Origin of the sequence: Streptomyces aurantiogriseus, from assembly GCF_014649375.1 — a bacterium.
Lineage (GTDB): Bacteria > Actinomycetota > Actinomycetes > Streptomycetales > Streptomycetaceae > Streptomyces > Streptomyces aurantiogriseus.
Genome location: NZ_BMSX01000002.1, coordinates 256,619 through 371,668, shown reverse-complemented (window position 1 = coordinate 371,668; position 115,050 = coordinate 256,619). Strand labels below are relative to the sequence as shown.

Below are 115,050 nucleotides of genomic sequence, written 5' to 3'. Positions count from 1 at the left end.
TTCCGAGCCGCCCGCGGCCCGCCACAGGACGCTCAGCCCCAGCCCGTCGGCCCAGAAGCGCTCGGCCACGGCGAGATCGCGGGACGGCCGGGCGAGACGGATGTGACTGCGGCCGTCGACGGGCATCGTGACTTCTCCTCACGGGCGGTGATCCGGCGAGCAGCCTAGGCCGCCGGCCCGGTCCGGGGCATCGGGCGCGGGACCTGCGCCCACGGCCCTAGGACCGCGCGTCGGACGCCTGAGTCCGACACCGGGTGTCGCACCGTCCCGCTAGCCGTCGTCTGCCGCTTTCGGGATGCCGTACGCCCGCTCCACCCGCAGGCGGGCCACCAGGCGGCGGTCGCGGACCATCGCGGCTCGGTAGTCCTCCCAGTCGGGGTGCTCGCCCAGGACGTCGCGGTAGAGACGGACGAGTTCCTCGACGGTCTCGTCGTAGGGGTGTCCGGCGACGGGCGACAGCTCCGCCGCGGCCTCGACGACCGTGTAGGCGCGGCGGTCGGGGGTGGAGACGTGGTACGACGCCCGCGGGTCCCGGCGCAGGTTGCGGGTCTTGGCGCGGTCGTCCGTGACGGAGATCCGGATGACGCCCTCGTCCGGGTAGTAGTGGTGGCTGACGTTCGACAGCTGGGGGCGGCCGTCGCGCTTGAGGGTGACCAGTACCCCGCCGCGCCCTTCGGAGAGCAGCGCCAGCAGGGCGGGCTGCGTCGTGTCCTGAGTCATGTCCGGCACAACCTGCGGGAGAGCTGTCCGCATTCCCGCCGGCCCTCCCGTGCGGCTCCCGCCTTCCCCCTCGGTAGACAGTGTCTACCGAGGGTGGTAGACAGTGTCTATGAGCGAGTCGGAGAAGCCGGAGCCGGACCTTCGGGTCCGGCTCGTCGAGGTCGGTGTGGAGTTGCTGGCCCGGGAGGGCGTCGGGGCGCTGACGCTGCGGGAGATCGCCCGCCGGGCCGGCGTCTCGCACGGGGCGCCGCGCCGCTACTTCCCCACCCACCTTGAGCTGCTGTCGGCCATCGCCCGCCGGGGCTTCACCGAGCTGGCCGGCCGGGTGACGACGACCCTCGGCGACGGCACCGCTCCCGCGCGCACGCAGCTGACCGAACTGGGATGCACCTACCTGCGGTTCGCCCTGGACAACCCCGGCATGTATGAGCTGATGTTCCGTCACGATCTGCTGGAGAGCGGCCACTTGAGACTGCGGGACACCAGTCTGCCGCTGTTCGGCGTGCTGGTGGAGCTGGTCGGGCGGGTGCGCACCGACGCCGACGCCCGCGCGGTCGCGGGCGCGCTGTGGGCGAACCTGCACGGCGTCGCCCAGCTGTGGCGCTGGGGCAGCCTCCGACTCGCCACCGGCGCCGACGACTTCGTACCCCTGCTGCGGACCGCTCTCGACGCGCACCTGGGACCGGAGGCCGGCCGGTGAACCGTCCCCTGGCCCTCGCGAGCAGTGTGGCCGGCGCCGTGGTCGTCGCCCTGGACGGCACCGTCCTCACCGTCGCCCAGCCCACCCTGCAACGCGACCTGCACGCCTCCTTCGCGCAGGTCCAGTGGACCAGCACCGGGTATCTCGTCGCCGTGGCGAGCCTGTTGGTGTTCGCCGGGCGGCTCGGCGACCGATACGGGCACCGGCACATGTTCGCGGTCGGCATGCTCGGCTTCGGCGCCGCCTCGGCGGGCATCGCGCTGGCCCCCGAGGTGGGCTGGGTCATCGGACTCCGGGTCGTCCAGGGTGTGTTCGGGGCGTTGCTGCAGCCGGCGACGCTCGGGATGCTGCGGGTCGCGTACCCGCCGGAGCGGCTGCGGCGGCCCCTCGCGGCGCGGACGGCCGCGATCGGGGTGGCCGCGGCGGCCGGGCCGCTGGTGGGCGGGGCACTGGCGACCGGGTTCGGATGGCGGGCCGTGTTCCTGCTGAACATCGCGCCCGCGCTGGGGTTCGGCGTGCTCGCCCTCACCGCCGGGGAGCAGGGGGAACAGCGGGAACGGGAGCGGCCGCGGGCCGCCGGGGCGCTGGACGTGCCCGGTGCCCTGCTGCTCGCGGTGGCGCTGGCCTGTCTGGTGCACACCCTCGTCACCCCGCTCGGGGTGACCGGGGCGCTCGGCGCCGCGGTGGCCCTGGCGGCCGTCCTCGCCGGTGCCGCCTTCGTCCGGCACGAGCGCCGCACCCCCGCCCCGCTGCTGCCGCGGATGGGGGCACCTCCCGCTCGAGCGCAGCCGAGAGTGGGGGAGATCGGCTCCCCGGCGGTGGGTGCGGCGCTCGCCCTGCTGGTCACCGCCTCGGCGGCCCTCAACGGCGCTCTCTTCGCCTGCGTCTACGTCCTCCAGGACGACCTCGGCCTGACCCCGCTGCGCACCGCCCTGCTCAGCCTGCCGCTGGCCGTGCTGCTGATCGCCGCGGCGCCCGCGTCCGCCGTCCTGCTGCGCCGCGCCGGCGCCCGCCCCACACTCGCGGGCGCGACGGCCGTCCTCGCCACCGGCCTCCTCGTCCTCGCCCAGGCGTCGGGGACGACGGCCTTCTGCACCGGCTTCGCCCTGCTGGGCGCCGGTTTCGGCACGGTGATGGTGGCGGCCACCCATGTCGTCGTACGGCAGGCTCCCGCGGAGTCGGCCGGGGTGGCGGGCGGGTGGCAGCAGACGGCGATGAACGTGGGGCCGGTGCTCGGCGTGGCGTCGGCGACCGTGCTCATGGGGCACGCCGGCACCCGGTCGCCGCTCCTCGTGCTGGCCGGGGCGGCCGTGGCGGCGGTACCGGTCTGCCGGCTGTTGCCGGGCCGTTCCGGTCCCGGAGCCACGGCCTCCTCGGCAGGTCTTCCGGCCGGTGGAAGCGACACAGAGCACACCGTTCACGGCGTCGAAAGGAACCCTTTCCCGCCGTCCCTACGCGACCATGAGGTCTGAGGCCGTCCCGGCCGGGCAGTCCGGGCCGCACCTCGAACGAGCGCATCGGAGGAGAGCGATGGCACTGCTGCGACAAGAGGTCGACCCGAGCGAGGTCGGGCTGGACGCGAAGGCGCTGGACCGCCTCGACCAGCACATCGCCCACTACGTCGACGAGGGACGCCTGCCCGGCTTCCTCGTGGCCGTCGCCCGCGGCGGCCGGGTCGCGCACCTCACCACGCACGGCCGGCGCGACCTCGCCGCCGGACTCCCCGTCGAGCCCGACACCCTGTGGCGGATCTACTCGATGACCAAACCGTTCACCTCGGTCGCCGCGCTGATGCTGGTGGAGGAGGGCCGGCTCTCCCTCGACGACCCGGTCTCCGACCACCTCCCGGCCTTCGCCGACCAGCGGGTGTACGTCAGTGGCTCCGGCGCCGACCTCACCACCCGCCCGGTGGAGCAGCCCCTCCTGGTGCGGCATCTGATGACCCACACGGCGGGACTGACCTTCGCCTTCTACCACTGTCACCCCGTGGACGCCCTCTACCGCGAGGCCGGCCTGGAGTCGGCGGTGCTGCCGGGATCGACCCTGGCCGAGACCGTCGAGGCGTACGCGCGTCTGCCGCTGCAGTTCGAGCCGGGCACGCAGTGGAACTACTCGGTGGCCACCAACGTCCTCGGCCGGATCATCGAGGTCGTCTCCGGCCGGGCCCTCGACGCGTTCCTGGCCGAGCGGATCTTCCGTCCGCTGGGTATGCCGGACGCCGGCTTCCAGGTCGGCGACGAACAGGCGGGCCGGCTCGCCGAGCTGTACGGGGACACCGACGACGGCCGTATCGAGCCGATCCCGGGGCTGCCGCTGTTCGGGCGGCCCCGGTTCCTGTCGGGAAGCGGCGGTATGGTGGCGACTGCATACGATATCCACCGCTTCATGGAGCTGCTGCGCCGCCGCGGCGAGCTCGACGGCACCCGTCTGCTCACGCCCGCGACGGTGGACCTCATGACCCGCAACCACCTCCCCGGCGGCGCCGACCTGCGCACCGTCGGCAGCCGCCCCGCCCATGACGAGCCCGGCAACGACGGCGTCGGCTTCGGCCTCGGCGTCTCCGTGGTGATCGACCCGGAGCGCACCCAGGCCCCCTGCGGGCTCGGCACCTACGGCTGGAGCGGGGTGGCCACGACGACGTTCTGGGTCGACCCGAGCCGCGATCTGACGGTGCAGTTCCTGTCGCAGCTGAGGCCCAGGAAGTCGCTGAAGCTCTACCCCGACCTCAAGCGCCTGGTCCACGAGGCGGTCACGGACTGACCGGGCGCCGCTGCGGGACGACCGGACGGCCAGGGACGGACGGGGCCGCCAGGCACCGACGGGCCTGTCAAGGACCGTCCGGTCCGCTGTCGACACGAAGGGTGAACGGGAGGCCGTCGCGGGCGAGTTCGCCCAGCCACTCCTGCGAGCGCTCCTCCGTCTCGGCGGCACGGTTCAGTCCGGTCGGCAGGGAGCCGTCGAGCACGTGCCGGACGCCGAGCGCGAGGGGCCGGGAGACACACCGGGCCATCGCGCTCTCCTCCTCGTCGCCCACCAGGTCCAGCAGGTAACTGCCCGACCAGGACGTGCCGTTGCGGGCGCCGACCTCCAACGACACGGCGAGGACGACCCGGTCCCGGTCGGCGTCCGTGGTGGGGTGGGCCTTGGCCAACTCGCCTGCCAGGGCGGCGATCCGACCGTCGTCGCCCGCCTTCAGCTCCTCGAACACCGCTTCCCAGGCCGTCCGCCACCCGCCCAGCCGCAGGGTGCCGCGCACGAAGGTGTGCGCCCGCCAGGCCGCCGGCAGCCCGTACTGCTCCACGAACGGGACGCTGTCGCGGTTGGGGTAGACCTCGAAGGCCTCGCCGTCGAGCAGGTGTGCGCGGGTGGCCTCCCAGGGCCGCTCGGCGGTGGTCTCCTTGCCGCCCTCGAGGTAACGGGCGGGCGAGCGCAGGGCGTTGAGGACACCGAGGGGCGCCCAGCTGAAGCGGTAGCGGAAGTCGTTGGGGACGGCGGGGATGCCGCCGCAGTACGACGTGAAGCGGTACGAGGCCGGCGTGCCGTCGCCGATCGCCGCCCGGGCGCGCGCGACGAGGCCGTGCGCGAAGAGGTGGTCGACGCCGGGGTCGAGCCCGGCTTCGGTCAGCACGACGAGCCCGGCGTCGACGGCGCCGGGCACCTGCTGCAGCACCGCGTCCGAGACATAGCTGGAGCAGGCGAAGTGGGCGCGCCGGGCCACGCACGCCGCCAGCAGCGGGGCGTGCTCGGGCGCGGGCAGCATCGACACCACGACGTCCCCGGGCGCCAGGTCGGCGGTGAGCGCGTCGAGGGTGTAGGCGCGTGGCTCGGCGCGTTCGGCCAGGCCCAGCCGGTCGAGGGCCTCGGCGGCGCGCTCCTCGGTGCGGTGCCACAGCCGTATCCGCCCGGCGTCCTCGCACAGGGCGGCCAGGCCGCTGCCCGTGGACAGGCCGGCGCCGATCCAGTGGACGGTGCCGCTCGCGGCGACCCGCTCAGTCACGGCCGGACTCCTCTTCTGTCACGCCGAGTTCACGGCAGGCCTGATGGAAACGGTCCAGGCAGCGACCCCACGGGCCGCCGACCGCGAAGTCGAGCAGCTGGGGCAGCAGGGCCGCCGAGAAGTCGTCGCTGGACTCGCGCGGCAGCAGGGACGGCAGGTTGTCGATGGCGATCAGGTCGAGCGGGGGCTCCTTGCGCAGCCGCCGCACCGGGTCCGTCCACTCGGTCGTACGGTCGTAGACCGGCAGGACGTTGAGGGGTGAGCCGACGTCGCAGGTGACGTCGGAGAGGGTGCGCAGACGGCGGGCGGGGTCGTCGAGGTCCTCGTCGCGGACGAACGGCGGCACCGGGGTCGTGGCCAGCACGCAGTTGACCATCACTTCGTGGTCCAGCAGGGCGCGGCGGTCCAGGTCGCGGGTCTCCGCCAGGTCCCAGCAGGTCGGGTCGACGCCGGCCGTGGTGAACGCGATCCGGGCGCCCCGGCCGCTGCGGCCCAGGGCACCGACGACGAGGGCCGTGAAGTCCTCGTCGCCGGGCGCCCTGACCAGGGTCTCGTCCAGTTCGCCCTTGTCGGTGGGGCGCAGGGGCGCGGTCAGCCGGCCCCGGTGCTGGAGCACGGCCAGCGCCGCGCCCAGGTAACCCGCCCAGAAGCCGAAGGCGGCGAGCCGGCGCCCCTGGTCGTCCACCAGGTACTCCAGGTCGAGGAGCGCCCCTCCCCCGGCTGCGAACCGGCGCAGCAGGTCCGCCGCGCCCGGCTGCCTCTTGTAGGCGTGCCCGAAGAAGATGTGACGGTGGATCAGTTCGGCAGGCTCGTCGGGGAGTTCCTTCAGGCCGAGGACGACGGCGTCCCGCGGCGCCGACACCCAGGAGCCCGCGGGTACGATCCGCGCCCCGGCCGCCTCGTACTCCTCTGCCGGGAAGATCCGCTGCGGGGACTCCTCGACGGTCAGCTCCGCTCCGTCCGCCACGAGCCGCCGGGCGTCGTGGGGAACGATCGGGGTGCGGCGCTCGGTGGAGCGGACCTCGTGGCGCAGCCACAGATGGAGTGTGGTCATACGCGGTTGACCTCCGGACGCGGGGCGTCGGCGGCGAACCGGCCGGCGCCGAGGGGGGTGACGTCCACGAAGGGTACGCGGCCGAGGTACAGGTCGCGGACGACCTCGCCGACCGCCGGTCCCTGCAGGAAGCCATGGCCCGAGAAGCCGGTCGCATACAGAAAACGGGATACCGAAGTCGCCTCGCCGATCAGGGCGTTGTGGTCCGGGGTGACCTCGTACAGGCCCGCCCAGCCGCCCGTGCGGCGCAGGTCGAGGAGGGCGGGGGCGCGGCGCTCCATGGCCGCGGCGAGACGCGGGATCCACCGGTCGTGGGTGTCGGTGGCGAAGCCGGGTCTCTCGTCGGGGTCGGACATGCCGACGAGGAGGCCGGGGCCCTCGGCGTGGAAGTAGAAGCTGCTGGTGAAGTCGATCGTCATCGGCAGCGCGGGCGGCAGTCCGCCGGGGACCGGTTCGGTGACCGCGATCTGGCGGCGCAGCGGTCGTACCGGCAGGTCCACGCCGGCCATGGCGCCGACGGCCTGCGACCAGGCGCCGGCCGCGCAGACCACCGTGTCGGTGGTGATGCGGCCGAGGGTGGTCGTCACGGCGGTGATGGTGGTGCCGCGGGTCTCGATGCCGGTGACCGCGGTGTGCCGCAGGATGTGTGCCCCCAGCCGGCGGGCGGCGGCCGCGTAGCCGTGGACGACGGCTTCGGGGGTGCAGTGGCCGTCGTCGGGCGAGAACGCGGCCGCCAGCAACCCGTCGGTGCTGATCAGCGGGGAGAGACGGCGGGCCTCGGCCGGGTCGATCATCCGGCTGGGCACGCCCAGGGCGTTCTGCAGCCGGACACTCGCCTCGAAGGAGGCGACGTCCTCGGGTGTCGACAGCAGGAACAGGTAGCCGACGCGGTGCAGTCCGATGTCGGCGCCGATCTCCTGCCCGAACCGTGCGAACTTCTCGAGGCTGCGCGCCCCGAGCCGGATGTTCACCTCGTCGGAGAACTGGGCCCGCACTCCCCCGGCGGCCTTCGAGGTCGACCCGGCGCCGAGTTCGTCCCGCTCGACCAGGACGACGTCGGGGACGCCGGCGGCGGCCAGATGGTAGGCGATGCTGGTGCCCATCACCCCACCGCCGATGACGACGACCGAGGCATACGTGTTCACGCGGGCGGCTCCTTTCAGCAGGCGGCCCCGGCCCGTTGCCGGGGGCCGGGGCTGCGATGCGCCGTGGCCGTCGGGATCCCTACCCGTGGGGACGGCCCGTAGTACGTGTGCTCAGGACCAGTGCGCCACCGCGTCGAGGTGGGGCAGGTGGTGGTCCAGACGCTCGCGCTTGGTGCGCAGGTACGTGATGTTGTTCTCGCACGGCGGGATCAGCAGCGGCACCTCCTCGGCGACCTGGATGCCGTTGTCCACCAGCGCCTCGCGCTTGCGCGGGTTGTTCGACATCAGGCGCACCGAGCGCACGCCCAGGTCCTTGAGGATCTCGGCGGCCACCGTGTAGTCACGGGCGTCCACCGGCAGGCCGAGCGCGAGGTTCGCCTCGACGGTGTCCAGGCCCTCCGCCTGCAGGGCCATCGCCCGCAGCTTGGCGAGCAGACCGATGCCGCGCCCCTCGTGCCCGCGCAGGTAGACGACGATGCCGCGTCCCTCGGCGACGACGGCCCGCAGCGCGGCGTCCAGCTGGTCACCGCACTCGCAGTGCTGGGAGCCGAACGCGTCGCCGGTCAGGCACTCCGAGTGCAGCCGGATCAGCACGTCCTCGGTGCCGATCTCGCCGTAGACCAGGGCCACTTGCTCGTCGCCGCGGTCGTGGTCGAGATAGCCGACCGCCTGGAATTTCCCGTACACGGTGGGCAGCGGCGCATTCACCACGCGTTCCACACCGGTGCGCTGCGGGGACTTCTTGCCGAGCACGCCAATTTTTTCTGTCATGATCTGGTTCCTAAGCAGAGACGAAAGGCCGGGAAAAGATGAGTGGTTCGGACATACGGTCGGCGGCGTACGGACTGTTGCCGAAGGACACCACGGAGGACGTACGGACGCGCGGTGCGGGCGTCTCGACACAGGTGGCGGTCCTTCCCGTCGGGAGCTTCGAACAGCACGGCCCGTATCTGCCGTTGGCCACCGACACGCTCGTCGCGTGCGCCATAGCCCGGGAGATCGCCGCCGCGTATCCGGTGCACCTCCTCCCTCCGGTGACCATCGCCTGCTCGCACGAGCACGCGGCCTGGCCGGGAACCGTCAGCATCTCCTCCGTGACCCTTCACGCGGTGGTACGGGACATCGCGGCGTCGTTGCGCCGCTCGGGCGTCGAGGCCCTGGTACTGGTCAACGGGCACGGCGGGAACTACGTCCTGGGCAACGCGGTCCAGGAGTCGTCCGCCCGCGGCGAGCGGATGGCGCTCTTCCCGGCCCCGGAGGACTGGGAGGCGGCGCGGGAGCGGTCCGGGGTGGCGACCTCGCTGCTCACCGACATGCACGCCGGGGAAATCGAGACCTCGATCCTGCTGCATGCCCATCCCGAACTCGTCCGGCCCGGTTATGAGTCCGCCGATTTCACCGCGGACGACCGTCGCCATCTGCTCACACTGGGAATGTCCGCCTATACCGATTCAGGCGTCATCGGCCGTCCTTCCCTGGGGTCCGCGGAAAAGGGGAAGGAACTCCTGGCGAGCCTGGCGGATTCCTTCGGTGCGTATTTCTCGATACTGACGGCGGACACCTCGGCCGCGGATTCCGCCGAGGCCGAGGCCGAAACCGGGGCCGGGGCCGGAGCCAAGGCCGGGGCCTCGGCCGCGGGGGACGAGCGCGGGTAGTGCCCGTCGTGCGCGTGGCCGGGTTCGGCGTCCGGTACGACGCCCCCGGCCCCGCTGCCCGCTGCCGGGCCGGCCGCCGCCTCGGCCCGCAGGCCCGTGTACCAGCGCACGACGAGGACGACGGCGCCCGGCAGCGCGGCGACGAAGCTGAGCGCCCCGTACACGACGGCGACCGACAGCCCGGTGCTCGCGCCGAGCCCAGCCGCGCCGAACGCCCAGGCGGTGACGCCCTCCCGGGGGCCCCAGCCGCCGACGTTCAGCGGAAGGCTCATCGCGAGCAGGGCGAGGACCGCGAGGGGCAGCAGGACCGGGACGGAGGCGGTGGAGCCGGCGACCCGGGCGGCGACGACGAACGTCGCGATGTGCCCGGCCAGCACCACCACGGACGACAGGGCGACGCCGGGTCCGTTGCGCCGGGACAGCAGTCCCTCGCGCGCCTCGGACAGCGTCGCCCGCAGCCGGCCGCCCCGACGCCGCGCCGGGGAGTTCATCCGGACGGCGAGGACGACGGCGAGCGCGCCCACGGTGCCCAGGGCTACCAGCGGCGCGAAGTGCCGTACGTCCGCCATGACCGGGGACGGCAGGACCAGCAGGACCGTCACTCCGGCGACGGCCAGCACGAGTTGGCCCGCGGTGCGCTCCAGGACGACGGCCCGCACACCGCGCCCGACGTCGCCCTCGCTCTGCCCGTGCCGCACCGCGCGGTGCACATCACCGAGGATGCCGCCGGGCAGGGCGGCGTTGAGGAACAGCGAGCGGTAGTAGTCGGCGACGGCCGGGCCGAGCGGCAGCCGGATCCGCAGTCCGCGCGCCACCAGCGCCCACCGCCACGCGCTGAACACGGTGGTGACGGCGCCGATCCCGAGCGCCAGCAGCAGCGCGGGGACGTCGATCCGGCTCAGCCCGTCCAGGAAGACGCCGGTGCCCATCCGCCACAACAGGACGGCGAGGATGGCGACTCCGGCGAGCGTGCCGAAGTGGGTTCGCAGGGCGCGGCCCCAACCGGCCCGCCGGGGCGCCCGATCGGCCCGGGGCTCGGTGACGATCACCCCGATGCGGTCCGACGACACGGCGGCACCGGTACGCCGCGAACCCGCCGCGGACGCGCCACTACGTCCCGCGTCCGCCCCGGCCCCGGCATCCGCCCGCACCGACCCCGAGTCGGCCCCGCCACCCGGCAGCACCGACCCCGAGTCCACCCCACCGGACGCCACGTCGGCCCGGGCCGAGCCCGCACCGACCCCGGCACCCGCCGAGACCACACCCGAGTCGGCCCCGGCGCCCACAGATGACACACCCTCGACCGACCCACCCGGGGCGACGTCGGAGACCACCGCACCATCCACACGAGCCGCGCCCTCGGCCGACCCGCCGCGTGCCGCGGTGGAGCGGCCCGGGCGGGCGTCGGTCGCGACGCCCGCTCCGCCGGCGCCGGCGGCGCACCGCACCGTCGTGCCGGCCCGGCGGCGGCGTACGGCCGACGGCGTGCCCTCGGCGCGTGCCGCCGCCGGCGTCGGCCTGATGCGCGCGCTCACCGTGTCCGCGCTCATCAGGCGCCGCCCGTGGGCCGGGCCAGGGCGAGCAGGTCGCTGTGGTGGACGGTGACGCGCAGCTTACCGGCCGCGCAGGCGGCGAGGCGGGCCGCGAGGTACTTCTCGGCGCGGGGGGCGAGGTCGGGGCGCTGTTCGACGGCCGCGCCGACCCAGCCGCGCAGCCACTGCTCGGTCAGGGCGGCCTCGTCGGGGCCGAGCCGCCAGGGGCTCGGGTGCACCTTGACCGTGGCGCCGTGGTCGGCGAACGCCTCGCAGGCGGCGGTCACCGCGTCGGGGCCGAGGAGGCCGCCGCGCCGCTGGTGGTCGTTGAAGGCGGCGGCGATCTCCTCGTCCAGCGGGTCCGGGTCGGTGAGTTCGACGCGCCCGGCGACCGAGAGGGTCAGCAGGGCCGGGCAGCCGGCGCCCGCGCAGGCCGCGGCGAGGGTCTCGATCTCCTCGCGGGTGAGGACGTCGAGCAGCGCCGAGGCGGTGACCAGCGAGGCGCCGACCAGGGCGTCCGGGGTCAGCCGGGCGACGTCGCCGCGCCGTGTCTCGACGGTGACCCGGCTGCCGTCGGCGGCGGCGCGCGGGGAGGCGACGGCCGCGAAGTGCAGGAGGTAGGGGTCACGGTCGTGCAGGATCCAGTGCTGCGCGCCGTCGAGGCGGGGCGCGAGCCAGCGCCCCATCGAGCCGGTGCCGCAGCCCAGGTCGTGCACGGCCAGACCGCCGGAGCGGCCGGGCAGGTTGGCGAGCCGGATCCGCAGCGGGTCCAGGAGGTCCATCGCCCGGGCGGCGGCGTCGGCGGGCTCGCGCAACTGGAGCCACTCGGGGGCGTAGCGGGGCGCTTCCTCCGACGCGGCGTCGTCCCGCAGCCGTACGGTGGGCCGCTCGCCGGGGCGGGCCACCGGGCCGGCACCTGCGATGACGGCCGATGCGTCCACGTCCATGGAAACCTCCCGGGGCCCGGGTTGAGCCGGTATGTGCCCCACGCCGCGTGTCACGTCCGCCGGGGTCACCGTCGTCTTCCTCATGCCGCCCTCCGGGGTTCGCTGGGAAGCCGGCCCAGGACGCCGGCCAGGCTCTGGGCGGTGGACGCCCAGCCGTTCAGGGCCGCCCGCCGGCCGCGTGCGGCGGCCTTCAGCCGGCGGCGTACGTCGGCCTCGCCGAACCAGCCGCGCAGTTCGGCCGCGAGGGCGGCCGGGTCCTCCGGCGGGACGAGGATGCCGGGGACACCGCCGTCGGGCGCGCGGCCGACCGCCTCGGGCAGTCCGCCGACGTCCGTCGCGAGGACGGGGATGCCGCGGGCGAGGGCCTCGGTGACCGCCATGCCGTAGGTCTCGGCGTAGGAGGTGAGGACCATCAGGTCGGCGGCGGCGTAGGCGGCGTCGAGTTCGGCGCCGGCCTTGGGGCCCGCCAGTTCGAGCCGGTCCTGCAGGCCGTACTTCCTGATGAGGCCGCGCAGGTGGTCGACGTACTCGGGGTCCTGGCCGAGGCCGCCCACGCACACGCAGCTCCACGGCAGGTCGGTCACCGCGGCCAGCGCCTCCACCAGCCGGTGCTGGCCCTTGCGCGGGGTCACGGCGGCCACGCACAGCAGGCGGGAGACGCCGTCGGTGCCGGAGGCGAGGGGGGCGATGTCGGCACCGGGGGCGGCGACGTGCACCTTCTCCGGGGCGAGGCCGTGGTGGGAGACGAGGCGGCGGACCGCCCAGTCGCTGGTGGCGATGACCGCGGGGACGGCGCGGAGCACTTCGCGCTCCTTGGCGTCCAGGTGGGCCGCCACCTCGGGGGCGAGGCCTCTCTCGTCGCCGAGCGGCAGGTGCACGAGGACGGCGAGCCGCAGGCGCTCCGCCTCCGGGACGACGATCTCCGGAACACCGCAGGCCACGAGGCCGTCCATGAGGACGACCGTGCCGTCGGGCAACTCACTCAGCGTGCGGGCGAGTTCCGTGCGGGCGGCGGCCTCCGGGCGGGGCCACTCGCCGGTCACGAGGTGCTTGTGGACCTGCCAGCCGAAGCCGGGCAGGTCCAGGCAGACGCGCCGGTCGTAGGCGTTGCCGCCGCTGGGGTTCGCCGGGTCGTTGACGCCGCCCGGCATGACGAAGTGCACGGAGCGCAGGGACATGGGGATGATCCCGCCGATCTTCGGAAGCGCCGCCTGGGCGGGCACGTACGCGAGCGAGGCCTTGTCCACGAGGGGAGCCTTCGGCACGACCGGGGTCTTCTCGAGGGTCACGTCGGTCACAGCGCACGCTCGTAACTCGCCCAGGCGACGTGCGACTCGTGGAGGGTGACGGAGATACCGGCGATGCCCCTGGCGCCCTCGCCGAGCGCGCCCTTGTGGATCCGCTCGGCGAGCCGGTCGGCGATCACCTTCGCGAGGAACTCGGTGGAGGTGTTGACGCCGGCGAAGTCGGGCTCGTTGTCCAGGTTTCTGTAGTTCAGCTCGCTGACGACGGCGCCGAGTTCCTGGGTGGCCAGTCCGATGTCGACGACGATGTTGTCGTCGTCCAGCTGCTCGCGGCGGAACGTGGCGTCCACCAGGAACGTCGCTCCATGGAGGCGCTGCGCGGGTCCGAAGACCTCGCCGCGGAAGCTGTGGGCGATCATGATGTGATCGCGGACGGTGACACTGAACAACGGACGACCCTCCAGGTGCGGCGCGTCTGGTCCCCCGGCCATCGGCCGCCGGGGGATGCCGTGTAGTACGGCTCTTCGCTTCCCCGTGTTCAGCCGACTCTCACTCTTTTCTCAGGTCAGGCGCTCTTGTCGTACCTGACACGGTGACACAGTGCCGGAATCCTGCCGTCGGCGAGCTGCGGCATCACCTCCGGCAACTCCTCGAACGCGCTTTCCCCGGTGACGAGTGCGTCGAGTGCCGGATCGGCCAGCAGGTCGAGGGCGAGGGCGAGCCGGTCGGCGTAGGTGCGGTGGGCGCGGGCCGGGGAGACGGTGCCGACCTGGCTGCTGCGGATGACGAGCCGCCGGGAGTGGAAGGCCTCGCCGAGCGGGAGGGAGACCTGCCGGTCGCCGTACCAGCTCAGCTCGAGGACCGTGCCCTCGGCGGTGAGCAGCTCCAGGGAGCGGGCGAGGCCCTGTTCGGTGGCGCTGGCGTGCACGACGAGGTCGCAGCCGCCCAGGGCCTCGGCGGGGGACGCGAAGCCGACACCGAGCGCCTCGGCGACCTGCGCCCGCGCAGGGTCGGCGTCGACCAACTGCACCCGCACGCCCGGGAACCGGGCCAGCAGCGCCGCCACCGAGCAGCCGACCATGCCGCCGCCGACGACCGCGATCCGGTCGCCGACCAGCGGCGCCGCGTCCCACAGCGCGTTGACGGCGGTCTCCACGGTGCCCGCGAGCACGGCCCGTTCGGCGGGCACGGTGTCCGGGACGACGGTCACGGCGCTCGCCGGGACGACGAACCGGGTCTGGTGCGGGAAGAGCGAGAAGACCGTACGGCCGGCCAGCGTGTCCGGTCCCTCCTCCACGACCCCGACGTTGAGGTAGCCGTACTTCACGGGCGCCGGGAAGTCGCCCTCCTGGAACGGCGCCCGCATCGCCGTGTGCTGGCTCTCCGGCACCCCGCCGCGGAAGACGAGGGTCTCCGTGCCGCGGCTGACGCCGGAGTACAGCGAGCGGACGACGACCTCGCCCCGCGCCGGGTCCGGCAGGGCGACGTCACGTATCTCGCCATGGCCCGGCGAACTCAACCAGAACGCACGTGCGGCGCGGTTCATCGGCCTCCTCCTGAACGATCGGGAACCTGTTCACGTACCGAGGTGTGCACAGGCCGCGCACAGTACGCGGCGTTGATCGACTCTGTCATCTGGCCGGAGGATGTGCGGTGGCCCTGAACAACACTTACGACGCGAGGCTGGTCCAGCAGGAGACCGCTGTGGGAGCGGGCGCACAGATCCTGCTGCTGGCCCTGCTCGGTCCGGCGATCGGCATGGGGCCGGCGGGCTGGGTGACCGGCCTCGTCTTCGCCGTCGCCCTGTGGGCGGTGCTCTCCCGGGCCCTGCACCGCTCCCGGCTGCGCTCCTTCGGTCCGGCCAACCGGGTGACCCTCGGCCGCGCCACCCTCGTCGGCGGCGTGACCGCGCTGGTCGCGGACTCCTTCGTCAGCGCGCCGCCGGTCTCCCTGCTGGTCGGCCTGACGGCCGTGGCCCTGCTGCTGGACGGCGTCGACGGCAAGGTCGCCCGCCGCACGGGCACCTCGACGGCGCTGGGGGCGCGCTTCGACATGGAGGTCGACGCGTTCCTGATCCTGGTGCTGAGCGTCTACGTCTCGATGGCGCTGGGCCCGTGGGTCCTGCTGATGGGTCTCATGCGGTACGCCTTCGTCGCCGCGGCCCGCGTCGCCCCCTGGCTGAACGCCCCGCTGCCGCCGAGCATGGCCCGCAAGACGGTCGCCGCGATGCAGGGCATCTGCCTGCTCGTCGCGGGCGCGGACCTGCTGCCGTACGTCGCCAACTTCGGCGTGGCGCTGCTGGCCCTGGGTCTGCTGGTGTGGTCCTTCGGCCGGGACGTCCTGTGGCTGTGGCGCACCTCGCGGGTCCCGGCTCAGGCGGCGCCGGTGGCGAAGGTGCTGGAGCTGGCGGGACGCTGACCCGACGGCGAAGGGCCCGGACCGTCGTGACGGTCCGGGCCCTTCGCCGTGTTCCCGGTGTTCCGCGACGACGCCCGGTGTGCGCTACGACCGCCCCGGCCGCGCCCGTACGACGGCGAGGGCGGCGCCGCGAGGCCGAGGACGCCGGCGACGAGCCCGGCGATGCCCAGCTCGCGGGCGGTGGAGTCACCGGTGCCGCAGGCTCGGCCGACGCGGCCTCGGTGGCGGCGGTGAGCCTCAGCACCGGCGCGGGGTTCTCCGGCTCGTCCGCGCCCGGTCGGTTCAGCCCCGTCGCGGCAGCAGCGCGATCGCGGCGGCCGGTACCGCGGCCAGGAGCAGCCACGGCACCGCCGGCGGCAGGCCCGTGTCGAGGAGGGTGCCGGTGGCCGCGCTGCCGATCAGGACGATCAGCCCGGAGGCGGAGGACAGCGCCCCCGTGTAGAGGCCGAGCCGGCCCTCCTCGGCGAGGTCGGGGATCCAGGCGCGGGCGGCGGGGGCGACGAGCATCTGGCCGAGGGTGAGCAGGACGACGAAGCCGGCCGCGGGGAGCAGCCCCGGTGTCCCGGTCGGCCCGGCGGGCAGGGCGGCGGCCACGACGGCGAACCCGGCGGCGATCAGCGCCAGTCCGGCGGCCATGGAGCGGCGCAGGGTGAGCCGCTCCCCCACCCACCGGGTGACCGGCAGCTGCGCGGTCACCACCAGCAGGGAGGACAGCGCGAACAGCCAGGCCAGCGGCGCCTGCGAACCGGCCGCGCGCTCCACCTCGGCGGGCAGGGCGAGGTAGAGCTGGTTGTAGGCGAGGAGGTAGGCGCCGTACGCGCAGCACAGGGCGAGGAAGCGGCGGTTGCGCAGCAACGGGCCCACACCGCCGCGGACCCGGACGCGGGTACGGCCGGGGATGTGCTGCGGCAGCAGCCACGCGTGTCCGGCGAGGACCAGGACGAAGATCCCGGCTCCGGCCAGGCACACCGTACGGAAGTCGGTCGACAGCAGCAGTGCGCCGAGCAGCGGACCGACGAACGCCCCGGCCTGCCCGGCGACCGTGAACAGCGCCAGCACGCGGGTGCGCGGGCCGCCACCCGTCTCCTCCCACACCACGGCCTGCCGGGCCACCTCCGACTCGACGGCCGGCGAGAACAGCGCGGCCGCGAACCCGATCAGCAGCACCGCCCCGATCACCGCCCACGCCTGCTCGGCGTACCCGAGCCAGCCGAACCCGGCGATGCGCAGCGCGCACCCGGTGAGGACGACGGGCCGGATGCCGTACCGGTCGGCCAGCGCGCCCCCCACCACGAACAGCCCCTGCTGGCTGAAGGTCCTCAGCCCCAGCACGAACCCGACCATCCAGCCGGCCATGCCGACCGCCCCGCCGAGATGCTCGGCGAGGAACGGCAGGACGGCGAAGAAGCCGATGTTGAACGCGAGTTGGGTGAGGATCAGCAGCCGGAGGAGAGGCGAGAGGCGGGTGGTCTCCTTCGCGTTCCGGTGCAGGAGAGAGAGCGAAGTCATCGGGCACCCGCCGACTCGGGGGCGGGCGCGGCCTGTTCGGTGGTCGACGTCTCCTCCGTACGACGCCGTGGTCGCCGCAGGCCGGCGCCCGCCGCCGTGACCGCCAGGGCGCCGAGGAGGGCGAGGACGGCGGCGGGGGCGAGGACGGCCCAGGGGGCGCGTTCTGCGTAGGGCTGGTTCTCGGCGAGGAGCAGGCCCCACTCGGGGGACGGCGGCTGGGCGCCCAGGCCCAGGAAGCCGAGGGAGGCGAGGGCGAGGGCGACGCCGGGCAGGCGCAGGAGGGCGTGGCGGACGACGGGCGGAAGGACGGCGGGCAGGAGTTCGCTCCTCAGCAGGTACCAGGGGCCGGCACCCAGGGCGCGGGTGGCGGTCAGATGGACGGTGGCCCGCTCCTGTCGCAGCAGCGCGGAGGTGTGCGCGGCGAGCGGCGCCCAGGCCACGACGGCGACGGCGAGGACGGGCGTGGTGGTGCCGCTGCCCCGGACGGCGGTGACGAGGAGGGCGGCGAGGACGGGCGGGACGGCGTTGACGGTGTCGACGAGCGGCCCGGACAGCGTGGGCAGGAACCCGAGCAGCACGCCGGCGACCAGGGCGAGGGCGCTGATGGTGAGGGCGAGCAGCAGGGTGTCGAGGGCGCCGTGCGCGATCCGGGCGAGGACGTCCCGGCCGAGGGCGTCGGTGCCGAAGGGGTGGGTGGCGGAGGGGGCTTGGAGGCGGGCGCCGGTGTCGAGGGCGAGCGGGTCGCGGGGAAGGCCGGACGCGATGACGACGGACAGCAGAAGACCGTATACAAAAGGCAGGATCCTGCGGACAGTCGGCGTCGGTCGGTGCAGGCTCTGCAGGGCGCCGTCGCGCAGAGCGGGGCCGATGAGCCGTCGGGCGACGAGACGGGCGGCGGCCGTGGTGACGGCGGCGAGGGCGACCAGGACGAGGGTGCCGGCCTGGAGGACGGGCAGGTCCTGGGCGATCGCGGCCTGGAGGGTGGTGCGGCCGAGACCGGGGATGTCGAAGATCTGCTCCACGGCGACGGAACCACCGGTCAGGCCTACGACGAACAGCCCGAGGTTGGGCAGCAGTCCGGGCGCGCAGCGGCGCAGGGCCTGGCGGGCGATGCTGCGGCCCGGCAGTCCGCGGGCCGCGGCGGCGGGCGCCCACGGTTCGGCGAACGCACCGGGCAACTGGTCGTCGAGGAGCCGCCCGAGCACCGCGCCGGCGGGCAGGCCGAGGGCGAGCGCGGGCAGCACGGTCCACTGCGGCCCGTACCAGCCCAGGGCGGGCAGCCAGCCGAGCTGCACGCCGACGACAGTGGCCAGGACGGACGCGGTGAGGAACTCGGGCAGCGCGGCGACCACCGCCGAGCCCGAACCGCCGACGGGCCGCCCACCGAGCCGCCGGTGCGCGCCGAGGTACAGCGTGCGGGCGCACACGGCCGCGGCGGTGCAGAGGGCGACGAGGAGCGCCACCGCCATCAGCGACAGGGAGACACCGAGGGCCTGGAGCACGGCGGGCGTGACCTCGGCGCCGGAGATCCACGACCGTCCGGCGTCCCCGCGCGGAAGCCCGGAGAGCCACTGACCGAGCAGAGGCAACGGCCCTTCGTCCAGGCCGAGTTGCCCCCGGATGTCGGCGAGCACCTCGGGGGTCGGGTCACGGTCGGCGGACCGTGCCTTGAGGACGGTGAGCGCCGGGTCGGTCTGCGAGAGCCAGGGCAGCAGCCCGATCCCGCACACCAGCAGCGCGGCCAGTCCCACGCGCCACACCAGCGCGCCCACCCTGCTCCCCATGGATCAGCGCCGCGTCCCGGTGCCGACGAGGGTGCGCTCGTACGGGTCGAGGAGCACACCGCTCACCTCGGTGCCGACGCCGGTGATGACGCGCTGGTGGACCAGCGGGACGACGGCGTCCGTGCCGAGGATCGCGGCCTCGGCGGCCATGGCGGCGTCCTGCCGCTCGGCGGCGTCGGCGGTGCTCCCCGCCTGGGCGACGGCCCGGTCGACGGTCTTGTCGCAGAGCTGGGCGATGTTGTAGCCGCCGCCGCAGGTGTGGTCGCTCGCGAGGACGGCGACGGCGTCGCCGGTGTCGACGAGGGTGTTGCGGGCCAGGACGAAGGCGTCGAACTTCCCGGCGAGCGCGTCGCTCTCCAGCCGCGAGTACTCGCGCACCTCCAGCGTCACCTTGAACCCGGCCTTCTCCAGCTGCTGCTTCAACACCTGGGCGACTTCCGGGAGTTCGGGCCGGTTGTCATACGTGGCGAGGGTGATCGAGGCACCGGCGGGCTTGCCTGCCCCGGCCCGCCCGGCGGGCTGGACACGCTTGCCCTCGGCCCAGGTCACGGCGGGACCGTAGATACCGGCGCCGGCGTCGGCGTGACCCTCGTAGACGCCCTTGGCGAGGGCGGAGGTGTCGACGGCCGCGCGGGCGGCGGCGCGCAGGGAGGCGTCCTTGAAGACGCCCGACTCGGCGTTGAGGAGCAGGCTGGTGGTGCGGGTGGTGGCGGTCTCCCGGCGCGTGTCCGCGTCGAGGGTCGCGGCCTGGGCGACCGGGATCGCCTCGGCGACGTCGACCTGGCCGGTGCGCAGGGCGTTGGCGCGGGCGGTGCCGTCGGCGATGAAGCGGGCGTCGACGCCGGAGGCCTGGGCACGGCCGCCCCAGTAGTCGTCGAAGCGGTCGAGGCCGGCGGTGGTGCTGCCGTTGACCTCGGTGAGTTCGAAGGGTCCGGTGGCGGTGCCGACCGGGTCGGCGGCGCCCTTCTTGTCGTAGGCCTTCGGGGAGAGGATCGCCAGGCTGGGGCTGGACAAGCGCAGGGGAAGGACAGGGTCGGGGGCGCTGGTGGTGACCCGGACACCGGTGCTGCCCTCGGCCTTCGCGGTGACGGTGACGCCGGAGAGGGCGGCGGGGGCGGGCTTGGCCTCGGTGGCGTGGGTGAGGGCGGCGGCGACCGCGGCCGGGGTGACCTCCGCGCCGTCCTGGAAGACGGCCTCGCGCAGCGTGAACAGCCAGGTGCGGTCGTCCGCGCGGCGCCAGGAGGCGGCGAGCGCGGGGGCGGCGGCACCGTTGGCGTCGAGGGCGGTCAGGCCCTCGGTGACACCGAGCCGGCTGAGGATCGTGGCGTCGGCGCCGTACGGGGAGAGGTTCTCGGCGGGCGGGAAGGCGAGGGCGACGCGCAGCCGGGAGCCGTCCTTCGCGTCGGTCGACTCGCCGCCGTCGTCGCCGGAGGAGGCGAAGCAGCCGGTGAGCAGCGGGGTGAGCAGAAGGGCGGCGAGCAGCCGCGGGCGGCGGGGGAAGCGCATGGGGATTACCGGCCTATGGCGTGGGGGGCGTGCGGGGCATGCGGGGCGTGGGGGGAGCGGGCGGCGGCGGGGAGGAGGGCGTCGAGGGGGACGAGGGGGACGAGGGGGACGTCGAAGTGCACGACTCCGTTGCCGCCCCCCGGATCCTCGCGCTCGTCGTGCACGACGGTGCCGAGCGACCGCCAGAAACCCTCCGCGCCCTCCACGGTGGGGTCCGTGTGCAGGTAGACGGCCCGGTAGCCGCCGTCCGCGGCCGCGAACGCGAGCAGTTCGGCGACCAGTCGCCGGGCGAGACCGCGCCGGCGGTGCCCGGGACGGACGTAGACGCGACGCAACTGCGCGGTCTCACCGGAGGGGTAGCGATCTGCGATGTGCCGCGGATTCGGCGGATGGAGGGGCCCGCGCGAGTCCAGGGCCCCCGTGCCGACGATCTCGCCGTCGGCGTCGAGCGCGACCAGCAACGTGTGACGGTCGGGCACCAGGTACGCGGCGGCCGGGTCGATGATGTCGCGGTGCCAGCGGGGCACGTAACCGGTGCCGAAGTCGCGGTAGACGGTGTCGAGCATGACGGCTCGGGCGCCGTCGAGGTCGTCTGGGCACGCGGGCCTTACGCAGTAGTCACGCACTTGCACATCATATGCATTAAGCGGAGCGGACTTGATCACTTGACCCGCCACGCTCGAACTCCCCGGGATTTGACAGAGATCACACCCCACCCCTAAACCTAGCCACATGACATTCATTTTCACAAAGGCGGTGTGCTGATGCGCGTCGCCTTCGTCGGGAAGGGCGGCAGCGGCAAGACCACCCTGTCGGCCCTGTTCGCCCGTGCCCTGGCGCGGTCTGGCGCCCCGGTGCTCGCCATCGACGGCGACATCAACCAGCACCTCGCCGAAGCCCTGGACCCCACGGGCGCGCAGGAGTTCACGGCCCCGCCCCTGGCCGAGCACCTGGGCGAGATCAAGGATTTCCTGCGCGGCAGCAACCCCCGCATCGCCTCCCGCGAGGCGATGATCAAGACGACCCCGCCCGGCCGCGGCTCACGGCTGCTGCGCCTGCTCGGCGACGACGAGCTGCACACCCGCCACGTCCGACGAGCGGGCGACGTACCCCTGATGGTGACGGGCGAGTTCGACGAGAGCGACCTGGGCGTGGCCTGCTACCACTCCAAACTCGGCGCGGTGGAGCTCTACCTGAGCCACCTCGTCGACGGCCCCGGCGAGTACGTGGTCGTCGACATGACAGCCGGCGCCGACGCCTTCGCCTCGGGCCTGTTCACCCGCTTCGACATGACGTTCCTGGTGGCCGAACCCACCCGCAAGGGCGTCTCCGTGTACCGCCAGTACCGCGACCACGCCCGCGAGTTCGGCATCCCGCTCGCCGTGGTCGGCAACAAGGTGACCGGAGAGGAGGACCTCCTCTTCCTCAAGGAGCAGGTGGGCGACGACCTCCTCACCCACCTGGTCCACTCCCCCTGGGTCCGCTCGGCCGAACGGGGCCGCCCCCAGGGCGAGTTGGAGGACACCAACCGCCACGCCCTGAACGTCCTGCGCGAGACCGTCGACGCCCGCGTGAAGGACTGGACGACCCTCCACCGCCATGCCGTCGAGTTCCACCTGCGCAACGCCCGCGCGTGGGCGGACGCGGCGACGGGCCAGGACCTGGCGGCGCAGGTGGACCCGGAGTTCGTGCCGGGGCCGGCGTCACTGACCTGAACCTGCGCGCACTCCCTCCTGGACACACTCCCAGCGAGACACACGCCCCTTCGAGGGCCCCCCGAGGCGCGCGCTCCCTCCGGGACACCGCGGCACACCCCAGCCAAGGCACGCAGGCCTCCCAGGTACTCCCGCCGCCAAGGCACGCACCCCCGCCGCGGCGCCCAACCCACCCCACCCCACCCCACCCCTCACCGCACAGACAGAACAGGCACCTTCATGTCTCTCGACGTCTCCCCTGAACTCCTCACCCAGGCCGAAACCGGCGACATACGCGAGGAGGACTTCGTGGACACGGTCCGCACCTCCCTCCCCTACGCCTACGACCTCATCGCCACCCTCGCCTCCGCCCTCCACGCCGGCATCGGCGAGTTCACCGACAACCAGACCCCGCCTCCCTCCGAGCAGGAACGCGGCCAACTCCTGCGCGCCCTCGCCAGCGACGCCATCCGCGGCAGCCTGGAACGCCACTTCGGCGTGACCCTCGCCTTCCAGAACTGCCACCGGGTGGCGGCGTTCCGGCCGGGGGCGCGGGGCGGGGAGGCGTATGGGCGGTTCACGTCCACGCGGGCGCAGGTGCTGAACCAGTCGGCGGAGTTGCGGGACTGCTGACCTTCGGACGGCGGGGCCGGCCATGCGTCCGTGCACGGCCCCGTTCCGCGTTCCTCGGGACGGGGCCGCTCAGTACGGCGCTCAGCTCCTCACGCCGGGCGGCGCAACACAGATGCGCGGCGGGAAAATCCACATGCCCTTGGTGTAGGTGGCTCCGAGGACTCGTCCGCTCTCTCGCAGCCACGGATGGCGGCGCTGCAACTCGACGTAGTTGTCGTTGGTCACGACCACCGCATCGGATTCATCCGCGATGGCGACGACCAGTGCGTCACCTTTCCCTTCCGTCCCGGCCGGCGGCTGGAGGATGTCCCCCTTGCTCAGAGCGGCGACCACGGCCGCCTTCTCCTCCTCCGCGACCTTGTGCCGGAAGGTGGCGTCGACGACCACGTGGATGTCCGCTTCGGGGAACTTCTTGGCGAGCGCCGCACGAGCACCCAGGAGTTGGGCGAAACTCGGCCGGTCGCCCTCCTCGTACACGCCGGGCCGGCTCGGTGAACGGCCGATCCAGGCGAGGTTGGAGCCGTCGACCACCAGAGTGCGGATGTAGTCGCCCTTCTCCGGGCTACCGACCTGGGAGCGCTCGGCAGCGAGACGAACCCCCTTCTCGCCACCGTTGCCCGGCAGAAGCGGAGACGACACAGGCTTGGCCGTCAGGAGGTCGTCGAGTTCTTTGCGCACCTCAGGAGTCGCCCCACCGGAGCCGAAGCTCTTCACCTCCTCGTCCACAACGACCTCGCCGGTGTGCTCCAGGGTGGCCTTCACATGCAGCAGCCCGTCGGAGTCATAGGTGTACTCCAGGTCGAACCGGGACTCCTCGCGTACCCGGGGCGTCCGGTAATTCAGGGTCAACTCGGTGAGCTGCACGTTGTCCGAGTCGGAGAGCTCCTTGTCGGGGTCTCCTTCCCAGATCTCCACCGTCAGCTTGCGTTCGTGGTCGCGCTTCGGCGTGTAGCTCTTGCGCTCGCTCCACGGCAACGGCGAGTTCCGGGGGATGATCTCGCTGAACCTCCGGCGCCCGTCTTCCATGACGACGGTGCCCAGCGCATGGCTGTTGGCGACCTGGATGACTCCGGGTGTCTCCTTCGCCAGCACGGCCGCCGCAATGGAGGCGCCACGGGCCACGGCCGTCATCGGATCGCACAGCTGGGTCGGGACAGGCTCCATCTGCAAGGCCTCGGCGACCGCGGCCCGCACGCTGGGGATCTGGCTGGTGCCGCCGATCATGAGGACGTCGTCGACGTCGAGCGGTGCCATGTGCAGAGTCCGCAAGCACTCCTCGACCGGGGCCAGGGCACGGTCGACCAGGTCGGTGATGGCATCCTCCAGTTCCTCCTGGAAGATCTCCACCTCCTTGTCGTCCGGCGTCCTGACCCGCACGGAGGGCTGCGAGGAGAGCAGAATCTTGCTCCGCTCGATGTCGAGCCGGAACTGACGCTCCTGAGCGGGAGTCCACTCGCGCCGGGCCGGTGCCCGGTCCAGGACGAGCTTTCTCAGCCGTCTGTCGATCTCGAGTCCGCCGAGTTCCGTCACACCGCGCGAGGCCCGCTCCTCGAAGAAGCCGTCCTCGTAGTCGAGAACCGTGACGTCGATGGTTCCGCCACCCCAGTCGAACACGAGGATCTGCGCATCCTCGCGCATGTCGTGCACGTACGAGATGGCTGCGGCGGTCGGTTCGTTGAGGAGTGCCTGCACGTCGATGCCGGCGAACCGGGCGGCCGCACGCGTGCGGTAGCGGGCCGCACCGGTGGCGTTGGCGGGCACAGTGATGACGGCCCGGTCGATCTCCGTGAGGTTGTGCCGCGCGCCATCCCTCATGGCGGTGAACACGCCTGCGGCCGCAGTCGTGGCGGCGAAGCGCCGGCCCTGGACGTTCACGTACTCGTCGCTCTTGAGGAGCCGCTTGCACGCCTCCGCGGCTTCCTCGGACCGGAGCTTCGCCTCCCATCCAAAGAGCGGGCCGCTGCGCAGCGAGCTCATGCCGACCACCGACGGGAAGAGGAACTCGAAGCCCGGCCGACGCCAGTCCGCGTCAAGGTGGTGGGCGTCGAGCGGCAGCACCTCGACGTCGTCGCCCTGCCACTGCGCCACGACGGAGTTGGTGGTGCCGAAGTCGATTCCAGTGGCCGTCACGCCTTGTCCCCCTTCGTGGCTGCGTCCTGCTCTCCGGTCCCGCTGTCGGGCTGCGTGCCCGGGCGGAACACCCGCCGCAGTTGCCCCGACAGGATCAACTTGCCAGTCGCCTGGTCAACATAGGCGGGCCGCACGACCTCGAACCCGTCCCCCTCGCCCTCGACGACAACGAAGTGCTCTCGTTCGTCGGCCGACTCAACGACTCGCACTCCGGAGTCGACGAGCGACGCCCGGACGGCGCGGCGCAGGCTCAGGGCGGACATGCCCGTCGTCCAGCTGGTGGCGTCCGTCTCCACCAGCCGTGCCACGTACTCCTCCCGAGTCCGGAACGCCTCGAGCACGGCCTGGCGCAGCACCGCGCTCACCTCGGAACCGGTGGGGCGCTGCTCCTCGGGCAGTTCGCCCAGCAGCTCCCGGGTCCGCTCCGTGAAGCGCGAGAGCAACTCCGCGGGACTCAGCAGTTGTTCGGGCCGATAGGTACGAAGTTCCATCTCCGCCTCCCAGGCCCGGGCCTGCTTGCGGTGTTGGTGGCCCGTGGGCTTCTTGACGGACTTCGCAGCCGGCTTCTTACCCGGCTTCTTGGTGCTCATGATGTGGTCCTGTGCTGGTGGTCCGGGCGCCGGGGCGCGTTGAGCAGGGTCGGAAGGAGATCGGTCAGAGCGCGTCGCCGCACGATCTCCACGTCGTCGGGGTTGTCGGGCATCGTCCGCCGTGGCATCGGCTCGACCGGCGGCACCAGCGTGACGGGCGGGTCGTCGGGGAGGCGGAACGCCTCTTCGTCCAGAGGCAGGACGAAGAAGTCCGACCAGTCCTCCTGCAGCTCGGCCTGCTGGATGCGGCGCATGGCACGGTTCAGCCGGGCGGCCTCCTCACGGTCGTCCGCGAACTCCCGACGGAGATCGCGGTATCGCTGTTTCCAGACGGGTGACTGGTGGGGCAGTCCAAGTTCGAGATACGGGTTGGAGGGATGTGGCCGGTCGTTCCGCGCCCGCGCCCGTCGTCTCCCGAGCAGGTCCCGGTTGTGCTCCGCCCGTGGGTAGTCCTCTGCGATGCGGTCGAGCGCGGCGAGCGCCCCGTCCAGGTTCTCGTCGAGGAGCGCGAGGTAGGCGGACATGTTCCAGGCCTCGGCGGTGTGCCGTTGCTCTCCCTGCTCGTGCTCCACGAGGAGTTCCACCTGTGCTCGCGCCCTCCTGAGCTCGCCTGCACAGATGGAGTCGTAGGCGTGCCGCAGGGCCGCCAGTGCGTGGAAGGCGCTGCGCCGCGGGGCGACGGCGGCCTTGGGCTCCCACAGCGCCGACATGAGCCGCCACAGCCCGCGGTCGGCCAGGATGTCCGTCGGCCAGTTGCCGGTGAGGGCGCCGTCCCGGACCTGACGCAGTCTGATCACGAGATGGCGCGGCAGGACGTACTCCAGTCCCTTGATGGCGCCTGTATCTCCCTCGGCGGCCCGTTGGAGCAGGCCATAGAGGTCTTCTTCCCCGTCGTCGCCGGTCTCGCCCGCGAGGTTCGCACCCTCCTCGCTCACCCCGTCAATGTCCTCACCATCGAGGAAGCGCCGGCGCCTCAGGTACTCCTGCCACCCGAGGGCTTCGGCCGTGCCTCGGTCCACCTGCTCGGGGGCGATGCGTGCCCGCAGATAGTCGTGTTCGCCCGCGTCGGGCCGCACGCTCCAGGGTTCTGCGTCGCTCGTGATCACACCCGCGTCGATCAGGTCGTCCACGACCCCCATGGGCGCCCAGGGCAGAATCCGGGCGCACACCGCGGGCGACAGTCCGGCGAGGCCGTCATGGCGGAGGGCGTACTGCGCGGCGAAGGCGCCCGACGCGTCCTCCGAGAGGGTGGGGCGGATTTCCCGTGGCACAGCGGTCGGTTCGGGGCTCATGAGGTGTTCGAGCCGGGCCTGACCAGGAAGGGTCAGCCACGGCAGCCCAGCCTCGTGGACGACGACCATGGCGGACGCGACGTCGTCGGGCTCGCCACGCTCGAGCACGGCCCGTACCGCTGACGGCAACTGTGCGACCGGGTCTCCGTGAAGGCACTGGGTCAGCACCTGCAGCGCCCAGTCGGGCGCGGTTCCTTCGGCGGACCGGGCGTTGACCAGATCGGTCAGGAGCCGTTCCACACGTCGCACCGCGTCGGTACCGAACACTCCGGCCCTGCGCCATCTGCGCAGCGCGAATCCGTCCGGGTCCCCCGTCTGCGATACGGCGGCCTCCGGTCGCAGTCGGCGCGCCCGGCGCCGCTCGCGCCATGCGTCGACCATGTCAGCCCGGGACATGGACGCGTCCAGCCCAGTGCCCGGAGCGGGCCTTTCCTCATTCACCATCTGTTCTCACATCGCTCACCCGGGCCCCGTCCCGCCGCTGTCGGGGTCGATGCCCGGTCCGTTCCCGCCCCTGTACCGCCGTGCCGTCACCCGGCTCAGAGCATGTCGGCCTCGTCAGGCCTCTCCGGCCGGATCCGTGATGCGGCGGGTCCGGCCCATCCCGAGCCGTCCCGCCAGGCCAGACCGACGCTGAACGCCCGGTCGGCGGCGTCGGCGGCCCAGGACTGCGCCGGTGGCTCGGGAAGTACGACGACCAGGTACTCGGCGGGTCCCCGGGGGTGCAGGCAGGAGGCTTCCAGCAGGTGCAGGGCCGCCTCACGGATCCGCTCGTACTCCGGGGCGTCTTCGGCCAGCGCGTCGAAGAGTGTGGTGCCGTCGGGGCCGTGCGTCCAGGCGTCGACGTATGCGCTGTCGCCCACCTCGTCGAAGCCCTCGTAGAGGTCGGCCAGCAGCCGGTGGCGCAGGCTTTCGTGGGCGCGGCGCGAGCGGGCCTTCCGCTCGCGTTCGGCGACCGTGCCGACCAGGCCGAGTTCGCTCGCCGGGGCCGTGACGGCGCTGGTGGAATCGCCGTCGGTGCTGGTCGTCGACATCTCGTCCCTTTCCTGTGGGGGTTCGCCTCCGGGTACCGGTTCACCCTCGTGTTCGGGTTGGTCGGTCTGCGGCGCGGCGAAGCCCCGGTAGATCTCGGTGCCGGTTCTGCGGACAGTCGTCAGGACCCGGCCGTCGGAGCGCAGCCACCACTGGCCGTGCTCGCCTTCCACGACCGGGCGCTCCCCCACCCACTCGATGCGGCCCGTCCCCAGGTCGGACGCGAGGTCCTCCCGCAGCCGCTGGACGAACTCGTCGTCGGGCAGTTGCGAGCACTGGGCGAGACGCTCGTATGTGATGCAGGCACCCACGGTGACGTGCAGATCAGGGATGCTCAGCCCGCGCACGGCGTGCTCGTAGGCCAGGCCGGGGCCGGCCTTGGCCTCAGGCGTGGTGAGTACGGATCGCCGTGCTCCGCGTGCCTGATGACCGATCCTCGAAGGCACTCCCGCCGCCACCTGCGCGTAACTGCGCTCGGGGTGAGCGGTCAGGTACGCGGTGACGGCACGCGCGTCGGCATCCAGGACGAGACGGTAGCCCTCCAGGTCGAGGAGCCACCCGCCCTCGGTGCGGAGGTGGCGGCCCTCGGCCAGGAAGGGGGCCAGCATCGCGTGGAGTTCCACGGCCGCCTCGCCGAGGCTGCCCCGGTGCCGGACCACGAAGGCTCCACAGGCGGCCGAGGTGATGCGGACGCCGGAGACGCGTTCCGGGGACAGTTCCAGTCGTGCCTCGGTCACTCCTTCCTTGGGGACTCCGAGGTAGCCGGTCCTGCCCAAGGGCGCGGGCTCCGCGGTGCGGAAGCCCGCGCAGCCCGGTTTCCGGCACCAGCCGTCCGGTTGCCGTGTCTCGTTCTCGCACCGGGTCCCGTCCGCCCGGTAGCGGGTGCACAGGCCGGACCCTCCGTGCGGGCTCTTCCTCCGGCCGACCTGAGCCATGAACTGCCTGGGCGTGGGCACCGGGTTCCGCGGCCCTCCGATCCACCGCGGCAACGGACGCTGGTGCACCACGGTCAGGGACTGGGTGCATCGGGTGAGCGCCACGTACAGGCGACGTGGTCCGGCCACCTCGTCCGCGGCGATCGCCGCGGGTTCGACCACAACGACGTGGTCGAACTCCAGGCCCTTGGCCTCCTCGGGGGTGAGCACCGAGACCGGTCCCGGCGCGGGAACGGCCCCGGCCACGGTCTCCTTCCAGTCGGCTGCTTTCGGGACGATCACGGCAGTCGTACGGCCATTTCCGGCGCCGTCCGGCCCCGAGGCGAGGGCGGCTGCGTGCTCGGCGGCCCGCAGTGCCGGGTCGTCGGCCTGGACGACGGCTACGGCGGTACCCGTCCGTCGTACGGAGTCGGGCACGCCGACCCCCGGAGCGCAGTGTGTGCCGAGGGGGCGCACGTAGTCCATGACCTCGCCTGGCACCCGGAAACCCGTCAGCAGTTCGGCGACCCGCCAGCCGTCCCGGCCGGTGAGCGTCGTACCGAGTTCCTCCCAGTCCTGGTAGGGGAAAGGCCCGGTCGCCTGGGCGAGGTCTCCGAGGATGGTCATGGACCCGCTGGGGCAACGGCGGGCGAGGGCCCGCGCCTGCATGGGCGTGAGGTCCTGCGCCTCGTCGACCACGACATGCCCGTAGGTCTGCTCGGGCCGCCCCGACAACAGGAAATCCAACTCGTCCAGGCATACCAGGTCTTCGAGGCTCGGCTCGGCTCCGGAACGGGTGCGTGCCGAACCGTCCTGATGAGTGACAAGCACCGCCTGTTCCTCAGGGGTGAGGATGCCGTCCGCGGCCGCGGCCAGCACGGCGGCGCCGGAGAGCAGGCGGCGCAGCACGTCGCGCGCCGACAGCTCGGGGGCGATACGCCGCACGAGGCGGGCGACGGGACGCAGTTGACGGATCTCGGCGAAGTAGTCGCTGTCGGCGGGGCCCGGCAGCAGACCCACGTACGCCTCGGTGAGGTGCTGCACGAGCTGTCGGACGCAGCCTTCCCGGCGTACCTGGTAGGGACTGTCGCCGGAGAGCGCGGCGGCCGCGATGTCGGCGAGTTCCGCGACGGGCACCTCGACTTCCCGACGACGGAGCTCGAAGGTGAACGTCGGCCCACCGACGAGGGCTTCGAGCCGCTCGGCCGTGACGGTGGTGAGGTTGTCGACGACACGGCGCAGGACGCGGGTCATCCGGGCGTCGGACTTGATGACGGCGACGTGGTGCGGATCGTGGCCGGCGCTGCCTCCCGACCACAACGCGGGCAGGTCGAGCATGGTCACACCGCTGCTGCCCAGTTCCACGAGGGCGCTCGCCGCGTACTCGAGGAAGCCGCGACTGGGCCCGAGCACCAGGACGTCGTCGGCGGCCGTATGCCGGTTGTCCAGCAGCCAGCTCACCCGGTGCAGGCCGACGGCCGTCTTGCCGGTACCGGGCCCGCCCTGGACGATCAGCACCCCACCGGGCTGCTCGGTCACCAGCCGGAGCTGGTCGCGCTGGATCGTCTCGACGATGTCGTGCATGGCACCGTCGCGCGCGCGGTCGAGCTCGTCGAGCAGCGGGTCGGTCCACTCGGGTTCGGTGAGCGGGCCGGCGGGGTCTTCGGCTACCTCGGCCTTCTGCGCGTCGGACTCGTTCGGCACTTCGGAAGGGCGCGGCTGACGGCCCCCCTGAAGGTCCAGAGGCTGTCGTCCGCTCCCGCCGCCACTGTCCCTGCCGTGCAAGTCGAAGTACCGCTTGACGACGCGCTCGTCGCAGACGATCTGGCGCAGCAGGCGCACGTCCCCCGGCTCCTGCTCACTGGTCAGACGCCATTCGACCGCGGCTGGGGCGTTCCAGGAGATGACGGCGAGGTTGCGTTCCGCGTCGTACACCGCCCGTCGGCCGATGTAGAACGTCTCGGAGCCGGCTCCTTCGTCCACGTCGGCCCTCATGAACACGAGGGAGTTGCCGCCGAGGTCGAGCCTCTCCAGCTCACGCTGCCAAGCGCGGTTGGCGTCGATCGCGTCCTTACCGCTGGCGGAGGCCGCTACGTCCTTGAGTTCGGCGACCTCGCGTCGTGCGCGTTCGAGGCAGTGGTAGGCGTGGTCGACAGCTCGCTGTTCCATGGCAAGGACATCCGCCCGACGTGCGCGCTTCGCCATGCTGTCCGTTCTGCCCTTCTCCTGCGGTGGTGCTACGCCGTTTCCGGAAGAGACCACGGGCGTCGGCGCATTCTTCGACTCCGTCGACGCCCCTCCGGTTGCTGTGATGCTCGTCACTTCACGCAACGCGGGGAGTCAGGACACCCTCTTCCACTCCTGGCACCGGTTGGTCTTGAAGTACTCGCCCTTGTTGAGCGTCACCCGCCCCGGCCCCTCCAGGTTGTTGTTGGCGATGATCGAGCCGAACTCCCCGCTGGCGTCCTTGGCCCGCTCCCAGTAGCAGCCGAACTCGCCTTCAGGGCCGGCCGTCTTGTAGGTCCCGGGCTTGATGTCCTCGCCGACGAGGTACTCGCCCTCGCCCGAGAAGGTGGTCGCCGGGCCGACCGGCTCGGCCTTCTTCGGCTGGGCGGTGACCGTCTCGGTGACCGTGGGGGCGGGGGCCGCCTCCCCCGGCGCCGTCTCGGTGACGGTCACCGTCGGGCGGGGTCCGGCCTTCGTGTCGCTGGTCTCGCCGGACGCCGGCTCACCGCCGGCGGCGCCGATTCCGATGCCGACGAACAGGGCGACGGCAGCCGTGGCACCGTACTTGATCCGCTGTCTGTTGCGGACCGGGAGGTTGGGGGGAGCCTGCGGAGCCGGCGGCGTCGGGCCCCAGCCGCCCTGCGGACCGTGACCGTGCTGCGGCGGGTTGGGGGTCGGGTTCGTCATGGTGTGCTCCGTTCGGTGATGCCTGACCGGATCGGGAGGTGCCGGGTCGAGGCGGTTCGTGAGGTGGTGGTCGTACCGCGTGGCGCGGTCTGCCCCTGCAGGGTCCGTCGGGCGGCGCGGACTTCGGGTACACGCGCCGCCGGGTTGGCGGGGCACGGCTCAGGTCGACAGTCCGCGGATCTGCCGTCCGGCCTCGGTCGCCGGGTAGAGGACGGCGTCGGCGACGCGGCCACCGGAGTCCCGGACGCCACCGCTGAAGTTCAGGCGGCCGGAGGGGCCCGCCTTGGCGGCGACGCCGTCCCAGTAGGCCGCCTCGCGCTCCCAGCGGATGTCGCCGAGCAGCCGGTCCAGTTGCTCGATGCCGATGCGGGAGGCCGCGTCGCTCCACGACATGGTGTGGTGGGCGGCGATGCCGACTCCCGCGAGGACGGCGGGCGCCGTGAGGGCACTGCGGCTCGCGAAGTCGGGGAACCGCTCGGAGATCAGCCGCGACAGCAGCTGTACGACGGCGGCCTCGACCTCCTCGGGCCGGGTGCCGGCGGGCAGTTCGTCCTCGTGCACCGACTCGGCGGAACGGGCGATGCCGCCCCGGCCGTAGACGGCGGTGACGACGAGGGCGCGCAACGCGGACAGCGTGACGACCTCGCGGTCCCCGCGCGAAAGCTGCCGCTTGCTCGCGTTGACGAGCCTGCCGAACGGCACCCGCTGCCCGTCGACCTCGACCTTCACGGAGTCGGCGACGACGTGCGCGAGCCGGGTCCCGAAGTCCCGCTGGTCCATGGACATGGCCAGGTTCTTGGCGACGGCCACGCCCTGGACGTTGCGGTCGTAGAAGATCTGCCGCGCGTCCGACGGGGCGAGGTCGACGTACAACTCGAACGGGACGCGCACGCGGGCGAGTTCGGGGTGCGTCAGGCCGTACGTCTCGGGGTCGTCGTACAGGTCGTGCCAGGCGGTGGTCTGGGTCTCCCCGTCGATGGCGACGACCATCGTGCCCGGCGCGACGGTGAGGGTGCGCAGCCCGCTGCCGGGGACGAGTTCGTCGCTGATCGCGGCGAGTGGTCCGGCGTGCCACAGGGTGATCGGCGGCGTGGACCAGGCGGCGCCCAGCTCGCCCTTGAGGCCGGCGGCGATGTAGTCGGCGTACGGCCCGACGTTCCTGCCCTTCTGCGACGACTTCAGCGTCCGCTGCACGGTCGCCCTCAGCTCGGCGTGGCGGCGCACCAGGCCCGAGGCGGCCTTCAGCTTCTTCGGGTCCTCCTCGGCGCGCGGCGACGGCACGAGCTGGACGAGCGTGGGCACGGACATCGTTCCGACGGCGGCGTCGTCGCGGAACGGCATGACGGTGAGCTGGGTTCCCTCGATGGCGCCGGTCGGCATGGTGAGGCGCATGGAACTCCCCCCGGAGTGGTCTGAGCGGGCGCGGACAGCACCCGCTGCGGTATCGCCCGGCGTGCCGGACCGGCACGACAGGACGGCACACCGCCGGCAGAAGACCTGCCGGACGGCCGCTTCCCACCGGAAGCACTCACAGATAAGCATGCCACTGAAAGCACCGTCAAACACGTTGACAGATTTGACGAGTGCTGTAGGTTGTTGACGTCCGCTACCGAGAGAGCCAGGACTCCACCCATGTCGCAGCCATCCGCCCAGGTGACCGCCGCCGAGATCTCCCGCATCGCGGGGGTCACGCGTGCCACGGTCAGCAACTGGCGTCGTCGGCACGACGACTTCCCACCGCCGTCCGGCGGCACGGACAGCAGCCCGCTGTACGACCTGGAGTCGGTGCGTGCCTGGCTCGCCTCGCGCGGCCAGGTCTCGGCGGCGAACCCGTCGGAGGAACTGCGGACGACCCTCCGCCTGCACGCGCAGAGCGGTGGTGGTACATCGGACCTCCTGCTCCTCGTCCTCGCGGCGGCGGGCCGCTCACCGGAGGAGCTGACGGCCACCGCGCAGTTGCCGGACTCCGACCTCCTCACCCGCGCCCAGCGCGATGTGGCCACCGCGGCCGACGCCGTGCCGGCCGCGGACGCCGTCCGCTTCAAGGCGGACGACGCGGCGGTGCTGCGCGCGCTGTACGCGTGTGTACGTGACGAGGGAGGCCAGGCCGCGCTGGGCGTGCTGGCGGAGCGGGAGCTGGAGGACAGCGCCGCGTCCGGCGCGTACCGGACCCCCGAACCGCTCGCGGACCTGCTGGCCGGCCTGATCCCCGGTCCGCCGGTCCGCGTCCTCGACCCGGCCTGCGGCAGCGGTACCCTCCTGGCGGCCGCCGCCCGACGGGGCGCCCGCGAGCTGTACGGGCAGGACACGCTCCCCGTGCAGGCCCGGCGCAGCGCCGTGAGCCTGATGCTGACGGCCCCGGAGGCCACGGTCACCGTGCGTGCCGCCGACAGCCTCCGCGCGGACGCCTTCCCCGGCCTCGTCGCCGACGCGGTGCTGTGCAATCCGCCGTTCGGTGTCCGCGACTGGGGTCACGACGAGCTCGCGTACGACCCTCGCTGGGCGTACGGCGTACCGCCCCGCGCCGAGTCGGAGCTGGCGTGGGTGCAGCACGCGCTCGCCCACCTCACCCCCGGCGGCCACGCGGCCCTGCTCCTGCCGCCGGCCACGGCCGGCCGCGCGTCGGGCCGTCGCGTACGGGCGGAGCTCGTCCGCAGCGGGGCCCTGCGCGCGGTGATCGCGCTGCCCGTCGGCGCGTCGGTGCCGCTGCACGTCGGTCTGCAGATCTGGGTCCTGCAACGGCCCGAACCGGGCGGTCCGGAGCGCAAGTCGGTGCTGTTCGTGGACACGGCGGAGATGTCGGCGGGGGCCGGGGGCGCCGGTACGGCCGTCGGAGCCACCCGTGTCCGGGGCGGCGGGGGCCGGTCGGCGTCCCTGGACTGGGCCGGGATCACCGCGCGGGTCCTCGGGGCGTGGCGGGCGTTCGCGGAGAGCCCGGACACGTTCGAGGGCGAACCCGGTGTCGCGCACGCCGTCGGCGTGGTGGACCTGCTCGACGAGGTCGTGGACCTGACCCCGGCGCGGCTCGTGCGGGCGTCACGGGCCGAGGTCGATCCGGCGGAGCTGTCGGCGGAGGTCGACGGAGCGCGCCGCGGTCTCGTCGAGGCGGCGAAGTCCCTGGCTCAGGCAGCCGGCCACGAGGAGTGGAGCCCCGCGGGAGCCACGGCCCGCGAGTGGCGGACCGCGACGGCTTCCGACCTCGCGCGCGGTGGGGCGCTCACCCTGCTGCGGACGGTGCCGGAGGGCGCGCGGGGCCGTGCGGACGACGGTACGGAAGCGGCGGAAGGCGCGGACCGGGAGCCCGGGACCCGCGCGGTCCTCACCGCCTCCGACATCGCGCGCGGGTCGGGCCCCACGGGCGACCCGGCGGAGCTGCGCAGCGTCGCGGCCCCCCTGGTCGCCGCCGGGGACGTCCTCGTCCGCGCGGTCGCGAGCGGGGACGGCCCGATGGCCCGGGTCGCGGGCGAGGAGGACGCCGGCGCACTGCTCGGCCCCCACGTCCACCTCTTCCGGCCGGACCCGGCACGCCTGGACGCCTGGTTCCTCGCCGGGTTCCTGGGCGCGGAGGAGAACATCGCGGGCGCGTCGTCGGGCAGCACGGTCCTGACAGTCAGCCCCGGCCGGCTGCGCGTACCGCTGCTGCCGCTGGAGGAGCAGCGGCGGTACGGGGAGGCGTTCCGGCACGTGCACGAGCTGCGGGCGGAGGCTCGGCGGGCGACGCGGCTGGCGGAGGAGACGGCGCGGTTGCTGGCGGGCGGGTTGACCGGGGGGCAGCTGCTGCCCTCACGGGAGACGGCGGAGGCACGTGGCCGGGATGGCGATTCGCCCCATTAGGCACGTAGGCCCTCACACATAGACCACACTTGTCGGACCGCCCCGGCCTGCTGCATCGGCTCGGGCGGTGGGGTTGGGACATTTCGGAAGGAATTCGGGGATCCAGTTGAACAGCAGTAAGCACACGGAGTTGGCGAACCACGCGTGGTCCGTCGCCGACCTCCTGCGGGGGGACTACAAGCAGTCTGACTACGGCAAGGTCATCCTGCCGTTCACGGTGCTGCGGCGCCTGGAGTGCGTGCTGGAGCCGACCCGCGAGAAGGTCGCGGAGATCGCGGAGCAGCACAAGGACAGCGGGATCGACCCGGACCGCTTCCTGCGGCGGGCCTCGGGCCACTCCTTCTACAACAAGTCCAGCCTGACCCTGAAGAAGATCGCGGACGACCCGCAGAACGCGGCACAGAACCTTCAGGTGTACGTGGGGGCGTTCTCCGACAACGCGCGGGGCGTGCTGGAGCGCTTCGAGTTCGCTCAGCAGATCAAGCGGCTGGACAGCGCCGGGCTGCTCTACAAGGTCATCGGCAAGTTCACGGACCTGGACCTGCGCCCCGAGGTCGTGCCCAACCACAACATGGGCTACATCTTCGAGGAACTGATCCGCCGCTTCGCGGAGCAGTCCAACGAGACGGCCGGTGAGCACTTCACCCCGCGCGAGGTCATCCAGTTGATGGTGCGGCTGCTCGTCGCTCCGGACGGTGACGCGCTCCAACTGCCCGGTACGGTGCGCACGGTCCTCGACCCGGCCTGCGGCACGGGCGGCATGCTCTCCGCGATGGACGACCTCATCACCGAGTTCAACGAGGACGCCACGGTGGAGGTGTACGGGCAGGAGCTCAACCCCGAGTCGTGGGCGATCTGCCGGTCCGACCTCATGATCAAGGGCCAGAACCCGGAGAACATCGCCTTCGGCAACTCCTTCTCCGACGACGGCCACGCCCGCAAGACCTTCGACTACATGCTGGCCAACCCGCCGTTCGGCGTGGAGTGGAAGAAGGTCAAGGAGGAGGTCGAGCACGAGCACAAGTCGCTCGGCGAGGCCGGCCGCTTCGGGGCGGGGCTGCCGCGCATCAACGACGGCTCGCTGCTGTTCCTCCAGCACATGATCTCGAAGATGAAGCCGATGGATGTGAACGGCGGGGGCGGCTCGCGGCTGGCGATCGTTTTCAATGGCTCGCCGCTCTTCACGGGCGCGGCCGGCTCGGGCGAGTCGGAGATCCGCCGATGGATCCTGGAGAACGACTGGCTGGAGGGAATCGTCGCCCTGCCGGACCAGCTGTTCTACAACACCGGTATTTCGACGTACTTCTGGGTCCTGACCAACCGCAAGAGCCCGGACCACAAGGGCAAGGTCGTGCTGCTGGACGCGCGTGACCAGTGGCAGAAGATGCGGAAGTCGCTGGGCGACAAGCGCAAGGAGCTGGGCAAGGAGCACATCGCGACGGTTGTCAAGCTGTACGGCGAGGCCCTGTCCGTGGTGGACGACCCGGAGCATGCGCTGCACGGCAAGGTGAAGGTCTTCGCCAACGAGGATTTCGGCTACCAACGGATCACGGTCGAACGGCCGCTGAAGCTGCGGTTCGAGGTGACACAGGAGACGCTGGCGGCGCTCGAGGCGTCGAAGGTGATCCAAAAACTGCCGCAGGCTCCGGTGCTGGCGGACGCCTTCAAGTCCCTGATGGGCATGAACTGGGGTACGAAGCAGGAGGCTTGGCTCGCCCTTAAGGACGCGGTGGTGCAGGCCGGCGGGACCTGGCCCACTGGGGCGCCGTTCAACAAGGCTCTGCGGGACGTGATCGGAGTGCGGGACCCGGAGGGCGAGGTGCAGCGCGTCAAGGGGCAGCCTGAGCCGGATGCTGAGCTTCGGGACTACGAGAACGTGCCGTTGGGTGAGGACATCGAGGAGTACCTGGAGCGGGAGGTCCACCCACATGTGCCGGACGCATGGATCGACGGAAGCAAGACAAAGATCGGATACGAGATTCCGTTCACGCGGCACTTCTACGTGTACGAACCCCCGCGGCCGTTGACTGAGATCGACGCGGAGCTGAAAGCAATGGAAGCGGAGATCCAGCAGCTCCTGAGGGAGGTCACGGAATGATTTTTCCCACGCACTGGACAACCCCGCGGGCACGGTACGTCTTCTTCCACCGGGACCTGCGAGGGGTTGATGCTCCTCTGGCCTCGGCCACGAAAGACGGGGTGACGCTCCGCACCGACCTCGGCTTTTCCGTGTGGAATCCCGACTCGAACGTCAGCAATTACAAGCTGGTGGAGCCCAACGACTTCGTGATCGGGCTGCGTTCCTTTCAGCACGGCATTTCACACTCGACGGTTCGCGGTATCGTCAGCCCCGCTTACACGGTCCTGAGGGCGGCACAGGGTGCAGATCCGTGTTTCTATAAGCACTATTTCCGATCCGGACTGCTCGTCTCACAGCTAGCCAACATCACGCAGGGGATCAGGCAGGGACAAGCGATTGACATCGAGGCATTCAAGAACCTGCGTGTTCCCATGCCTCCGCTGGAAGAGCAGCGCCGCATCGCAGACTTCCTTGACGCCGAGACCGCTCGAATCGACGCAGTGACGGACAAGCGAAACGCCCAAATGGCAGCCTTGGATGAACGAGAACTGGCAATAATCGGCCGCATGCTCTCCGGGGAGGCCACACCAACCGATGGGCAAGCGACAGGGTGGCCATGGCTTCCATGGGTTCCAAAATCCTGGCTGATTGGCCCGGTTTACGCGTACTTCTTCACCGAACTCGGAAAGATGCTGGATCCCGCCCGAACAGCTGGCCAGACTCAGCGACCCTACCTTCGCAATGCGAACGTGCACTGGTATGAGATCGATACATCAGACATGGCCACAATGCACTTCGAGGCTAATGAGGTACGACGCTATTCTGTACAGCCTGGCGACCTCCTTGTCTGCGAAGGCGGGGCAGGCGTGGCGGAGGCGGCCGTATGGGATGGCCGGATTGCAGAATGCTATTTCCAGAAGTCACTGCACAGAGTCAGGCAAGCCGGGAATGTCCCTGTAGAGTGGCTGATGCTTTGGCTGAGGTATGCCAAGTCGTGTGGTGTCTTCGATGCAGACGGCAACATCGCTACGATTCCACACCTCACTGGCGAGCAGTTGCGTCAGTACCGAATCCCCATTCCTCCCGACAGTGCAGCGATAACGAAAGATACTTTGCGAGCTATCGATGCCTCGGCTGCATTGCGGCGACGCCTCGGTGAGGCTCAGAAGCTTCTCGCAGAACGTCGTCAAGCCCTCATCACCGCCGCCGTAACCGGCCAGTTCGACGTATCCACCGCCAGCGGCCGCAACGTAACCGAAGGAGTAACCGAATGAGCCCCGTGCACGACGAGTCCTCCTTCGGGTCCGCCATCGTTGCCGCCCTCTGTGAGCGAGGCTGGCGGGAAGCGAACCCTGAGGACTACCAGGCCGACCTCGGCCTAGACACCAACGAGCTCTACACCTTCATCGGCGCGACCCAGCCCGACGAATGGAATGAACTCCTCACCGTCTACGGCGGTAACCCCAACGAGGCGCAGCGCGGTTTCGCGCAGCGTCTCGACCGGGCCATAGCCGATGACGGCCTGCTCCACGTCCTCCGCAACGGCGTCAAGGACCGAGGCGTCCGTCTCCGCGTCGCCTACTTCAGGCCCAACCTCGTCTCCGCCGACTCCGTCCTCGACGGTTACCGGGCCAACCGCCTCACCGTCGTCCGCGAACTCCCCTACGCCACCAAGCAAGCCGACTGGGGTCACCGCCTCGACCTCACCCTGTTCCTAAACGGCATCCCAGTCGCCACGGCCGAGTTGAAGAACCCGCTCACCGGTCAGGGCGTCGAGCAGGCCAAGGAGCAGTACCGGACCGACCGCGACCCGACCGAGCTGATCTTCACGCGGCGGGTCATCGCGAACTTCGCCGTCGACCCGGACCTGGTCTTCGTCGCCACCCAACTGCGCGGCAAGAGCACCCGGTTCCTGCCCTTCAACACCGGCTCGAACGGCCCCGGCCAGCCCGGCGGATCCGGGAACCCGGCGCCCACGGCCCACGGCACGTACGCCACCTCCTACCTCTGGGAACAGGTCTGGCAGCGGGACAACTGGCTCGACCTGCTCCAGCGTTTCGTGCACCAGCAGAAGCACAAGACGCCCGGCGGCGGCACGACGAAGTCGACGATCTTCCCCCGCTTCCACCAGTGGGACGTGGTCCGGAAGCTCACCGCGCACGCGTCCGTCCACGGCGCCGGCCAGAACTACCTGATCATGGCCTCCGCCGGCTCCGGCAAGTCGAACACCATCGGCTGGCTGGCTCACCGCCTCAGCGACCTGCACGCCCGCCGGGATCCGCACGTTCTCAGGCCCGATGCCCTGGCCGACGGCCGCATCAAGCCGGGCGAGCCTGTCTTCGACAAGGTCATCGTCATCACCGACCGCCGCGCCCTGGACGCCCAGCTCTCGGCGACGGTCGGCAGCTTCTCGCAGACGGACGGCCTGGTCGTGAAGGTCGACGAGAAGCACGGCGCGAAGAGTGAGCAGCTCGCCCGCGCGCTCTCCCGGGACACCGGCAAGATCGTCACGGTCACCCTGCACTCGTTCCCTGCGCTGCTGGACTACATCAAGCGCAACCCGACCGAGATCAAGGGCACCCGCTTCGCGATCATCGTGGACGAGGCGCACTCCTCCCAGTCCGGCGACGCCGCCACGGCAGTCAAGTCGGCCCTGCGCGACCTCGGCCTGGACGCCGACTCGGACGACGAGGGTGCGACCACGGTCACCGTGGACGACAAGCTGAAGGCGAAGGCGGTGGAACGCTCCCGCGCCACCAACCTCTCCTACTTCGCCTTCACCGCGACACCCAAGTCCAAGACGCTCGAACTCTTCGGCACCGAAGGCGTGGAGAACGGCAAGCCTGTCTACCGCCCCTTCCACACGTACTCCATGCGCCAGGCCATCGAGGAGGGCTTCATCCTCGACCCCCTGCGCAACTACGTCACGTACAACACGTACTGGAAGCTGGCGAACCTCAACCGCGACGAGAAGGAGGTCGACCCCTCGAAGGCGAACAGCCTGCTCGCCCGGTTCGCGCTCATGCACGAGCACACGGTGTCCCAGCACGCCCAGGTGATCGTCGAGCACTTCGTCCGCCACACCCGCGGTCGGCTCGGCGGACGGGCCAAGGCCATGGTGGTCACGGCCTCCCGCCACTCCGCCGTGCAGATGGCGCGGGCCATCCGGAGTTACATCGCCGACGTCGAGTACGACACCAAGTACCCAGACCTGGGCGTCCTGGTCGCCTTCTCCGGATCCCTCACCATCGACGGCGAGGAGACCACCGAGAGCAAGGAGAACGGCGGCCTGCCGGAGAGCGCGCTGCCGAAGGCGTTCGGCTACACCCGCGCCGACGACAAGGCCGCGAAGGCCGGCGGCAAGGGGCAGCAGGAGTACCGGATCCTGGTCGTCGCCGAGAAGTACCAGACCGGCTTCGACCAGCCGCTCCTGACGACGATGTACGTCAACAAGACACTGACCGGCATCGCCGCCGTGCAGACGCTCTCCCGCCTCAACCGCACCGCGGAACGCAAGTCCCAGGCCGACCTCGCCGTCCTGGACTTCGTCAACGAGGCCGAGGACATCCAGGACGCCTTCCGCCCGTACTTCGAGGAGGCGCACACCCTGCCCTCCGACCCCAACCTCCTCTACACGGCCCAGAGTCGCGTCATGTCCGCGCCGGTCATCTCCGAGCAGGACATGGACGAGTTCGTCGCCGCGTACCTCGACGCGCAGGAGAAGGCGGCCGGCTCCCAGTCCAAGTGGGAGAAGCTCCACGCCGAGCTGTACCGTCTCCTGTCTCCCGCCGTCACCCGCTTCTCCGCCCTCCTGGAGAGCGACGAGGAGGACGACGTCGAGACCGCCGAGGACTTCCGTGCCAATCTCAACGACTACGTCCGCAAGTACGGCTTCCTCGCGCAGATCGTCCCCTACCAGGACGCCGAGTTGGAGCGCCTGTACCTCTACGGCCGCTACCTGCTCAACCGCCTCCCGCGCCTCGCCGACGGCGGAGTCGACATAGGCGAGGTCGACCTGAGCCACCTGCGCGTCGAGAAGACCGGCGAGCACGACGTGTCCCTCAGCCCTGAGGGCGCGGCCGAGCTCAAGGGATTCGGCGACGCAGCGGGCGGCGCCAAGGACGCCGAGAAGTCACTGCTGTCCGAGCTGATCGAGAAGTTCAACGCCAAGTTCGGCACGGAGTTCACCGAGGAGGACGTCCTCCCGGCCTTCAACGCCACCAAGAAGGACCCGAAGGTCCGGGCCGCCGCCCTCGTCAACGACGAGGAGAACTTCGGCATCGTCTTCGACAAGAAGTTCGAGGAGAACATGATGGACCATGTCTCCACCATCGACACCCTCGGCAAGCGGTACTTCGGCACCGACCGGGACTTCAAGTCCAACCTCGACCGCAGTGCCCGCCGGGCCGCCTGGCGGATGATCCGCCGGGAGGAGGGGCTGGAGGACTTCTGACGCGCTCGGGGCCCGGTGCGGCACGCGCACCAGGCCCCGTTCGTCATACGTCCGCCGGGTTCAGCGTCCGGCGACCAGTCCCACGAAGTCGGCCCAGGCCTCGGTCCCGATGGCCAGCCGATCCCCTTCCGGTCGCTTGGAGTCCCGAACCATGATGGCTCCCGGAACGGCAGCGACTTCCAGACACTCGCCGCCGCCACCTGTGCTGTAGCTGCTCTTGCACCAGGCGGCTTCTGGCACGGCGTGCGCTATGCGAACGCTCATGGCTCTCCCAACAGTTTCTCGATGAAGGCGGATGACTCGCTCGGCGTCAAGGCCTGTGATCGGAGGATGCCATACCTGGCCTCCAACTCACGCACCTTGGCCGCCTCGGTGTACAGCCGACTGTCGTCCTGTACTTCCGCGTACGCGATGCGCTGGCCCTTGTCCGTGTCGATCAGCGTGAACGGACCGCCCAACGCAGCGTTGTCCTCGCGATCGGTCGGCATGACCTGCACCTCGACATGCCGCAACTGTGCTGTCAGCAGGATCTGTTCCAGCGTTTCCCGCATCACCTTCCGACCGCCCAACGGCCTCCGCAGGACCGCCTCTTCGATCACGAAACTCATCAGCGGCGCGGGCCTCCGACTGAACACTTGCTGTCGAGCCAGGCGAGCGTCAAGGCGCTGCTCGATGACCTCGTCGGGCAGCAGGGGGCGCTGCATTTGGAAGACGGCCCGTGCGTAGTCCTCCGTCTGCAACAGACCCGGCACCGCGTACACCGCGTACAGGTTCAGCGCCGTTGCCTTGGCTTCCAGGCGAGCCGCGTCCCGGAAGTAGGCCGGGTACTGAGCCTTCCCCACCTCCTCCTTGAGGGCCGTCAGAACACCCCCGGCCCCCAACACCTCATCCGCCCTCTCGATGAACCGGGCCTGCGGAATCCGTCTCCCCTGCTCGATCGACGCCACCGTGTCCGCCGAGTACCCGAGCCGCCTGCCGAACTCGGCCCGCTCCAGTCCCGCCCGCGTCCGCAGCAGCTTCAACTGCCGCCCGAACGCGGTCACGACGCCCGTCCCCGGATCGTCCTCCGGCCGCTGCTGCGGCTGCCCCGCTTCCTCGTCCCGCACGGTCACCGTCTTGCCGCCTCTCCCCTGCGTACCGCCACGTACAGCGCCCGCGCCCGCCCCGTACGACGGATCGGCGTCAGCGCGTCACCACTGGTCACGCTACGCCACGGAACGCCACCGTGAGTGCATGACCGCAACACAACCACCCCTCACCGCCCGCCGGTTCGCGATGCGCTTCAGCTCGACCCCGCGCGGCGCCCGCCTCGCCCGGCGGCTGTGCGGGCACCGGCTCGACGCCTGGGGCCTCCCGTACGGCAGCGACGCGCACGACACCGTCACCCTCGTCGTGGCGGAGCTGTGCGCGAACGCCGTACGGCACGGGCATGTGGCCGGCCGGGACTTCCACGTCCTGCTCACCGCGGACCCGGCCACCGGCACCGTACGCATCGAGGTCAGCGACACTCGCGGTGAACACCTCCCCCGCGTTCCCTCACCGGAGGAGGACGGCCCCGGAGACGGTGGGCGCGGGCTGCTCCTCGTCGAGGCGCTGGCCGACCGCTGGGGCTGCACCGCACGCGCCGGCGGGGGCCCGGGCAAGACCGTCTGGGCGGAGTGCTACGCCCCCGGCCTGGCCTGATGCCGTAGGCGACCCGCGGCCTGGCTGGACGTGCCGAAGCCCCACCCGCGACACTGATCCCCGAGCACATCGAAGACCACTTCGGACACTCGACGGGGGCGGGGGCCAGGTGCCGGACGTACGGCGGATCGCGGGACGCTACGAGCTGCTGGAGCAGTTCGGCCAAGGCGGCATGGGGGATGTGTGGCGGGGTTACGACGCCGTCCTGGACCGGCCGGTCGCCGTGAAGCTGATCCGCCCGCAGGCCGTGACGTCACCGCACCTGGCGGAGGAGTTCGAGAAGCGGTTCCGGCGCGAGGCGCGGATCACCGCGCGGATCCAGCACCCGGGTGTGCCACAGGTGTACGACGCGGTGCTCGACGAGTCCTACGAGCAGTTGTTCCTGGTGATGGAGCTGGTCGACGGCGTGCCGCTGACCGCGTACGTGCACCCGGAGCGGCCACTGCCCGTCAGCTGGGCGGTGGCCGTGGCGGCACAGGTGGCGACCGTGCTGTCGTACGCGCACGACGTGCCCGTGGTGCACCGTGACCTGAAGCCGGGCAACATCCTCGTCGCGCGGGACGGCACCGTGAAGGTGCTCGACTTCGGCATCGCGGCCATCCTGCAGACGGACGTCACCAGGCTGACCGCGACCGGCAGCCCCATCGGGACGCACCAGTACATGGCGCCGGAGCAGGTGCGCGGCGGGCGGGTCACGCCGCGCACCGACCTGTACGCGCTGGGGTGCGTGCTGCACGAACTGCTCTGCGGACGCGTTCTGTTCAGCGGGGACGGCGAGTTCCACCTGATGATGCAGCACGTCAACGCGACACCGACGCCGCTGCGCCAACTGCGGGCCGATGTGCCGACGGAGCTGGAGGAGCTGGTCCTGCACCTGCTCCGCAAGGCGCCCGAGGCGCGTCCGGCGGACGTACAGGAGGTGTACGAGCGGCTGCGGCCGTTCCTGCCGCCGCCCGGGGAGGAGTCCGCGCCCGGGGAAGCGGGGCCCGCCGGGGCGCCCGATCCGACCGGCATCTTCCGCCGTCCTTACGCGCCCCGCTCACGCGTCGGCGCCTCGGGCGCTCGGCCCGCCGGAGCCGCCGCCGGGGTCGACGCGCCGCCCGCCGTTCCCGCGGCCGAACGGGAGGCGCTACGAGAACAGATCCGCGAGGTCCACGAGCACTACCGGGCGTTGATGGAGGAGGATCGCTACGCGCAGGCCGCCGAAGTGGTCGGCGAGATGATCGAGCCGGCCGCGCGTGCGCTCGGCTCAGAGAGCAAGGCGGTGCTCGGGCTGCGCAGGCGGCGGGCGTTCAGCTGGCAGCTGGCCGGAGACCACCGCGCCGCCCTGCCCGAGTTCGAGGCGCTCGCCGACGCCTACGGACGCGTCAGCGGCCCGAGCAGCGAGGACGCCCGGGAGAGCCGGGCTCAGGCAGCCCGCTGCCGCGGGGAACTCGGCCAGGTGACCGAGGCGTTGGCCGGCCTGAACGGCGTCCTCGACGTCGTCCGTTCCGTGGACGGCGACGTGAGCGAGGAGGCCGTCGAACTGCGCCGCGACATCGGCATGCTGCTGCTCGCGCAGGGGCGGACGGCGGAGGCGTTCGACGTCCTGGACCCGCTGCACGCCGACCTGTGCATGGTGTGGGGACCGGACGACGAGCTCACGGCCGAGGTGGCCGAGACGCTGGCGGTGATCCGTCTGGATCTCGACGGCGGCGCCGCCGGTTCGCCTACCTGACCTGCCCCTTTCTCCCCCGACACACCCCGCCCGGCCCTTAAGGATCCACCCATGCCGCAGCTTGCCTTCGACATCGGCTTCTTCGCCGAGCTCCCCAAGCTCCAGCCCCCGGTCAGGAAGGGCGTCCTGGAGGCGTGGGAGAAGTTCAACCGGCTCAGCCTCGATCAGCTCTTCAAGGATCCGGGGCTCAAGCTGGAGAGTCTGACGAACGCGAAGGACAAACAGATCCGGACGATCCGCATCGACCAGTTCTGGCGCGGTGTCGTCCTCGCTCCGCCCTCCGGGGACACCTTCGTCCTGCTGCGGGTCATGGCCCACGACAAGGCCATCGCCTGGGCGAAGAAGCAGAAGTCCAGCATCAACGAGGTGACCCGGGCCGTCGAGATCCGGGACGCGGCGACCCTGGACGAGATCACGCCGGCGTACGAGCAGGTGGCCCAGGACTCGCCGAAGGAGCGGCTGTTCGCGAAGTTCTCCGACGGTGACCTGCGCGCGCTGGGCATCGACGACGAGACGCTGCGGCAGGCCCGGTCGCTCGTCGACAAGGAGCAGCTGGAGATATTCGCGCCGCTGTTGCCGCAGGACCAGCGGGAGGTCCTGCAGTACCTCGCGGAGGGCTGCACCGTCGAGGAGGTCTGGCAGGACATTGTCGCGCCCGCCCTGCAGGCGGCGACGCAGCCGGTGGACACGCAGGACTACGAGACGGCGATCCGGCACAGCCGGGCCCGTATCGCCCTGGTGACGGCGTCCGAGGAGCTGCGGGACATCCTCGAGAAGCCCTTCGCGGCCTGGCGGGTCTTCCTTCACCCCTCGCAGCGGAAGGTGGCCTACCGGGCGTCGTACTCGGGGCCCGCCCAGGTCACCGGCGGGCCGGGCACCGGCAAGACCGTGGTCGCGCTGCACCGGGTCAAGCACCTGCTCGGCCACCTGCGCGACGGGGACCGCATCCTGCTCACGACGTACACCAACGCGCTCGTCAACGCTCTTCGCTCAGGTCTGGAGTCCCTCGTGGAGGATCCACAGCTGCGCGAGCGGGTGGACATCTCGACGGTGGACGGCTTTGCGAGCCGCGTCGTCGCCGAGGCTCCGGGCGCGGTGACGCGGCGACCGCTGATGCACAACGAGGAGGAGAGCCGCTGGGGCAAGGCCGCCAAGGCGACCGGCTTCACCGGCAGCGCGCAGTTCCTCGCCCAGGAGTACCGTCACGTCATCCTGGCCCAGGACATCAGGACCCTGGCCGAGTACGAGGCGGCGGACCGCCGCGGCCGTGGCAGCCGGCTGGCCGCGGCACAACGCCCCCTGGTGTGGGAGACGGTGGAGCGGTTCACGGCCGGCCTGGCCGAGGACGGGGCCCGCACCTGGCTGCAGACGTGCGCGGAGGCAGCGCATCTGCTGGAGGACAAGGGCCCGCAGTACCGGCATGTCGTGGTGGACGAGGCGCAGGACCTGCACCCGGCGCAGTGGCGTCTGCTGCGCGCGGCCGTACCCGCCCGCCCGGACGACCTCTTCGTCGCGGGCGACCCGCACCAGCGCATCTACGACTCGAAGGTGTCGCTGAAGTCGCTGGGCATCAAGGTGACCGGCCGGTCGGTGAAGCTGCGCAAGAACTACCGCAGCACGCAGGAGATCCTGCGCTGGTCCACGGCCCTGCTCGTCGGCCGCCCCATCGCCCAGCTCGAGGACGAGGGCCGCGACGACACGCTGCTCGGGTACCGCTCCGCGCTGCACGGCGACGGGCCCGCCGTGCACGCGGCGGAGGAGGAGGACGACGAACTGGACGCGCTGGTCGCCCGGGTACGGGAGTGGCTGGAGGCGGGCGTCGGCGCCGGGGAGATAGGCGTCAGCACCCGCTTCAACAAGACGTGCGCGAAGACGGTGGCGCACCTGAAGGCCGCCGGCATCCCCGCGGCACCGCTGCGCGCCGCCGATGCCGCGGGGGAGGCGGAAACCGTGCGGGTCGGGACCATGCACTCGTTCAAGGGGCTGGAGTTCCGCTGCGTAGCGGTCATCGGCGTCAACGAAGATGCGCTGCCCTTCCCGAAAGCGGTCACGCCGCCCGAGGTGGACGCCAAGCAGCACGAGACGGACATGATGTCCGAACGCTGCCTGCTGTTCGTCGCCTGCACCAGGGCCCGCGACAGCCTGTACGTCTCCTGGTCCGGGAAACCCAGTTCGTTCCTCGTGGAGGCGGGCATGTGAGACGGGCGAGCCTCAGAGTCGGTCGACACCGCGGTGGCCGTCGAGCCGGGACGCCGCGCAGACCGTGTACACGGAGGCACATCGTCAGGTCGGCCTGACCTGGTCCCGCAAACCCCCGACGCGGCGCACTTATGTGCAGCCCCACAAGCGTGGAGGCAGCAGTCGGAGCCGAACAAGCGGTCTGTCCGCCCCGGATCGGTGTACGACATGTTCTGCCCGCGCGGGGCACCGAGCCCGCAGGCCGTCATCTCCACCACTCGGCGGTGCCGAACAGCCGACAGCCCCAATGCGCCGTGTCGCCACACCGGCTCACTTGCCCGTCGTGTGATCGACCACGACTCCGCCCAACTCGCGGGCCGCTTCCTGCCCCGTGGCGGTGTCGCAGAACTGGATCGTCCAGTTGCCGGCCGTGACGACGTAGTAAGGGACGTGGTCGTCGCTGAGGAGCAGCCGAATGTAGTCGTCGCGGACTGTGGGGCCGACGTGGAGCCTGAGCCCGGCGTCGCGTCCGTCGCCGGACTCACCGCAGGGATGCGTCCTGGCCGCCTTCGTGCTGCACAGCAGTTCGTCCGGCGACTTCTTCCGCTGGGAGCAGCCGACGGACTGGTCCAGCGCGTCGGCGAGTGCGTCAACGCTTTTGTACGTGGGCGTCTTGGGGATGGAGGGCAGGTGGTACAGGGGAGGAAGGACGACGGCGTCGACGGCCTTGGCGATCGTCTCGGAGTAGGCGGGTGTGCCGTTCGGCAGGACGCGGATGAACCAGTTGCCCGCCGCCACGATGGTGTTGCCGCTGGTGCGCCAGCCGGCGATGGAGTCTCCGATCTCGTTCCGGCTGAACTCCTCGGGCTCCAGGACCTGGATCTGGTTCTCCACCTCGGCTCCGTCGATCCGGGCCGCGCAGTCGAGGCCCTCGGCCCTGCGCCGCAGCACGTCGCAGTCGACGCCGCCGCGTTTCAGCGCCGCCACCACGTCGTCCGCCGTCCGATACTGCGGTGTCGTGGGGACGTTGCCGGGCATGGGGGTGAGCTCCTCGGGGCTGGGAGCCTTGAAGGCGTCGCATGCGGTGAGCAGCACTGCCAGGAGGCATGCGATCAGCGTCGGCGCGGTCCTGTTCATGGCGTTCAGTGGGCTCCTGGCGGTGTGGGGCTCGGGCCGGGGCTCGGTGATGGTGTTCCCTCCTCGGGCTCACCCGTACCGGTGCCCGTGGTCTGGCCCGTGCTGTAGATCGGATCGAGGCACAGATGATGTCCTGCTGGGGCTTGTGACTCCAGTTGTTGGATGGCTTTGGCGCGTGCCTCGTCCCCCTGATCACAGTCACGGACCGTGCCCCGGAGCCCCTTCCCGAACACCCGGGTGCCCCTTGCCGCCGGATGCGTCGGTCGTCCACTGGACCAACACGACAAAGCGGTCACCGTCACTGCCGGCGACGAGGGTGCCATCAGCGCGGCGGCGTCCGAGGCGGCCAACGGCACGAGCGGCGCCTCGACCTGCCTGACGAGCACCGGGTCCGAGCCGTACCGGTAACAGTGGTCCTTGTACAGCCCGGCGCACGAGGGGTGGATGGCGGCCTCAAGCCCGGATCAGCCGCCGGCCAGCGCCGCCGCCACCGACTGGAACCAGGCGCCGTAGGAGAACGGCTCGGGCGGGCCGACTTCCATGCCGAGTTCGGCGGCTGCCAGGGCGTAGTCGCCCTCGTCCAGGGGGAGGGCGAGCAGCTCGTGGAGTTCGCCCACGAGGCGTGCGACCAGTTGGGGGTCGGTGGTGGCGGCGTAGTCGGCAACGGCGGCGTCGTGGTCGGGGAACTCGTCGACGATGTCCTGCGAGAACCAGCCGCCGAGCAGTTGCGCGGTTTCCGGGAACCGCGCGTGCCACTCCCAGTGAGTCTGCGGGGGCGACGGTTCCGGGACGTCGCCTTCCTCGATGCTCTTCCTCAGGTGGTCGGCCAGCACCATCAGCCAGTCGCCGATCTCCGACTCGACGATCCCGGTGTCCGGGATCGCGTAGAACTCGCCCAGCCTCTGCCGGATGCGGCCCGGCGGGTTGCTGCTGTACTCGCGCAGCTGGCGCTCCGCCTCCGCGATGGCCCAAGGGCGCGTGTGCCATGTGTGACGGAGGTACGCGTCCAGCGCGCGGCTGCGCCGCTCCGGAGTGTCGTCAGCCGGCTGCCCCAGGTAGGCGCGCATCACTTGGTCCAGCTCGCCGTACCGGCGGTCGTGTTCGAGGGGCTTCATGGACATGTGCGGGCAGCCCCTACAGGTAGAACGGGACGGTCGTGTGGACGACGAAGCCGTGCGGGCTCGACGGCTCGCGGTGCAGCACGACGCGCGCCGCGCGGACATCGACGGGCCCCCGCCCGGCCAGCAGGTCGGCCTCCAGCTGGACCCGGCCCACGGGCTCCTCGCGGGAGGGCCAGGCGGCCTCGATGGTGAGGCGGGCCCTGGTGCCCTGGGCAAGCCAGCGGTGGATGACCTGCTCGTTGGCGGTCACCACCTGCTGCGTGGCCCATTGGGCGGTCTCCCGGTCGGGATAGGAGGCGGAACGGGTGAGCACGGGGACATCCTCTCAAATGACCTGGTAAGGGCCTGTGCTCCGACGGGTCAGTAGTCGGAGAAGTTCCAGAACATGCCCACCTCGGTGTCGGAGACGACGATCAGGCCGCAGTCCTCCGAGTAGACGTCGCTCAGCGGGCTGTACCCCCAGTGTGACGTCGTGAAGTCGAGTGTGCCGGGCACAGGGCCGGGCCTGCTGACGTTGGTGTGATAGGTGGCCCCGTCCCCGTACCGCGCGAGGATCGTGCGTGCCATCGCCCGCAGTTCCTCCTCGCTCTCCGTGAAGCGCTCCAGGTTGGACAGGGTGCAGCAGTCGTCCGTCAGGGCCAGCAGTAGGTTCTCGGCGCTGGCCCGGTCGATCTCGTGGAGACGCTGCGCAATGTACTCCGGGGGATGCGCGGCGAACGGGTACGTGGGGGACCCCTCGCGCTCCGGGAGCTGCGCCGCGTCGTCGAGACCGGTCCAGCCCCGGGGATCCGAGACAGCCCGGGCCATCAGTGCGAGGACGTCGAGGACCCAGTCCTCGTGGCGACGTGGACCTGTGGCGTCGTACGGGTATGCGTCCTCGAACAGGTGGCGTACCGCGGCTTCCCAGGAGGTCTGGTCGACGGACATGTGGTGCTGGCCTTCCTCGGCGGGGCGCTAGGACTTTGAGGGCATCGACGTCATGACGGTGAACGGCGGGGTGCGGTTGCTGTCATACCGGATCCGCGTGTCGATGCCGGTGACGTCGTACGCCTTGGCGTTCATGCCGCCCTGCTTGTACCCGGACAGCGGGTCGTTCGGGTCCACCGGCTGCTTGAACACGCTGCGGCCGCTGGTCTCGCCGTTCGGCGCGATCGAGTGGAAATCTTTGACCTGTCCGTCCCCCGGCGGTGGCGGGCCCTTGATCCACGCCTCGATGGCGGCCTTGTTCTGGTTGAGGTTGTACTCGGTCAGCTCCTCCGCCCGCCGGTAGTTCGGGAAGGCCGAAGAGGCGCTGGGCTTCGGCTTGCCGTACGGCCAGGTCTGCGTCGGGCCGTTCGCCTGCTGGTCGCGCAGGCGCTGCGCGAGCTGCTCATCCGTCTTGCCGACGTGCTTGTCCAGGGTGTGGCCGTTCTCCATGTACTCGTTGGCGGCGAGGTTGAGGTCGTACGTGCCGGTCGAGTCGACCTTCAGCCAGACCTTCGAGTCCTTGAACTCCTCCAGGGCCCGCATGCCGAAGCCCTCCGCACGCGCCTCCTGGGCTTCGAATTTCGGAGCGCTCCGGTGCGCCTCGTCCAACGGTCCCATGAGCGCGTCGAGTTGCGGGACGAGCGCGTCGACCCGCCGGTTGTACGCGGTGACGATCGAGTTCAGCTTGGCGGTGTCCATGTTCAGGACGATGCCCTGCCCCAGCTGGCTCGCGCCCTTGGCGACACCCTTGACCACGCCTTTGACCAGGCCCTTGACGTCGTCCATGCCGACGCCGTCCTTGAGGTTGACCTCGACCTTGGGGATCGCGTCGCGTACGGCCTCGAGGTAGACGTCCCATACCTCGCGATTGAGATAGACGGCCGCCTCGGCGAATTCGTAGAGGAGGTCGCTGACTTTCTGGGCCGTGTCGAACAGCACGGTCATCACGGGGTGGGTGGCGGTCTGCGAGGAGGAGGTGTCGTGTTTCCACTCGTAGCCCTCGCGGCTCTTGCCCCACGCCGTCGTGCCCCACAGCGAGCTGCAGAACTGGCGCATCGCGTCGTGCCACTCACTGTTGGTCTGCTGCGTGATGCTGCTGACGTTCCCGGTCAGCCCGCTCTCCGCCATGGAGAGCGAGGTGGTCGTCGCCATCCACGCCTTGGACAGCGAGTTCAGGTAGTGCTGCTGTGGAAACGGATAGACCTCGGCGACCTTGCCCATCCGGAAGGCGTGCTTCACCACCGGCCTCAGCACGTCCCGGACCGGCTCGGGCACCCACTCGAGGATTCTGCGGATGAAGTCGTCGCCGCCGTCGTCGTCGCCCCACTTCAGATTCGGCACGGAGCCGTAGGCGGGCGGCTTCTCGATGACCTTCGGCAACGGCTGGACGACGGGCTTCGCCTTCCCTGTGGGATCGTTGGCCGCCTCCGCCTTCGCGTAGGTGTTGGCCGTCGAGGTGAAGCCGACTGCCGCTCCCCCGATGCTGACGACGCTCTTGGCCCATACCTCGAGGAAGCGGTTGCCGACCTTGACGTACGACGTCGCGAACGCCTGGGGCGAGGTGCCGTAGCCGCCGGCGTCCGGGTACTTGTGCAGATCGTCGAGCAGGCTCTTGGCGCCTTTGTCCATCACCGTCTGCTGGCTCGCCACACCACCGGAGACACGGTGGAGGTCGGCCGGCTTGACGTCGATGGTGCCGTTCTGGCCCGGCGGTGGCGTCCCCATCAGCCGGCCCCCCAGCCGCGCAGCACGGCCTGGTGCGCTGCCGCATAGTTGATGTGGCTCGTGGTCGCGCACTCGTGCAGCCACTTCTGGGCCGCCTGCAGGTCCTGGGCCGAGCGGTCCCACTCGTCGAGTTTGTCGACGAAGACCTCGCGGGCCTCCCCCTCCCAGGACAGCACGACCGGCACGACCCGGTCGTGGAGGTCGTCCAGACTGTCGTTGAGCTTTTTGAGGATGTCCTCCAGTTCGGCTGCGAGCTCGCGGAGGGTGGCGAAGGAGACGGTTATGTGCCCGTCGTCCGCGCTCCCGGTCGGCATGGTTCCCCGTTTCGTAGGTGTCGTCGTCGCGGTTGCGGCAGAGGTTCTCGGAGAGGCCGTCAGAAGGAGTCGAGACTGCTGCGCGGAGGGACGGGCCCGGTCGTCTCCGGGTTCGGTGTCGACAGTTTGTCGACCTCGCTGTCGATGTCCACCGGAATGCTCCGCAGTCGGGCCATCACGTCCAGGTCCTGTTCCGTGAAGCCGTCCCGGCTCAGACGCACGGCCTGCTCGAGGTGCCGGATCACTTCACGGATGCGCACGGCGTCCTCGGCCGCCGCACGGTGGAACCCGCGGTACGCCGTCGCCGCCGGTCCTCGCCAACCCGCCTCGATGCGGTCGACGATCGCATCCATTCGCCTGACCTGCTTGTCCAGGTGATCCTGCATGTCGTCGAGGTCATCGGCCAGTTTGGTGAGGTCTTGGCTCGACACCCTCAGATCGACGCCGCCCTCCTGGCCCGCGCCCGCACCACGTACGCCCATGCTCCGTACCTCCGCCCCCGTGACCTCGGCATGACAAATCGCGTATGCACAGTGATCCTAACCTCGCGCTTTCCGGAGCCCGGCGCCCGCCGGCGGACCCGGGGAGGGCAGTCGGCGGGCAGGCGCCTGCCGGTCATGGGCATACCGGGCACCCGCGTCCCGTCCGTGCCGCGCGGCCCGGCTCCGGGACTCGACCAGGTGGGTACCGATGTCCGAGGTGGGCGTCACGCCGCCAGCCCCACGTCGCCCCGCCCCCGCGTCACGTACTTGGACGACCTCCGCAACGCCCCCGTGTTCCCCAAGAGCTCGTCCGCCCGCTCCACGAACGCCACATCGGGCATCCGCCGCCCCAACTCCACCGACTCCACAGCGTGCTTGGAAAAGCGGACGAGGTCCGCGAACCGGGCCTGCTGTACCCCGCGTGCTCGAGCAGCGCCTGGGCGACGGCGCCCCAGGTCCGCAGCCTGTCCGAGGGGTCGGGTTCACGGTTCCCCTCGCAGCCCGTCAGGTGATCGCACCTGTCGAGCACGCGGCGGACGGCTGTGCCTGAGTACGCGTACTCAGCTGGGTTGTGTCGCTCGGCTCTGACGCGCCCGGTCCGCGTTCCCCACGATGAGGAGGTCCCACTTCCCGCGTCGAAAGAGGTGTTCATGGGCCGCGGTCTGCAGGTGCGCGCCGCCACTCCGGAGGATCTCGAGTGGATCCACGAACTGCGTCACCGGGTGTACGCACGGGAGCTGGGCCAGCATGCGCCGGATCCGACCGGGCGGCTTCGTGACGGGCTGGACGGCGACAACGTCTACCTCGTCGCGGCGCGCGGCGCGGACCGAGTCGGCTTCGTCAGCCTGACTCCGCCCTGGTTGGGGCGGTACGCGCTGGACAAGTACCTGACCCGCGACGAGCTGCCGCTGCTCGCCGAGGGCGGTCTGTTCGAGGTGCGCATCCTCACCGTCGAGCCGCGCTGGCGGGCCACCGCGGCGGCACCCCTGCTGATGTACGCGGCGCTGCGCTGGATCGCCGCCCGGGGAGGTCGCCGGGTGGTGGCGATGGGGCGCACCGAGCTGCTCGACATGTACGTGGCCGCCGGCCTGCGCCCGGTCGGTCGTACCGTGCACAGCGGTGCGTTGACGTTCGAGGTGCTGACCGGCAGCGTGGCCGAGCTGACGAAGGTCACGATGGGCCGTTACGGCACCCTGCTGGAGCGTCTGCGGTCCGAAGTGGACTGGCGGCTGGACGTGGCGTTCGCGCCCCGGCCGGACGGCTGCGAACACGGCGGTGCCTCGTTCACCGCCATCGGCACGGACTTCCGCAGCCTGCACCGGCGCCGTCAGGTGGTCGCGGCCGACGTGCTGGACGCCTGGTTTCCGCCGGCCCCCGGAGTGCGGGCGGCGCTCGTGGACGATCCGGCCTGGGCCGCGAGGACCTCGCCGCCGACCGGCGCCGAGGGGCTGCTGGCGGAGATCGCCGCGGCCCGGGCGCTGCCGGCGGAGACGCTCGCGGTCGGCGCCGGTTCCTCCGACTTGATTTTCCGGGCGTTCGGCCAGTGGCTGACCCCGGAGAGCAGGGTGCTTCTGATGGACCCGGGCTACGGCGAGTACGCCCACGTCACGGAGCGGGTGATCGGATGCCGGGTGGACCGGTTCCGGTTGCGCCGCGAGGACGGCTGGCGGATCGATCCGGCGCGGCTGTCCGCCGCCGTCGGGTCCGGCCGCTACGACCTCGTGGTGGTGGTCAACCCGAACAACCCGACCGGACGCCACGCGCCGGCCGCTGAGCTGCGCTCGCTGATCACCGCCGCGCCGGCCCGCACCCGCTGGTGGATCGACGAGGCATACCTGGGTTACGTCGATCTGACCGAGTCGCTCGCCGGCCTCGCCGCGACGGACCCGCGGGTGGTGGTCTGCAGCTCGTTGTCCAAGATGTATGCGTTGTCCGGTCTGCGGGCGGCGTATCTGGTGGCCGAGCCGACCACCGCGGCGCAGCTACGCCGATGGACGCCGCCCTGGCCGGTCAGCCTCCCGGCGCAGCTGGCCGCGGTGGCGGCCCTGCGCGACCCGGCGTACTACGGCGACTGCCGGCTCCGCACGCACGAGCTGCGCCGGCAGCTGGCCGCCGACCTGGCCGGGCTGGACGAGGCCGTGGTGGTCGAAGAGGCCGTGGCGAACTTCCTCACCGTGACCCTGCCGTCAGGCGGGCCGAGCGCCGCACAACTGGTGAACGAGTGCCGCCGCCACGACGTGTACCTGCGCGACCTGTCGCCGTTGTCGCCGGAGTACCAGGGGCGCACCGTGCGCGTCGCGGTCAGGGACACCGCCGAGAACGCACGTATCGTGGCCGCCTGTCGGGCCGCCCTGGACGTGTTGCGGCCGCGTTCGGCCGCGCTCGTTTCGATGCCTGCGGGCGTTCCCGCCACCGGATCCGCCCGGTGATCACTGTGGCCTCCCTGGCGCCCTACCTCGGTGGGGCGCTGGCGCTGGGCGGCGTCGCGGTGGCGGTGTCCCGGCGCCGCGAGCTGCTGATCCGGTGGTGCGCCTGGGCGGTCGGTGTGCCCCTGGTCACCGGTGCGTTCTGGTGGGGCCGCCCGGGCGCCGCGGTCATCGCCCTCGCGGCCGGGGTGATCGCGGTGATCGAGTTCGGCGGGCTGATGCGACTGGGCCGGGTGGACCGGGTGGTGCTGGGCGCGGCGGTGGCGGGCGTGGTGCTGGCCGCCTGGCTGGCGCCCGGGCAGGTGCTCCGGGTGGTCGCGATCGGGGCGCTCGCGGTGGCCGCGGTGCCGCTCCTGTCCGGCGATTCCGACCAGGGCCTGCGCCGGCTCAGCGCCGGCCTGCTCGGGCTGGCCTGGCTGAGTGTGCTGGCCGCGCTGGTGCCGCTCGGGGCGAGCGCGCTCGCGCTGTTCGTCGCGGTCTCGATCGCCGACATCGTGGCGTACCTCGCCGGTCGAGGGCTGGGCGGGCCGCGGCTGTCGCCGCTGTCACCGGCCAAGCGGTGGAGCGGGACCCTGGCCGGGGCCGCGGCCGGCCTCGGCGTGCTCGCCGTGCTGTCCGCGCTGAGCTGGCCGATGGCGGTGGCGGTGGCGGTCGGCGGCCCGGTCGGCGACCTTCTCGAATCCATGATCAAAAGAGGTGCGCGGACGAAGGACGCCGGCCGCTGGCTACCCGGCTCCGGCGGCCTGCTGGACCGGATCGACTCACTGCTCGTCGCGCTGGCCGTCCTGCTCGTCCTGCGCTGACCCTCATCGTCGGGAACCTCCACGGTGCCGTCGGCCGTGGTGTCGTAGCGGAGCCTCACCAGAAGTCGAGTTCCTCGGCCCACCGAGCCGCCCCGCTCGCCGCCCCTCGCGGTCGCGCGGGGCGGCGAGCGGATCAGGGGGACCGCCGCGGCCTGACAGGACCGCCGGCCGGGCCCTAACGGCCGAGACCCTTGACCGCCACGGCGGCGGCCTTCGCGATCAGGGCGTCGCGGCGCTCGGCGCCCTTCTTGTCGCGGGTGGACATGACCGCCATGACGATGGGGTTGCCACCGTCGTCCGGCCACACCACGGCGATGTTGTTGCGTCCCCCGTATCCGGCGGTGCCGCTCTTGTCGGCCACGTCCCAGTCGCCGGGGACGCCGGCCCTGATGAGCGTCCGGCCGGTCATGTTCGTCGTCATCCACTGCCGGAGCAGCTCGCGTTCGTCCCGCTTCAGGGCGTCGCCGAGCAGGAACGCCCGCAGGCTCCCCGCCATCGCGCGCGGTGTGCTCGTGTCGCGGATGTCGCCCGGTGTGCCGTCGCTCATCTCCGGCTCGTACCGGTCCATCTCGGTGACGTCGTCGCCGAACTCCTCCAGCACCTTCTCCAGGCCGTCGGGCCCGCCGAGCTCGTCGAGGAGCAGGTTGACCGCCGTGTTGTCGCTGTACCAGAGGGTCGCGGCGCACAGCCCCCGCAGGCTCATGCCGGTCGCGGCGAAGTTCTCGGACACGGGCGAGTCGGCGACCACGTCGTCGCGCGAGTACGTGACCACCTTGTCGATGCCGTCCGTCCCGTACTTCCGGAGGACGGCACCCGCCGCCAGCGCCTTGAACGTGGAGGCGTACGCGAACCGGTCGTCCGCCCGGTAGCCGACCGACCGGCCCGTGCCGGTGTCCAGGGCGTAGACGCCGAGCCGCGCGTCGAACTCCCGCTCCAGCGCCCGGAATTCGGGAGCCGTGGGCTTCGTGGCCGCCGCCGGTGACGCCGACCGCGCCGCGCCGACGGGTGCGCCGGACCCGGACGCGGTTTCCTGACCGCACGCCGGAAGCGCGGCGAGCGCGAGCAGTCCGGCCGCCGCCCAGGCGGCGCCCCGGCGGATACGAAGCGGATGCGTCATGGAATGGACCTCCAGGTCGTCGAAGGACATGTGGACCGTGCGAACCGGGGGAAATCCCCGGTCGGCGACCACTCTCCGGCCAGTGGGTCGCCGGGGTCCAAGACGCGGACGTTCAACTCCATGCTGTTTTGGCATAGTAGGGCCCGTGGATCTTGTTGCGGCCTGCCGGGCGTTCGTCAGTGTGAGCGAGCACGGCAGTTTCACGGTGGGCGCGGCGGCGGCGCGGACGGCCCAGTCCGTGGCGAGCCGCCGCGTCGCCGCGCTGGAACAACGCCTCGGCGAGCGGCTGCTGGACCGGTCCTCGCGGGCGGTGACGCTGACGCCCTTCGGCCGGGACATGCTGCAGACGGCGCGGCAACTCGTGCAGCTCGCCGACCGGTTCGAGCACGAGGCGGAGGCCGCACGACGGCGGCCGCTGCGGCTCGCCGTTCCCGGCGTGTGCCCGACCGGTGCCCTCGCCCGCCTCATCGCTCAGGCGCACGAGCAGGGAGTCCTCCTCGACCCGTTTCCCGCCGGGCCGGCCGAGCGGGCCGGCCTCGTCACGTCCCGGCAGGTGCGTGCGGCGGTGCTCGCGGCGGCTCCCACCGAGGCGAGCTGGACGGTGCCGCTGGGGCTGGCGGTCGCGCACGACCCGGGCGGCGGGCCGATCTACCTGGACACCCTGCGCCCCGGCCGGGCCGACCGCGACCTGCGGCCCCGGCGCGTGTGGCTCCAGCCGGAGGACGACGTGCCGCACGTCCGGGACCGTCTCGCCCGCCTGCGCGACGCCGTCGGACTGCGCCCGGCCCAGCTGGCCGTCGCACCGGCCGTGGCCGCCGCCGCGGCGGACGTGCTCAGCCACGGCGACGCGCTGCTGTGCTCGGCCGCGCAGGCCCGCGAACTGCGCCTGCACTGGCGGCCCGTCGGCGAGCTGGGCCCCGGCTTCGCCCGGGGGTTCTCCCTGGCCGTGGCGGACGAGGCGGACATCGACGCCGTCCGCGTACGCGAGACGTGCGCGCACGGCATCGCCCGGTGCCTCGGCGCCACGGAGCGCGCGGAGGCGGCCGCATGACCACCGGTACCGAGAGACTGCTCGGGGAGCTGCGCCGGGAGCTGCGCGACGGCGGGCTGTACGGCTCGTTCCTCGTCCGGGACCTGGACACGGGCGACGAGATCGGCATCGACCCCGACATCGAGTTGCCCGTCGCGTCCCTCGTGAAGATCCCGCTCGCCCTGGTGACGCTGGAACGCGTCCGGCGCGGGGAACTCGACGGCGCCACGGTGATCGAGGTGCCGCCGGGGCAGATCACCACTCCCGGTCCGACCGGCCTGAGCCGGTTCCGCCACCCGGCCCACATCGCCGTGGAGGACCTGCTCTACCTCAGCACCTGCATCAGCGACAACAGCGCCGCCGACGCCCTCTTCGGCCTCACGCCGCCCGACCGGGTCGGGGCGGTCCTGCACGAGTTCGGGCTGCGCGGCATCGCCGTACGGCACACCATGCGCGAGCTGATGGAGACCCCGGTGGAGCGTTTCGACCCGGCGGAGGTGCACCTCGCGCACGCCCTCGCGATCGACGCCGGCACCCCGGGGCGCGGCCACCGGGTGCCGCAACTCGACATCTCGCGTGCCAACACCGGGACGGCACGGGCCTTCGTCGACCTCCTCCAGGCCCTCTGGCGGCCGCGGCCCGCGACCGAGGGCGCCGAGCCCCCGGCGATCCACCCCGACGTCGCGGCACGGGTACGCGGCTTCATGGCCAACAACCTCGTGCGCAACCGCCTCGCCCCGGACTTCGAGTCCGACGCCTCCACCTGGTCGTCCAAGACCGGCATGCTGCTCAACCTGCGCCACGAGGTCGGCGTCGTCGAACACGCCGACGGCCAGACCTACGCCATAGCGGTCCTGACCGAGTCACGCGTGGCCGCCGGCCGACAGCCGGGCGCCGACGCCCTCATGGGCCAGGTCGCCCGACGGCTGCGCGACGAGCTCCGTTCGAGGTGGGTCTAGGGCGCGTTCGAGACAGGGGCTCGGTGCGGGTTGGTACCGGCCACGGTCCGAGCGCTGCGGTGTCTCGGATCGCTCCTCAGCCGATCCGCCAGGGACGGAGCTTCTCGGGGTTTCTCACCGCCCAGACATGCCTGATCCGGTCGCCCGCGATCTCGAACGCGAACACGGTCGAGAGGTTGCCGTCCTGCTGCGTCACCAAGCCGGGCAGGCCGTTGACCGTGCACTCCAGGAACGTGGTGCGGTCGCCCGACACACGGGCGATCTCGGCGTAGGCGCGTGCGATCCGCTCACTGCCCACGATCGGGTGCAGGTGGGTGACGGCCAGCCCGCCGCCGTCGGCGGTCGCGACGGCGTCGGGGTCGAGCAGGCTGATCAGGGCGTCGATGTCCTGGGCCTCCCACGCCGTTCTGAACTGCCTGACGATGCCGGCCTGTCCGGCACTCGGGCCCGCCGGGCTCTGCGCGGTGCGGATGCGCCGGCGGGCGGACGAGGCCAGTTGGCGGCACGCCGCCGGAGTGCGGCCGACGATCTCGGCGACCTCGCCGAAGGGGTAGCGGAAGACGTCGTGCAGGACGAACGCGACGCGCTCGGCCGGGGTCATCGCCTCGAGGACGACCAGGAAGGCCATCGTCACCGACTCGTCGAGGGTGACCCGGTCGGCCGGGTCGGTCCCACCGGCGCCGGAGCCCCCGGTGGTCCACTCCGTGGGCTCGGGCAGCGGTTCCGGGATCCAGTCGCCCACGTACGTCTCCCGCCTGGCCCGCGCCGAGCCGAGCAGGTTCAGGCAGATGCGGCCGGCGACCGTCATCAGCCAGGCGCCGGGCGACTCGATGGCCTGCTGCTCCCGTGCGGACATGGCGTACCAGCGGGCGTAGGTCTCCTGCACGACGTCCTCGGCGTCGGCGAGGGAACCGAGGAGCCGATAGCCGAGGTTGATCAGCCGGCGCCGCTCACTCATGATCGCGCTGAGGCCCGGATCGCTCTGATCGTCGCCTGGCTCGGCTCTCGTGGTCATGGTCCGGCCGTCTCCCTCGCTCGCTTCTGTGCCGTTAACCGTTACGACAGGACAGCGCACCGGAATGTGAGGCCGCCGCGCCGCCTCACATTCCGAAGCGCCGCGTTGTCGTAACGGTGTCGTACCGGTGAGGGCGACAACGAGACGGAGAGGGGACTTCGAATGAACGTCTTCCAGACCATCGCGGACCGCGTCGAGATCGAGGCACTGCGCGGCGAGTTCACCGACGCGGCGATGATGCGCGACCGACCCCGCCTGGCGTCGCTGTTCACACCGGACGGTGTCCTGCGCATGCCCAACATTCCTGTCGAGCAGGTGGGCCGCGAGGAGATCCTTGCCGGGGGCGAGCGGCTGCAGAGCAAGTGGGACTTCTTCGTACAGAACACACACCCCGGCACGATCCAGCTCGACGGCGACACCGCGACCGGCCGCGCCTACATCCAAGAACTCGCGCGCACCCTCGACGGACGCCAGGGTCTGAACTACGCCGTCTACCACGACCGCTACCAGCGCACCGAGGAAGGCTGGAAGTTCGCCGAGCGGGTGTACGAGGTCAGGTACCTCGACACCTCCCCGCTGGCGGGCACGGCGCCCCGCGCGGCGCAGGGCTCCGGGACCGACCCGGCACACGCCACGGCCACCCCGGCTCCGGCCCCGTCCTTCACCGAACCGGCAACGGCCGAACAACTGGAGCGGGTGGCCGCCGCGCTGCGTGCAGGCGGCTTCGCCGCCGAGATCCTCGACGACGCCGCAGAAGCGCGCGCCCGCGTCAAGGACCTGGTCCCCGCGGGCGCCGGCGTGCTCACCGGAGCGAGCGAGACCCTCCGGCTGTCCGGCATCGACGAGGACATCAACGGCAGCGGCCAGTACGACGCCATCAGGCCGCGCATCCTGGCCATCGACCGCGCCACCGGCGCCGACGAGATCCGAAGGCTGCTCGCCGGCCCCGACGTCGTCGTCAACAGCGTCGCCGCGGTCACCGAGACCGGCTCGCTCGTCCTCGCCTCGGGCAGCGGCAGCCAACTCCCCGCCAACGCGGGCGGCGCAGCCCACGCGATCTGGATCGTCGGTGCGCAGAAGGTGGTGCCCGACCTGAGCACAGCCCTGCGGCGCATCGAGGAGCACGCCCTCCCGCTGGAGAACGCCCGCGCCCAGGCGGTGTACGGGATGCCCAGCGCCGTCAACCGCCTGCTCATCCTCAACGCGGAACCCCGCCCGGGGCGCGGCACCGTGCTGCTTCTCCGAGAGGCCATCGGATACTGACCCGGCCCAGGGTCCGTTGGACTCACGGGCTCGGAGCCGGCCATTGATCCTGAATCATCAGGGCACAAGGCGAGAGGCAGGAGCCACTTCTGGAACACGACCCGGAGCTGTCCGGCGGATCAGCTCCGGGTCTGCCCGGTGGTCCCGCCCGTCCGGTCCGGTCCGGTCCATGGGCACCTACGGGACCCGCTCCCCCGGGGCGTCGGGATCGACTGCCCCGGGGGGCCCGGACCTACGGCGTCGCCGCCACCGCCGGCGCCGGCGCGTACCCCGTGGGCCGGGCGGTGAAGGTGCCGCGGCCCTGGGTGCGGCTGCGCAGCCGGGTGGCGTAGCCGAACAGCTCCGCCAGCGGCACGGTCGCCGTCACGACCGCCGCGCCACCGCGCACCGCCGAACCGGTGACCCGGCCGCGGCGGGCCGCGAGGTCACCGAGGACCCCGCCGACGGCGTCCTCGGGCACGGTGACCGTGACCTCGACGACGGGTTCCAGCAGAACCATCGTGCAGCCGCGCAGCGCCTCCCGGAGGGCGAACCGGCCCGCCGTGCGGAAGGCCGTCTCGGAGGAGTCCTTCACATGCGTCGCGCCGTCGGTCAGGGTGACGCGCAGTCCGGTCACCGTGTGCCCGCCGAGGGGGCCCTCGGCGAGGGCGTCCCGGCAGCCGGCCTCCACGGCACGGACGTACTCCTGCGGCACCCGCCCGCCGACGACGGCCGACCGGAAGTCGAACCCGTCCTCCAGCGGCTCCACATCGAGCACGACGTGCGCGAACTGCCCCGCCCCGCCGTCCTGTTTGACGTGCCGGAAGACCACACCTGACACCCCGCGCCCGACTGTCTCCCGGTAAGTGACCTGCGGGCGGCCCACGTTGACCTCCAGCCCCAGGGTGCGGCGGATCTTCTCCACCGCGACCTCCAGGTGCAGTTCACCCATCCCCGACAGCACCGTCTGACCGGTCTCGGAGTCGGTCCGTACGGTCAGCGACGGGTCCTCCTCGGCCAGCCGGGCGAGCGCTGAGGCCAGCCGTTCGGCGTCGGCGCTCCGGCACGGCTCGACCGCCACGGAGACGACCGGGTCGGCGACACCGGGCGGTTCGAGGACGAGCGGGGCGTCCGGCGCGCACAGGGTCGAGCCCGGGCGGGCCGACTTCAGCCCGACCACGGCCACGATGTCCCCGGCGACCGCATGCTCCAGCTGGGTGTGCCGGTCCGCCTGCACCCGCAGGATCCGCCCGATCCGCTCGGTGCGGCCGGCGCTCGTGTCCCGCACCGCGTCTCCCTTCCCGATCGTCCCCGAGTACACCCGCAGGTAGGTGAGCCGGCCCGTGGAGGTGGCGCTGACCTTGAACGCGAGGGCTGCGAAGGGTGCGGTGGGGTCGGCGGGGCGTTGCTCGTCGACACCATCGTGCATACCGCATACAGCCGGCACGTCCAGGGGCGACGGCAGATAGGCCACCACCGCGTCGAGCAGCGGCTCGATCCCCCGGTTCCGGTAGGCGGAACCGCACAGCACGACCACCCCGTCGCCGGTGCGGGTCAGGTCGCGCAGGGCGGCGGCGAGCGTCGCGGCGGACACCGTCTCCCGGTCGCAGAACTCCTCCAGCGCGGCCGGATGGCGCTCCGCGACGGCTTCCTCCAGCAGCCGGCGCCGGCGCAGCGCCTCCTCCCGCAGCTCCTCCGGTACGGGCCCGTCTACGGCCGCCTCACCGCCGTCGTCCCAGATCAGCGCCCGCATGGACAGCAGGTCGACGACGCCGGTGAAGGCGCCCTCCGTGCCGATCGGCAGCTGGACGACCAGCGGGGCCGGGTGGAGCCGTGCGCGGATCGACGCCACGGCCGTGTCGAGGTCGGCGCCCGCCCGGTCCATCTTGTTGACGAACGCGATCCTGGGCACGCCGTGCCGGTCGGCCTGCCGCCACACAGACTCGCTCTGCGGCTCCACGCCCGCGACGGCGTCGAACACGGCGACCGCCCCGTCGAGCACCCGCAGCGCACGCTCCACCTCGTCGGCGAAGTCGACATGCCCGGGGGTGTCGATCAGGTTGACGCGGTGACCGTCCCAGGCGCAGCTGACGGCCGCGGCGAAGATGGTGATCCCACGGTCGCGCTCCTGGGGGTCGAAGTCGGTGACGGTCGTGCCGTCGTGGACCTCACCGCGCTTGTGCGTGGTCCCGGTGGCATAAAGGATCCGCTCCGTGACGGTGGTCTTGCCCGCGTCGACGTGGGCGAGGATGCCCAGGTTGCGCACGGCGGCGAGGTGACGGTCGAGGTGGTTGCGCACGGCCCTTGGCCTTTCAGCGTGTTGTCCGGGAACGGGCAGCGCGATTTCCGACGAAGGCAGTGACGGACACGGCGACAGGGCCCTCTCCGTCAGGGCACGTCGATGCCGGGAGAGAAGAGGGACGAGGGCTCTGTCGAGATGCCGCTGTCGAGGTGCTGAGAGATCGTCAGAACATCCGGTGCCGGCCGCGCCGCGGGCACCGGACGGACGAGGACACGAGGATCACCTCGTAGCGGGAACGGGGAACGACGACAGCGGTGTGATCACGCATGGCGGGCTCCCCTCGTTCGTCGCGGTGACGCGCGGCCCCGCCGTGGGCGGCGCGCGATGTGGTGAGTGTAGGGAGGAACGGGCGGGCGCGGCACGGGTTTTTCCGAGCACGCCCACCCGCTCGGTCACGCGAGCGCGTCCACCTCGGCGTCGTGCGCCGCGTAGAAGTGCCGCCGCACGCGCCGCAGCCACGCGTCGGCCGCCGTGTCGTCGGGCAGTTCGGGCAGCACACTGCGCGTCTGAGCGAACGCCGCCTCGAACCAGCGCAGCAGCGGCAGCGCGGCGTCGGCATCGGCGGCCACCTCCTCGCCGAACCGGTGGAAGCTCTCCGGGTCCTCGAGCCGGATCGTCAACTGCCCGGTCGCGTACAGCTCGTAGCCCTGTTGGCACAGCCTCTTGAGGTGACGTGCGTGCTTGGCGGTGCGTTTGCGGGTGTCCGCGGAGAAGGAGCCGTCCCCCCGGCTCTGCAGTTTCCGGAACTGCTGGGTGGCGTACCCGAGATACGCGTCGCGGACCCGGCGGGCGCTGAGGAACGTCGTACGGATGCCGACGAGTTCGTCGCCCAGCGGGGTCCGCACCTCGTACAGGTCGTCGGGCAGCCAGACGAGTTCCATCACGGTGGGATTGCCGCCCAGGGCGAGCCGGCACCACTTGGCAGCCTCGTGCAGGGTGCGGTCGGGTGCCGTGCTGACGTGGGACTCCTTCGGCGGGTGCAGGCCGTGCAGGGCCTCGGTCGGGGCCGCGAACAGGCCGAGGCGGTCCACGTCGGACCCCTCGTGCGCGAGACCGTAGGCGGTCGAGCCGACGATCCCGGACAGCAGGATGTTCTGGACGGTCACAGGAGCCCCCCGGTGGTGATCGGCCGCCGCCGTGTGCGGGCGACGGGATCGCCATGATGCCTGGGCGACCGGCCCGGTCACCTTCGCTTTTTCGGGTTGCCGAGGGCCTCGGGGCCGCCTGCGGGCCGCCCTCGTGCAGCAGGGCGCCCAGCGGCTGAAGGACGCGCCGGCCGGGCGGACCCCGAAGGCGCAGCCGAGCGAGTCCGGCTGAAGCACGGCTCGAGCCGCGGCTGAATTTCGGCCTGCGTCGGCCTGTTCCCCCACCCAGAACCATGTGACATATTACTGTGGTGACCAACCAATCAGGCTGTGACGTCGTGGTCGTCGGCGCCGGCATGGTGGGCGCCGCCTGTGCGCTGTACGCGGCCCGCGCCGGGCTGGACGTCGTCGTCGTGGACCGCGGCCCGGTGGCCGGCGGCACGACGGGCGCGGGCGAGGGCAACCTCCTCGTCTCCGACAAGGAACCCGGCCCCGAACTCGAACTTGCCCTGCTGTCAGGTCAGTTGTGGAGCGAACTGGCCCAGGAACTGGGCGAGGCGATCGAGTACGAGCCGAAGGGCGGTCTCGTCGTCGCCGCCACGCCCGAGGCGCTCACCGCCCTGACGGAACTGGCGGCCGGACAGCGCACCGCCGGAGTGGAGACGATCGGCGTCGCCGCCGGTCAACTCCACGAGGTCGAACCCCACTTGGCCCCCGGCCTCGCGGGCGGTGTCCTGTACCCCCAGGACGCCCAGGTCATGCCCACCCTGGCCGCCGCGCACCTCCTCCGGGCCTCGGGAGCCCGCCGGGAGACGGGCCGGACGGTGACCGGCGTGCTGCGCGGCGCCGACGGAGCCGTGCGGGGCGTCCGCACCGACCGCGGCGACTTCCTCGCACCGGCCGTGGTGAACGCGGCCGGGACCTGGGGCGGCGAGGTCGCCGCACTCGCGGGCGTCACCCTGCCCGTCCTCCCCCGCCGGGGCTTCGTCCTGGTCACCGAGCCGCTGCCGCGCCGCGTGCGGCACAAGGTGTACGCCGCCGACTACGTGGCCGACGTCGCCAGCGACTCGGCCGCCCTGCAGACCTCGCCGGTCGTCGAGGGAACCGCGGCCGGGCCGGTCCTGATCGGCGCGAGCCGTGAGCGGGTCGGCTTCGACCGCTCCTTCTCCCTGCCGGTCGTACGGGAGTTGGCGGCGGGGGCGACGCGGCTCTTCCCGTTCCTGGCCGGCGTCCGGGCGATGCGGACGTATCTCGGCTTCCGCCCCTACATGCCGGACCACCTGCCCGCCGTCGGGCCGGACCCGCGGGTGCCGGGCCTGTTCCACGCGTGCGGTCACGAGGGCGCGGGCATCGGCCTCGCGACCGGCACCGGACACCTGATCGCGCAGACCCTGGCCGGCAGGACCACCGACCTGGACCTCACGCCGTTCCGCCCCGACCGCTTCCCCGAGGAGGCCGCGCCGTGAACCCCCTGGACCTGGCCCGGGCCCGTCCCGGCACTCCGTTCACCGTCACGTTCGACGGCCGGGAGATCGAGGCGCTGCCCGGGCAGACGGTCGCCGCCGCGCTCTGGTCGGCGGGCGTCACCTCCTGGCGCACCACGCGCGGCGCCGGCCGGCCCCGTGGGGTCTTCTGCGGGATCGGCGTGTGCTTCGACTGCCTGGTGACCGTCGACGGCCGCCCCGGCCTGCGGGCCTGTCTGGTGCCCGCCGTACCGGGCGCGGACATCCGTACGCAGGAGGGGACGGGCCACGATGACTGAACGGCCGGTGCTCGCGGTGATCGGCGCCGGCCCGGCGGGGCTCGCCGCCGCCCTGGCGGCCGCCGCACGGCGCGTCCACGTCGTCCTGGTCGACTCCGCCGCCGAGCCGGGCGGGCAGTTCTACCGGCAGCCCGCGCGCAGACTCGGCGCCCGTCGGCCCCAGGCACTCCACCACCAGTGGCGCACCTGGGAACGGCTGAGCGAAGGGCTCGTCGCCCATCTCGCCGCCGGACGGGTCACGCACCTGAGTGACCATCATGTGTGGTGCGTGGAACGGGAGTCGGACGGAAGGAAGACGACCGGCTTCACCGTGCACGCGCTGCTCGGCCCGGAGCAGGAGAGGTCCGTCGCGGTCCGCGCCGACGGGGTGCTCCTGGCGACCGGCGCCTACGAGAAGGTCCTGCCGTTCCCCGGAGGGACCCTGCCCGGGGTGGTCACCGCGGGCGGTGCCCAGGCCATGCTGAAGGGCGGCCTCGCCCTGCCCGGCCGCACCGCCGTCGTGGCCGGCACCGGCCCCCTCCTGCTGCCCGTCGCCACCGGCCTCGCGGCGGCGGGTGCCCGTGTGACGGCCCTGGTCGAGTCGGCCGACCCGAGAGATGTCGCACGCCGGGCCCGCGGCCTGGCCGCGCAACCCGCCAAGCTCACCGAGGCGGCGGGCTACGCGGTCCGACTCGCCCGGCACCGTATCCCGGTGATGGCCCGTCACACCGTGCTGGAGGCCCACGGCCGTGACCGCCTGGAGTCGGTGGCCGTCGCCGCACTCGACACCGAGGGCCGAGCGGTACCCGGCACCGAGCGCCGCCTGACCTGCGACACCCTCGCCGTCGGCCACGGCCTTCTGCCGCACACCGATCTCGCCGAGGGGCTCGGCTGCCGCCTCGACGGGCCGGCCGTGCAGGTCGACGAGGAGCAGCGCACCGACGTCCCCGGTGTGTGGGCCGCCGGCGAGACCACGGGCATCGGCGGCGCGGGCCTGTCGCTCGCCGAGGGCCACATCGCCGGACGGTCCGCCGCCGCACACCTTTACGGCACCGCACCCGACCCGGGCGAGTGGGCCGCGGCCGCACGGTCGCGTACCCGGCTGCGGGCGTTCTTCGCGGAACTCGACGGCGCGTACGCGGCTCCCGTGCGGTGGACGGAGCGGCTGACCGACGCGACGGTCGTGTGCCGGTGCGAGGAGGTCACCGCCGGCGCCGTCCGCGAGGCCGTCGGCGCGCTCGGCGCGGGCGACCTGCGCACCGTGAAACTGCTGACCCGGGCGGGCATGGGCTGGTGTCAGGGCCGGATGTGCGAGCCCGGGGTGGCAGGGATCGCGGACTGCGAACTCACCCCCGGCCGACGGCTGTTGGCCCGCCCCGTCCCCCTGGGAGTGCTGGCCGCGCCACCCGAACCACGTCGACGCCCCGGCGAGCCCACCTCGCCCCGGTGATATGTCACACGCCACCACCGCCGGACACGCCCACCACCCCGGACCCGGCCCCCTGGAAGAGAGGCCCTCGCCCATGACCACCTCGCACCCCCGCCCCTGGCGCGGCGTCCTCGTCGCCACCGCGCTCCCTCTGACCGACGACCTCTCCGTCGACTACGACCGCTACGCCGACCACTGCTCCTGGCTGGTCGCCAACGGCTGCGACGGCGTCGTGCCGAACGGCTCGCTCGGCGAGTACCAGGTGCTCACACCCGAGGAGCGCGCCAAGGTCGTCGAGACCGCGGTCGCGGCGATCGGCGGGGAGCGGGTCATGCCCGGCGTCGCCGCGTACGGCTCGGCGGAGGCACGCCGCTGGGCCGAGCAGGCGCGGGAGGCGGGGTGCGGGGCGGTGATGCTGCTGCCGCCCAACGCCTACCGGGCCGACGAGCGCGCGGTCGTCGCGCACTACGCGGAGGTCGCGAAGGCCGGGCTGCCGGTCGTGGCGTACAACAACCCGATCGACACCAAGGTCGACCTCGTGCCCGAACTGCTCGCCCGGCTGCACGGCGAGGGCCTCGTCCAGGGCGTCAAGGAGTTCTCCGGTGACGTCCGCCGCGCCTACCGGATCGCCGAACTCGCCCCGGAACTCGACCTGTTGATCGGCGCCGACGACGTGCTGCTGGAGCTGGCGGTGGCCGGCGCCAAGGGCTGGGTGGCCGGTTACCCCAACGCGCTTCCCCGGGCCTCGGTGGAGCTGTACCGTGCCGCCGTCGCCGGCGACCTGACCACCGCGCTGCCCCTGTACCGGCAGCTGCATCCGCTGCTGCGCTGGGACTCGCGCGTCGAGTTCGTCCAGGCCATCAAACTGTCGATGGACGTCGTGGGCCGGCACGGCGGACCCTGCCGGCCGCCGCGCGTCCCGTTGCTGCCGGAGCAGGAGGCGGCCGTCCGCGCGGCCACCGAGAAGGCCGTCGCCGCGGGCCTCGCGTAGCGGCACGCACCACGGGAAAGGGGAACCAGCCAGTGCGCAGCACACTCGTCCTGCACGCCGTCGACTCGCACACCGAGGGCATGCCCACCCGCGTGATCACCGGCGGGATCGGCACCATCCCCGGCGCGACGATGAACGAGCGACGGCTGCACTTCCGTGAACACCGGGACGACGTACGGCAGTTGCTGATGAACGAGCCGCGCGGGCACTCCGCGATGAGCGGCGCGATCCTCCAGCCGCCCACCCGGCCGGACTGCGACTGGGGCGTCGTCTACATCGAGGTCTCCGGCTATCTGCCGATGTGCGGACACGGCACGATCGGCGTGGCGACCGTCCTCGTGGAGACCGGCATGGTCGAGGTCGTCGAACCGGTCACCACCATCCGCCTGGACACCCCGGCCGGACTCGTCGTCGCCGAGGTGGCGGTGACCGACGGCGCGGCCACGGCGGTGACCCTGCACAACGTCCCGTCCTTCGCGGTCGCCCTGGACCGCAAGATCACCCTGCCCGACGGCCGGACGGTGACGTACGACCTCGCGTACGGCGGGAACTTCTACGCGATCCTGCCGCTGGAGCAGTTCGGACTGCCCTTCGACCGTTCCCGCAAGGACGACATCCTGCGGGCCGGTCTGTCCTTGATGGAGGCCGTCAACGCCGAGGAGGAGCCGGTCCACCCCGAGGACCCGTCCATCCGCGGCTGCCACCACGTCCACCTGTACGCGCCCGGCGCCACCGCCCGCCACTCCCGGCACGCGATGGCCATCCATCCGGGCTGGTTCGACCGCTCCCCCTGCGGTACGGGGACGAGCGCACGGATGGCGCAACTGCACGCGCGGGGCGAACTGCCGCTGCACACCGAGTTCGTGAACGAGTCGTTCATCGGCACCCGCTTCACCGGGCGGCTGCTCGGCACGACCGAGGTCGCCGGCGTCCCCGCGGTCCTGCCCAGCTTCACCGGGCGCGCCTGGATCACCGGCACGGCCCAGTACCTGCTGGATCCGGCGGACCCGTTCCCGGCCGGGTTCGTGCTCTGAGTCTCGTGCATACGGTCGACGGCCGCGCATCCGGTCGACGGTACGCCGGATATCGCATACACAAACCACCCCCGCGGATCCGAGGCACGGCATACAGCCGTAGATACTGATGGCACGTGACATGACACAGCCCGCCCCAAGGAGACCCTCCATGGCCGCCCCGCGCCGCAGCAGCTCCTCGCCTGCCACAGCGCCGGCCTCCGCGCCCGCTCTGCCGGTGCTCGGCGGCCGGCGGAGCAGCTACCGCGAGCGGGTCGCCGACGCCCTGCGGGCTGCGCTGATCGCGGGTGAACTGCGGCCCGGCGAGGTGTACTCGGCGCCGGCACTGGCCGCCCGCTTCGGCGTCTCGGCGACCCCGGTGCGCGAGGCGATGCTGGACCTCGCCAAGGAGGGCCTGGTCGACGCGGTGCCCAACAAGGGGTTCCGGGTCACCGACGTCTCCGACCGGCAGCTCGACGAGTACACCCACGTCCGCGCGCTCATCGAGATCCCCACGGTGGTCGCGCTGGCGACGACCGCCGACCCGGTGTCGCTGGAGGCGCTGCGTCCGGCGGCCCGGGAGATCGTCACCGCCGCGGTCGCGGGCGACCTCATCGCCTACGTCGAGGCCGACACCCGCTTCCACCTGGGCCTGCTCGCCCTCGCCGGCAACGCCCACCTCGTCGAGGTCGTCCGGGACCTGCGCGGCCGGGCCCGCCTCTACGGCCTCACCGCGCTCTCCGCCTCCGGCCGCCTGCTGGCCTCCGCCGAGGAACACCTGGAGCTCCTCGACGCCCTGCTGGCCCGCGACGAGCGGGCCGTGCGCGAGGTGATGACCCGGCATCTGGGGCATGTGCGGGGGCTGTGGGCGTCGGCGCGCGCGTAGACACACCGGCCCCCACCCCCGCACCGGAGCGACGTCTGTGATCTTCGTCGCTGGTGTGAGAGGAGTGCCGGATGGGCAGTCAATGCCCGTGCGCGAGAGGATGGTGTCTTTCCTGTGGGGGAAACCGTGAGTGTGTGTCTCATCGGTGCGGGCCTGTCGGGACTGGCAGCCGCCCACGCCCTCAAGTCACGGGGCATCGACTTCGTCTGTCTGGAGAAGGCACCGGATGTCGGCGGCATCTGGCGCCGGCCACAGGCCGGAGAGCGCGGCCCCGGCTATCTCTCCCTGCACCTCAACACCGCCAAGCAGCTCACCGGTTACGCCGACCACCCGATGCCGGCCTCCTACCCCCTCTACCCCCGGCACAACGATGTCGCCGCCTACCTGCGCGCTTTCGCCGAGTGGGCCGACGTCCTGGACCACATCGAACTGGCGACGACCGCCGAGTCCGTACGGCAGGAGGCCGACGGCTCGTGGACGGTCGTCAGCGTGGACGCCCACGGCACGCGCACCTCGCGGAGCTTCGCGCACGTCGTCGTGGCCTCGGGGCACAACACCGAGCCGTCGATGCCCGCTCCTCCGCCGGGCTCCGACACCTTCACAGGAACGATCCTGCACGCCGTCGACTACCGCGACGGCAGCGACTTCGCCGGACAGAAGGTCGTCGTCGTGGGGCTCGGCGCCTCAGCGGTGGACATCGCCGCGGACCTCTCCCGGTACGCCGCGCAGACTCTCCTGTCCGTGCGCCGGGGGTTGCACATCCTGCCCAAGCAGCTCTTCGGCATGTCGCTCGACGAGATCGCCGACGCCCCGTGGTGGACGAGCATGTCCCTGGCCGAGCAGCGGCGTTTCGTCGAGCAGGCCCTGCTCGTGGTGCGCGGCAAGCTCGCCGACTACGGCCTGCCCGAGCCGGACCACCCGATCTTCGCCACGGCCGTGACCATCTCGGACGAGATCCTCAGCCGTATCCGGCACGGCGGGGTGGTGCCCCGGCCCGCGATCGACTTCCTCGACGGCGACCGGGTGGCCTTCACCGACGGCACCTCTGCGCGGGCCGACGCGATCGTCTACTGCACCGGCTACCGGATGGCCTTCCCGTACCTGCCCGCCGGCTGCCCGGTCGGCCCACAGGGCTCGGTCGAGCTGTACAAGCGGATCGTGGCGGCCGACCGCCCCGGCCTCTACTTCGTCGGACTGATCCGCCCGCTCGGTTCCATCACCCGGATCGTTGAGGCTCAGTCGCGCTGGATCACCCGGATCATCACGGGCGAGACGGCCCTGCCGGAGCCGGACATCATGCGCAAGGAGATCGCCGCGTACCTCGGCGGCATCGCGGGCCAGTACGGGCAGACGGAGGGCGCGTCGATCCAGGTCAACGTGGCGCCCTATCTGGAGGAACTCCGCGAGGTGTGACGCGCACTCAACAGCGCCTGTCCGGAGGCGGGTTCGACGTACGGCCGACTCCGCCACGGCGCGGGCCGTCTTCGTCGCGCCACCCGGGCGTTCCGGGCGGCGGCACCACGACGGTACGGCGGGGCGCCGTGCAACCAGGGGAGCGGTCCGGCGACATCGGCGTACGGCTCCCCTGACGTGCGCTAACGCCCGCCGGCGGTCGCGGCCCGGGCCGGCCGGGAGCCGAGGGGCGGGCGGACTTCGTACGCCTCCGCGGAGACGTACGCCGTCACCCGCGGCGGGCGGCCGTGCTGGTGGGCCAGCGCCAGGTAGGCGATGAGGCCCACGCCGTCCTCGAGCCGCCGTGAGGTGACGGCGGACGGGGCACGCAACAGCGGGGCGGTGTCCATGCCGTAACGGCCGAGGAGGGTCACGGCGCGAGCAACGGCCTCTCCGTCGTGCCGGACGTAGTCCCTGACCGGAATGTGGAGGGTGAAGCCGCAGGGGCCGTCGCTCTCCTTATCGGTGAAAGAATGGCAGGTCAGAACGGGTCGCCTGGTGAGCCGCGCCGCCACGCCGCCCGTCTCCGAGGAGTCCGCGTCCAGTAAGTCGGGGGCGAGGCCGGCGGCCGTCCGGACGAACTCCTCGATCTCCGCCGGGGCGGGACCGGGGTCCATACGGCACAACGCGGGGGCCTCCTCGGCGGCCAGGCCGTCGTGGCGCAGGTAGACCTTGACCCGGGGCGTCTCCCAGTCGCCGAGGTCGAGAGCGAGAAAGGGGTAACCGTCGGCCGCGGGCAGTGACGCGAACGCCCGCCGGTGGCCGAGCCGGTGCAGGGCCTCCCGTACCGTCTCGGCGGAACGTTCCTCTCCCCGAGCCGCCGGATTCAGGTACACCTTCATCCGGGGCACACCGCCGGGACGCAGCTCCAGCGCGCACAAGAGAGCCAGGGGGCCCTGGGGACTCGGCGGGAAGAACAGGTCCTCGAGCCCGTCCAGCAGGTCGGTGGTGATGTTCCACCGCTGTGCCATCTCACGTATCGCCCGGAGTCCGGCGCGCCCGTTCCGGGCCCACCGCCCGCCGGCCGCGTAGCCGGGTTCCAGCAGGACGCGGAGCGCGGGCGCCCCGTTCGGCGGGAAGGAGAGCGAGTACTCGACCGGGGTGTGGTCGTCGGACAGGAAGGTCCGGTAGAGCGGCGGGAGGTCCAGCGGCCGCTCGGCGACCGGCCCCAGCGCCTCGATGAGTACGGTGGCATAGGCATAGGCGTCGGCAAGGCTCAGCCCGGCGACATCGCACAGGCGCACCAGTTGGCCGGCGGTCAGGGCACCGAGCGTCGGCGCCCCCGACGTGCCGTGGACGTCGGGCCGGGCGGTCACCGGGACTCCCCCGGGGCCGCCGGGCGGACAAGAAGATACCCGCCTGGCGGGGCGGGTATCTCGCGGTTCTGCCTCTGAAGTTGGGACCTGAGGGTGGGGACGGTGGTGCGCCCCCCGGTTATGTGCGGTCCTCTGCGGGGCCGTCCGGCGGGGGGTGGGACGGGAGCAGCGTCGAGGGGTATGAGGTCCACGACACCTCCTTCTACGCGTGAGCAACACGGTTACCGCGTTGCTCACTACCCCCGCACTTGAAGCTTCATGCAGTTCGCCGGAAGGGTGTGGATGTTGTGTGAATCACCTCGTCAGCCAGTTGAGGAACTGGCTCCACATACCTGTCCGTTCGGGCCTTCGGGCCGTGCCCGCACCCTTGGACGCGGGGGCCTCCGGGCGGTTCTGCGTGGCCGGCCGGTGCACCGGCTGGACCGGCGTGAACCGTGCGGGGAGGGTGGTCAGACCACGGCTGAAGGGGCCCGGACGCCACGTCAGGCTGTCCTCGGGGACGGAGAGTTCCACGTCGGGCAGCTTGTTGAGCAGGTTCTCGATGGCCGCGACGGCGATGTGGCGGGCGGGGTCCTTGGAGGGGCAGGCGTGCGGTCCCGCGCTCCAGGCCAGGTGCGCCCGGTTGCTGCCCGCCTGACGCGCCGCGGACAGCGCCGGACCGGTGTTGGCGGCGGCGAAGCTCACCAGCACCAGGTCGCCCGCCGCCAGCTTCTGGCCGGCGAACTCGATGTCGGACACCGGGTAGTGGGGCGCGTAGTTCGTCATCGGGGGGTTTTCCCACAGCGTGTCGTCCATCGCCTCCTCGATCAGTCCGCCCTTGTAGGCGTACCGGTCGTCGGTGAGCACCCGGTGCAGGGTGTTGCCGATGAGGTTGACCAGCGCCTCGGCTCCCGCTCCCAGGAGCAGGGCGAGCTGGTGGACCATCTCCTCGTCGTCGAGGGCGGCTTGGTGCTGCATCAGCCAGGAGGTGACGTCGTCGCCGGGCTTGGCCCGCTTGAGCGCGACGAGTTCACCGACGGCCTCGAACAGCACGGTGATCGCCTTCTCGGCGTTGATGCCGTCGAACATGCCGGAGATGCCGAAGAACACGCGGTCGCCGATGTCGGCGGTGCAGCCGAAGAGCTCGTTGAACACGAACAGCGGCAGCTGCCTGGCGTAGCCGCCGAGCAGGTCGGCCGAACCGCGGGCGCCGAACTGGGAGATGAGGAAGTCGGAGATCCGCTCGGTGGACTGGCTCAGCCGATGGGAGTCCACCCGGGCCATGCTGTCGGTGATGGCCTGACGCAGTCTCAGGTGTTCGGCGCCGTCACTGAACATGCAGTTGGGGCGGTACGCCAGAACGGGTACGACCGGGCTGTCCGAGGCGATCTTGCCGTCGTTGAGGTCACGCCAGCGCCGGGCGTCCTTGCGGAACGAGGCGGAGTCCTGAAGGAGTTGGAGCGCGGAGGCGTAGTCGGTGACGAGGGTCGCCTCGACTCCGGGGGCGAGTTCGACGGGCGCGGTCGGGCCGTAGTGACGCAGGTAGGTGTAGTAGGCCTGCGGGTCGGCGGCGAACTCCGGCCCGTACAGCGGCACTCTGCCGCCGCTGTGGTGCGCCGGGCACCCGGGCGGGGGCACGGGCGCGGTGGGTTGGTCCATGTCTGCTCCTAGTGGGCACGGTCCTGCAAGTGGCGGACGAGGGTGATCAGCGCTTCGGCCGACGACTGCTCGTCCCGCGCGTCGCAGGTGACGACGGGGGTGTCGTCGAGCAGGTCGAGTGCCTCGCGCAGGGCCCTCTCGTCCCGCAGGGGGCTGCCGTCGAAGTGGTTGACGGCGATGGCGTAGTCGAGGCCGTACTGCTCGATCAGGTCGATGACGGCGAAGGAGTCCGCGAGCCGCTCGGGGTCGACGAGCACCAGGGCGCCGAGCGCGCCGCGGGCCATGTCCTCCCACATCTGCACGAAGCGCTGCTGGCCCGGCGTTCCGAACAGGTACAGCACGACGCGGTCGCTGATGGTCAGGCGGCCGAAGTCCATGGCGACCGTGGTGGTGGTCTTGCTCTGGACGCCCTTGAGGTCGTCGACGGCCTCCGCGGCCCGCGTCATCGTCTCCTCGGTGGACAGCGGTTCGATCTCGGAGATCGCCCCGATGAACGTGGTCTTGCCCACCGCGAAGTGACCGACGACGAGGATCTTCACGGCCGTCTGCGTCGCACCGTCGCGGACGTACGCCTGCTCATCCAAACTTGGCCCTGAGACCATTCAGCACCTCCTCCAGGATCTCCCGGTCGGCGAGGGGTGCCCGCTGTACGGGCGGGCGGGTGATGAGGTAGCCCCCCTCGGTGAGGGCGGCGAGGAGGATCTTCACCACGCCGAGGGGCAGTCGGGTGTGCCCCGCGATCTCGGCGACCGAGAGATAGCCGGCCGAGCACAACTCGAGCAGGCTCTGTTCCTCCGGGGACAGCCGGGTGGGCCGCTGCTGGTGGTCGGCGGCGGCCGTGACCAGGGTGATGAGGGACAGCTGCTCCTCGTCGGGCAGCCCGCGCCCTTTGGTGATGACGTACGGACGCACTAACTCCGGTGTCTGGGGCTCCAGTTCGTCGAAACCGGTCATGACCGTACGCCGAGGTTCTCGCGCGGCGGCGTCATCAGGGCCTTGCCCAGCTGGCCGACGAGCTGCTGCATCCGGAAGGTGATGTCGGCCATGTCGACGTCGGGGGAGGCGGAGACACCGAGGTAGGCGCCCTCGCCGGCGGAGATCAGGAAGACCCAGCCCCCGTCGAACTCGACGAGTGTCTGCCGCCACTTCTGGCCGGCGTCCTCACAGAAGAAGGCGAGGGAGCGGCTGAGCGACTGCACACCGCTCATGGCGGCGGCCACACGGTCCGCGTCGTCCTTGTCGAAGTCCTGCGTCCGGGCCATCAACAGGCCGTCGGCGGAGATCAGGACGGCGTGCAGGGCCCCGGGAATCTCCAGGGCGCTGTCAAGCATCCATGACAGATCGTCGTTTCTCACGAGAACTCATGCCCTTCGCTGCTTGCACCACGGGTGCTGCTCGACTGTTCCGCGGGGTCCGCATGCGTGGCCCGGCCCGACCGGGTGCCGCGCTGGAAGGCGCCCATGATCGCCGCCGTCTCCGCGCCGGTGCGGGCGGGGGTGGGCGCGTCGGACGCGCTGCCCGGCACGATGGCCATGGGCCGCTTGCGGCGGCGCTTGGGCAGGCCGTCGGCGGTGGTGGTGCTCGCGGCCGACGCGGGTTCGGGGCCGCTGTGGGTGGGAGCGGGGGCGGCGGCCGGAACGACCGGGGCCGGCTCCTTCTGCTCGGGTGCGCTGGTGAGCAGGTCGTGCGGCAGGAGGAGGACCGACCGCACGCCGCCGTAGGGCGAGGTGGAGTCCACGGAGACCTCGAAGCCGAAGCGCTCGGCGAGCACACCGATCACCGCGAAACCGAACTGCGGCGGGTTGCCGAGTCCGGAGACACCGGAGACCCGCTCGCTGGAGAGGAGTTTCTCGGCTCGGGCCCGCTCCTCGTCGTTCATACCGACACCGGCGTCGTCCACGACGATGCAAATGCCCTTGGGCACGGTGCGGATATTGATTTCGACGACGGTGTCCGGGCTGGAATAGCTGGTGGCGTTGTCGAGAAGTTCGGCGAGGGCCAGCGCCACCGGTTCGACGGCGCGGCTCGTGATGCCGAAATCGACCTGCGAGAGAATTTCCACCCGCCGGTAATGGCGGATTCTGCCCTGCGCGCTGCGGACCACGTCGTACACTGAGGCCACATCGCGCTGGCGGCCGAGCCAGCCGTCGCAGAGCACGGCGATGGACTGGGCGCGGCGGCCGAACTGAGAGTTCGTGTGGTCGATCTCCAGGAGGTCCTGCAGGATGACCGACTCGCCGTATTTGTTCTGCAGCCGGGAGACAATCAACTGCTGTTCCGCGGCGAGACCCTGAAGCGTCCGCATCGCGGACTTCAGGACCGTTTTCGTTGCCTCTTCGGCTCTTTCCTGAGCTGCCTCGACGGATTTCGCGTACCCGTTCTCCAGCTCGGCATGCCGATCCCGGAGATCTGCGAACTCCTGCCTTAACGTCCGCGTCGCCCTGCGCTGACGAACAATGACTGCGACTGCGACGATTACGGCGACGAGGAGAGCCCAGAGTACCGGGTTCTGTATGTAATCAGTCATAAGACTCTCTTCAGGCGACTGACGGCCAGTTGCTGAATTCCCGTCGATGCGGGTGGACCGGCGGACCGCCCGCACCGGGGTTGCCGCCCGGACTGTCCCCATAGCCGGAGATGCCGTATTGCACCCATCCGCCCGCTCTACAAGCGCCGTGATCGTATCACCACACGATGCGATCAACGACCGCCAACATGGGGCGCTCTGATGAACATTGACGGCCTGTCAGACAGCTCGTCGACAGCGCTGCGACAGGCCTCCTCCGGGACAACCGATAAACGGGCTTCCGCGACATCCAGGGGGCAATCAAGAGCAATCGAGATGTACGGGGCCTTTTCCCGACACCGAAGCGCAAAGAAACAACAAAACCCGTACCCGGGAAGCCCGGATACGGGTCGTGCCAGTCGGCCGTCATTCACTCACCGAGCGAAATCCGCTCGGTACGGAGAGTGAGAAGTGTCCGAGGGGGGACTTGAACCCCCACGCCCGATAAAGGGCACTAGCACCTCAAGCTAGCGCGTCTGCCATTCCGCCACCCGGACCAGGTGTCTGTCGCGATGCGGGATGTTCCCCGCGGCGACACGGACAACAATACCAAGCTTTCGGAGTGCGTTTCACCTGCGTATCTGTCGGCCCGGCCCGGGGCCCACCGGAGGAGGTGCGGGCCGGGCAGGACCGCGCGAGGGCCGGGCGGCGCCCGCGGTTGCCGGCGCCGCCCGGGAGGTCAGGGCATCAACTGGTACTCCGGGAAGTTCCCCGGCAGCCTCTCCCCCGCGGGCCCCTGTGTCACCGCCCGTACCAGCAGCTCGCCTCCCACGAACGCGCCCCGCCAGGACGCGCCGAAGCCGCCGAAGAGCTCGTCGCGGTCACCCCGGGAGCGGGGCGTGCCGTGACCGACCTTGAAGGCGCGGATGTGCGGGGCCAGTCGGTCGTAGGTGGCGCGGTCGTCCGTGGAGAGCGTGGCGACGAGCGCGCCGTTGGACGCGTTCATGGCGGCGAGCAGTTCCGCCTCCGTGTCGACCAGGACGACGGTGTCGACCGGGCCGAACGGTTCCGCGTGGTGCAGCGGGGAGGAGCGCGGCGGATCGAGGAGCGTGACCGGCTGGACGTACGCCGAGGTGTCCTGGCCGGGCAGGAAGCGCGCGTCGGCCGGGCTCCCGCGGTACAGCGGGACGGCGCCCCGGTCGACGGCCTCGGCGACCTGGTCGTGCAGTTCCTTGGCCTTGGCCGCGTTGATGACCGGCCCGAAGTCCAGCCGGGGGCAGGGATCGTCGCGCTTCTCCACGGCCAGCGGGTGGCCGACGCGCAGGGTGCGCACCGCCGGGAGGTACGCCGCGAGGAACGCGTCGAACAGCTCACGCTGGACGACGAAGCGCGGGTACGCCGTGCAGCGCTGCTTGCCGTAGTCGAAGAGCTTGGGGACGACCGCCGTGAGCGCGTCCCAGTCCGAGTAGTTCCAGATGCCCCAGGTGTTGAGTCCCTCCTGTTCGAGAATGTGCCGTTTGCCGAGGTCGGCGACGGCCGTGGCCACCGCGGCGCCGGTGTCGCGGCCGCCGACGAAGGAGACGCAGCCGATCTCGGGCGCCCGCACCAGCGCCTCGGACAGCTCGCCCCCGCTGCCGCTGACGAGGGTCACCGGAATCCCCTCGCGGGCGGCGAGCGCACAGGCCAGGGTCAGACAGGCGACACCGCCGTCGGTCGGGGTCTTGGCGATGACCGCGTTGCCCACCAGTGCCTGGACCAGCAATGCGTGAACGAGCACGCTCATCGGGTAGTTCCAGCTCGCGATGTTGGACACCGGGCCGTCCAGCGGAGCCCGGCCGGCCGTCATCTCTTCGATGCCGTCGACGTACCAGCGCACACCGTCGACGGCCCGGTCGACGTCCGCCTGCGCGAGCCGCCAGGGCTTGCCGATCTCCCAGACGAGCAGGAGGGCGAGGAGCTCGCGGTGTGCGGCGAGGGCGTCGAGGGTGGTCGCGACGCGGGCCCGGCGCTCGGCCGGCGGGAGGTGCCGCCAGGCGCGGTGCTGGTCCAGGGAGGCACGGACGGCCCGGTGGGCGGCGGCCCGGTCCAGGCGGGGCGGTCCGGCGACGGGGCTGCCGTCGACCGGGCTGGTGGCGGGCAGCGCCCGGCCGTCCGCCTGCCAGGAGCCGTTCCAGAGGTTGAGGACCCGGTCGTCGCGGAAGGCCTCGGGGGCGACGGCCAGGCAGCGGCGCCAGGCGTCGGCCCAGGAGGTGCCTGATTTGAGGGTGAGGGTGGTGGCCATGCGGTCGCTCCGCTCTCGGTGCACGGTCGGGGGCGGGATGTGGCTGCGCGGCGGGTGCCGGCGGACGCGCGAGGTCCGCAGAAGACGCCCCGGCGTCGGTGACGGACGTCAGGCCCGGTTTCCCAGCAGGTCGAGCACCAGCTGCGCCGTCTCGGTCGGTGTGCTGCCCACCCGCACTCCGGCCGCCTCCAGCGCTGCCTTCTTGGCCTGGGCGGTCCCGGAGGAACCGGACACGATCGCGCCCGCGTGCCCCATGGTCCTGCCCTCGGGCGCGGTGAAGCCGGCGATGTACCCGACGACCGGCTTGCTCACGTGGTCGCGGACGTACGTGGCGGCCCGTTCCTCCGCGTCGCCGCCGATCTCGCCGATGAGGACGACGAGGTCGGTGTCGGGGTCGTCCTGGAAGGCGGCCAGGCAGTCGATGTGGCTGGTGCCCACGACCGGGTCGCCGCCGATGCCGACACAGGTCGAGAAGCCGATGTCGCGCAGCTCGTACATGAGTTGGTACGTCAGCGTCCCGGACTTGGAGACCAGGCCGATACGGCCCGGCTTGGTGATGTCGGCCGGGATGATGCCCGCGTTGGACTGGCCGGGACTGATCAGACCGGGGCAGTTGGGGCCGACGACCTGCGTGCCGCGTGCCTTCGCGTACGTGGTGAAGGCGACGGAGTCGTGGACCGGGATGCCCTCGGTGATGACGACGGCGAGGCCGATGCCGGCGTCGGCGGCCTCGGTGACGGCTGCCCCGGCGAAGGCGGGCGGGACGAAGACGACGGTGACATCGGCGCCGGTCGACTGCATACCGTCGGCGACCGACCCGAACACCGGAACGGCCCGCTCGTCGAAGTCGACCGTCCGGCCCGCCTTGCGCGGGTTGACGCCGCCGACGATGTTCGTGCCGGCCGCGAGCATGCGCCGGGTGTGCTTCATGCCCTCGCCGCCGGTCATGCCCTGGACGAGGACCTTGCTCTCCTTGGTGAGGTATATGGCCATGGTGTCCCGTCTCCTCAGACTGCGGTGGCGAGGTGGGCGGCACGGCGGGCGGCGCCGTCCATCGTGGTGACCTGCTCGACCAGCGGATGCCGGTGCCCGTCGAGGATCGCGCGCCCGCGGGCCGCGTTGTTGCCGTCGAGCCGGACGACGAGCGGTTTGGTGAGCCGTACGGTGTCCAGGGCCCGCACGATGCCCTCGGCGACCGCGTCGCACGCGGTGATGCCGCCGAAGACGTTGACGAGGACCGACTTCACGGCGGGGTCGGAGAGGATGACCGACAGGCCGTCGGCCATGACCTGGGCCGATGCTCCCCCGCCGATGTCGAGGAAGTTGGCGGGGCGGGCGCCGCAGCCGGCGACCACGTCGAGGGTCGACATGACGAGGCCGGCGCCGTTGCCGATGATGCCGACCTCGCCGTCGAGCTTGACGTAGGTGAGGCCCCTGGCGGCGGCCGCCGCCTCCAGCGGGTCGCCGTGCTCGGCGGCGACCTCGTCCCGACGGGCCTGCCGGAAGGAGGCGTTGTCGTCGAGGGTGACCTTGCCGTCGAGGGCGAGGAGCTGTCCCTGCCGGGTGCGCACGAGCGGGTTGACCTCGACCAGGAGGGCGTCCTCGCGGACCAGGACCTGCCAGAGCCGTACCAGGACGTCGACGGTCTGCGGGGGCAGGCCGGCCGCCTCGGTGACCTCGGCCGCCTTCGCCGAGGTCACGCCCTCGGCCGGGTCGATGTGTACACGGGCGACAGCATCCGGTCGGCCGGCGGCGACCTCCTCGATGTCCATGCCGCCCTCGGCGGAGGCGATGGCGAGGAAACGGCCGACGGCGCGGTCCAGGACGTAGGAGACGTAGAACTCGCGGTCGATGTCGACGGGTTGGGCCAGCATCACCGTGCCGACCGTGTGACCCTTGATGTCCATGCCCAGGATCTGACGTGCGGTCAGTTCCGCAGCGGCCGGGTCGGCGGCGAGCTTGACTCCGCCCGCCTTGCCGCGCCCACCCGTCTTGACCTGCGCCTTGACGACGACACGGCCGCCGAGCCGGCGGGCGATCTCGCGGGCCTCCTTGGGCGAGTCGGTCACCTCGGCCCTCGGCACCACGATGCCGTGCCCCTCGAAGAGTTCCCTTGCCTGGTGTTCGTACAGGTCCATCTCGGCTCCCGTCTGCGAAGTCATCGCGAGGCCGAACTCCGATGACTGAAAGTGCCGCACGCCCCCTGGACACCACCCACCGGATGCGGGATAACGAGATTCATACAGTATTCGTCGACTGTATGCAATGTACCGCGAGAGCCTTCCAACCCCCTACGAAGGGACGGGACTTCGCCATGCCCGACGACACCCAGGACGTGATCTCCGGTGGTCATCTCGTTGCCAAGGCGCTGAAGGCCGAGGGAGTCGACCGCATCTACACCCTCTGCGGCGGCCACATCATCGACATCTACGACGGCTGCGTCGACGAGGGCATAGAAGTCGTCGACGTCCGCCACGAACAGGTCGCCGCCCACGCCGCCGACGGCTACGCGCGCATCACCGGCAAGCCCGGCTGCGCCGTCGTCACCGCGGGCCCCGGGACCACCGACGCCGTCACCGGTGTCGCCAACGCCTTCCGCGCGGAGTCCCCGATGCTGCTGATCGGCGGCCAAGGCGCCCTCACCCAGCACAAGATGGGGTCCCTGCAGGACCTGCCGCACGTCGACATGATGGCGCCGATCACCAAGTTCTCGGCGACCGTGCCCGACACCGCGCGGGCGGCGGACATGGTGTCGATGGCCTTCCGCGAGTGCTACCACGGTGCGCCCGGCCCCTCCTTCCTGGAGATCCCGCGCGACGTCCTCGACGCCAAGGTGCCGACGGCGAAGGCCCGCGTGCCCCAGCCCGGCGCCTACCGCGCCTCGACCCGCTCGGCCGGCGACCCCGAGGCGGTCGAGAAGCTCGCCGACCTGCTGGTGCACGCCGAGAAGCCGGCCATCCTGCTCGGCAGCCAGGTGTGGACCACCCGCGGCACCGAGGCGGCCGTCGAACTGGTCCGCACACTCAACATCCCCGCGTACATGAACGGCGCCGGCCGCGGCACCCTCCCCCCGGGCGACCCGCACCACTTCCAGCTCTCCCGCCGCTACGCCTTCACCCACGCCGACGTCATCGTCATCGTCGGCACGCCCTTCGACTTCCGCATGGGCTACGGCAAGCGGCTCTCGCCGGACGCGACCGTCGTGCAGATCGACCTCGACTACCGGACCGTCGGCAAGAACCGCGACATCGACCTCGGCATCGTCGGCGACGCCGGCCTGGTCCTGAAGTCGGTGACCGAGGCGGCCTCCGGGCGCGTGAACGGGGGCGCGTCGAAGCGCAAGGAGTGGCTCGACGAGCTGCGCGCCGCCGAGCAGACCGCCATGGAGAAGCGGCTGCCGCAGCTGCGGTCGGACGCCTCACCCATCCACCCGTACCGCCTGGTCAGCGAGATCAACGACTTCCTCACCGAGGACTCGGTCTACATCGGCGACGGCGGCGACATCGTCACCTTCTCCGGGCAGGTCGTCCAGCCCAAGTCGCCCGGCCACTGGATGGACCCGGGTCCGCTGGGCACCCTCGGCGTCGGCGTCCCCTTCGTCCTCGCCGCCAAGCAGGCGCGGCCCGACAAGGAGGTCGTCGCCCTCTTCGGCGACGGCGCGTTCTCCCTCACCGGATGGGACTTCGAAACCCTCGTCCGCTACGACCTCCCCTTCGTCGGCATCGTCGGCAACAACTCCTCCATGAACCAGATCCGCTACGGCCAGGCCGCCAAGTACGGCAAGGAACGCGAGCGGGTCGGCAACACCCTCGGTGACGTCCACTACGACAAGTTCGCGCAGATGCTGGGCGGTTACGGCGAGGAGGTGCGCGACCCCGCCGACATCGGCCCCGCGCTCAGGCGCGCCCGCGAGTCCGGGAAGCCCTCGCTGATCAACGTCTGGGTCGACCCCGACGCGTACGCCCCCGGAACCATGAACCAGACCATGTACAAGTGAGGAGCGCTTGGCATGACCCAGACTTCGACCAAGGCTCTCGAAGGCGTCCGCGTCCTGGACATGACCCACGTCCAGTCCGGGCCGTCGGCGACCCAGCTGCTCGCCTGGCTCGGCGCGGACGTCATCAAGCTGGAGGCGCCGTCCGGTGACATCACGCGCAAGCAGTTGCGCGACGTCCCGGACATCGACTCCCTCTACTTCACGATGCTCAACTGCAACAAGCGGAGCATCACCCTCAACACCAAGACCGAGCGCGGCAAGGAGATCCTCACCGAACTGATCCGGCGCTGCGACGTCATGGTCGAGAACTTCGGTCCGGGCGCGGTCGACCGGATGGGCTTCACCTGGGACCGCATCCAGGAGATCAATCCGCGGATCGTCTATGCCTCCATCAAGGGGTTCGGGGACGGCCCGTACACCAACTTCAAGGCGTACGAGGTCGTCGCGCAGGCCATGGGCGGGTCGATGTCGACCACCGGTTTCGAGGACGGGCCACCGCTGGCCACGGGGGCCCAGATCGGGGACTCGGGCACGGGCGTCCACGCCGTGGCGGGGATCCTCGCGGCGTTGTTCCAGCGCGAGAACACCGGGCGCGGTCAGCGGGTCAATGTGGCCATGCAGCACGCTGTGCTCAACCTCTGCCGGGTGAAGCTGCGCGACCAGCAGCGCCTGGCACACGGCCCGCTCGCTGAATATCCCAACGACGACTTCGGCGACGAGGTTCCCCGGTCCGGAAACGCGTCCGGCGGCGGGCAGCCCGGCTGGGCGGTCAAGTGCGCGCCGGGCGGCCCGAACGACTACGTGTACGTCATCGTGCAGCCCGTCGGCTGGCAGCCCATCAGCGAGCTCATCGGCCGGCCGGAACTGGCCGACGACCCCGAGTGGGCGACACCGGAGGCCCGGCTGCCCAAGCTGAACAAGATGTTCCAGCTGATCGAGGAATGGTCCTCGACCCTGCCCAAGTGGGAGGTGCTGGAGCGGCTCAACGCCCACAACATCCCGTGCGGGCCGATCCTGTCCACCAAGGAGATCATCGAGGACGAGTCGCTGATCGCCAACGAGATGGTGGTCCGCGTACCGCACCCGCAGCGGGGCGAGTTCGTGACCGTCGGCAGCCCGCTCAAGCTCTCCGACTCCCCCGTCGAGGTGACCGGTTCCCCGCTGCTGGGCGAGCACAACGAAGAGGTCTACGTCGGCGAGCTCGGCCTCGGGGACGAGGAGCTGCGCCTGCTCAAGTCGAACGGGGTGATCTGACGTGATGGCCGAGGACCGGGTGCTCAGGGTGCGCACGCTGCTCGACGCGGTGCGCGCCGAGGGGCGGACGGCGCTGACCGCGCCCGAGGGCAAGGTGGTCGCGGACGCGTACGGGATCGCCGTACCGGGCGAGGAGCTGGCGAGGGACGTCGACGAGGCCGTCGCGTACGCGGCGCGTTTCGGCGGGCCCGTCGTGATGAAGATCGTCTCCCCCGACATCCTGCACAAGACCGACGCCGGCGGGGTGATCGTCGGCGTCGAGGGAGCGACGGACGTACGGGCCGCGTTCCGCCGCATCGTCGACAACGCGCGCGCGTACAACGCCGAGGCGCGCATCGAGGGCGTGCAGATCCAGGAGTTGCTGCCGAAGGGGCAGGAGGTCATCGTCGGCGCGGTCACCGATCCGACGTTCGGGAAGGTCGTGGCCTTCGGGCTGGGCGGGGTGCTGGTGGAGGTGCTCAAGGACGTCACCTTCCGGCTCGCGCCCGTGGACGCCGACGAGGCGCTGTCCATGCTCGACTCGATCCGGTCGGCGGAGATCCTGCGCGGGGTGCGCGGGCAGGCCGGCGTGGACCGGTGGGCGGTCGCCGAGCAGATCCGGCGGGTGTCCCAACTGGTCGCGGACTTCCCGGAGATCGCGGAGGTGGACCTCAATCCGGTGATCGCCACGGCCGGCGGCGCGATCGCCGCGGACATCCGCGTGATCCTGTCCGAGGCGCCCGTGAAGGAGCGCAGGCGCTACACGCGCGCGGAGATCCTCACATCGATGCGCCGCCTGATGCAGCCGGCCTCCGTCGCCGTGATCGGCGCCTCCAACGAGCAGGGCAAGATCGGCAACTCGGTGATGCGCAACCTCGTCGACGGCGGCTTCGCCGGGGAGATCCATCCGGTGAACCCCAGGGCCGATGACATTCTGGGCCGCAAGGCGTACAAGAGTGTCACCGACGTTCCCGGTGAGGTGGATGTGGCGGTCTTCGCGATCCCCGCCAGGTTCGTGGCCTCGGCCCTGGAGGAGGTGGGACGCAAGAGGATCCCCAACGCCGTGCTCATCCCCTCCGGTTTCGCGGAGACCGGCGAGCACGAACTGCAGGCCGAGATCGTGGCGATCGCCGAGCGGTACGGCATCCGGCTGCTCGGGCCGAACATCTACGGCTACTACTCGACCTGGCAGGACCTGTGCGCCACGTTCTGCACGCCGTACGACGTCAAGGGCGGGGTGGCACTGACCTCGCAGTCCGGTGGCATAGGGATGGCCGTTCTGGGCTTCGCGCGGACCACGAAGACGGGTGTCTCGGCGATCGTCGGGCTCGGCAACAAGTCGGACCTGGACGAGGACGACCTGCTCACCTGGTTCGGCGAGGACCCGCACACGCAGTGCATCGCGATGCACCTGGAGGACCTCAAGGACGGGCGTGCCTTCGTCGAGGCCGCGCGGGCGACCGTACGGAAGAAGCCGGTCGTGGTGCTGAAGGCGGGGCGTACGGCGGCGGGTGCCAGGGCCGCGGGCTCGCACACCGGCGCGCTGGCCGGCGACGACGCCGTCTACGACGACATCCTGCGCCAGGCCGGCGTCATCCGGGCGCCCGGGCTGAACGACATGCTCGAGTACGCGCGCGCGTTGCCGGTGCTTCCCACCCCGCGGGGCGACAACGTCGTGATCATCACCGGGGCGGGCGGCAGCGGGGTGCTGCTGTCGGACGCGGTCACCGACAACGGCCTGACGCTGATGGAGATCCCGCCTGACCTGGACACGGCGTTCCGGGAGTTCATCCCGCCCTTCGGGGCCGCGGGCAACCCGGTCGACATCACCGGGGGCGAGCCGCCGTCGACGTACGAGGCGACGATCCGGCTCGGGCTGGAGGACCCGCGCATCCACGCGCTCGTGCTCGGCTACTGGCACACCATCGTCACCCCTCCGATGGTCTTCGCGGAGCTCACCGCGCGCGTGGTGGCCGAATTCCGCGAACGCGGCATCGAGAAGCCCGTGGTGGCGTCGCTCGCGGGTGACGTGGAGGTCGAGGAGGCCTGCCAGTACCTCTACGAGCGCGGGGTCGTCGCGTACCCGTACACGACCGAGAAGCCGGTGGCGGTGCTCGGTGCGAAGTACCGGTGGGCGCGTGCGGCCGGGTTGCTGGGGGGCGGTTCATGAGGTGACCCGGCGGGGGGCCGGCCGACGGTGCGCGTCGGCCGGCTCCCGGACCCGTGCGCACACGAAAGGCATTGGACAGGGGGCGCTGGCCAGAACTTTCGACGCAAGGGGTGCGACACACATGACAACCACCGACTTCTCGACGTCCCTCCCCTACAGGGAGGTGACGGACCGCAACGGCCGCGTGTACCGGATCGGCGAGACCGACCGGGACATCATGGGGCGGCCACGCTGGACCATGGTGCTCTTCCCGTGGATGGGCATGCTGGGCATCAGCTCCTCGGAGTACGCGTTCACCTCGGCCGAGGACACCCTGCACGAGGCCCATCTGTGGAACAGCGGGCACATCTTCTGGCTGATGGGCGTCTGGGTCTTCTTCCAGGCCGCCGTCGCCTTCCCCGCCGGACAGCTGCGGGAGAGCGGGAAGCTTCCCGCGCGGTACGCGATGATGCTCGGCGCGCTCGGCACGATCTGCGGCTATGTGTCGCTGGCGTTCGCGCCGCACGTGATCGTCGCCTACATCGGTTTCGGCATGTTCAGCGGCGTCGGCGCGGGCCTCGTCTACGCGACCTGCGTGAACATGGTCGGCAAGTGGTATCCGGAGCGCAAGGGCGGCAAGACCGGCCTGGTGAACGGCGGTTTCGCCTACGGCTCGGTGCCCTTCGTGTTCCTGTTCACCTCGTACATGGACCTGAGCAACTACCAGGGTGTCCTGGTGATGGTCGGCCTCATCTGCTGCTCGGTCGTCGCCTTCGCCGGATGGTTCTTCAAGGACCCGCCGAAGAACTGGTGGCCCCCGCACGTCGACCCGCTCAGGATGACCGACGACCCGAAGATCCGCCGGGCACTGGAGAAGAACCCGCCGGCGGTGAAGCAGTACACACCGAGGGAGGCCGCCCATACCCCCGTCCTGTGGATGATGTGGTTCTGTCTGCTGTGCACGGCCGGCATCAACATCTTCGGCATCGCCTTCCAGGTGCCGTTCGGCAAGGACATGGGCTTCGCGGGCGGGATCGTGGCCACGGCGATGTCCCTGAAGGCGATCGTCAACGGCACCGGACGCGGCGTGATCGGCTGGATCTCCGACCGCTACGGCCGCCGCAACACGCTGATCATCGTGTGTGTCGTGCTGGGCACCGCGCAGTTCGGCGTGCTGGTTTCCGGCCAGATGGGCAGCATGCCGTTCTTCCTGTTCTGCTCCATGGTCTCCGGTTTCGGCGGAGGGGCGATCTTCCCGCTCTTCGCGGCCATGACGGCTGACTACTTCGGCGAGAACAACAACGCCTCCAACTACGGCATGGTCTACAGCTCGAAGCTGATCTCGGGTCTCGTGGGCTCCGGGATGGGCGCCGTCGTGGTCGACGCCTGGGACTACGAGGGCGCGTTCGTGATGGCGGGCTCCATAGGGCTGGCCTCCGCGGTGCTGGCGCTCTTCCTGAAGGCCCCGGGCCGCCCGCAGGCCCAGAAGAAGATCGTCCCCAATCCGCAGCCGCTCGGCGAGGAGATGGCGTGACACACCGGCGAACCCACCCTGGTGTGACGCCCACACCCCGGACGCAGCCCACTGGCTGACCACGACACACGTCAGGCACCCCGCCCCTTCGCAGGGGCGGGGTCGGCTCGACCGGGGTGGCGAACGTGGCCGGCGCGGCCTGGTTCCTCGTCATGCTGTTCGTGGTGCTCGGCGGCGCCCGGCTCACCGTCCGCGCACAGCTCGTCATGTCCGGCGTCGAGCTGGTCATCCTGGCCGCCTTCGCCATCGGCGCCCTGCCGCACAGCGACCAGGCCCGGCCCTTCGACCGGTCATGGCTCGGCTTCAGCCACTTCGCCGGTGTGCACTTGCGTCAGGCGGCTCGCCCGACTCGGGGCGGGCCGCCTGACGTGCTGCCCGTGGCGGACGGTTCAGCACCTCTCACGCAGGGAGTGCAGATGCTCGCTCGAGCGGCGTGCGAAGGTGAAGGACTCGGCCGGGTTGTCGTGCTCGGCCTGCCAGTGGTGCGCCAGGCGCTCACCGCGCAGCCGGGTCACGGCGGAGATGAAACTCTGGTAGTCGATGTCGCCGTCACCGACGTCGACCATGCGGTAGCCGAACTGGTTCGACGGGTCGCTCACGCCGTCCTTGACGTGGAAGAGCGGGTAGCGGTGGGGCCGCTTCAGGACGTAGTCGAGGGGCTCGAAGGGCGCCGCTGTGCCGTCGGGCCGTTTCGAGAATCGGAACTGGGCCACGTAGGCCCAGAAGATGTCCATCTCCAGGAAGACGAGGTCGGGGTCGGTCTCGGCGAGCAGCACGTCGTAGAGCCGGACCTTGGGGTTGTCGCTGGCGAAGGAGAACTCCTCGGAGTGGTTGTGCTGGTAGAACTTCATGCCGCGCGCCTTGGCCGCCGCGCCGTAGGTGTTGAACTCCTCGGCGGCGCGCTTCCACGCATCGACGGTCGAGCCGTAGCGGAACGGGCCGGAGGCGGTGCCGATGTGCTTGAGGCCGAGGGCCTGGGCGTCGTCGAGGACCTTGGTGAGGTTCTGCGCGAAGGTGTAGGCGTTCGGGTCGCTGGAGTAGTAGCCGACGTGGCTGCCGATCGGGTTCAGACCGTGGTTCTTCGCCAGCCGCTTGAGCTGGGCGAGCGTGATGGGGCCCGCCGAGCCCTGGGTGTATCCGGCGAACTCGACCTCGTCGTACCCGTACTTCTCCAGCTCGGCGAAGACGGGGGCGAAACCGAGCGTGGAGACCTTGTCGCGCAGGCTGTAGAGCTGGATGCCGAGCCGGCCGGGAGGAAGGACGGGGCGGCCTCGGCCCGCGGCTCCGGACGCGGTCTCGGTGCCGGCGACGGCGGGGGCCGCGGCGGCGCCGAGCAGTGCGGCTGCGGTGGCGCCGGCGGCCACGCCGAGCATGTTCCGCCGGCTGAGGCGGTGGGCCAGTTCGGGGTCGTGCGCCTTGCTGGTTCTGGCTGTGCGCGGTGTGCGGCTCATGGGAACTCCTTGTGATCGCGGGGCGTTGTCAGTGGTGAGTGCTTCACTTGTGACCAGTCAGGAGAGACCGGCCAGTTGGAGCAGCAGGGACTTCACGTCGGTGGCCGCGACGCGGTCGCCGACAGAGCGGGGGGTGGAGCAGATGAGGAGCGGACCGTCATCGTCGCTCGCGGGTAGGCGGCCGTGGCTGCCGCGAATAGGTGAGGGATCCAGGGGCACGACCGCCATGCGGTAGCGCATGCCGAGCTTCTTGCGGGCGAGTGCCGCGGCCGCCTTGACCTTGACGTAGGGGTCGAGTGGATCCAGGAAGAGTTCGACCGGGTCGTAGCCGGGTTTGCGGTGGATTTCGACGAGACGCGCGAAGTCGGGCGCGCGGGCGTCGTCGAGCCAGTAGTAGTACGTGAACCAGGCGTCCGGCTCCGCCACGGCGACGAGTTCGCCGGAGCGCGGATGGTCGAGATGGTGGGTCTTCTTGCCCTCGTCGTCGAGGAGTTGCCCGATGCCGGGCAGGCCGTCGAGTGCGGCCCTGGTGGCGTCGAGGTCCTCGGGGCGGCGCACATACACATGGGCGATCTGGTGATCGGCGACCGCGAAGGCGCGGGAGGCCATCGGGTCGAGGTACTCCATGCCGTCCTGCGTGTGCACTTCCAGCAGTCCGGCGCGGCGCAGGACGCGGTTGATGTCGACGGGGCGGCTGACGCGGGTGATGCCGTACTCGGAGAGCGCGACGACGGTGCGGCCTTCCGCTCGGGCGTCGTCGAGCAGGGGCGCCACGGCCGCGTCGAGGTCGGCGGCCGCCTTCAGGGAGCGTGGGTCGTCGGGGCCGAAGCGCTGCAGGTCGTAGTCCAGATGCGGGAGGTAGCAGAGTGTCAGGTCGGGATGGCGGGTGCGCATGATGTGACGGGTCGCGTCGATGATCCAGCGGCTGGAGACGAGGTCGGCGCCGGGACCCCAGAAATGGAAGAGCGGGAACGTGCCGAACGTGTCGGTGAGTTCGTCGTGGAGGGCCGCGGGCCGGGTGTAGCAGTCGGGTTCCTTGCGGCCGTCGGCGTAGTAGATCGGACGGGGAGTGACGGTGATGTCGGTGTCTGCGCCCATGGCGTACCACCAGCAGATATTGGCGACCGTGTAGCCGGGGTACGCGCGGCGGGCGGCGTCCCACAGCTTGTCTCCGGCGACGAGACCGTTGTGCTGGCGCCACAGCAGGACGTCGCCGAGCTCGCGGAAGTACCAGCCGTTGCCGACGATGCCGTGCTCGGACGGCCATGTGCCGGTCAGGAAGGTGGACTGGGCGGCGCAGGTCACTGCGGGCAGGACGGTGCCGAGCGGGGCGCGGGAACCGGACTGGCCGAGGGCCTTGAGCCGGGGCATGTGGTCGAGAAGACGGGGCGTGAGGCCGACGACGTCCAGGACGAGGAGCGGCGTGGGGCGGCCTTGCTCGGGCCGTGGTGTCGGTGCCGGTTGCCGTCTCACGGCAGCTCCTTCAGGCCGAGGTCGGTCAAAAGGTCGCGCGCGAGGGTGAGTTCGGCGGCGATGCCGTCGGCGAGCTGGGCGCGGCCGCGGGGCCGCAGCTCGGGCGGGAGGGCCTGCCAGGTGTAGGTCTCGACCTCCAGATGGCGGGTGAGCGGGTACGGGCCGCCGACGAGCCGGGTCAGTGCGGCCTTGAGGACGGGGAGCGTGGAGGTGAGGGGCGCGGCAGGGGCCGCGTGCAGTGGGACGTGGAAGTGGGCGCGCCATGGGGAGGCGTCGGGCAGGACGTCACCTTTCAGGGCCTCACCGAGGTCGTCCGTGCCGCGCAGGCCGGCGGTGATGGGGGTCCCTCCCGCTCGAACGGAGTTGAGAGTGGGGAAGGTGCGGGTCTGGTGCAGGAAGCGGGGCTCGTCGAAGGCGGCGAGGGCCTCTCGGACATCGGGGAGATGGGGGTGTTCGGCGTGCAGGGCGGCCGACAGCTGGGATTTGACGACGGGGACGCGGGCTGCTGTGAGCGCGTCCAGAGCGGTGTGCGGGTCTTCGAAGGAGGTGGCGAGGTGGCAGGTGTCGACGCAGATACCGATGCGGTCACGGTCGATCGCGGTGAGCGGGGCGATGGCGTCGGCAGTGGTCTCGACGGTGCAGCCGGGTTCGGGCTCAAGACCGATGCGGATGGAGCGCCCGGTCAGTTCCTGCAGGGCGTCGAGGCGTTCGGCGAGGGTGCGCAGAGCGGTGCGGGCCGACTCGGCGCGCTCGTCGCCACAGGCGGTGCGCCAGGCGAGGGGCAGGGTGGAGATGCTGCCCTCGGTGACGTCGTCGGGCAGGAGCCCGGCGAGGACGCGGGCCAGTGCGGTGGTGTGGTCGAGACGTTCGGGATCGGCCCAGTCGGGCTTGTACACGCGGTACTTGACCTGCTCGGCGCCGAAGCCCTCATAGGGGAAGCCGTTGAGGGTGACGACCTCGAGGCCGCGCCGGTCGAGTTCCGTGCGCAGGCCGCGCAGGGCGGAGGGGTCGGTGTCGAGGGTGTGGGCGGCGTCCTTGGCGAGCCACAGGCCGATGCCGAGCCGGTCGCGGCCGAGACGGCGGCGCACGGGTTCGCAGTGGTCGCGGAGCTGGGCGAGGACGCCGTCGAGGCTCTCGGCGGGATGGACGTTGGTGCAGTAGGCGAGATGGACGGTGGTGCCGTCGGGGTGGCGGAAGCGCATCGGTCACTCCCCGCCGCGCAGGACGGAGTTGCCCTCGTGGGTGGCCCCCGGGGCGGTGACGTCGAGGATCAGCCGCCCGCTGAGACCGTAGAAGGCGGCCGGGTTGCGCCACAGGACGTGGTCGACGTCGTCCTCGGTGAAGCCCTCCGCGAGCATCAGGTCGCCCACGCGGCGGGTCTTGAGGGGGTCGCTTCTGCCCCAGTCGGCGGCGGAGTTCACCAGGATGCGCTCGGTCCCGTACGCGCGCAGGATTTCGATCATCCGGCGCTCGTCCATCTTGGTGTCCGGATACACGGAGAAGCCCAGCCAGCAGCCGCTGTCCCTGGCCTCCTTCACTGTGGTCTCGTTGAGGTGGTCGATCAGGACGCGTTCCTCGGCAAGAGCGGACTCCCGGACGACGTCGAGGGTGCGGCGCAGGCCGGCGAGCTTGTCGCGGTGCGGGGTGTGGACGAGCGCGGGCAGCCCGTGGTCGGCGGCGAGCTGGAGCTGGGCGGCGAGCGCGGCGTCCTCTGCGGGGGTCATCGAGTCGTAGCCGATCTCGCCGACGGCCACGACCTGGTCCCTGATGAGATACCGCGGCAGCTCGTCGAGGACGGGCGCGCAGCGCGGGTCGTTCGCCTCCTTGGGGTTGAGGGCGAGCGTGCAGTGGTGGGCGATGCCGTACTGGGCGGCACGGAAGGGTTCCCAGCCGAGGAGGGAGTCGAAGTAGTCGAGGAAGGTGGCGGGCGAGGTGCGGGGCTGACCGAGCCAGAAGGAGGGCTCGACGACGGCGCGGACACCGGCCGCGTACATGGCCTCGTAGTCGTCGGTGGTCCGGGAGGTCATGTGGATGTGGGGGTCGAAGATGCGCATCAGGACTCCTTGCCGTGGGGGTGGAGGCTGCCGTGGGGGGCCGGGCGGCGGTGGTCCGTGCCGTGGGGGTGTGTGGCGTGGGGGTGTGTGGCGTGCGCGTCCGGACGGTCGGCGCTCGCGCCGTCGGGGTTCGCGCCGTCGGGGTTCGCGCTGTCGGGGCTCGTGCCGTGCGGTGGGGGTGCGGGCTCGGTGGGGCCGGACGAGTCGGTCAGGGCCAGCACGCGGTCCAGGTCGCGGGGAACGGGGCGGTCGGCGGCGGTGCGTTCGGCGGCGTAGTCACCCAGCATGCGGGCGAGTTCGGCGTCGGCGCGGGCGCGCTGCTTCAGGTCCGCCACCTCGTCGACGGACACCCCGGTGAAGAGGCACTTCAGCACGGCGTGCCGCCAGGTGTGGGCGTCGAGGTGGCGGGCGGCGTAGGGGCCGACGGCGGCGGCCAGGAGCCGGGTGTCGTTGGTGCGCAGGGCGTCCTCGACCAGCGGCAGGGCGTCGGGACCGGGCACGAGGTGGGGCAGGGCCTTCAGGACGGCGCGGCGTTCGTCGGCGGTGCCCTGGAAGTACACCCGGGTGAGCGCGGCCGGGTCGGCGCGGGCGGCGTGGAGGATGAGCACGCGGGCGGCGTCGGCGTACCGGCTGCCGCAGCGGCGGCCGGCCTCGGCGAGACGCAGCTCCCACACCGAGATGGGGCCGTGGGTGCCGGGATGTGCGGCGGCTTCGTCGAGGGCTTGGCGGAACCATGCGCGAGCGGCAGGCAGGGGGTGCGTTTCGAGGTGCGTCTGCAGGGCGTCGAGGGAGGTGGTGGGGGCAGGGGTGGCGCCCCTGAGTGCCGTTGCCGGGGTTGCCGGTGTGGCCTGGGGGTGGGTCATGGGGTGCTCCCTTCTGGGGTGGCGGAGGGCTCGCCGGGTGCTACGGAGGCCGCTGCGTGGCGCAGGAACGGGAGGGAGGTTTCGGCCTGGTGGGGGCCGGCGTGCGAGTGACGAGGGAGTTCGACGACCGTCAGGCCCTGGTAGCCGGTGGCGGTCAGGGCGGCGAGGACGGGCGGGAAGTCGATCTCGCCGTCGCCGAAAGGGAGGTGTTCGTGGAGGCCGCGGCGCATGTCCTCGATCTGGACATGACGCAGCCAGGGGGCGGCGGCACGTACGCAGTCGGCGGGAGGAAGGGGTTCGAGGCACTGGCAGTGGCCGATGTCGAGGGTGAGGCCGAGAGGCTCCGGGTCGCCGAGGAGGAGGCGCAGGTGGTGGAAGTCGGCGAGGGTGGCGAGGAGATGGCCCGGTTCGGGCTCGACGGCGAGGGGGAGGCGGGCGGTGGCGGCGGCGTCCAGGACGGGGGTGAGGGTTTCGGCGAGGCGTTTCCAGGCGGTGTCCCGGTCCGTTCCGGGCGGGACGGTTCCGCTGAAGCAGTGCACGGCGTGGGCACCGAGCTCGGTGGCGACGTGGACCGCGCGGATCAGCAGGTCCACGCGGCGGGCGCGGTCGTCCGGGTCCGGATCCAGCAGGGAGGGGCCGTGCTTGCGGCGCGGGTCGAGGACGTAGCGGGCGCCGGTCTCCACGGTGACTTCGAGCCCCAGCGCGTCCAGACGGTGCGTGACACGACGGGTGCGGGCGGCGAGGTCCGGCGCGAGCGGGTCGAGGTGCATGTGGTCGAGGGTCAGTCCGACACCGTCGTAGCCGAGGTCGGCGAGCAGGGTGAGGGCGTCGTCGAGGCGGAGGTCGGCGAGGCCGTTGGTGCCGTAACCGAAGCGGAGGGGGTGTGGAGTGCCGACGGCGTCGGGAGGCCGGAGGGTCATGTGACGCTCACCCGCCTCGCGAGTCTCCGGGCGACCGGGGCCAGGGCCGCCAGGAGCAGAGCGGTGGTGGCTCCGGAACGGGCGGCGAGGGCGGCCTGCAGGGGGATCGTGGCGCGGATGCCGGCGCCGACGGCTCGTTGGGTGAGAGGGGGTGACGGGTTGAGGGTGGCGTGGACGTAGGGGCGGGTGGTGGTCGCGGCGTAGGTGGCGGAGAGAGCCGTGGTCAGCGAAGTGGGGAGGCGTGAGTGGCGATGGCTCGGCAACCCGCGCAGGGGTGGCCGGCGGGTCAGCAGCCAGGTCAGCGTCCCCGTCGTGACCAGGGCTGCCAGTGGGGCCAACGGTGTGCCGTCGCGGGTTTCGTGGCGCGAGACGGTCGTGACCGCGAGGGTGTGGGTGCCCAGGAGTGCCGCCGAGGGGAGGGCAGGGCGGATGTGGCCGGCGGTGGCCGCGGCGCCGAGGAGGAGGTCCAGGCCACGGGCGGCGGCCATGGCGAACGGTCCTGCGGGCGTGCGTTTCAGGGCGAGGTCGTAGGACCAGACGGTCGCTGCGAGCGGAACGGCGACCGTGAGGGCCGGGCGGCCCGCTCGGGCGGCCAGGGCGAGGCCGGTGGCGGTGAAGGCGCAGGCCGCGGTGAAGGCGGCGGCAGGTCGGATGCGGCCGGAGGGGAGGGGGCGGTGGGGTCGTTCGACGGCGTCCTCCGTGCGGTCCGCCCAGTCGTTGAGGGCCATACCGGCCTCGTACAGGCAGAGGGAGGAGGCGACGGCGAGCAGCGTGCGGTGGTTGGGGTGTGCCGTGAGTGCGGCCGCGCCCGCGAGGGCGTCTCCGGGGACCGTGAAGAGTGCGGGGAGGCGCAGGAGTTCGGCCCAGGCCCAGGCGCGGGGGCAGGGGTGCTGGGGGTGGTGGGGCTGGTGCGCAGGGGGGCTGGGCGGGGTGGTGGTGGGACGGCGGCCCACGTCCGTGGAAGAGGCTCCTTCCAGTGGCGGCGTCCGTGGGGCGCGTGTCCCCGTTGCCGGCCTGGTCCGGGCGGGCGTCGGCCGGAAGGCCCGGCGCACCTCCTCTGCCCCGCTCATCCCTCCGCCCCGCCGCTCAGCCGCCGGGCGAACCGCTGCAGCTCCGCGTACTGCTCCGCCAAGGACGCCGGTGCGTCTCCCACGGGATCCTTGAAGAAGAAGGCGAGTTCGGGGCGGGGGCCCGACAGGCCCAGTTCGTGGGCTCGGGCGAGGAGGCGGGCCAGATCGAGGACGAGGGGAGCCGCGAGAGCGGAGTCGCAGCCCTGCCAGATGGTCTGGAGGATCATGCGGGTGCCGAGAAAGCCGTCGAAGGCGATGTGGTCCCAGGCGGTCTTCCAGTCGCCGAGGGCGGGGACGTCGTCGATGTGGACCTGGCCCTCGGGGGTGGCGCCGAGCGTGTCGGCGAGGACGCGTTCCTTGCCGGCGTTCTTCGCCGCGGCGGCCGCCGGGTCGGCCAGGGCCGCGCCGTCGCCGCCGCCCAGGAGATTGGTTCCGGACCAGGCCCGCACGGTGAGCGCCCGCTGGGCGAACATCGGGCCGAGCACGGAACGCAGGAGCGTCTGCCCGGTCTTGCCGTCTCGGCCGGCGTGCGGCAGACCGCTCGACGCGGCGGAGGTGGTGAGGGCGGGATGGTGCAGGCCGGCGGAGGGGGTGAAGTTGACGTAGGGGCAGCCGGCGCGCAGGGCGGCCGCCGCGTACAGCGAGCTCGGCGGGAGGGCGGGGCCGGTCGGCGCGGGTTCCGTGGAGGCGACGTTCACGACGACCACGCGGGCCAGGCCGTTGCGCCGTACGAAGTCGCGCAGGTCCGTGGCGAAGGCGGTGATCAGCTGTTCCTCGTCGCGGATGTCACCCGGGAGAGGGCCGCCCGGTCTGATCTCCCGGTCGGCGGCGGCGAGTTCAGCCGCGACGGCGGAGGGGAGGCCGGGTGGGAGTACCCCGCCGGCGGCGAGCTGTTCGGCGCGCTTGGGCAGAGGGCAGTCGAGCGTGTCGTGCCCGCCGAAGACGAGGGACGACAGGGCGGGCAGGCCGCTGTCGGCGAACGCGGGGGTCTCGGTGACCAGGCCCGTCGGCGGGTGCAGGCCCGCGGTCAGGCCGGCGCATCCGGCGACGACGGTGGTGGCGACGGAGCCGCGGGCCCCGATCAGCCAGACGCCGACGCGAGGGGGAAGGGAGCGGGGCGCGGGCGCGGACATGGGCAGCCTCCTTGTCGTGCGCGAACCTCGGCGTGGAAGGGGTGGTGACGGCGGGCGGAGGTCCGGCGTCCTCCGCCCGCCGCCGTTCAGTCGCCCTGGAAGGGCAGTTCCTTGATCCGGACGTTGCGGAACGACACCTGGTCGTCGGCTCCGTGGTTCTGGAGGCCGAGGTGCCCGTCGCGCAGGCTCCGGGCCGGATCGGTGTTCGTGAAGTCGTTGATCTTCACACCGTTGAGCCAGACGCGGAGGCGTTCGCCCTCCACGCGGATCTCGTACGTGTTCCACTCCCCCGGCGGATTCAGCGCCCGGTCGCGCTTCTTCAGGTCGGCGGACCGGAAGCCGTAGACGGACCCCGTTGTCTTCTCGGGCACGTCGGTGGCGTCGATCTGGACCTCGTAGCCGTTGTGCACGGCCGACCACGGGTCGTCGGAGGGCGGGAAGCCCACGAACACCCCGGAGTTGTCGTCACCCGAAGCGCCAGCCATCTTCCAGTCGAGCTTCAGCGAGTACGAGGAGAAGTCCGACGCGGCGTACCAGAGGAGGCCCATCCCGCCCGAGGACGTGAGGGTGCCGTCGTCGTCCAGAGTGAAGGAGCCCGGACCGGCCTGCTTCCAGCCGTCCAGCGAGCTGCCGTCGAAGAGCGGACGGTATCCGGTCTCCGGTCGACAGTCGGCTTGACTCTCGCCGACTGCATACAGAATTCCGCCGACCAGGTGTCTACGGAACACCGGATCCGCGAAGGACTCCTTCGTATGGCCGCCCCCGGTGTAGAAGGCGCGGCCGCCCCGGTAGTTCTGGCACCAGGCGATCGGGTGATCGCCGTTCATCGTGCCCCCGGTGTACGAGGACTCGTCGAGCGAGGCCAGCACATGGGCCCGGTCCCGGGGATTGGAGCGGTAGTTGTACCACTCGTCCGTGCGGTTCCAGGTCCTCCCCAGCCCGGAGGTCGCCGGGTGGGCGCGGTCCTCGACGAGGACCGTCGCGGGCTGGATCGCCGGGTGCGATGCGAAGTACGCGCCGGCGAGGCCGCCGTAGAAGGGCCAGTCGTACTCGGTGTCGGCGGCCGCGTGGACGCCGACGTACCCGCCGCCGCGGCGGATGTAGTCCTCGAAGGCCCGCTGTTGGGTGTCGCCGAGGACGTCTCCGGTCGTCGAGAGGAACACGACCGCGTCGTAGCGCCGCAGGTTCGCCGGGGTGAACGCGCCCGGGTCCTCGGTGGCGTCGACCGTGAAGCCGCCGGTCTCGCCGAGCTGTTTCACCGCCGCGATACCGTCGGGGATCGAGTCGTGTCGGAAGCCTGCCGTCTTGGAGAAGACCAGCACTCGCTCGCCCCCTGAAGACGAGTGTGAGGCGGCGGGTGGCGAGACGACACAGCCGAGCAGGAGGGCGGACCCCACAACTGCGGTGGTCAGTCGGCCGGTTGAACGCATGAGAGCCTCCTCTCAGCCCGTCGCGAAGATGAAGTCGTCCACCTCGTACAGGGCTCCGGATCCGCTGCCCTTGAAGACGAGGTAGAGGGTGGTGGTGCCCCGCGGGGCGCGGGACAGGGCGGCGGTGACGTCCTGGAAGGTGTCCCAGCCGCCGGTCACCGGCACGGTCGCCTTGCCGAGGAGGGTGCCGGTCGCCGAGCCGGCGCGGACCTCGAGGGTGCCTCCCGTGCCCGCGGACGAGACCCGGGCGGTGATCTTCTTCGCGTCGCTGAGCACGTACGGGGTGAAGGAGATCCAGTCTCCGCGGGAGATCTCGCCGACGGTCCGGCCGCCGTGCGCCGCCTCGCGCGGGGTCACGGTGACGCCGGAGGAGTCGCCGAAGTGCTCGGCCTGGCGGTGGCGGGGCTGGAGGACGTTCTGGTCGTGCGAGGTGAGCGCGGCCTGGCCGCCGCCTCCGCCGTCGGTGTACTCGGCGTCGAACACGCCGAAGATGTTGGCGTCGTCGTCATGACCGCCGTCGGCGCTGGTCTGGATGGTGCCGGTGCAGCCGTTCGCGGAGGTCACGGGGTGGCCGTGGCTGTCGTGGCCGAGGACGAAGGTGACCTTGACCTTGGCGCAGTCGATGGTCCGGTCCTCGGGATCGGTGACCCGCACCTTGAACGGGATGGCGTCGCCGAAGCTGAACAGCTGGCCGTCCTTGGGGAGTTCGAGCGTCACCTTGGGCGCGGTGTTGCCGACCACGATCTGCACGCTCGCGCTGCCGGTGCGGCCGCTCGGGTCCTTCGCGGTCACGGTCGCCGTGTAGGTGCCGTTCTTCTTGTAGCGGTGCGTGGGGTTCGCCGCCGTCGACGTCCCGCCGTCGCCGAAGTCCCAGCTGTAGGTGAGGGCGTCGCCGTCCTGGTCGGTCGTGCCGGCGGAGGAGAAACGTACCCGCAGCGGTGCCTGGCCGGAGGTCCGGTCGGCCGCGGCCTGCGCGACCGGGGAGTGGCCGTCGGTGGCGTTCTCGATGCGGTACAGGGCCGAGTGCTCGTCTCCGCCGAACCAGGAGATGCCGTAGTCGAGGACGTACAGGGCGCCGTCGGGGCCGAAGGCCATGTCCATGATCTGGGTGCCGGACCACGGGACGTCGTTGATCGACTGCACGGTGCCGTCGGCGTCGCTGGTGATCCGCTTGATCCAGCGGCGGCCGAACTCCCCGGCGAAGAAGTCCCCGTCGTACGCCTCCGGGAACTTCACCGGCGAGTCGAGCGCCGGGTCGTAGTGGTAGACGGGGCCGCCCATCGGGGACTCGGAGCCGTCGCCGAACTCGGGCACCGAGGCGCCGTCGTACGGGATCCAGGCGGGCTGAGCCGGGGGCAGGTCGGTGAGGCCGGTGTTGTGCGGTGAGGTGTTCTTGGGGGCGGCGCAGTCGAACGGCTCACCGGATACACCCGTCGCGAAATCGTATGCGATATACGGGTCATTGTCGCCCGTGCAGAACGGCCACCCGAAGTTCCCCGGGCCGGTGACACGTGCAAACTCGACCTGACCGGCCGGTCCACGCGCCGGGTCGGCGGCGCCGGCGTCGGGGCCGTAGTCGCCGACGTAGAGGATGCCCGTCTCCTGGTCGACGCTGAACCGGAACGGGTTGCGGAAGCCCATCGCGTAGATCTCGGGCCGTGTCTTGTCCGTGCCGGGTGCGAAGAGGTTGCCGTCGGGGACGGAGTACGAACCGTCGGCGTTCACCTTGATGCGCAGGATCTTGCCGCGCAGGTCGTTGGTGTTGCCGGAGGAACGCCGGGCGTCGAAGGCGGGGTTGCGGTTCGCACGCTCGTCGATCGGCGTGAAGCCGTCCGACTGGAAGGGGTTGGTGTCGTCGCCCGTCGACAGGTACAGGTTGCCGGCCGCGTCGAAGTCGATGTCGCCGCCGACGTGGCAGCACAGGCCACGGGAGGCCGGGACGTCGAGGATCTTCGTCTCGCTCGCGATGTCCAGCGTGCCGTCGGTCTTCAGCACGAACCGGGAGAGGCGGTTGACGCCGTCGAAGGGCGCGAAGTCGGCGGCTGTACCGGTCTCCGGGGCGTCGCCCGCCGGGGTGTTCAACGGGGGTGCGTAATAGAGGTAGATGAAGCGGTTCGTGCTGAACTCCGGGTCCACGCCGATGCCTTGGAGGCCTTCCTCGTCGTGGGAGTACACGTCGAGCTTGCCCGCCAGGCGGGTGTTGCCGGCGGCGTCGGTGAGGCGGAGTTCGCCGTCACGCGAGGTGTGCAGGACGGAGCGGTCGGGGAGGACGGCGAGCGACATGGGCTCGCCGACCTCGGCCTCGCCCTTGGCGAGGGTGACCTGCTGGAAGTCCTCCGCGGCCGTGGGTGCGGCTGCCGGGTCGGCGACGGCTGCGCCGGCCTGGGGTGCGGTGAGGGTGAGGGACGCCCCTGCCAGCAGGGCTCCGCTCAGCAGGGCGATCGCTCTGCGCAGGGAGGGGCGTCGTCTGTGGGTCGCGGTTCTGCCGGTGCGGGTGGTGCGGTCGTTCCCGTGCACGGGTGCCTCCAGAATGGGGCCGGTTGTACATGCGGGTGCTTGCGCCGGGATGCGCCGTCATCCCGGAGACAGAAGAGCGGTTCCGTGGGGATCAGTTGCCGAACGCCGCGTCGAAGGAGGCCGACGGCGGCTCGAAGTCGTAGGCCTTGAGGCGGGTCAGGGCCTCGGGGGCGCCCTGGAGCCGGTCCATGCCGGCGTCCTCCCACTCCACGGAGACGGGACCCTGGTAGCCGATGGAACGCAGCATGCGGAAGACGTCCTCCCAGGGGACGTCGCCGTGGCCGGCGGACACGAAGTCCCAGCCGCGGCGCGGGTCACCCCAGGGCAGGTGGGAGCCGAGCCGGCCGTTGCGGCCGTCGAGGCGCTTGCGGGCCTCCTTGCAGTCCACGTGGTAGATGCGGTCGCGGAAGTCCCACAGGAAGCCGACCGGGTCCAGGTCCTGCCAGACGAAGTGGCTGGGGTCGAAGTTGAGGCCGAAAGCCGGTCGACGGTCGACTGCATCCAGGGTGCGTACAGTCGTCCAGTAGTCGTATGCAATCTCACTCGGGTGGACCTCGTGCGCGAACCGCACGCCCTCCGCGTCGAAGACGTCGAGGATCGGGTTCCAGCGCTCGGCGAAGTCCTCGTAGCCGCGGTCGATCATCGTCTCCGGGGCGGGCGGGAACATGGCGACCAGGTGCCAGATGGCGGAGCCGGTGAAGCCGATGACCGTGTCGACGCCGAAGGCGGCCGCGGCGCGCGCGGTGTCGGCGATCTCGGCGGCGGCCCGCTGCCGGACACCCTCCGGTTCGCCGTCGCCCCAGATGCGGGCGGGCAGGATGGCCTGGTGACGTTCGTCGATGATGGCGTCGCAGACCGCCTGCCCCACCAGGTGGTTGGAAACGGCCCAGCACTTCAGGCCGTACTTGTCGAGCAACGTCCGCCTGGAGTCGAGGTACGCCGGGTCGGTGAGGGCCTTGTCGACCTCGAAGTGGTCGCCCCAGCAGGCGAGTTCGAGGCCGTCGTAGCCGAAGTCGCGGGCGAGGCGGCAGACCTCTTCCAGGGGAAGGTCGGCCCACTGGCCGGTGAAGAGCGTGAACCTGCGGGGCATGTTGCGAGCCCTCCTCAGTCGGCGATCGGGGTGTAGGCGGAGTTCTTCTCGGCGCTCTCCTCCACCGCCGCGAGGACGCGCTGAACCTGGAGTCCGTCGGCGAAGGAGGGTTCGGGCCGACGGCCCTCGGCGATGGCGTGGACGAGGTCGCGGGCCTGGTGGACGAAGCTGTGCTCGTAGCCGAGGCCGTGGCCCGGGGGCCACCAGGCGTCCAGGTAGGGGTGGTCGGGTTCGGTGACGAGGATGCGGCGGAAGCCGGCGTGCGTGCCCGGTTCGGTGGCGTCGTGGAACCACAGCTCGTTGAGGCGTTCCAGGTCGAAGGCCAACGAGCCGCGCTCTCCGTTGAGTTCGAGGCGCAGGGCGTTCTTGCGGCCGGTGGCGTAGCGGGTCGCCTCGAAGGAGGCGAGGGCACCGGAGGCGAAGCGGCCGGTGAACAGGGCGGCGTCGTCGACGGTGACCGTGCCGGTGCCGGCGCCCGTTCCCCCCGCGGCCAGGCCGCTGGTCGCCCCGCCGGGCAGCGGCCGCCGACGTACGAACGTCTCGGTGAGCGCGGAGACACCGGCCAGGCGCTCCCCCGCGAGGTGCTGGGCGAGGTCGACGATGTGGGCGCCGAGGTCGCCGAGGGAGCCGGAGCCGGCCAGTTCCTTGCGCAGGCGCCAAGTGAGCGGGAACTCCGGGTCGTTGAGCCAGTCCTGAAGGTACGTCACCCGTATGTGACGCAGGGTGCCGAGCCGTCCCTCGGCGACCATCCGCCGGGCCAGGGCGGTGGCGGGGACCCGGCGGTAGTTGAAGCCGACCATGGCCGACTGACCTCGTTCGTAAGCGCTTTCAGCGGCGTGGGCCATGGCCTCGGCCTCCTCGACGGTGTTCGCGAGGGGCTTTTCGCACAGGACGTGCTTGCCGGCGGACAGCGCGGCGACGGCGATCTCGGCGTGGCTGTCGCCGGGCGTGCAGATGTCGACGAGGTCGATGTCGTCGCGTTCGATCAGCGCCCGCCAGTCGGTCTCGGTCGCCGCCCAGCCGTGGCGGTCGGCCGCCGCACGCACGGCGGCCGCGTCACGGCCGCAGAGCGCGGCGAGCACCGGACGGCGGGGCAGGTCGAAGACACGGCCCGCGGTGCGCCAGCCCTGCGAGTGGGCGGCGCCCATGAACGCGTAGCCGACCATGCCGACGCGGAGCGGTGGCTTGCCGGCCTCGGTGCCGGCCTCCTCCGGTCCCGCTGACTGCTGCGGCTGTTCCATGCAGGTGTCCTCCTGGTCGTCGTGGCGCGGTGGGGGGTGGGGCCTGCGCGGTGGGTGGCGCGGGCTGTTCGTGTGCGGGCGCCTCAGGGGAAGGTGGTCGCGTGGGCGCGTCCGAGCCGTGGGACGGGACGGACCCGGGGCCGAGGTCGATCGGGGGTTTCTGCCCGGCGGACGGCACGGGTGGCCCTCCCCGGCGGTGCGCCTCGCCGGAAGACGGCGCTTTCCGTCGGCGTCGGACCGACCTGCGTGCCCCGGCCGAGTCCGGTGCCCCCAGCCCCGCGCACCGTCCTGCGGCCACCGCCCTCCCTCGGCCGCACCGCGCCCCTCACCGGAACCCGGTCGACATGTACTGGTCGACGTTCTCCTTGTCGACGACCGCCGAGTAGAGGGTGATCGAGGCCGGGATCTCGTACTCGGCGAGGCCGCCGACGCCCTTGCCCTGGCCGAGGGCACGGGCGAGGTCGATGGCGGAGGCGGCCATCGTGGGCGGGTAGAGGACGGTTGCCTTCAGGACGCCGTTGTCCTGTTTGATCGCCTGGAAGGCGGAGAGGGCGCCCGCCCCGCCGACCATGAGGAAGTCGTCGCGGCCGGCCTGTTCGATGGCGCGCAGCGCGCCCACGCCCTGGTCGTCGTCGTGGTTCCACAGGGCGTCGAACCTGGGCTGCGCCTGCAGGAGTTGGGCCATCTTGGCCTGCCCGGACTCCACCGTGAACTCGGCGGCCTGGCGGGCCACTTTCTTGATGTTGGGGTAGTTCTTCAGGGCGTCGTCGAAGCCCTGGGTGCGCTGCTTGGTGAGTTCCAGGTTGTCCAGGCCGGCCAGTTCGATGACGCGGGCGTCGGCCTTCCCCTTGAGCTTCTCGCCAATGTAGTGGCCGGCGTTGAGGCCCATGCCGTAGTTGTCGCCGCCGATCCAACAGCGGTACGCCTGCGGGGTGTTGAAGATGCGGTCGAGATTGACGACCGGGATGCCCGCGCGCATCGCCTTGAGGCCGACCTGGGTGAGGGCCTTGCCGTCGGCGGGCAGGACGACCAGGACGTCGACCTTCTTGTTGATGAGGGTCTCGATCTGGCCGATCTGCTGGGCGGTGTCGTTCGAGCCCTCGGTGATCTCCAGGGTCACGTCGGAGTACTTCTTCGCGCGGCTCTTGGCGTTGTCGTTGATGGCGTTGAGCCAGCCGTGGTCGGCCTGGGGTCCGGCGAAGCCGATGGTGACCTGCTTGCCGGGCTTGTCGTCGGCGGCCGGCCGGTCGTTCGCAGCCGGCTCCTCGTCCTTGGGATCGTTGCTCGTGCAACCCGTGAGGAGGGCGCCGGCCGAGACGGCGGCGGTCCCGAAGAGCAGTCCTCTGCGACTCGTGAAGCGGCTCGTGAACGTCGGCTCTGGCATGGCGGTGAACCCTTTCCTCAGGTCGTGCTCGCGGTACGGCGCTGGACCAGCACGGCGGCGACGATGATCGCGCCCTTGGCGATCTGCTGGACGTCGCTCTGCAGGTTGTTCAGGGCGAAGATGTTGGTGATCGTGGTGAAGATCAGGACGCCGAGCACGGAGCCGGTGATGGTGCCGCGGCCCCCGCTGAGCAGCGTTCCGCCGATGATCGCGGCCGCGATGGCGTCGAGTTCGTAGAGGTTGCCGTTGGTGTTCTGGCCGGAGCCGGACAGGATGATCAGCAGGAAGGCGGCGATGCCGCAGCACAGTCCGGACAGCAGGTAGAGGTAGAGCCGCTGGCGGCGTACGTCGATGCCGGCGAGCCGGGCGGCCTCCGCGTTGCCGCCGACGGCGACGGTGCGCCGGCCGAAGGTGGTGCGGTTCAGCAGCAGCCAGCCGATGATCGTCACGACTGCGAACACCATGACGAGGGGCGGCACACCGAGCACGTACGCGTCGCGCTCACCGAGGTCGAGGATGCCGTCGACGGTGACGATCTGCGTCTTGCCGTCGGTGATCTGCAGGGCGAGTCCGCGGGCCGAGGCGAGCATGGCGAGCGTGGCGATGAACGGGACCATCCCGCCGTACGCGATGAGCAGGCCGTTGACGAGCCCGCAGCCCAGGCCGACGAGGACGGAGGTGAAGAGGATGCCGCCGAAGCCGTACTCCTGGGTGGCGACGGTGGTCGCCCAGACGGAGGCGAGGGCGACGATCGCTCCGACGGAGAGGTCGATGCCGCCGGAGGTGATGACGAAGGTCATGCCGACGGTGACGACGCCGATCACCGAGGCCTGGGTGAGGACGAGTTGGAGGTTGCGGGTGTCGAGGAACTCGTCGGGCTTGGTGACGCCGCCGATGACGATCAGCGCGGCCAGCACGCCGAGGAGTGAGAGGGTACGGACGTCGGCGCGGGCCACGAGGCCGCGCCAGGCGGGGAGGGGGACCTGGGGCACCTTGTCGGTGCTGCCCCGCGGCGGGGAGACGGGCTGCGTCATGACGCCGGGCTTCCTTCCATGACGAGGTCGAGTACGCGGTGTTCGTCGAGCTCACGGGCGGGGGCGGTGTGGACGACGCGGCCCTCGCGGAGCACCAGGACGCGGTCGGCGAGGCCGAGCACCTCGGGGACCTCGCTGGATACCAGCAGCACGCCGAGGCCTTCATCAGCCAGTCGACGGACGACTGCATACAGTTCGGCGCGGGCACCGACGTCGACACCCCGCGTTGGTTCGTCGAGCAGCAGAACGCGACAGCCCCGCAGTATCCAGCGCGCCAGGACGGCCTTCTGCTGGTTGCCGCCGGACAGGGTGCGCACCGGAACGGACGGGTTGTCGGGCCGCAGCGACAGCTCACGGGTGGCGGCGCGGGCCGCGTCGCGTTCGGCGCCGCGGTCGATCCAGCCGGCGCGCGAGAAGCGGGAGAGGGAGGAGACGGAGACGTTGCGGGTGACGGACTCCAGCATCAGCAGGGCCTGGGCCTTGCGTTCCTCGGGGGCGAGACCGAGCCCGGCGCGTACGGCCGACCGTACACTGCCCGGCCTCAACGCCCGTCCGTCCACGACGACCTGACCGGCCGTCGCCTTGCGGGCGCCGTAGATCGTCTCCAGGATCTCGGAGCGTCCCGAGCCGACCAGTCCGGCGAGGCCGACGATCTCCCCGGGGTACAGGGTCAGGTCGAGGGGTTCGAACTCGCCGTCCCGGGCGAGGCCGCGCACCTCCAGCAGCGGCTTCCCGGCCGCCGGCGCGTCCGTCACAGGCCGCTCGGGGAAGACGTACTCGACGTTGCGTCCCGTCATCAGCGCGACGACCTCACGGGTCGGTGTCGTCTTCGCGGGCAGTGCCCCGGCCACCGCCCGGCCGTCCTTCAGCACGGTCACCCGATCGCCGATGCGCCGGATCTCCTCCAGTCGGTGCGAGATGTAGACGACGGCGACGCCGTCGGCGGTGAGGTCGCCGACGATGCGGAACAGGTTGTCGACCTCGTCGGGGTCGAGGGCGGCCGACGGCTCGTCCATCACGATCAGCCGGACGTCGTGCGAGAGGGCCCGCGCCATGGAGACGATCTGCTGCTGGGCCGCCGACAACTCGCCCACCAGACGGGCCGGGTCGATCTCCGGATGCCCAAGTCGATGCAGCAGGGCGGCTGTTGAGGCACGTGCGGCCTTTCCCCGTACGACGAAGCCGGCGGTCGTGGGTTCGTGGCCGAGATGGACGTTCTCGGCCACCGACAGGTGCTCCACCAGGTCGAGTTCCTGGTAGATGGTGGCGATGCCGAGGCGCATCGCGGCGATCGGCGAGCGCAGGGTGACGTCCTCCCCGCGCCAGCGGATCGTGCCGCCGTCGGGCTGGTGGGCGCCGGCCAGAACCTTGATCAGGGTGGACTTGCCGGCGCCGTTCTGGCCCAGCAGGCAGTGCACTTCGCCGGCCTGGACGTCGAGGTCGACGCCGTCCAGGGCCCGGACTCCGGGGAACGACTTGGTGATGCCGGACATGCTGAGAAGCGGTGGTTCTGGTGCCATGTGGGTTCCCCTCGGCGGGCGTGCGGGCCGGAGTCAGGGCGGAACGCGGGGTGTAGGGCGTTTCCGGGCAGGGCAGAGCAGGGCGCTGTGCTGGTGGTGTGGTGCGAGGAGGGTGCTGATGGGGGTGTGCGTGCCGTACGCGGTGGGGGTTCTGCGGTATGTCGTACGCGGAGGGAGTGGTGCGGGGATGTGCCGTACGCGGAGGGAGCGGTGCGGGGATGTGCCGTACGAAGTCGGTGTCTACGCGGGTGAGAACAGGTGGTCGCTGATCAGGCGGGCCGCGCCGATCACGCCGGCGGTGGGGCCCAACTCGCCCAGGACGATGGGCAGGTTGCCGGTCGCCAGGGGCAGTGACTGGCGGTAGACCTGGGTGCGGATGGCGGCGAGCAGGGTGTGGCCGAGGCCGGTCACACCGCCGCCGATCACCACCAGGCCGGGGTTGAAGAACGAGACGAGTCCGGCGATGACCTGGCCGACGCGGTTGCCGCCCTCGCGGATCAGGTCGAGGGAGGTGGCGTCGCCCGCGGCGGCCGCGGCGGCGACGTCGGCGGCGGTGAGGCCGCCGTTCGTCTCCAGCCGGGTCGCGAGTTCCGCCGAGAGGCCCTGCTGGGCCGCCTCCACGGCGTCGCGGGCCAGGGCCGCGCCGCTGAAGTGGGCTTCCAGGCACCCTCGGTTGCCGCAGGCGCAGGGGCGGCCGTCGGGCACGGCCTGGATGTGCCCGATGTCGCCGGCGCTGCCGGTCGTCCCGCGGTGGACCTGGCCGCCGACGACGATGCCGCAGCCGATGCCGGTGCCGATCTTGACGCAGAGGAAGTCGCCCACGGAGCGGGCGACGCCCGCGTGCTGCTCCCCCATCGCCATCAGGTTCACGTCGTTGTCGACCATGACCGGACAGCCGAGTTCCTGGCTGAGCGCCTCCCGCACGGGGAAGCCGTCCCAGCCGGGCATGATCGGCGGCGCGACCGGTACGCCCTCGGGGAAGCGGACCGGGCCCGGGACGCCGATGCCGGCGCCGTCGAAGCCCTCGGCGAGTCCGGTCGCCCTCAACTTCGCGGCCATGGCGAGGACCTGCTCGAAGACCGCGACCGGTCCCTCACGCACGTCGAGGGGCTGGTTGAGGTGTCCGAGGGTCTCCAGTTCGGCGTTGGTGACCGCGACGTCGACCGAGGTCGCGCCGATGTCCACGCCGAGGAAGCGCAGTCCGGGGTTGAGCCGGACGTTGTGGGAGCGACGGCCGCCGCGCGAGGCGGCGAGTCCGTCGGCCACGACCAGCCCCGTCTCCAGCAGCCGGTCCACCTCCACGGCCAGCTTGGACCGTGACAGGTCGATCTGATCACCCAGCTGCGCACGGGAGTTGGGGCCGCCGTCGCGCAACAGCTTGAGCAGACGGGCCTGATGCGCGTTCGCGGGTCGTGCCGTCATACGTCTCACGAGCCCCTCCCCGCCTCGATCGGCCGCCTGCTGTCGAGCTTTCGAGGGGAACGTAGCAGCGGTTACCGGGGGTGGGAAGAAGTCGTGCACGGATTGCCGCCAACTTTCTCCACTCGCAGGACAAAGACGTGCGGCCAGGATGCCGGTGAGGGCACGGCACGAGACGGCCTGACGCCTGCGAAGGCCCGCTTCCGAATGGCGCGCCGACCACACGCCCGCGCGTTTCGGGTGAACGGGTGCGACGGGAATCGCGGCGCCGAACTCTGCGAAATTTTTGCGGAGTTGCAAAGACCGCTCGCCTAACGGGCCCTGTGCACAGGAGTTCGCGAGCAACGCCCTTGAACTCGCTGTATCCGAGCCCTGTTGCCCGACGGCTGGGTCCACGTCCTCGGCGAGGTGCCGGGCCGGGACCTGCGCGCCGTCGGGCACTCGGGCCGCAGAGCGACCCCGGCCGACGGGCTACGCCCCCTGGCGCGCGTGGTAGGAGCGGCGCGTGTGCTCCGTGTGCTCACGCATGAGCTGCGTGGCGCGCTGCTCGTCGCCCTCGACGATGGCGGCGATCAGATCCCGGTGTTCGATCCAGGACTGGTGTCCGCGCTGCCGCGCGACCGGCGTGTAGTACCAGCGCACCCGGCGGTCGACCTGCGCCGCCAGTTCGGCGAGGACCGCGTTGCCCGCGAGCTCCATGATCTTCGCGTGGAAGCGGGCGTTGAGGGCGACGGCGGCGTCCACGTCGTCGGAGGCGACGGCCAGCATGCCCTGCGCCAGGATCTCGTCCAGGGCCTCGATACCGGACTTGTCCGCGTTCCTGGCGGCGAGCCGGGCGGCCTCGGCCTCCAACAGGGTGCGCACGGTGAGGAGTTGATCGGCCTCCTCCTCGGTGGGCTCGTGCACGAAGGCGCCCTGGGCGGGCCGCAGGTCGACCCATCCCTCGGTGTTCAGCCGCTGCAGCGCCTCGCGTACGGGCTGACGGGAGACGCCGAGGTGCCCGGCGAGTTCGCTCTCGACGAGGTGCTGGCCGGGTTGCAGCGCACGGGTGGTGATGAGTTCGAGCAGCGCCTCGTAGACGCGCTCGCGCAGCGGGCCGGGGCGTTCGAGCTTGGGCACCGCACCCTGCGGCAGTCCTGTCGACAACATCGGTCGGTCCCCCTCCTGGGCAGCGCCGGGCGCCTGCGGCCGGATAGCCAGTATCGATTGTCTTTCGTCTACAGTCTACGGCTCACTGTAGCCAGAGCCGGGCGCAGTTGACCGCGTCACACCGTCGCTCGGCCACCTTCGCGGCCGTACGACACAGCCGCTCACGGGCAGCGTACGACCTGCCCGGCGTACGACAGGTTCCCGCCGAAGCCGAACAGCAGCACCGGATCGCCGGTGGAGATCGCCCCCCGCTCCACCAGCTTGGAGAAGGCGAGCGGAATGCTGGCCGCGGAGGTGTTCCCCGATTCGGTGACATCGCGGGCGACGACCGCGTTGACGGCGCCGATCTTCTCCGCGAGGGGCTCGATGATGCGCAGGTTCGCCTGGTGCAGGACGACGGCGGCGAGGTCCTCGGGAGTGAGTCCGGCCCGCTCGCAGGCCTCCCGGGCGAGCGGCGGCAGTTGGGTGGTCGCCCAGCGGTAGACGCTCTGCCCCTCCTGCGCGAACCGGGCCGGCTGCCCCTCGATGCGCACCGCGTGCCCCATCTCGGGCACCGACCCCCACAGCACCGGCGCGATACCGGGCTCGGCACCGGCGGGACACGCCTCGACCACCGCCGCGCCCGCCCCGTCACCCACGAGCACGCAGGTGGTGCGGTCGCTCCAGTCCGTCACCTCGGACATCTTGTCGGCCCCGATCACCAGGGCCCGGCGGGCCCCGCCCGCCCGCACGGTGTGGTCGGCGGTGGCCAGGGCGTGGGTGAACCCGGCGCACACGACGTTGACGTCCATCGTGGCCGGCCGCGGGATGCCGAGGCGCGCGGCGACCCGGGCGGCCATGTTCGGCGAACGGTCCACGGCCGTGGAGGTGGCGACCAGCACCAGGTCGATGTCGGCGGGCGCACGGCCGGCCGCCGCGAGCGCCTTGGCGGCCGCGTGCGCGGCCAGCTCGTCCACGGGCTCGTCGGGCCCGGCGATGTGGCGCGTACGGATGCCCACCCGGCTCCTGATCCACTCGTCACTGGTGTCGACCATGCCCGCCAGGTCCTCGTTGGTGAGTACCTTGGCGGGCTGGTAGTGGCCGACGGCGGCGATGCGCGAGCCGTTCATTGGGTGATCCCCTCGGTGCCGTGGGTAGCGGGATTCACCAGTCTGATCAGTGACTCACGGGTACGCGGGCGCGTGAAGCGACAGGAAACGGGTGCCGGGGTTGTCGGCTTCCCTCTAACCCGCGGACGCCCGAGCGGTGCACCCCCGGGCGTGCGGCACGGCACCGGCCGACCGCCGCGCGCTTACCCGGTGAACAGCTGCGTCGCCTTCCGTACGAGCTCGTACAGCCCGTAGGCGAGCGGTGCCCCCACCCACAGCCAGGCGAAGGCGATCAGCGGCCGCCGGTCAGGCGGACTCGGGCTGCTGGGGCTGGTGGGGTGCGACATCGGCGGCCTCCCTCGGGGCGGGGACGTGGTGGTGGCGGGCGTGGACGGGCCGGACGAGTTCGTTCGCGACGAAGCCGACGGCGAGCAGCCCGATCATGATGAACAGGGAGAGGGTGTAGAGGGACGAGCCGTCCTTGCCGGCCTCCTCCTGCCGGTCGGCGATCCAGTTCACGATCAGCGGGCCGAGGACACCGGCCGTGGACCAGGCGGTGAGCAGCCGCCCGTGGATCGCGCCGACCTGGTAGGTCCCGAACAGGTCCTTCAGATAGGCCGGGATCGTGGCGAAGCCGCCGCCGTAGAAGGAGAGGATCACCAGCGCGCACAGGATGAACAGCGGCTTGGAGGAGTCGCCGACCAGGGCGATCAGCCCGTACATCAGGGCGCCGACGCCCAGGTAGACGCGGTAGATGTTCTTCCGGCCGATCAGGTCCGAGGTGGACGACCAGCCGATGCGGCCCGCCATGTTGGCCGCGGACAGCAGGGCGACGAAGCCCGCGGCGGCCGTCACGGACACCGGGGTGGAGGTGCCGGCGAAGAAGTCCGTGATCATCGGGGCGGCCTTCTCCAGAATCCCGATACCGGCGGTCACGTTCATGCAGAGCACGACCCACAGGCACCAGAACTGCGGGGTGCGCACCGCGCTGCGGGCGGAGACCTGCACCCCCTGCCCGGCGCTCGGCCCGCCGCCCGCGACCGACTCGGTGGCGCGCGGCACCCGCACCAGCAGGACACCCAGCGTCATGAAGACTGCATACGAAATCCCGTGGACGAGGAACGCGACAGCGATCCCGGAGGGGTCGGCGCCGAACGACTCCAGCATCTGGGCCGACCAGGGCGAGGCGATGAGCGCGCCACCGCCGAAGCCCATGATGGCGATGCCGGTGGCCATGCCAGGGCGGTCCGGGAACCACTTGATCAGTGTGGAGACGGGCGAGATGTACCCGATGCCGAGGCCGATGCCGCCGACGAAGCCGTAGCCGAGGACGATCAGCCAGTACTGCTCGGTGGCGGCGCCGAGCGCGGAGATCAGGAAGCCGGACGAGAAGCAGACCAGGGCGACGGTCATCGCCCAGCGCGGCCCGTTGCGTTCGACGAGCGTGCCACCGAAAGCGGCGGACAAACCCAGCATGACGATGGCGAGCTGAAAGGGCAGCGCGCTCTGCGTGCCGCTGAGGCCCAGCGCGGATTCGAGCGGCGGCTTGAAGACGGACCAGGCATAGGCCTGCCCGATGGAGAGATGGACCGAGAGAGCGGCCGGGGGGACGAGCCAGCGGCTCCAGCCGGGCGGCGCGATGGGGGGACTCATGAGTCCGGAACGGTAGGAAGGATCACGCCCGTTGAAAAGGCGGCGCGTCGACGGTATGCGGTGAACGGTATGCGGGCTGCGACGAGCGGTCGGCCCACGCCGGGTTCCTCATCCCGTGACGGATTCCGCACGGGATGACGGGTTCCTCACGGAGTGACGGCGCTCAGCGATGCGTGTCCGAACCCGTGGCGAGCAGTCCGTTGACCACGAGCGCCGCCAGCGACTCCGCCGTGGCCGTCAGCTGCTCCGGCGTGGCCGGCTCGGGCCTGCCCAGGCGCCGCGCCAGAGGCATGTCCAGCATGCCCGAGACGGGCGGGATGACGGCGAAGAACAGCACATGCATCGGAATGGGGGCCATGCGCCCGGAGGCGACGAGCCGCTCGATGCTGGGCACCAGGGTCTGCAGGGTCGGGGCGATGTAGCGCTCGTACAGGTAGTCCAACCGCTCCGTGTCCTGGTTGAGTTCGTCGACGAGGAGCCGGGAGATCAGCGGCGCGTCCGCCGCCGTCCGGTAGAAGCCGGTGATGATCTGCCGCAGCCGCTCGGCGTCGTCCACCGAGGGATCCGCCTCCGGCAGCCGCGCCAGCTGCGACCCCAGAGCGAAGTCCACCACCGCACGCCAGAAGGCCGCCTTGGAGCCGTACCGGTCGTTGATGAAGTTGTGGCTGACGCTCAGGCGGCGGGCCAGTTCGCGGGCGGAGGCACGGTCGTAGCCCAGTTCCGCGAAGGCTTCGAGCCCGCGCAGCAGGATGCTGGCCTCGTCGGGCACGGCGGGAGTGTCCGCGCCGGGCCGCCCCGGCCGTCGAGCGGCTTCGACCCTTGCTCCCATGCATGCCTCCCTGACTTCCTGCCGGTCTGTCCGCACCCATCCTAGGGGCGCGGACAGTTACTTGACACCCGTCAGATTGAGGCTAATCTGACAGGCGTCAGAGAGGCTTCCGGTCAGAAGTGAGAGCGACATGACCGCACAACACCCGCCCGCCCGCCCCCCTGAGCGAGTGGCCTGCCCGGACACGCCGCGCCAACGGCCGGGCACGCGAAAAACTCAACCGTCAGACCCGGTACTGGCAGACCTTCTCCCCCTGCCTCGGCCCAGGCAGCTCGCCGCCAGGCGCTCTAGAGGCCGGGGCCGGGGCCGGAACTGATCGCGGCCGTCCTTCCCGGCGGCATCGTTCGCCGGCGCACCGCGGGAGCCGATCGCTCGGACGTCCCGGCGGCCTGATCCTGCGCACCTCGCGTGCGCGCCCAGCGGCCTACGGCAGACGGCAAACGGCAAACGGCAAACGGCAAACGGCTCCGACCACGCATGCCCCACCG

At 71.5% G+C, this 115,050-nt stretch carries 93 protein-coding genes, 1 tRNA gene and 3 pseudogenes (1 of these 97 running past the window's edge); 31 read left to right on the top strand and 66 right to left on the bottom strand.

All coding sequences use genetic code 11. The features are described from left to right. Positions 1-126 carry the 5' portion of a VOC family protein gene (locus tag IE263_RS05120; RefSeq protein WP_189932633.1) on the bottom strand. 285 nt of this gene lie to the left of the window's left edge, so the window shows 126 of its 411 coding nt (coding positions 1-126); the start codon lies at positions 124-126; the stop codon falls past the left edge of the window. A 144-nt stretch (positions 127-270) separates the two neighbouring features. After that, complete coding sequence (locus IE263_RS05115) at positions 271-720, bottom strand: PPOX class F420-dependent oxidoreductase (protein ID WP_189932632.1); 450 nt, start codon at positions 718-720, stop codon at positions 271-273. 109 nt (positions 721-829) lie between these two features. Between IE263_RS05115 and IE263_RS05110 the strand changes: the two genes are divergently transcribed. From IE263_RS05110 to IE263_RS05100, 3 genes are read left to right on the top strand one after another with little or no spacing between them, the layout of a single operon-like run. Further along, entirely contained in the window at positions 830-1,420 is a 591-nt protein-coding gene (locus IE263_RS05110; protein WP_189932631.1) for a TetR/AcrR family transcriptional regulator, read from the top strand. After that, the gene (locus tag IE263_RS05105; RefSeq protein ID WP_189932630.1) at positions 1,417-2,892 is read left to right on the top strand and encodes an MFS transporter; all 1,476 of its coding nucleotides are present in this window, start codon (positions 1,417-1,419) and stop codon (positions 2,890-2,892) included. The genes IE263_RS05110 and IE263_RS05105 overlap by 4 nt, the downstream gene beginning before the upstream one ends. 58 nt (positions 2,893-2,950) lie before the next feature. Next, positions 2,951-4,180, top strand: coding sequence for a serine hydrolase domain-containing protein (locus IE263_RS05100; RefSeq protein WP_189932629.1), 1,230 nt, complete (start codon positions 2,951-2,953; stop codon positions 4,178-4,180). 67 nt (positions 4,181-4,247) lie between these two features. On the opposite strand, the gene IE263_RS05095 is transcribed toward IE263_RS05100, so the two are convergent. The 4 genes from IE263_RS05095 to ribA all read right to left on the bottom strand — a co-directional run bounded on the left by IE263_RS05095 (position 4,248) and on the right by ribA (position 8,387). Then, positions 4,248-5,417: a saccharopine dehydrogenase family protein gene (locus IE263_RS05095; protein ID WP_189932627.1), complete on the bottom strand. Its 1,170-nt coding sequence runs from the start codon at positions 5,415-5,417 to the stop codon at positions 4,248-4,250. Next, a complete protein-coding gene (locus IE263_RS05090) occupies positions 5,410-6,471 on the bottom strand; it encodes a saccharopine dehydrogenase (RefSeq protein ID WP_189932625.1) in 1,062 nt (353 codons plus the stop codon). Before IE263_RS05090 ends, IE263_RS05095 begins: the two co-directional genes overlap by 8 nt. Then, positions 6,468-7,616, bottom strand: a complete 1,149-nt coding sequence (locus IE263_RS05085; RefSeq protein ID WP_189932623.1) for an NAD(P)/FAD-dependent oxidoreductase — start codon at positions 7,614-7,616, stop codon at positions 6,468-6,470. The genes IE263_RS05090 and IE263_RS05085 overlap by 4 nt, the downstream gene beginning before the upstream one ends. A 111-nt stretch (positions 7,617-7,727) precedes the next feature. After that, positions 7,728-8,387, bottom strand: a complete 660-nt coding sequence (gene ribA, locus IE263_RS05080) for a GTP cyclohydrolase II (protein ID WP_189932621.1) — start codon at positions 8,385-8,387, stop codon at positions 7,728-7,730. 38 nt (positions 8,388-8,425) lie between these two features. Here ribA and IE263_RS05075 point away from each other — a divergent pair. Further along, a pseudogene (locus IE263_RS05075) lies at positions 8,426-9,175 on the top strand (creatininase family protein); the annotation flags it as partial. Here the strand turns inward: IE263_RS05075 and IE263_RS49915 are convergent. The 5 genes from IE263_RS49915 to IE263_RS05050 all read right to left on the bottom strand — a co-directional run bounded on the left by IE263_RS49915 (position 9,058) and on the right by IE263_RS05050 (position 14,540). Beyond that, positions 9,058-10,326 (bottom strand): lysylphosphatidylglycerol synthase transmembrane domain-containing protein, encoded by a 1,269-nt coding sequence (locus IE263_RS49915; protein ID WP_373311883.1) that lies wholly within the window; start codon positions 10,324-10,326, stop codon positions 9,058-9,060. The pseudogene IE263_RS05075 and the gene IE263_RS49915 sit on opposite strands and share 118 nt — an antisense overlap. A 494-nt stretch (positions 10,327-10,820) precedes the next feature. Next, complete coding sequence (locus IE263_RS05065) at positions 10,821-11,834, bottom strand: methyltransferase domain-containing protein (protein WP_189932619.1); 1,014 nt, start codon at positions 11,832-11,834, stop codon at positions 10,821-10,823. After that, positions 11,831-13,048, bottom strand: a complete 1,218-nt coding sequence (locus IE263_RS05060; RefSeq protein ID WP_373311864.1) for a glycosyltransferase family 4 protein — start codon at positions 13,046-13,048, stop codon at positions 11,831-11,833. Before IE263_RS05060 ends, IE263_RS05065 begins: the two co-directional genes overlap by 4 nt. Continuing rightward, positions 13,045-13,443 (bottom strand): 6-pyruvoyl trahydropterin synthase family protein, encoded by a 399-nt coding sequence (locus tag IE263_RS05055; RefSeq protein WP_189932617.1) that lies wholly within the window; start codon positions 13,441-13,443, stop codon positions 13,045-13,047. Before IE263_RS05055 ends, IE263_RS05060 begins: the two co-directional genes overlap by 4 nt. Before the next feature lie 116 nt (positions 13,444-13,559). Next, positions 13,560-14,540, bottom strand: a complete 981-nt coding sequence (locus tag IE263_RS05050; RefSeq protein ID WP_189932615.1) for a zinc-dependent alcohol dehydrogenase — start codon at positions 14,538-14,540, stop codon at positions 13,560-13,562. A 107-nt stretch (positions 14,541-14,647) separates the two neighbouring features. On the opposite strand from IE263_RS05050, the gene IE263_RS05045 reads away from it, so the two are divergent. Further along, complete coding sequence (locus IE263_RS05045) at positions 14,648-15,412, top strand: CDP-alcohol phosphatidyltransferase family protein (RefSeq protein ID WP_189932613.1); 765 nt, start codon at positions 14,648-14,650, stop codon at positions 15,410-15,412. A gap of 282 nt (positions 15,413-15,694) precedes the next feature. On the opposite strand, the gene IE263_RS05040 is transcribed toward IE263_RS05045, so the two are convergent. Genes IE263_RS05040 through IE263_RS05025 form a run of 4 tightly spaced genes read right to left on the bottom strand, consistent with a single transcriptional unit; the run spans position 15,695 to position 20,837 of the window. Further along, positions 15,695-16,921: an MDR family MFS transporter gene (locus IE263_RS05040; RefSeq protein WP_189932611.1), complete on the bottom strand. Its 1,227-nt coding sequence runs from the start codon at positions 16,919-16,921 to the stop codon at positions 15,695-15,697. After that, positions 16,918-18,705, bottom strand: coding sequence for an ABC transporter permease subunit (locus tag IE263_RS05035; protein ID WP_189932609.1), 1,788 nt, complete (start codon positions 18,703-18,705; stop codon positions 16,918-16,920). The genes IE263_RS05040 and IE263_RS05035 overlap by 4 nt, the downstream gene beginning before the upstream one ends. A 3-nt stretch (positions 18,706-18,708) precedes the next feature. Beyond that, a complete protein-coding gene (locus IE263_RS05030; protein ID WP_189932607.1) occupies positions 18,709-20,211 on the bottom strand; it encodes an ABC transporter substrate-binding protein in 1,503 nt (500 codons plus the stop codon). A 5-nt stretch (positions 20,212-20,216) separates the two neighbouring features. Further along, complete coding sequence (locus IE263_RS05025) at positions 20,217-20,837, bottom strand: GNAT family N-acetyltransferase (RefSeq protein ID WP_189932605.1); 621 nt, start codon at positions 20,835-20,837, stop codon at positions 20,217-20,219. Between the two features lie 138 nt (positions 20,838-20,975). Here IE263_RS05025 and IE263_RS05020 point away from each other — a divergent pair, with 138 nt between their 5' ends. Next, a complete protein-coding gene (locus IE263_RS05020) occupies positions 20,976-21,926 on the top strand; it encodes an ATP-binding protein (RefSeq protein WP_189932603.1) in 951 nt (316 codons plus the stop codon). A gap of 219 nt (positions 21,927-22,145) precedes the next feature. After that, complete coding sequence (locus IE263_RS05015; protein ID WP_189932601.1) at positions 22,146-22,538, top strand: SCO5389 family protein; 393 nt, start codon at positions 22,146-22,148, stop codon at positions 22,536-22,538. An 81-nt stretch (positions 22,539-22,619) separates the two neighbouring features. Here the strand turns inward: IE263_RS05015 and IE263_RS05010 are convergent, their stop codons facing one another. The 6 genes from IE263_RS05010 to IE263_RS04985 form a co-directional block, all read right to left on the bottom strand. Continuing rightward, positions 22,620-24,668, bottom strand: a complete 2,049-nt coding sequence (locus IE263_RS05010) for an Hsp70 family protein (RefSeq protein WP_189932598.1) — start codon at positions 24,666-24,668, stop codon at positions 22,620-22,622. After that, a complete protein-coding gene (locus tag IE263_RS05005) occupies positions 24,665-25,258 on the bottom strand; it encodes a hypothetical protein (RefSeq protein ID WP_189932596.1) in 594 nt (197 codons plus the stop codon). The genes IE263_RS05010 and IE263_RS05005 overlap by 4 nt, the downstream gene beginning before the upstream one ends. Continuing rightward, the gene (locus IE263_RS05000; protein WP_189932594.1) at positions 25,255-26,946 is read right to left on the bottom strand and encodes a hypothetical protein; all 1,692 of its coding nucleotides are present in this window, start codon (positions 26,944-26,946) and stop codon (positions 25,255-25,257) included. The genes IE263_RS05005 and IE263_RS05000 overlap by 4 nt, the downstream gene beginning before the upstream one ends. Before the next feature lie 143 nt (positions 26,947-27,089). Then, on the bottom strand, positions 27,090-30,665 hold the full coding sequence (locus IE263_RS04995) for a HelD family protein (RefSeq protein ID WP_189932592.1): 3,576 nt from the start codon (positions 30,663-30,665) through the stop codon (positions 27,090-27,092). Between the two features lie 171 nt (positions 30,666-30,836). Beyond that, positions 30,837-31,409 carry an Rv1352/Rv1906c domain-containing protein gene (locus IE263_RS04990; protein WP_229910795.1) on the bottom strand — a complete coding sequence of 191 codons (573 nt, stop codon included), beginning with the start codon at positions 31,407-31,409 and terminating at the stop codon, positions 30,837-30,839. Positions 31,410-31,568: 159 nt separating this feature from the next. Beyond that, entirely contained in the window at positions 31,569-32,801 is a 1,233-nt protein-coding gene (locus IE263_RS04985) for a DNA sulfur modification protein DndB (RefSeq protein ID WP_189932590.1), read from the bottom strand. A gap of 240 nt (positions 32,802-33,041) precedes the next feature. Here IE263_RS04985 and IE263_RS04980 point away from each other — a divergent pair, with 240 nt between their 5' ends. The 4 genes from IE263_RS04980 (at position 33,042) to IE263_RS04965 (ending at position 41,776) form a co-directional block, all read left to right on the top strand. Continuing rightward, on the top strand, positions 33,042-35,243 hold the full coding sequence (locus tag IE263_RS04980) for an N-6 DNA methylase (protein ID WP_189932588.1): 2,202 nt from the start codon (positions 33,042-33,044) through the stop codon (positions 35,241-35,243). Between the two features lie 106 nt (positions 35,244-35,349). After that, complete coding sequence (locus tag IE263_RS04975) at positions 35,350-37,341, top strand: type I restriction-modification system subunit M (protein WP_189932586.1); 1,992 nt, start codon at positions 35,350-35,352, stop codon at positions 37,339-37,341. A gap of 101 nt (positions 37,342-37,442) precedes the next feature. Next, on the top strand, positions 37,443-38,597 hold the full coding sequence (locus IE263_RS04970) for a restriction endonuclease subunit S (protein ID WP_189932585.1): 1,155 nt from the start codon (positions 37,443-37,445) through the stop codon (positions 38,595-38,597). Then, positions 38,594-41,776, top strand: coding sequence for a type I restriction endonuclease subunit R (locus IE263_RS04965; protein ID WP_189932583.1), 3,183 nt, complete (start codon positions 38,594-38,596; stop codon positions 41,774-41,776). The genes IE263_RS04970 and IE263_RS04965 overlap by 4 nt, the downstream gene beginning before the upstream one ends. A 60-nt stretch (positions 41,777-41,836) precedes the next feature. On the opposite strand, the gene IE263_RS04960 is transcribed toward IE263_RS04965, so the two are convergent. Together IE263_RS04960 and IE263_RS04955 are read right to left on the bottom strand one after the other, a co-directional pair. Continuing rightward, a complete protein-coding gene (locus tag IE263_RS04960) occupies positions 41,837-42,040 on the bottom strand; it encodes a DUF397 domain-containing protein (protein ID WP_189932581.1) in 204 nt (67 codons plus the stop codon). Further along, entirely contained in the window at positions 42,037-42,882 is an 846-nt protein-coding gene (locus IE263_RS04955) for a helix-turn-helix domain-containing protein (protein ID WP_229910819.1), read from the bottom strand. Before IE263_RS04955 ends, IE263_RS04960 begins: the two co-directional genes overlap by 4 nt. A gap of 127 nt (positions 42,883-43,009) precedes the next feature. Here IE263_RS04955 and IE263_RS04950 point away from each other — a divergent pair, with 127 nt between their 5' ends. The 3 genes from IE263_RS04950 (at position 43,010) to IE263_RS04940 (ending at position 47,375) form a co-directional block, all read left to right on the top strand. Further along, positions 43,010-43,459 carry an ATP-binding protein gene (locus IE263_RS04950; RefSeq protein ID WP_229910794.1) on the top strand — a complete coding sequence of 150 codons (450 nt, stop codon included), beginning with the start codon at positions 43,010-43,012 and terminating at the stop codon, positions 43,457-43,459. 172 nt (positions 43,460-43,631) lie between these two features. Beyond that, positions 43,632-45,176, top strand: a complete 1,545-nt coding sequence (locus IE263_RS04945) for a serine/threonine-protein kinase (RefSeq protein ID WP_373311882.1) — start codon at positions 43,632-43,634, stop codon at positions 45,174-45,176. 51 nt (positions 45,177-45,227) lie between these two features. Next, entirely contained in the window at positions 45,228-47,375 is a 2,148-nt protein-coding gene (locus IE263_RS04940) for a UvrD-helicase domain-containing protein (RefSeq protein WP_189932575.1), read from the top strand. Between the two features lie 309 nt (positions 47,376-47,684). On the opposite strand, the gene IE263_RS04935 is transcribed toward IE263_RS04940, so the two are convergent. The 8 genes and pseudogenes from IE263_RS04935 to IE263_RS48255 all read right to left on the bottom strand — a co-directional run. Further along, positions 47,685-48,491, bottom strand: a complete 807-nt coding sequence (locus tag IE263_RS04935) for a hypothetical protein (protein WP_189932573.1) — start codon at positions 48,489-48,491, stop codon at positions 47,685-47,687. A 464-nt stretch (positions 48,492-48,955) separates the two neighbouring features. Next, positions 48,956-49,612: a contact-dependent growth inhibition system immunity protein gene (locus IE263_RS04930; protein WP_189932571.1), complete on the bottom strand. Its 657-nt coding sequence runs from the start codon at positions 49,610-49,612 to the stop codon at positions 48,956-48,958. A gap of 13 nt (positions 49,613-49,625) precedes the next feature. Beyond that, positions 49,626-49,925 carry an RNase A-like domain-containing protein gene (locus tag IE263_RS04925; RefSeq protein ID WP_189932569.1) on the bottom strand — a complete coding sequence of 100 codons (300 nt, stop codon included), beginning with the start codon at positions 49,923-49,925 and terminating at the stop codon, positions 49,626-49,628. A gap of 47 nt (positions 49,926-49,972) precedes the next feature. Continuing rightward, the gene (locus tag IE263_RS04920) at positions 49,973-50,539 is read right to left on the bottom strand and encodes a hypothetical protein (protein WP_189932567.1); all 567 of its coding nucleotides are present in this window, start codon (positions 50,537-50,539) and stop codon (positions 49,973-49,975) included. Between the two features lie 27 nt (positions 50,540-50,566). Next, positions 50,567-52,303, bottom strand: a complete 1,737-nt coding sequence (locus IE263_RS04915) for an RNase A-like domain-containing protein (RefSeq protein ID WP_189932564.1) — start codon at positions 52,301-52,303, stop codon at positions 50,567-50,569. After that, entirely contained in the window at positions 52,303-52,617 is a 315-nt protein-coding gene (locus tag IE263_RS04910) for a WXG100 family type VII secretion target (RefSeq protein ID WP_189932562.1), read from the bottom strand. Before IE263_RS04910 ends, IE263_RS04915 begins: the two co-directional genes overlap by 1 nt. Positions 52,618-52,676: 59 nt before the next feature. Continuing rightward, entirely contained in the window at positions 52,677-53,099 is a 423-nt protein-coding gene (locus IE263_RS04905) for a WXG100 family type VII secretion target (protein ID WP_189932560.1), read from the bottom strand. Between the two features lie 227 nt (positions 53,100-53,326). Beyond that, a pseudogene (locus IE263_RS48255) lies at positions 53,327-53,628 on the bottom strand (helix-turn-helix domain-containing protein); the annotation flags it as partial. Positions 53,629-53,749: 121 nt separating this feature from the next. On the opposite strand from IE263_RS48255, the gene IE263_RS04900 reads away from it, so the two are divergent. Continuing rightward, positions 53,750-55,528, top strand: a complete 1,779-nt coding sequence (locus IE263_RS04900; RefSeq protein WP_189932558.1) for a histidinol-phosphate aminotransferase family protein — start codon at positions 53,750-53,752, stop codon at positions 55,526-55,528. After that, a complete protein-coding gene (locus IE263_RS04895) occupies positions 55,525-56,328 on the top strand; it encodes a phosphatidate cytidylyltransferase (protein ID WP_189932556.1) in 804 nt (267 codons plus the stop codon). Before IE263_RS04900 ends, IE263_RS04895 begins: the two co-directional genes overlap by 4 nt. A gap of 175 nt (positions 56,329-56,503) precedes the next feature. Here the strand turns inward: IE263_RS04895 and bla are convergent, their stop codons facing one another. Continuing rightward, the gene (gene bla / locus IE263_RS04890; RefSeq protein WP_189932554.1) at positions 56,504-57,445 is read right to left on the bottom strand and encodes a class A beta-lactamase; all 942 of its coding nucleotides are present in this window, start codon (positions 57,443-57,445) and stop codon (positions 56,504-56,506) included. A gap of 145 nt (positions 57,446-57,590) precedes the next feature. On the opposite strand from bla, the gene IE263_RS04885 reads away from it, so the two are divergent. Continuing rightward, positions 57,591-58,496, top strand: coding sequence for a LysR family transcriptional regulator (locus IE263_RS04885; RefSeq protein ID WP_189932552.1), 906 nt, complete (start codon positions 57,591-57,593; stop codon positions 58,494-58,496). Further along, on the top strand, positions 58,493-59,434 hold the full coding sequence (locus IE263_RS04880) for a serine hydrolase (RefSeq protein ID WP_189932550.1): 942 nt from the start codon (positions 58,493-58,495) through the stop codon (positions 59,432-59,434). The genes IE263_RS04885 and IE263_RS04880 overlap by 4 nt, the downstream gene beginning before the upstream one ends. Positions 59,435-59,510: 76 nt before the next feature. Here the strand turns inward: IE263_RS04880 and sigJ are convergent, their stop codons facing one another. Next, the gene (gene sigJ / locus IE263_RS04875) at positions 59,511-60,449 is read right to left on the bottom strand and encodes an RNA polymerase sigma factor SigJ (RefSeq protein WP_189932548.1); all 939 of its coding nucleotides are present in this window, start codon (positions 60,447-60,449) and stop codon (positions 59,511-59,513) included. Positions 60,450-60,611: 162 nt separating this feature from the next. On the opposite strand from sigJ, the gene IE263_RS04870 reads away from it, so the two are divergent. Next, positions 60,612-61,712 carry a nuclear transport factor 2 family protein gene (locus IE263_RS04870; protein ID WP_189932546.1) on the top strand — a complete coding sequence of 367 codons (1,101 nt, stop codon included), beginning with the start codon at positions 60,612-60,614 and terminating at the stop codon, positions 61,710-61,712. Positions 61,713-61,944: 232 nt separating this feature from the next. On the opposite strand, the gene fusA is transcribed toward IE263_RS04870, so the two are convergent. Both fusA and IE263_RS04860 read right to left on the bottom strand, forming a co-directional pair. Then, the gene (gene fusA / locus IE263_RS04865; protein ID WP_189932544.1) at positions 61,945-63,990 is read right to left on the bottom strand and encodes an elongation factor G; all 2,046 of its coding nucleotides are present in this window, start codon (positions 63,988-63,990) and stop codon (positions 61,945-61,947) included. 395 nt (positions 63,991-64,385) lie between these two features. Beyond that, on the bottom strand, positions 64,386-65,099 hold the full coding sequence (locus IE263_RS04860) for a nucleotidyltransferase domain-containing protein (protein WP_189932542.1): 714 nt from the start codon (positions 65,097-65,099) through the stop codon (positions 64,386-64,388). Positions 65,100-65,389: 290 nt separating this feature from the next. Between IE263_RS04860 and IE263_RS04855 the strand changes: the two genes are divergently transcribed. From IE263_RS04855 to IE263_RS04825, 7 genes are all read left to right on the top strand, one after another. Next, positions 65,390-66,544: an NAD(P)/FAD-dependent oxidoreductase gene (locus IE263_RS04855; RefSeq protein ID WP_189932540.1), complete on the top strand. Its 1,155-nt coding sequence runs from the start codon at positions 65,390-65,392 to the stop codon at positions 66,542-66,544. After that, positions 66,541-66,840, top strand: a complete 300-nt coding sequence (locus IE263_RS04850) for a (2Fe-2S)-binding protein (RefSeq protein ID WP_189932538.1) — start codon at positions 66,541-66,543, stop codon at positions 66,838-66,840. Before IE263_RS04855 ends, IE263_RS04850 begins: the two co-directional genes overlap by 4 nt. Further along, positions 66,833-68,269, top strand: a complete 1,437-nt coding sequence (locus IE263_RS04845) for an FAD/NAD(P)-dependent oxidoreductase (RefSeq protein ID WP_189932536.1) — start codon at positions 66,833-66,835, stop codon at positions 68,267-68,269. The genes IE263_RS04850 and IE263_RS04845 overlap by 8 nt, the downstream gene beginning before the upstream one ends. Before the next feature lie 73 nt (positions 68,270-68,342). After that, complete coding sequence (locus tag IE263_RS04840) at positions 68,343-69,239, top strand: dihydrodipicolinate synthase family protein (protein ID WP_189932534.1); 897 nt, start codon at positions 68,343-68,345, stop codon at positions 69,237-69,239. Positions 69,240-69,271: 32 nt separating this feature from the next. Continuing rightward, a complete protein-coding gene (locus IE263_RS04835; protein ID WP_189932532.1) occupies positions 69,272-70,273 on the top strand; it encodes a proline racemase family protein in 1,002 nt (333 codons plus the stop codon). 151 nt (positions 70,274-70,424) lie between these two features. Beyond that, entirely contained in the window at positions 70,425-71,138 is a 714-nt protein-coding gene (locus IE263_RS04830; protein WP_189932530.1) for a GntR family transcriptional regulator, read from the top strand. 126 nt (positions 71,139-71,264) lie between these two features. Further along, on the top strand, positions 71,265-72,551 hold the full coding sequence (locus tag IE263_RS04825) for a flavin-containing monooxygenase (protein ID WP_189932528.1): 1,287 nt from the start codon (positions 71,265-71,267) through the stop codon (positions 72,549-72,551). Positions 72,552-72,733: 182 nt separating this feature from the next. On the opposite strand, the gene IE263_RS04820 is transcribed toward IE263_RS04825, so the two are convergent. The 10 genes from IE263_RS04820 to sucC form a co-directional block, all read right to left on the bottom strand. Then, a complete protein-coding gene (locus IE263_RS04820) occupies positions 72,734-73,906 on the bottom strand; it encodes a tryptophan dimethylallyltransferase family protein (protein WP_189932526.1) in 1,173 nt (390 codons plus the stop codon). Positions 73,907-74,200: 294 nt separating this feature from the next. Continuing rightward, positions 74,201-75,544: a cytochrome P450 gene (locus IE263_RS04815; RefSeq protein ID WP_189932524.1), complete on the bottom strand. Its 1,344-nt coding sequence runs from the start codon at positions 75,542-75,544 to the stop codon at positions 74,201-74,203. Between the two features lie 8 nt (positions 75,545-75,552). Further along, positions 75,553-76,146 carry a GTP-binding protein gene (locus tag IE263_RS04810; protein ID WP_189932522.1) on the bottom strand — a complete coding sequence of 198 codons (594 nt, stop codon included), beginning with the start codon at positions 76,144-76,146 and terminating at the stop codon, positions 75,553-75,555. Beyond that, a complete protein-coding gene (locus IE263_RS04805) occupies positions 76,121-76,498 on the bottom strand; it encodes a DUF742 domain-containing protein (protein ID WP_189932520.1) in 378 nt (125 codons plus the stop codon). The genes IE263_RS04810 and IE263_RS04805 overlap by 26 nt, the downstream gene beginning before the upstream one ends. Further along, on the bottom strand, positions 76,495-76,875 hold the full coding sequence (locus IE263_RS04800; protein ID WP_189932518.1) for a roadblock/LC7 domain-containing protein: 381 nt from the start codon (positions 76,873-76,875) through the stop codon (positions 76,495-76,497). The genes IE263_RS04805 and IE263_RS04800 overlap by 4 nt, the downstream gene beginning before the upstream one ends. A 20-nt stretch (positions 76,876-76,895) precedes the next feature. Further along, on the bottom strand, positions 76,896-78,071 hold the full coding sequence (locus tag IE263_RS04795) for an ATP-binding protein (RefSeq protein WP_189932516.1): 1,176 nt from the start codon (positions 78,069-78,071) through the stop codon (positions 76,896-76,898). A gap of 451 nt (positions 78,072-78,522) precedes the next feature. Then, positions 78,523-78,607: transfer RNA gene (locus IE263_RS04790), tRNA-Leu, on the bottom strand. A 182-nt stretch (positions 78,608-78,789) separates the two neighbouring features. Then, positions 78,790-80,331 (bottom strand): aldehyde dehydrogenase family protein, encoded by a 1,542-nt coding sequence (locus IE263_RS04785; protein ID WP_189932514.1) that lies wholly within the window; start codon positions 80,329-80,331, stop codon positions 78,790-78,792. Positions 80,332-80,439: 108 nt separating this feature from the next. After that, complete coding sequence (gene sucD / locus IE263_RS04780; protein ID WP_189932513.1) at positions 80,440-81,324, bottom strand: succinate--CoA ligase subunit alpha; 885 nt, start codon at positions 81,322-81,324, stop codon at positions 80,440-80,442. Positions 81,325-81,338: 14 nt separating this feature from the next. Further along, positions 81,339-82,469 (bottom strand): ADP-forming succinate--CoA ligase subunit beta, encoded by a 1,131-nt coding sequence (gene sucC / locus IE263_RS04775; RefSeq protein ID WP_189933166.1) that lies wholly within the window; start codon positions 82,467-82,469, stop codon positions 81,339-81,341. A 176-nt stretch (positions 82,470-82,645) separates the two neighbouring features. Here sucC and IE263_RS04770 point away from each other — a divergent pair, with 176 nt between their 5' ends. The 5 genes and pseudogenes from IE263_RS04770 to IE263_RS48250 form a co-directional block, all read left to right on the top strand. Beyond that, positions 82,646-84,328 carry a thiamine pyrophosphate-binding protein gene (locus IE263_RS04770; RefSeq protein ID WP_189932511.1) on the top strand — a complete coding sequence of 561 codons (1,683 nt, stop codon included), beginning with the start codon at positions 82,646-82,648 and terminating at the stop codon, positions 84,326-84,328. A 12-nt stretch (positions 84,329-84,340) separates the two neighbouring features. Then, positions 84,341-85,582 carry a formyl-CoA transferase gene (frc, locus tag IE263_RS04765; RefSeq protein ID WP_189932509.1) on the top strand — a complete coding sequence of 414 codons (1,242 nt, stop codon included), beginning with the start codon at positions 84,341-84,343 and terminating at the stop codon, positions 85,580-85,582. Between the two features lie 4 nt (positions 85,583-85,586). Further along, on the top strand, positions 85,587-87,731 hold the full coding sequence (locus tag IE263_RS04760; RefSeq protein ID WP_189933164.1) for an acetate--CoA ligase family protein: 2,145 nt from the start codon (positions 85,587-85,589) through the stop codon (positions 87,729-87,731). Positions 87,732-87,852: 121 nt separating this feature from the next. Next, the gene (locus tag IE263_RS04755) at positions 87,853-89,244 is read left to right on the top strand and encodes an OFA family MFS transporter (protein ID WP_189932507.1); all 1,392 of its coding nucleotides are present in this window, start codon (positions 87,853-87,855) and stop codon (positions 89,242-89,244) included. 125 nt (positions 89,245-89,369) lie between these two features. Then, positions 89,370-89,567: pseudogene (locus IE263_RS48250) on the top strand (APC family permease); the annotation flags it as partial. A gap of 66 nt (positions 89,568-89,633) precedes the next feature. Here the strand turns inward: IE263_RS48250 and IE263_RS04750 are convergent. The 21 genes from IE263_RS04750 to IE263_RS04650 all read right to left on the bottom strand — a co-directional run bounded on the left by IE263_RS04750 (position 89,634) and on the right by IE263_RS04650 (position 114,562). Continuing rightward, positions 89,634-90,695 (bottom strand): sugar phosphate isomerase/epimerase family protein, encoded by a 1,062-nt coding sequence (locus IE263_RS04750; RefSeq protein ID WP_189932505.1) that lies wholly within the window; start codon positions 90,693-90,695, stop codon positions 89,634-89,636. Between the two features lie 57 nt (positions 90,696-90,752). After that, positions 90,753-92,168 (bottom strand): alkaline phosphatase family protein, encoded by a 1,416-nt coding sequence (locus tag IE263_RS04745; RefSeq protein ID WP_189932503.1) that lies wholly within the window; start codon positions 92,166-92,168, stop codon positions 90,753-90,755. Next, a complete protein-coding gene (gene eboE / locus IE263_RS04740; protein WP_189932501.1) occupies positions 92,165-93,370 on the bottom strand; it encodes a metabolite traffic protein EboE in 1,206 nt (401 codons plus the stop codon). The genes IE263_RS04745 and eboE overlap by 4 nt, the downstream gene beginning before the upstream one ends. Positions 93,371-93,373: 3 nt before the next feature. After that, positions 93,374-94,222, bottom strand: a complete 849-nt coding sequence (locus tag IE263_RS04735; protein ID WP_189932498.1) for a TatD family hydrolase — start codon at positions 94,220-94,222, stop codon at positions 93,374-93,376. Continuing rightward, complete coding sequence (locus tag IE263_RS04730; protein ID WP_189932496.1) at positions 94,222-95,085, bottom strand: EboA domain-containing protein; 864 nt, start codon at positions 95,083-95,085, stop codon at positions 94,222-94,224. The genes IE263_RS04735 and IE263_RS04730 overlap by 1 nt, the downstream gene beginning before the upstream one ends. Then, complete coding sequence (locus tag IE263_RS04725; protein ID WP_189932494.1) at positions 95,082-96,005, bottom strand: sugar phosphate isomerase/epimerase family protein; 924 nt, start codon at positions 96,003-96,005, stop codon at positions 95,082-95,084. Before IE263_RS04725 ends, IE263_RS04730 begins: the two co-directional genes overlap by 4 nt. Then, entirely contained in the window at positions 96,002-97,075 is a 1,074-nt protein-coding gene (locus tag IE263_RS04720) for an SCO3242 family prenyltransferase (RefSeq protein ID WP_373311860.1), read from the bottom strand. Before IE263_RS04720 ends, IE263_RS04725 begins: the two co-directional genes overlap by 4 nt. Continuing rightward, the gene (locus IE263_RS04715; RefSeq protein WP_189932490.1) at positions 97,072-98,208 is read right to left on the bottom strand and encodes an inositol-3-phosphate synthase; all 1,137 of its coding nucleotides are present in this window, start codon (positions 98,206-98,208) and stop codon (positions 97,072-97,074) included. Before IE263_RS04715 ends, IE263_RS04720 begins: the two co-directional genes overlap by 4 nt. Positions 98,209-98,294: 86 nt before the next feature. Then, positions 98,295-99,638: a ThuA domain-containing protein gene (locus IE263_RS04710; protein ID WP_189932488.1), complete on the bottom strand. Its 1,344-nt coding sequence runs from the start codon at positions 99,636-99,638 to the stop codon at positions 98,295-98,297. Between the two features lie 12 nt (positions 99,639-99,650). Continuing rightward, a complete protein-coding gene (locus IE263_RS04705; RefSeq protein ID WP_189932486.1) occupies positions 99,651-102,155 on the bottom strand; it encodes a PQQ-dependent sugar dehydrogenase in 2,505 nt (834 codons plus the stop codon). 91 nt (positions 102,156-102,246) lie between these two features. Further along, positions 102,247-103,245 carry a sugar phosphate isomerase/epimerase family protein gene (locus tag IE263_RS04700; protein ID WP_189932484.1) on the bottom strand — a complete coding sequence of 333 codons (999 nt, stop codon included), beginning with the start codon at positions 103,243-103,245 and terminating at the stop codon, positions 102,247-102,249. 14 nt (positions 103,246-103,259) lie between these two features. Beyond that, entirely contained in the window at positions 103,260-104,486 is a 1,227-nt protein-coding gene (locus IE263_RS04695; RefSeq protein ID WP_189932482.1) for a Gfo/Idh/MocA family protein, read from the bottom strand. 325 nt (positions 104,487-104,811) lie between these two features. Then, positions 104,812-105,870, bottom strand: a complete 1,059-nt coding sequence (locus tag IE263_RS04690; protein WP_189932481.1) for a substrate-binding domain-containing protein — start codon at positions 105,868-105,870, stop codon at positions 104,812-104,814. Between the two features lie 17 nt (positions 105,871-105,887). After that, entirely contained in the window at positions 105,888-106,904 is a 1,017-nt protein-coding gene (locus IE263_RS04685; protein ID WP_189932480.1) for an ABC transporter permease, read from the bottom strand. Further along, positions 106,901-108,424, bottom strand: a complete 1,524-nt coding sequence (locus tag IE263_RS04680) for a sugar ABC transporter ATP-binding protein (protein ID WP_189932479.1) — start codon at positions 108,422-108,424, stop codon at positions 106,901-106,903. The genes IE263_RS04685 and IE263_RS04680 overlap by 4 nt, the downstream gene beginning before the upstream one ends. A 240-nt stretch (positions 108,425-108,664) precedes the next feature. Beyond that, a complete protein-coding gene (locus IE263_RS04675) occupies positions 108,665-109,846 on the bottom strand; it encodes an ROK family transcriptional regulator (RefSeq protein WP_189932478.1) in 1,182 nt (393 codons plus the stop codon). 468 nt (positions 109,847-110,314) lie between these two features. Further along, the gene (locus tag IE263_RS04670; RefSeq protein WP_189932477.1) at positions 110,315-110,992 is read right to left on the bottom strand and encodes a GntR family transcriptional regulator; all 678 of its coding nucleotides are present in this window, start codon (positions 110,990-110,992) and stop codon (positions 110,315-110,317) included. Positions 110,993-111,153: 161 nt separating this feature from the next. Next, positions 111,154-112,101 carry a beta-ketoacyl-ACP synthase III gene (locus tag IE263_RS04665; protein ID WP_189932476.1) on the bottom strand — a complete coding sequence of 316 codons (948 nt, stop codon included), beginning with the start codon at positions 112,099-112,101 and terminating at the stop codon, positions 111,154-111,156. Positions 112,102-112,283: 182 nt separating this feature from the next. Then, entirely contained in the window at positions 112,284-112,427 is a 144-nt protein-coding gene (locus IE263_RS04660; protein ID WP_189932475.1) for an MFS transporter small subunit, read from the bottom strand. Beyond that, a complete protein-coding gene (locus IE263_RS04655) occupies positions 112,387-113,733 on the bottom strand; it encodes an OFA family MFS transporter (RefSeq protein ID WP_189932474.1) in 1,347 nt (448 codons plus the stop codon). Before IE263_RS04655 ends, IE263_RS04660 begins: the two co-directional genes overlap by 41 nt. A 163-nt stretch (positions 113,734-113,896) precedes the next feature. Then, on the bottom strand, positions 113,897-114,562 hold the full coding sequence (locus tag IE263_RS04650) for a TetR/AcrR family transcriptional regulator (RefSeq protein ID WP_189932472.1): 666 nt from the start codon (positions 114,560-114,562) through the stop codon (positions 113,897-113,899). Positions 114,563-115,050: the final 488 nt, after the last annotated feature.

What these genes read in the sequence shown, in the direction of transcription:
- IE263_RS04660 (WP_189932475.1), bottom strand. Translation starts at nt 112,427, where the DNA reads ATGTCGCACCCCACCAGCCCCAGCAGCCCGAGTCCGCCTGACCGGCGG.
- IE263_RS04995 (WP_189932592.1), bottom strand. Translation starts at nt 30,665, where the DNA reads ATGGAACAGCGAGCTGTCGACCACGCCTACCACTGCCTCGAACGCGCA.
- IE263_RS04685 (WP_189932480.1), bottom strand. Translation starts at nt 106,904, where the DNA reads ATGACGCAGCCCGTCTCCCCGCCGCGGGGCAGCACCGACAAGGTGCCC.
- sigJ (WP_189932548.1), bottom strand. Translation starts at nt 60,449, where the DNA reads ATGACCACGAGAGCCGAGCCAGGCGACGATCAGAGCGATCCGGGCCTC.
- IE263_RS04665 (WP_189932476.1), bottom strand. Translation starts at nt 112,101, where the DNA reads ATGAACGGCTCGCGCATCGCCGCCGTCGGCCACTACCAGCCCGCCAAG.
- IE263_RS05040 (WP_189932611.1), bottom strand. Translation starts at nt 16,921, where the DNA reads ATGACTTCGCTCTCTCTCCTGCACCGGAACGCGAAGGAGACCACCCGC.
- IE263_RS05000 (WP_189932594.1), bottom strand. Translation starts at nt 26,946, where the DNA reads ATGTCCCGGGCTGACATGGTCGACGCATGGCGCGAGCGGCGCCGGGCG.
- frc (WP_189932509.1), top strand. Translation starts at nt 84,341, where the DNA reads ATGACCCAGACTTCGACCAAGGCTCTCGAAGGCGTCCGCGTCCTGGAC.
- IE263_RS04960 (WP_189932581.1), bottom strand. Translation starts at nt 42,040, where the DNA reads ATGAGCGTTCGCATAGCGCACGCCGTGCCAGAAGCCGCCTGGTGCAAG.
- IE263_RS04725 (WP_189932494.1), bottom strand. Translation starts at nt 96,005, where the DNA reads ATGACCCTCCGGCCTCCCGACGCCGTCGGCACTCCACACCCCCTCCGC.
- IE263_RS04710 (WP_189932488.1), bottom strand. Translation starts at nt 99,638, where the DNA reads ATGCGTTCAACCGGCCGACTGACCACCGCAGTTGTGGGGTCCGCCCTC.
- IE263_RS04920 (WP_189932567.1), bottom strand. Translation starts at nt 50,539, where the DNA reads ATGTCCGTCGACCAGACCTCCTGGGAAGCCGCGGTACGCCACCTGTTC.
- IE263_RS04770 (WP_189932511.1), top strand. Translation starts at nt 82,646, where the DNA reads ATGCCCGACGACACCCAGGACGTGATCTCCGGTGGTCATCTCGTTGCC.
- IE263_RS04715 (WP_189932490.1), bottom strand. Translation starts at nt 98,208, where the DNA reads ATGTCCGCGCCCGCGCCCCGCTCCCTTCCCCCTCGCGTCGGCGTCTGG.
- IE263_RS05110 (WP_189932631.1), top strand. Translation starts at nt 830, where the DNA reads ATGAGCGAGTCGGAGAAGCCGGAGCCGGACCTTCGGGTCCGGCTCGTC.
- IE263_RS04690 (WP_189932481.1), bottom strand. Translation starts at nt 105,870, where the DNA reads ATGCCAGAGCCGACGTTCACGAGCCGCTTCACGAGTCGCAGAGGACTG.
- IE263_RS04795 (WP_189932516.1), bottom strand. Translation starts at nt 78,071, where the DNA reads ATGACTGATTACATACAGAACCCGGTACTCTGGGCTCTCCTCGTCGCC.
- eboE (WP_189932501.1), bottom strand. Translation starts at nt 93,370, where the DNA reads ATGCGCTTCCGCCACCCCGACGGCACCACCGTCCATCTCGCCTACTGC.
- IE263_RS04755 (WP_189932507.1), top strand. Translation starts at nt 87,853, where the DNA reads ATGACAACCACCGACTTCTCGACGTCCCTCCCCTACAGGGAGGTGACG.
- IE263_RS05115 (WP_189932632.1), bottom strand. Translation starts at nt 720, where the DNA reads ATGACTCAGGACACGACGCAGCCCGCCCTGCTGGCGCTGCTCTCCGAA.
- IE263_RS04750 (WP_189932505.1), bottom strand. Translation starts at nt 90,695, where the DNA reads ATGAGCCGCACACCGCGCACAGCCAGAACCAGCAAGGCGCACGACCCC.
- bla (WP_189932554.1), bottom strand. Translation starts at nt 57,445, where the DNA reads ATGACGCATCCGCTTCGTATCCGCCGGGGCGCCGCCTGGGCGGCGGCC.
- IE263_RS04735 (WP_189932498.1), bottom strand. Translation starts at nt 94,222, where the DNA reads ATGCGCATCTTCGACCCCCACATCCACATGACCTCCCGGACCACCGAC.
- IE263_RS04760 (WP_189933164.1), top strand. Translation starts at nt 85,587, where the DNA reads ATGGCCGAGGACCGGGTGCTCAGGGTGCGCACGCTGCTCGACGCGGTG.
- IE263_RS04945 (WP_373311882.1), top strand. Translation starts at nt 43,632, where the DNA reads ATGGGGGATGTGTGGCGGGGTTACGACGCCGTCCTGGACCGGCCGGTC.
- IE263_RS04675 (WP_189932478.1), bottom strand. Translation starts at nt 109,846, where the DNA reads ATGACGGCACGACCCGCGAACGCGCATCAGGCCCGTCTGCTCAAGCTG.
- IE263_RS04670 (WP_189932477.1), bottom strand. Translation starts at nt 110,992, where the DNA reads ATGTTGTCGACAGGACTGCCGCAGGGTGCGGTGCCCAAGCTCGAACGC.
- IE263_RS04700 (WP_189932484.1), bottom strand. Translation starts at nt 103,245, where the DNA reads ATGCCCCGCAGGTTCACGCTCTTCACCGGCCAGTGGGCCGACCTTCCC.
- IE263_RS04720 (WP_373311860.1), bottom strand. Translation starts at nt 97,075, where the DNA reads ATGAGCGGGGCAGAGGAGGTGCGCCGGGCCTTCCGGCCGACGCCCGCC.
- ribA (WP_189932621.1), bottom strand. Translation starts at nt 8,387, where the DNA reads ATGACAGAAAAAATTGGCGTGCTCGGCAAGAAGTCCCCGCAGCGCACC.
- IE263_RS04990 (WP_229910795.1), bottom strand. Translation starts at nt 31,409, where the DNA reads ATGACGAACCCGACCCCCAACCCGCCGCAGCACGGTCACGGTCCGCAG.
- IE263_RS04910 (WP_189932562.1), bottom strand. Translation starts at nt 52,617, where the DNA reads ATGCCGACCGGGAGCGCGGACGACGGGCACATAACCGTCTCCTTCGCC.
- IE263_RS04730 (WP_189932496.1), bottom strand. Translation starts at nt 95,085, where the DNA reads ATGACCCACCCCCAGGCCACACCGGCAACCCCGGCAACGGCACTCAGG.
- IE263_RS05030 (WP_189932607.1), bottom strand. Translation starts at nt 20,211, where the DNA reads ATGCGCTTCCCCCGCCGCCCGCGGCTGCTCGCCGCCCTTCTGCTCACC.
- IE263_RS04695 (WP_189932482.1), bottom strand. Translation starts at nt 104,486, where the DNA reads ATGGAACAGCCGCAGCAGTCAGCGGGACCGGAGGAGGCCGGCACCGAG.
- IE263_RS05050 (WP_189932615.1), bottom strand. Translation starts at nt 14,540, where the DNA reads ATGAACCGCGCCGCACGTGCGTTCTGGTTGAGTTCGCCGGGCCATGGC.
- IE263_RS04870 (WP_189932546.1), top strand. Translation starts at nt 60,612, where the DNA reads ATGAACGTCTTCCAGACCATCGCGGACCGCGTCGAGATCGAGGCACTG.
- IE263_RS04800 (WP_189932518.1), bottom strand. Translation starts at nt 76,875, where the DNA reads ATGCTTGACAGCGCCCTGGAGATTCCCGGGGCCCTGCACGCCGTCCTG.
- IE263_RS05015 (WP_189932601.1), top strand. Translation starts at nt 22,146, where the DNA reads ATGTCTCTCGACGTCTCCCCTGAACTCCTCACCCAGGCCGAAACCGGC.
- IE263_RS05090 (WP_189932625.1), bottom strand. Translation starts at nt 6,471, where the DNA reads ATGACCACACTCCATCTGTGGCTGCGCCACGAGGTCCGCTCCACCGAG.
- IE263_RS04985 (WP_189932590.1), bottom strand. Translation starts at nt 32,801, where the DNA reads ATGCGCCTCACCATGCCGACCGGCGCCATCGAGGGAACCCAGCTCACC.
- IE263_RS04900 (WP_189932558.1), top strand. Translation starts at nt 53,750, where the DNA reads ATGGGCCGCGGTCTGCAGGTGCGCGCCGCCACTCCGGAGGATCTCGAG.
- IE263_RS04950 (WP_229910794.1), top strand. Translation starts at nt 43,010, where the DNA reads ATGACCGCAACACAACCACCCCTCACCGCCCGCCGGTTCGCGATGCGC.
- IE263_RS04880 (WP_189932550.1), top strand. Translation starts at nt 58,493, where the DNA reads ATGACCACCGGTACCGAGAGACTGCTCGGGGAGCTGCGCCGGGAGCTG.
- IE263_RS04785 (WP_189932514.1), bottom strand. Translation starts at nt 80,331, where the DNA reads ATGGCCACCACCCTCACCCTCAAATCAGGCACCTCCTGGGCCGACGCC.
- IE263_RS05065 (WP_189932619.1), bottom strand. Translation starts at nt 11,834, where the DNA reads ATGAGGAAGACGACGGTGACCCCGGCGGACGTGACACGCGGCGTGGGG.
- IE263_RS05035 (WP_189932609.1), bottom strand. Translation starts at nt 18,705, where the DNA reads ATGGGGAGCAGGGTGGGCGCGCTGGTGTGGCGCGTGGGACTGGCCGCG.
- IE263_RS04980 (WP_189932588.1), top strand. Translation starts at nt 33,042, where the DNA reads ATGTCGCAGCCATCCGCCCAGGTGACCGCCGCCGAGATCTCCCGCATC.
- IE263_RS04815 (WP_189932524.1), bottom strand. Translation starts at nt 75,544, where the DNA reads ATGGACCAACCCACCGCGCCCGTGCCCCCGCCCGGGTGCCCGGCGCAC.
- IE263_RS04680 (WP_189932479.1), bottom strand. Translation starts at nt 108,424, where the DNA reads ATGGCACCAGAACCACCGCTTCTCAGCATGTCCGGCATCACCAAGTCG.
- IE263_RS04915 (WP_189932564.1), bottom strand. Translation starts at nt 52,303, where the DNA reads ATGGGGACGCCACCGCCGGGCCAGAACGGCACCATCGACGTCAAGCCG.
- IE263_RS04930 (WP_189932571.1), bottom strand. Translation starts at nt 49,612, where the DNA reads ATGTCCATGAAGCCCCTCGAACACGACCGCCGGTACGGCGAGCTGGAC.
- IE263_RS04805 (WP_189932520.1), bottom strand. Translation starts at nt 76,498, where the DNA reads ATGACCGGTTTCGACGAACTGGAGCCCCAGACACCGGAGTTAGTGCGT.
- IE263_RS05020 (WP_189932603.1), top strand. Translation starts at nt 20,976, where the DNA reads ATGCGCGTCGCCTTCGTCGGGAAGGGCGGCAGCGGCAAGACCACCCTG.
- IE263_RS04810 (WP_189932522.1), bottom strand. Translation starts at nt 76,146, where the DNA reads ATGGTCTCAGGGCCAAGTTTGGATGAGCAGGCGTACGTCCGCGACGGT.
- IE263_RS04840 (WP_189932534.1), top strand. Translation starts at nt 68,343, where the DNA reads ATGACCACCTCGCACCCCCGCCCCTGGCGCGGCGTCCTCGTCGCCACC.
- IE263_RS04965 (WP_189932583.1), top strand. Translation starts at nt 38,594, where the DNA reads ATGAGCCCCGTGCACGACGAGTCCTCCTTCGGGTCCGCCATCGTTGCC.
- IE263_RS04845 (WP_189932536.1), top strand. Translation starts at nt 66,833, where the DNA reads ATGACTGAACGGCCGGTGCTCGCGGTGATCGGCGCCGGCCCGGCGGGG.
- IE263_RS04905 (WP_189932560.1), bottom strand. Translation starts at nt 53,099, where the DNA reads ATGGGCGTACGTGGTGCGGGCGCGGGCCAGGAGGGCGGCGTCGATCTG.
- IE263_RS04940 (WP_189932575.1), top strand. Translation starts at nt 45,228, where the DNA reads ATGCCGCAGCTTGCCTTCGACATCGGCTTCTTCGCCGAGCTCCCCAAG.
- IE263_RS05005 (WP_189932596.1), bottom strand. Translation starts at nt 25,258, where the DNA reads ATGAGCACCAAGAAGCCGGGTAAGAAGCCGGCTGCGAAGTCCGTCAAG.
- IE263_RS04935 (WP_189932573.1), bottom strand. Translation starts at nt 48,491, where the DNA reads ATGAACAGGACCGCGCCGACGCTGATCGCATGCCTCCTGGCAGTGCTG.
- IE263_RS04650 (WP_189932472.1), bottom strand. Translation starts at nt 114,562, where the DNA reads ATGGGAGCAAGGGTCGAAGCCGCTCGACGGCCGGGGCGGCCCGGCGCG.
- sucD (WP_189932513.1), bottom strand. Translation starts at nt 81,324, where the DNA reads ATGGCCATATACCTCACCAAGGAGAGCAAGGTCCTCGTCCAGGGCATG.
- IE263_RS05100 (WP_189932629.1), top strand. Translation starts at nt 2,951, where the DNA reads ATGGCACTGCTGCGACAAGAGGTCGACCCGAGCGAGGTCGGGCTGGAC.
- IE263_RS04655 (WP_189932474.1), bottom strand. Translation starts at nt 113,733, where the DNA reads ATGAGTCCCCCCATCGCGCCGCCCGGCTGGAGCCGCTGGCTCGTCCCC.
- sucC (WP_189933166.1), bottom strand. Translation starts at nt 82,469, where the DNA reads ATGGACCTGTACGAACACCAGGCAAGGGAACTCTTCGAGGGGCACGGC.
- IE263_RS04830 (WP_189932530.1), top strand. Translation starts at nt 70,425, where the DNA reads ATGGCCGCCCCGCGCCGCAGCAGCTCCTCGCCTGCCACAGCGCCGGCC.